The sequence below is a fragment of the Allobosea massiliensis genome, from assembly GCF_042655245.1.
Lineage (GTDB): Bacteria > Pseudomonadota > Alphaproteobacteria > Rhizobiales > Beijerinckiaceae > Allobosea > Allobosea massiliensis.
In genome coordinates this window covers 1-113814 of sequence record NZ_JBHSLU010000007.1, presented here as the reverse complement: position 1 = coordinate 113814, position 113814 = coordinate 1, and the positions used below count along the sequence as shown (strand labels likewise).

The window sequence follows — 113814 nt, the reverse complement described above, 5'->3', positions numbered from 1 at the left end:
CGAGATCAAGTCCGGCTACGGGCTGGAGATCGAGGCCGAGGTGAAGACGCTGCGCGTTGCGCGCCGGGTCGGGCGGGAGCGGCCGGTGCGGGTGCGCACGACCTTCCTCGGTGCTCATGCCGTGCCACCCGAATTCAAGGGCCGCTCCGGCGACTATACCGCGCTCGTCGCCGGGCCGATGCTCGACGCCATCGCGGCAGAGGGGCTGGCGGATGCGGTCGATGTCTTCTGCGAGGGCATCGCCTTTTCGCCCGACGAGACGCGGGCCGTCTTCGAGGCTGCGCAGGCCAAGGGGTTGGCGATCAAGATCCACGCCGAGCAGCTCTCCAATCTCGGCGGCGCGGCGCTGGCAGCCGAGATGGGGGCGCTCTCGGCAGACCATCTCGAATATCTCGACGAGGCCGGCGTGATCGCCATGGCAAAGGCCCGCACGGTCGCGGTGGTGCTGCCGGGCGCGTTCTACTTCCTCCACGAGACGCAGAAGCCGCCGATCGAGTTTCTGCGCCGGCATGGCGTGGCGATCGCGCTCGCGACCGACGCCAATCCCGGCTCCTCGCCCCTGACCTCGCCGCTTTTGGTGATGAACATGGCCTGCACGCTGTTCCGGCTGACGCCGGAGGAGGCGCTGGCGGGGCTGACCCGCCATGCCGCGCAGGCGCTCGGCCTCTCCGACGAAATCGGCACGCTGGAAGCGGGCAAAGCTTGCGACCTGGCGATCTGGGACATCGAGCGCCCGGCCGAACTCGCCTACCGCATCGGCTTCAACCCGCTTTACGCCCGGATCTGGAACGGACAATGAGCACGCCCCTTCTCCTCGACCCCGGCCATGCCGCCCTGACGCACTGGCGCGACGTGATCGACGGCGCGTCGATCACGCTTTCCTCGGCGAGTGCAGATGCGATCGCGGCCGCCCAGGCCATCGTCGACGACATCGTCGCGGCCGGCACCGTGACCTATGGCGTCAACACCGGTTTCGGGAAGCTCGCCAGCGTCCGCATCGCGGATGGCGACCTCGCGACGCTGCAGCGCAATCTCATCCTGTCGCACGCGGTCGGCACCGGCCCTGCCCTGCCCGACGGCGTGGTGCGGCTGATCCTCGCGATGAAGGCGGCGAGCCTGGCGCGCGGGGCCTCCGGCGTGCGGCCGATCGTGGTCGAGGCGCTGCTCGGCGCGCTCGAGGCCGATGCGCTTCCGGTCGTGCCGGCCAAGGGCTCGGTCGGCGCTTCCGGCGATCTCGCGCCGCTCGCCCATCTCACCGCCGCGCTGATGGGCGTCGGCGAGATCAGACTGAAGGGCGAGGTGATGCCGGCTGCCGACGCGCTCGCGCGGATCGGCCAGGCGCCGCTGGCGCTCGGCCCCAAGGAGGGGCTGGCGCTGATCAACGGCACGCAGGTCTCGACTGCGCTGGCGCTCACCGGCCTCAGCGCCATGGCGCGGGTGTTCGATGCCGCGCTGGTCGCCGGCGCGCTCTCGGTCGATGCGCTGAAGGGCTCGGACACGCCGTTCGACCCGCGCATCCAGGCCTTGCGCGGCCAGCCCGGCCAGATTCGCGTCGCGGCGCTGCTGCTGGAGCTGATCGCCGGCAGCGCAATCCGCGACAGCCACCGCTTCGGCGATTCGAAGGTGCAGGACCCCTATTCGCTGCGCTGCCAGCCGCAGGTGATGGGCGCGGTGCGCGATCTGCTCGCCAATGCCGCCGCGACGCTTGCGATCGAGGCCAACGCGGTCACCGACAACCCGCTGGTTCTGGGGCCGGGCGAGGTGGTTTCGGGCGGGAACTTCCATGCCGAGCCGGTGGCCTTCGCCGCCGACATGCTGGCGATGGGGCTGTGCGAGATCGGCAACCTGTCGGAGCGGCGGATCGCGCTTCTGGTCGATCCCGTGATGAGCGGCCTGCCGCCCTTCCTGGCGCGCGATGCCGGGCTCAATTCCGGCTTCATGATCGCGCAGGTGACGGCGGCCGCGCTCGCTTCCGAGAACAAGCAGAAGGCCTATCCGGCCTCAGTCGACACGATTCCGACCTCGGCCAATCAGGAAGACCATGTCTCGATGGCGACGCATGGCGCCTATCGCCTGCTCGACATGGCGGCGAATGCCGCGAGCATCATCGGCGTCGAGCTGATGGCAGCGGCGGAGGCGATCGAGCATCATCGCCCGATGACGACGAGCCCGCGGCTGGAGCCGGTGCTGGCGCTGCTGCGCGGCGAGATCGCGCCGCTGACGGAAGACCGCTACCTCGCCCCCGATCTGGCCGCGGCGACGGAACTGGTTCTGTCGGGCGCCGTGGGCCGGGCGGCGGGGCTGGATTCGTTTGCGGAGTTCGGGGCGTGAGGCGTGGGCAAAGAGCGGTCCTCGTCAACCGAGCAGGCGCGGGGAACCCCTCTCCCGTAGGGAGAGGGGCAGGGGTGAGGGGTCGGCCGTTTGACACCGTGGCCGTGACCTCCCCGCAGCCGCCGTCAGGGATGTGTTTCACTGGTCCGGGGGCCTACACCTCACCCCTGCCCCTCTCCTTACAGGAGAGGGGTTCCCCGCGCCTCAATGGACAAGACGCAACGCTTGCGAAAAGACGCTCATGACCTCGATCGTCACCGTCACCCGGGGCCCCTCCCCGCTCATCCTCTCGATGCCGCATCCCGGCACCGGGCTGCCGCCGGAGGTCGAAGCCGCGCTGAACGAACGCGGGCGGCTGGTCGAGGATACGGACTGGCACATGCGGGAGGTCTACGCCTTCGCGGAGCGCTTCCAGCCGACGATCGTCGAGGCGAAGCTGTCGCGCTTCGTCATCGACCTGAACCGCGACCCGTCCGGCGTCTCGCTCTATCCCGGCCAGGCGACGACGGAACTCGTACCAATGACGACCTTCGACGGGGCGCCGATCTGGATCACACCGCCCGACGCGGCCGAGATCGAGCGGCGCCGCGCCGCCTATTTCGCGCCCTATCACGAGGCACTCGCGGCCGAGATCGACCGGGTGAAGGCCGCCCATGGCTATGCCGTGCTGTGGGACTGCCACTCGATCAAGTCGGTGATCCCGCGGCTGTTTCCCGGCACGCTGCCGACGCTCAATCTCGGGACCAATTCGGGTCAGAGCTGCGCAGCCGCCATCGAGGCGGCGGCAGCGGCGGCGATGGCGGCGCAGCCCCTGACCCATGTCGTCAACGGCCGCTTCAAGGGCGGCTGGATCACCCGGCATTACGGCCGGCCCGACGCGCACGTTCATGCGCTCCAGATGGAGAAGGCGCTCTCAGCTTATCTCGCGACCGAGGCGCCGCCCTGGACCTTCGATGCCGCGATCGCCGCGCCGCTGCAATCCGCCCTCTCCGCCATCATCGCCGCCACGCTCGACGCCGCGGCCCAGCACGAACGGAGCCGTTCATGACCCGCATCGACAACAGCCGCGTCATCCGCAGCCCCCACGGCACGGAGCTCTCCGCCAAGAGCTGGCTGACCGAAGCGCCGCTGCGCATGCTGATGAACAACCTCGACCCCGACGTCGCCGAGAAGCCCGGCGAGCTCGTGGTCTATGGCGGCATCGGCCGCGCCGCCCGGACCTGGGAGGATTTCGACCGGATCTGCGCCTCGCTGCGCTCTCTGGAGGCCGACGAGACGCTGCTGGTCCAGTCCGGCAAGCCGGTCGGCATCTTCAAGACGCATCCGGACGCGCCGCGCGTGCTGATCGCCAATTCCAACCTCGTCCCGGCCTATGCGAACTGGGAGCATTTCCACCATCTCGATAAGCTCGGGCTGATGATGTACGGCCAGATGACGGCCGGCTCCTGGATCTATATCGGCACGCAGGGCATCGTTCAGGGCACCTACGAGACCTTCGTCGAGGTCGGTCGGCAGCATTTCGGCGGCTCGCTCAAGGGCAAGTGGATCCTGACCGGCGGGCTGGGCGGCATGGGTGGGGCCCAGCCGCTGGCGGCGACCATGGCGGGCGCCTCGATGATCGCGGTCGAGTGCAAGCCCTCCTCGATCGATTTCCGCCTGCGCACGCGCTATCTCGACGAGAAGGCCGACAGCATCGACGAGGCGCTGGAGATCGTCGAGCGCGCCCACAAGGCCGGCAAGGCCGTTTCCGTCGGCGTGCTCGGCAATGCCGCCGAGATCTTCCCCGACATGGTCCGCCGCGGCATCCGGCCCGACGTCGTCACCGACCAGACCTCGGCGCATGACCCGCTCAACGGCTATCTGCCGGCCGGCTGGACAATTGCAGAGTGGGAGGAGCGCAAGGAGCGCGATCCCGCCGGGACGATCCAGGCCGCCAAGCGCTCCATGGCGGAGCACGTCAAGGCGATGCTCGATTTTCAGACGATGGGCGTGCCGACGCTCGACTACGGCAACAACATCCGCCAGATGGCCAAGGACATGGGCGTCGAGAACGCCTTCGATTTCCCCGGCTTCGTGCCCGCCTATATCCGCCCGCTGTTCTGCCGGGGCATCGGCCCGTTCCGCTGGGCGGCCCTCTCGGGCGATCCCGAGGATATCTACAAGACCGACGCCAAGGTGAAGGAGCTGATGCCCGACGACGCGCATCTGCACAACTGGCTCGACATGGCGCGCGAGCGCATCCAGTTCCAGGGCCTGCCCGCGCGCATCTGCTGGGTCGGGCTCGGCGACCGTCACCGTCTGGGCCTCGCCTTCAACGAGATGGTGGCCAAGGGCGAGCTGAAGGCGCCGGTCGTGATCGGCCGCGACCATCTCGATTCCGGCTCGGTCGCCTCGCCCAACCGCGAGACCGAGGCGATGAAGGACGGATCCGACGCGGTTTCCGACTGGCCGCTGCTCAACGCCCTGCTCAACACCGCCGGCGGCGCGACCTGGGTCTCGCTGCACCATGGCGGCGGCGTCGGCATGGGCTATTCGCAGCATTCGGGCGTGGTCATCGTCGCGGACGGCTCAGCCGAAGCGGCCAAGCGGCTGGAACGCGTGCTCTGGAACGACCCGGCGACAGGCGTGATGCGCCATGCCGATGCCGGCTATGAGATCGCGCAGGACTGCGCGAGGGAGAAGGGGCTGAAGCTGCCGGGGATTTTGGGGTAAGGCGCAGCCGCCGGCTCAAAGTCGCGCCGTCATTCCGGGGCGGCGCGACAGCGCCGAGCCCGGAACCCAGAACCTCTGCCGCACAATGAAAGATGGCCCCGCTTGTCTCGGACCCGGCATCGGTTCTGGGTTCCGGGCTCATGGCTTCGCCATGCCCCGGAATGACAAGAGAGATCGACCGCGTTCCGTCTGAGGACATACTCATGCGCATCATCCGCGCCGCCGATTGCCGGACCATGCCGTGGAAGAACGGCGGCGGGACGACGACCGAGATCGTCGTGTGGCCGGGGGGAGCTTCGCTGAGCGATTTCGACTGGCGGGTTTCGATGGCGCAGGTCGGGGCGGACGGACCGTTCTCCTCCTTCCCGGGACTCGACCGGACGCTGTGCGTTCTGACCGGTGCCGGCATTCGGCTGGCCTTCGGCGATGGCGAGGCGGTGGCGCTCGATCACACCTCCCCGCCCTTCGCCTTCGCGGCCGACCGGGCTGTCGACGGCCTCCTGATCGACGGGCCGATCGTCGATCTCAACGTGATGAGCCGGCGCGGCGCCTGGACGCACAGCGTCGAGCGGCTCGTGGGCCCGGGCGAACACCGCATCGCGGGCGAAGCCGTCCTGCTGCTGGTCGCGCCCGAAGGCGGCTGGACCATTGACGAGGCGACGCTTTCCGCGGGCGACAGCGCCCTCATCCAGGGGCCGGCCGAGATGACCTGTGTCTCCGATGATGGTGGGCACGCGCTCTATGTGATCCGGCTGGCCCCCCAGCGCTGATCGCGCGCTCCCGCCATCACGAGCGCAGCGAAGCAATCCAGAGGCGGCCGAGCTCCGTGTCCCCCAGATAGCTTGGTCGCTGCGCTCCTCGCTAAGACGCGTCGCCTCACGCCGCCTGCATGGGCCGCGGCCCGACATAGACCGATTGCGGGCGGATCAGCCTGCCGCCGGCGATCTGCTCCTGCGCATGGGCGAGCCAGCCGATCGTGCGCCCCATCGCGAAGACGCAGGTGAAGGCCTCCGGCGGGAAGCCCAGCGCTTCCAGCAGCAGCGCCGTGTAGAATTCGACATTGGTTTCGAGTGGACGGTTCGGCTTACGCTCGCGCAGGATGGCGAGCGCAGCCTGTTCCACCGCCTCGGCGAGGACGAGCCGCGCGGAGTCGGCGCCGAGCCGCCGGAGCGCGGCCTTCAGCGCATCGGCCCGCGGATCGCGCACGCGGTAGACACGGTGGCCGAAGCCCATCAGCCGCTCGCCCCGGTCCAGCGCCGCCTCGAGCCAGGCGCGCGCATCGCCCGGCTCGCCGATCGCGTCGAGCATGTCGATCACGGGTCCCGGCGCGCCGCCATGGAGCGGGCCTTTCAGCGCGCTGATGCCGGCCAGCTCGGCCGAGACGAGCCCCGCGCGCGTCGAGGCGACGACCCGGGCCGCGAAGGTCGAGGCATTGAGGCCATGATCGGCCACGGTGACGAGATAGGCATCGAGCGCCGCCGCCTCGGCAGCGCTCGGTCGGTCTCCGCCCAGCATGCGCAGCGTGTCGGCGGCGTGAGACAGGCCCGCTTCCGGAGCGACCGGTTCGAGACCGCGGGCCCGCCTCACCGCGGCGGCGGTGAACACGGCGGGTGCGGCCAGCAGCGTCACCGCCGTGCCGGCGTCCTCGCCATCCGGGATCAGCGCAGTCCAGGTGCGCAGGGCCTCGACGGGCGACAGCCCCGCCGGAAGCGACGCGCGCAGCACAATCGGGAAGACCGAGGCCCGCGCCGCACCGAGGACCGCCTGCAGTTCCGCTCCCTCGGGCAGCCCGGGCAGGAGCCCGCCGAGCATCAGGGTGACCATCTCCTCGAAGGCCATACGCCCCGCCAGATCATCGAGGCTGCGGCCGCGGATCACCAGACGGCCGGCGACGCCATCGACGTCGGACAGGGTGGTGTGGGCGGCAACGACGTCTTCAAGACCATCGGACATGGGCTGGACTCCTTCAAGGCAAGGCCTTGAGGATCAGCGGATCGGGCGCTACGATCAATCTTGAACAATATAATCAATCTATTTCGATGAGCGACTGGCTGACGGCTTCAGAAGCGATGGCACGGCTCAAGCTCAAGCCGCAGACGCTCTACGCCTATGTCAGCCGCGGCCTGATCGAGACTAGGGGCGAGGCCGACGATGCCCGCCGTAAGCTCTATCGCGCGCAGGACATCGCGCGCCTCGAACAGCGCAAGATGCGAGGACGGCGACGGGCGGCCATCGCCGAGGATGCCATCGCCTGGGGCGAACCGGTCCTGACGTCGAGCATCACCACGATCGCCGGCGGCAGGCTCTGGTATCGCGGTCAGGACGCTGCACAGCTCGCGGAGACGGCCCGTCTGGAGGATGTCGCAAGGCTGCTCTGGGACTGCGGGGCGCAGCGCTTTCCCACGCTGACGCAGCCTGTACCGGCCGGTGCTCCCCTGACGCGCATGTTCACCGCCATCGCCACCCGCGCCGCCAGCGACACCGCGATGGCCGGCCGCACCAAGAAGGCGCTCTACCTGGAGGCGGCCGCCGTTCTCGATACGCTGGTCGATGCGGTGGCCGGCGGCCCGGGCGAGGGCCCGATCCATCAGCGGCTCGCGCGGGCCTGGGGCTGCGCGGACGGCGCCGATCTGATCCGGCGGGCGCTCGTCCTGCTGGCCGATCACGAGCTCAACGCCTCGACCTTCGCCGTCCGCGTCACCGCCTCGACCGGAGCCTCGCTGGCGGCCTGCGTGATGGCCGGATTGTCAGCGCTTTCCGGGCCTCTCCACGGCGGCATGGCGCGCCGGGTGCTCGGGTTGATGCGGGAGGCCCAGGCAAACGGCATTGCGGCCACCGTCTCCGACAGGCTGGCCGCCGGGGCGCGCCTACCGGGTTTCGGGCACCCGCTTTACCCCGACGGAGACCCGCGCGGGCGGGCGCTGCTGGCCGGCTTCGACATCCCCGCCGCCTACGCCGAAGCCAGGACCGTCGTCATGTCCATGACGGGCGCCGAGCCGAATGTCGACTTCGCCCTGACGGCGCTCGCCGCGCATCTCGGTTTGGGCGACGACGCGCCCTTCCAGATCTTCGCCGCGGCCCGCGCCACGGGATGGCTGGCGCATGCCCTCGAGCAGAACGAGACGGGGCGGCTGATCCGCCCCCGTGCGCGCTACAGCGGCCCGGCGCCGGGCTGACCCCGCCGCCGGGCCACCGGGCCGGCTTTGCCTAGCGCACCATCCCCATCTGTCGCGGCAGCCAGAGCGTCAGCTCGGGGATAAAGGTGATCGCGATCAGGGCGGCGAAGAGCGGGATCAGCCAGGGCAGGATCGCCATGGTCGTCCGCTCGACCGAGAGCTTGGCGACGCGCGAGAGCACGAAGAGCACCATGCCGAGCGGCGGGTGCAGCAGCCCGATCATCAGGTTCAGCACCATGATCAGCCCGAAATGGATCGGGTCGACGCCGAGCTTGAGCGCGATCGGCAGCAGGATCGGCACCACGATGGTGATGGCGGCGATGGTGTCGAGGAAGCAGCCGATGAACAGCAGCAGCAGATTGACCAGGACGAGGAAGATCCATTTGTTCTGGGTGAGGCCCAGAATGAGGTCGGACAGGATCTGCGCCGTCTGCGACACGGTCAGAAGCCAGGCGAAGATCGAGGCGGCCGTGACGATGAAGAGAACCGAAGCGGTGGTCTCGATCGTGTCGAAGGTCGCCTTGGTCAGGCTGCGCATGGTCATCGAGCGATAGCGCACGAGACCGAGGAACAGCGACCAGATCACCGCGGCGGCGGCGGCTTCGGTCGGCGTGAACCAGCCCATGGTCATGCCGCCGATCAGGATGACCGGCGTCATCAGCGCCATCACGGCCGAGAAGTCGAAATAGTAATCGAGGCCCAGCAGCACCGCGAGGGCGAGCCCAATGGCGAGGTTCTCCTCAAGCCCCACCCAGACGAGGCCATAGGCGAGCAGGGGAAAGCCGAGGACGACCAGCACCTCGATGCCGGCCGTTCCGATCTCGCGCAGCGAGAAGGCGGCATCGGAACCCCATTTGTAGATCCGGGCGAAGATCGCGACCGTCACCATCATGAACAGCGTCATCATCACGCCGGGGATAACGCCGGCGAGGAAGAGCGCGCCGATCGAGGTGTTCGACATCATCCCGTAGATGACGAAAGGCAGGGAGGGCGGGATGATCGGCCCCAGCGTCGCCGAAGCCGCGGTGACGCCGACAGCCACCTCGGTCGGGTAGCCGTGGTCCTTCATCGCCTTGATCTCGATCGTGCCGATGCCGGCAGCATCCGCGATCGCGGTGCCCGACATGCCCGAGAAAATCACCGAACCGATGATGTTGACCTGCGCGAGCCCGCCGCGCATCCAGCCGACGAGCGCAACCGCGAAGGCATAGATGCGCCCGGTCACGCCGGCGATGTTCATGAGATTGCCGGCCAGGATGAAGAAGGGCACGGCGAGCAGCGGGAAGCTCTCGACGCCCGCGATCATGCGCTGGGCCAGGATGACGTCGGGCACATTGCCCGAGATCAGGATGAAGGCGAGCGAGGCGACGGCCATGGCGATGGCCACCGGCACGCCGAGGATCATCAGGCCGAGGAAGGAACCGAGAAGGATCAGCATGGTCGCTCTCAGGCCTCCGAGCCGTCGAAGGCTTCGGGCTTTTCCAGCACGGAATACCCGCGGCGCCAGTTCTGCCAGGCGACGTGCAGCGCCCGCAGCGTCATCAACGCGAAGGCGAGGACGACAGCGTTGAATACGATCGACTTCGGCAGGTCCACCGTCGTCATCATCTCGTCGGGGATCAGCGAGGCGTATTTGTAGGTCAGCCAGGTCGCATAGGCCAGGAAGCCAATCCGCACGACATCGACGAAGGTCGCCATGATCCGGCCAGCACCCGCCGACATGTAGCGGTAGAGGAAGTCGACCTGGATGTGCCGGGAGGCCCGCACGCAGAGCGACGCGCCGAGGAAGACCACGACAACGAGCGCATTGATGGCGATCTCTTCGGTCCAGGCGAAGGAATTGTTCAGGACATAGCGTGTGAAGAACTGCAGGATGACGCAACCCACCATGACCCAGAAGGCGGCGAGCGTGATCCAGTCCTCAACACCATAAACCGAGAGATCGGCCGGCGGCGGCGCCTCGTCGAAGACGTGGGCCAGTTCCTCGCCGGTCACGGGCGTGTGGATTTCGTGTCGAACATCGGCGGCCACGGCAGACCTCTCGTGATGCGGCCGCAGCGGGGCCGGCGAAGCAGGAGACCCGGCGGCGAGAACGCCGCCGGGTCCGTTTGTCGAAGGCGTTACTTGATTGCCTGGATCCGCTCCCAGTCGGCCTTGCGATAGCCGAACTGCTCGAAGGTGACGTTCTTCTGGACATTGGCGAGGAAATCGGCCTTGTCGACCTCGGTCACCGTCAGGCCCTTGTCCTTGAAGAACTGGACGAGCTTGGCTTCGGAGGCCTGGATCTGCTTGGTGGCCCTGGCGGAGGCCTCCTGCGCGACCTCGGTGAAGATCTTGCGGTCTTCAGGCGACAGCTTGTCCCAGAGCTGCTTGGCGACGACCGTGTTGAGGTGGTCGACGATGTGGCCGGTCAGGACGATGTGCTTCTGGACCTCGTAGAACTTCTTGGCCTCGATCGTGGTCAGCGGGTTCTCCTGCGCCTCGACGGTGCCGTTCTGCAGCGCCAGATAGACTTCGGCGAAGGCGATCGGCGCGGTGTTGGCTCCGCAGGCGCGCGGCATGGCGAGATAGGCCGGCACGTCGGGCACGCGGATCTTGAGGCCCTTCATGTCGGCGCAGCTCTTGATCGGCCGGTTCGAGGTGGTGTGGCGCGTGCCGTAATAGGTCACCGAGACGATCTGGTGGCCGGTCTTCTCCTGATAGCCCTTGGCCATGTCAGTGAAGACATCGCTCTTGGTGTAGGCGAGCAGGTGGTCGGGGCTGCGGAAGGTGAAGGGATAGTAGGTCACGCCGATCGGCGCGAAGGAGCGCGCGGCGAAGCTCGAACCGGAGATGATGATGTCGACCGTTCCCAGGGTGAGTCCCTGGTTGATGTCGGTTTCCTTGCCGAGCTGCGACGCCGGGAAGACAGTGATCTCGTAGCGGCCGTTTGTCCGCTTCTTGAACTCGTCCGCCGCCCAGACCGATTCGGTGTGGAAGGGCTCCGAGGTCTCGTAGACATGGGCCCATTTCAGCTTGGTCTGGGCCTGCGCCGGCAGGCCGCCCAGCGCGAGGCCGGCGGCCATCGCCATGATCGTCAGACAGGTCTTCTTCATTGTCGTCCCTCCCTTGGGATTGATTTCGTTGACGTCGTTACGCGGTCTTCTTCTTGGTGATTGCTGATCCTGCTCCCGGCGGCCGCGTCATCATCCGGACTTTCCGGCGATGCGCGACAGCCCGACATTCCCGGTGTGGGTCCGGAGCGGCCCCTCGCCGAAGCTTTGGGAGAAGCGTTCCTGAGAGCGCTGAAGATGGAGCCGCATCGCCGCCTGCGCCGCCTCTCCGCTCGCTGCGTCCAGTGCGTCGCGGATGGCACGATGTTCCCCGACGGCCTCCCGCCAGGAATCTGCGTTCTCGAAATAGCTCGCGAGCTGGCGAAAATACGGGTTGATGCGCTGGTCGAAGAGCAGGCCGACGAAGCGGGCGAGCACGGCGTTGCCAAGGCTGGCCGCGATGGCGACGTGGAAGGCGCGATCGAGGGCGACCAGTTCGTCACTGCCGAGCTCGGGGAGTTCCATGCGGCGCAGGATGTCGTCCAGGACCGCGATGTCGGCTGATGATGCGGCACCCGCGGCTTCGGCGCAGATCGCACTCTCGACGAGTTCGCGCGCCTTCAGGACTTCGAAGGGGCCCTCCGGCGCTTCGTCGGTCGCAATCAGCGTCGCCGGGGCCACCGGCCGCTCGACGACATAGACGCCCGAGCCCATGCGAATGCGCACGCGGCCCTCGACCTCCAGCGCGATCAGGGCCTCGCGGACGGAGGGGCGGGAGACCCCCAGCTTCTCGGCGAGCTCGCGCTCCGGCGGCAGCCGGCCGCCCGCCGGATACTCGCGCCGATCGATGAGATGGCGGAGCTGGTCGGCGATCTGTCGATAAAGGCGTGGCGACTCGACAGCTTCGAGCGGCACAGTCTGCTCCCGGTTTCCATCCCAAGGCCTCTGTCGAGAGAGGCTCTTTTGGCCATATGGTCAGGCCAATTGACGCAGAGACAAGCATCTGCACCACCGGGTGTCAATCGCCGGAACGGAACACCGGTCGGCCACAACGTCGGGCTGGGGAGGAACGGGCCAGACGGCCCGGCGGCGCCATCGCCTCCCTCAATGGTCGGCCGCCATCACCTCGGCGCGAATTTCCTCGACAAGGCGCTCTTTCAGGGCGACGAATTCCGGGCTGGTCTTGATCGTATAGGGCCGCGGATGCGGCAGATCGACGGGGATGTCCGCCTTGATGCGACCGGGGCGCGCGCTCATCACCACCACGCGCGAGCCGACAAAGATCGCCTCCTCGATGTCGTGGGTGACGAAGAGCACCGTCTTGCGCTCGCGCTCCCAGATGCCGAGCAGCATCTCCTGCATCAGGGCGCGCGTCTGGTTGTCGAGCGCGCCGAAGGGCTCGTCCAGCAGCAGGATCTTGGGGTCGTTGGCGAGCGCGCGGGCGATCGCGGTGCGCTGCTGCATGCCGCCCGACAGCTGCTTGGGGAAATGGTCAACGAAGCTCGCCAGCCCGACGCGCTCGGCCCAGCCGCGGGCGATGTCGAGGCGCTCGCGCTCGGCGAGACCTTTCTCGCGCAGGCCGAAGGCGATGTTCTGGACGACGGTCAGCCAGGGGAACAGCGTGTAGCTCTGGAAGACAAAGCCACGGTCCGCACCCGGCCCGGTGACGGGGGCACCGTCGAGCATGATGCGCCCCTCGCTCGCCGTCTCGAGCCCGCCGATGATGCGCAGAAGCGTGGACTTCCCGCAGCCGGAGGGTCCCAGGATGGCGATGAAGTCGTTGTCGCCGACGCTGAGCGAGGTCGGCATGAGGGCGCGCGTCGGCTGGCCGCCACGCTGGGGCGGGAACACCTTCCCGACATTCTCGACGAGGAGCTTGCTCATCTTCGCGACCGACTACCTTTGCGCCCACGGAAACAGGCGCTGGTTGACCGCCTTGAAGAGGAAATCCGACACCAGCCCGATCAGGCCGATGACGATGATTCCGAAGATGATCTGGCCGGTGTTCAGCAGCGCCTGGCTGTCGGTGATCATGTGGCCGATGCCGGAGGAGGAGCCGATCAGCTCGGCGACGATGACATAGGTCCAAGCCCAGCCGAGCACGAGGCGGAAGATCTCGGCGATCTCGGGGGCCGCATTCGGAAGCAGCACGCGCCGCACCACGGAGGTGTCGGTGGCGCCGAGCGTATAGGCAGCATCGACGAGATCGCGCCGGATCGAGCCGACCGCCACCGCGATCATCAGGATGAGCTGAAAGACCGAGCCGATGAAGATGACGAGCAGCTTCTGCGCCTCGCCGATGCCGGCCCAGAGGATCAGCAGCGGAATGAAGGCCGAGGCCGGCAGATAGCGCGCGAAGGAGACGAACGGTTCGAGGAAGGCTTCCACCGGCTTGTAGGCGCCCATCGCGATCCCGAGAGGCAGCGCGACGAGAGCCGCCAGCACGAAGCCGCCGACGACGCGCCAGATCGTCATGCCGATGTCGAAGGCGAAGCCATACTGGAAGAGGAGATTGTACCCCTCCCGGACCATGGTGAAAGGGTCGGCCAGGAACAGCTTCTGGACGTAGCCGCCGAAGGTCGCGACCGACCACAGCGCCACGAAGAGCACGAAGAAGGCGACGCCATAGCCGATGCGGGCGGGCGCAGAGACCGGCTGAAGGGGTTTCATGACTCAGTCGCTGACAAGAGGATGCGCGGGATCCCCTCTCCTGTAAGGAGAGGGGTAGGGGTGAGGTGTCGGCCCCTGGACCAGTGAAGCGCCGAATACGAAGCGAGGCCGCGGTGAGCTCACGGCCGAAGCGTCAATCGGCCGACCCCTCACCCTGCCCTCTCCCTACGGGAGAGGGTTCCCCGCGCTTCGTTAGGTTGGGACCCAGGTCAGCTCACTTGCCGGCGACGTATTTCGTCTCGACGAGGCTGGCGAGGTCCGGCTTGGTCTTGATCAAGCCGATTTCAAGCAGAAGATCCGCTGCCTTGGCCGAGAAGGCCTGCCAGTCGCCGGAGAAGAACTTCTTGTTGCCCTCGGCATCGGACCAGCGCAGGAAGCCGGCCGACTTGCCGAACTGCTCGGCGGTCTGCTTCACATCGGCGCCCATGATGCCATAGGCCTTGGCCTGGTCGGCCTTGATCATGTCCAGAGCCTCGAAATAGCTCTTGGTCAGCGCGGCCGCGGCGGCGTCGTTGGCGGCGAGGAAGGCCGGCGTGCAGCCGAAGGTGTCCATCACCATCGGGTAGTCGAGCGTGGTGGCGATGATCTTGCCTGCGTCGGGCTTCTCGCGGACGGCCGAGAGATAGGGCTCATAGGTCATCGCCGCGTCGTTCTGGCCGGCGATGAAGGCCTGAGCGGCCGGGCCGGGCTCCATGTTGACCACGGTCACGTCCTTCACGGACATGCCGTTCTCCTTGAGGAACCAGGCCAGCGCGAAATAGGGCGAGGTTCCCGGCGCCGAGGCCGCGACGGTCTTGCCCTTGAGATCCTTGATCGAACCGATGCCGGAGCGCGTCACCATGCCGTCGGCGCCGTAGCTCTTGTCGAGCTGGAAAATCTGCTTGGTCTTCACGCCCGCGCCGTCCCAGACGATCCAGGTCTCGACCGTGGTCGCCGCGCACTGGATGTCGCCGGAGGCGATGGCGAGGTGGCGATCCTTCTGCGGGATCTTCTTGATCGTGACGTCGAGGCCGTTCTTGGCGAAGATCCCGGCCTCCTTGGCGAGGACGAGCGGCGCGAAGCCGGTCCAGCCCGAAATGCCGATGCTGACCTTGGTCTGCGCCTGCGCGCCGCCGGTGGCCAGCGCCGCCGCGAGACCGAGACCCGCGACCGTTCCCCAACGCTTCAAACCTGTCATGACGGAACCTTCCCCTGTTGTGATGTCCGACCCAATGCGCGAGGGCGGAAACCCATCGCAGCGCATGGCGGCGCCGGATGCAACCTTCGTTCCAGACGAGGTTAAATGCATATGCAAATCCGTCAAGCGGTCGATCACCGCGGCTGGGGACAGCGATGACATTCTCTCGTTTGACAGGATCGGGAACATCCCCTCCCCTGTGCGTCCCTTCGACGACCCTCTTCTTCTTTTCCGTGGGATACTCCGAATGAACGGTGCCGACCGCCTCTGCGACACGCTGCTCGTCAATGGCGTGGATGTCTGCTTCGCCAATCCCGGCACCTCCGAGATGCATTTCGTGGCAGCGCTCGACCGCAAGCCGGAAATGCGCTGCGTGCTCGGCCTGTTCGAGGGCGTGGTGACGGGCGCCGCCGACGGCTATGCGCGCATGGCGGACAAACCGGCGGCGACGCTGCTGCATTGCGGGCCGGGCATGGCGAATGCGCTCGCCAACATGCACAACGCCCGCCGGGCCTGGACCCCGATGATCAACGTCGTCGGCGATCACGCCACCTATCACCTCGTCAACGACGCACCGCTGACCAGCGACATCGAGAGCCTGGCGCGACCGATGTCGCACTACGTGCACCGGATCGCGACGCCGGAGGATGTCGGGCCTGCGATCGGCGAAGCCTATGCGGCGGCGATGTCGCTGCCGGGCGTCGCGACCGTGATCCTGCCCGGCGACTGCGCCTGGGGCTCGGTCGAGCCGGCCGAGGTCAAGGCGACGCCGGTGCCGGCCTTCCGGACGGTCGGCAGCGATACCATCCGCGAGGTCGCGGCCGCGCTGCGCAAACATGGCTCGCGCGCCGCGCTGATGATGACCGGCGCGTCGCTGCGCGCCGGAGCGCTCGAGACCGCGGCGCGCATCTGCGCGGCGACCGGCTGCAAGATGTACGGGCAGATGTCGAACGGGCGCATCGAGCGTGGCGCCGGGCGCGTCGCGATCCCCAAGGTGTTCTACCCCGTCGACATGGCTCTGGAGCAGCTGAAGGACGTCGACCTGCTGGTGCTGGTCGGCGCGCAGATCCCGGTCGGTTTCTTCGCCTATCCCGGAAAGCCCGGCCGCCTCATCCATGACGGCTGCACCGTGACCACGCTCGGCAAGATGGGCGACGATCTCGTCGGCGCGCTCGATGCGCTGGCGGAGGAGACCGGCGCCGCCAAGGTCGAGCCCGCTTTCATCGCCAAGGCGCAGACCGAGACGGCGCTGCCGACGGGTACCCTCGACGCCGACAAGGTCTGCACCATCGTGGCGCGGCTGCTTCCCGAGAACGCGATCATCTGCGACGAGTCGGTCTCGTCCGGCCGCGTCTTCTACCAGCAGTGCCACAACGCGCCGCAGCACGACTATCTCCAGCTCACCGGCGGCGCGATCGGCGAAGGCATCCCGATGTGCGTCGGCGCGGCGGTGGCCTGCCCCGACCGCAAGGTCATCGGCATGCAGGCCGACGGCTCGGGCATGTACACCGTCCAGGGCCTGTGGACCCAGGCGCGCGAGAACCTCGATATCGTCACGGTCGTCTTCGCCAACCGGACCTATGCGATCCTGCATGGCGAGATGCGCGCCGTCGGCGTCAATGATTTCGGCCGCAATGCGACGCTGATGCTCAATCTCGACGAACCGGCGCTGGACTGGGTGTCGATGGCGCGCGGCATGGGCGTGGAAGCGGCGCGCGCGACCACCGCCGAGGAGTTCACCAAGCTCTTCAAGGGCGCGCTCGGCCGGAAGGGGCCGTTCCTGATCGAGGCGGTGATCTGAGGCAGACCGTCATTCTCGGGCGCCCAATGGGCGACCCGAGAATCTCTTGCCGCGTGAGCCCACTACTAAACTAGCAGGCTCCCCTCGTTACGAGATGGTCGGGTCAAGCCCGACCATGACGCATCTGGCTACGCCTTGAACCCGCCGAGGAACGCGTCGAGGCACTCGCCGATCGCCTCGATCGCGTAGCCGCCCTCCTGGACCACCAGCGTCGGCAGGCCGAAGGACTTCACCTTCGTGGCGATGTTGCCGAAATCAGCGGCGTCGAGCTTCAGCACGCCGATGGGATCATCCTTGTGGGCGTCGTAGCCGAGCGCGACGATGACGACATCCGCGCCGAAGGCCTTGATCGCCTCGCCCGCCCTGTCGACCGCCGCGGCCATCTCGGCGCCACCGGCGCCATGCGGCAGCGGCAGGTTGAGGTTGAAGCCCTCGCCCGGCCCGTTGCCGCGCTCGTCCTCATAGCCCGTGTAGAAGGGGTAGTAGTTCGACGGATCGGCATGGACCGAGATCGTCAGGACGTCGTCGCGGCGGTAGAAGATCTGCTGCGTCCCGTCGCCGTGGTGGGCGTCGGCGTCGAGGATCGCGACCTTGCCGAACTTCGAGCGCAGGCGCTGGGCCGCGATGGCGGTGTTGTTGAGATAGCAGAAGCCGCTGGCACGGTCGGCCCGGGCGTGGTGGCCCGAGGGGCGGCAGAGCGAATAGACGGCGCGCTCGCCGGCGATGACAGCATCGGCGGCCGTGACCGCCGTCTCGGCCGAGAGCAGCGTCGAGTGCCAGCAGTGCTCGCCGATCGGCACCGACATGTCGCCGAGATACCAGCCGAGCTGGCCGATGAAGCCGGTGGGACGGCAGGGCGGTCGGACGTCTTCCTCCGGGCGCCCGCTCCAATAGGGGAAGGTGCTGGGCCAGACTTCGGGACCGCGCTCGGCCGGCAGGTCCTGCCAGCGCTTCCAGGCGGTCTCGAGGAATTGGACGAAGCCGGCATCGTGGATCGCCAGCACCGGGTCCTTGCCATGGGCGACCGGCCGCTCGGGCGCGATGCCGTGCCGCGCCAGCGCCGCCAGCAACCGCGCGGTGCGCTCCGGCAGATCCTTCGGCGCGACGACCGCACCGAAACGCAGATACTGCTTGGGATCGTGCATCGACTGGTCGGGGTGATAGAAGGCGCGCATGGGTCGACAGGTCTCCGGGGACGGGCCGGTCGCGGCCCGAATGCCGCGAGGCTAGCAAAGCCTGCGCCGCGGCGTCAGGCGGGAACGACGCCGCCCTGCCCTGCGTCGGCAGCGGGCCGCAAATCCGGCTTCGCCAGCAGCGCCGACACATCCCGCGCCGCGACGGCCGGCGCATAGAGAAATCCCTGGCCGAAGCAGCAGCGATGCGCGCGCAGGAACTCCTGCTGCGGCAGCGTCTCGATGCCCTCGGCAACGACATCCAGCCCGAGTTCAGCCGTGAGCGCGACCACGGCGCGGACGATCGCCGCATCTTCGCCCTGCTCGCCGATGCGGGCGACGAAGGAGCGGTCGATCTTGACGACATCGACCGGGAAGCGTCGCAGATGGGTGAGCGAGGCGTAGCCGGTGCCGAAATCGTCCAGCGCCACGCTGATGCCGGCGCCCCGCAGCCGGTACAGGGCGGGGCCGGCCTGATCGCCCTGCCGCGTCAGCAGGACGTTCTCCGTGACCTCGACCCCGAACTGGGTCGGTGGGAGCCCCGCACTACGCAACCGCTCGAGCAGCCCGTCCGCAAACAGCGGGTCGCGGAATACGCCCGGTGCGAGATTGAGCCAGATCCGCGGGACCGTCACACCGGCGTCGCGCCAACCGCGGCAGTCAGCCAGCACTTGGCGGAGCACCGCCTCGCCGATCTGTCGCGCGGTCTCTGGATCCTGCAGCGCCAGCAGGAAGGCCCCGGCCGGCAGGATGCCGCGCTCGGGATGGTCCCAGCGCGCCAGCACCTCCAGCCCGTCCACCGCGCCGCTGCCGAGATCGATCTGGGGCTGGTAGAAGGGCAGGATCCGCCCCTGCGCCACGGCCTCCGAGATTGCGCCGCAAATCTCCACCCGCGCATTCATGGCCTCGCGCATCGCCGGCTCATAGGCCACCGCCATGTTCCGGCCGAGCGCCTTGGCGCGGTAGAGGGCCAGATCGGCATCCTTGAGCAATTCGCCCGCCTCGTCGTGGTGCTGGGGCGCCAGCGCGAAGCCGATGCTCGCGCGCATCGGACCCGCGATCGCAAGATCCGGCAGAGAACGCTGCAGAGCCTGGAGCAGATGGCGGGCCTTGGCCGCCGCCGTCTCCGGTCCCGGCGGGAGCGGCGCCACGACCACGAATTCATCGCCGCCGAGCCGCGCCACCCTGTCCCCCGGCGCCAGAGCCGCGGTCAACAGTTCTCCGACACTGACCAGAAGCCTGTCGCCGACATCATGCCCGAGCGTGTCGTTGATCGACTTGAAGTCGTCGAGATCGATCAGGAAGACGGCCACACATCCCTCGCCACGCCGGGCGAGCGCCTCCGTCAGCACATCCTGGAACATCAGCCGATTGGGCAGGCCCGTCAGCGCATCATGCGTCGCCTGCCAGCGCATGTGGGCTGCGGCGGCGTTGCGCTCGGTGACATCGACGATGCCGGCGGCGAAGCCTTGGCCCTGGCCGACCGGCACCGAGGCCGCCGTGATGACGGCTTCGCGCATTCGTCCTTGGCCGTCGCGCAGGGGCACCTCCAGCGCTTCGATCCGGCTGCTGGCCCGGAGCTCGGCGATGGCGCGTCGCCGGTCGTCGAGACTGATGCTGTCCACAATCGTGCGGCCGGCGAGATCGACGGCACCCGGCGTTCCGAGATAGCGGATCGCCGCCTCGTTGGCGCGCAGATAGCGGCCATCGTCGACCGCGGTGACGACGAGCGGAATCGGCACGGCCATGAAGACGCGTTCCAGCAGGGCCTGGCTCGCCTCCAGCGCCTCGCGCGCCGTGCGCTCGGACCGGGTCGCGAGCCATTCGAGCCGGCGCAGGCGGTTGGCATGAATGACGACGAGGCTGAGCGCGAAGTTCAGCATGACGAGCACCAGCACGAGGCCGAGCAGCGTCGAGGGATAGGGGCCGCGCCCGAGATAGCCCACCAGCATCAGCACGCTCGCGCCCATCCCCATGAGCAGGGTGAAGCGGAACGGCGTCGGTGCGACGAGGTAGAAGATCGACGGCAGCAGCAGCACGACGAACAGCGCCAGATCGCTGCGCGAGCTGACGAGGAAGGCGACTGCCACGGCCGTGGTCGCTTGCCAGAGCAGTGTCGCTCCAAGGGCGCGGCCGACGCCGGTCGCACGCCTGACCAGCAGGAAGCAGATCAGCGAGAAGGCGACGACGCAGAGCCGAGCCGGCACGGCCACGAAAAAATGCGGCGTCCCCACGAAACGCCAGTCGCTCACCAGAAACAGCGTGTTGAGCACCGCCGAGAGCAGGAACAGCAGCCGGCATTGCCGGAGCGTCTCATCCAGACGGGCAGCCGTGAAGGCGTGCTCCATGGCGGCATCGCGAAACTCGCCGCCGAACTTCAGTCTATCCCCACCCATGCGGCGCTTGTCCGCGATAACACCTCAAAAGCGAGTTAAATCGACCCGTCGCTTCCGAGGTGACGGTCTTTTCTACCAACGGGCAAGGATGAGGGCCGAAAACTCCTGCGCGACCTCTGCAATCGCGAAACGCCCGGGACGAAACCAGTCGATCGAGCCGTTCATCGCCCCCAGGATCATGTAGCGCATCAGATCGGGCGAGCGTTCCCTGGGCAGGGCTCCAGCCGCCTGCAACTCCGTAATGAGCCCACGCCAGACATCCTCATAGGCCCGCCTCGCCGCCCGCACGCTCTCGGGCACCGGTGTCGCGCCGAAGGTGAAGACGCGGAAGCTCGCGGTGGTGTAGTCGCGCTGGCCATGGAGGGCGGTCAGATGGGCAATGATCGCCGCCTCGAGCCGCTGCGGGGGCGGCGCGGTTTCCGTCGCGGCGAGCGCGGCGACGACGGTCTCGTGGACGAAGCGGACGCCGTCATTGACCACCGCCTCGACGATCTCCTCCTTGGAGGCGAAGTGGTGGTAAAGGCTCGCCTTGCGGATGCCGACCGCCTCCGCGATGTCGCGCAGGGTGGTCTGGTGGTAGCCGCCGGCGCGCAGGAGCCGCGCCGCCGTGTCGAGGATCAGGCGGCGCGAGCCGCCGACGGCCGCCTCGCGCGGGAGAGTATCCGTCGCTGCGCTCACAGCCGCTTGGCGACCTCTTCCAGCATCACTTCGGTGGCGCCACCCCCGATGGCCTGAACACGGGCATCGCGCGTCATGCGCTCGATCGCGCTCTCGCGCATATAGCCCATGCCGCCATGGAACTGCAGGCAGGCATACATGACCTCATTTACCAGCTCGCCGCAGTAGGCCTTGACCATCGAGACCTCGCGGGTCGCATCGACGCCCTGCGCGTCGAGCCAGGCCGCGTGATAGACGAGCTGTCTGCCGGCCTCCACCTTGGCGGCCAGCATGGCGAGTTTCTGGCGGATGGCCTGCTTGTCCCAGAGCGGGGCGCCGAAGGCTTTCCGGGTCTTCACATAGTCCAGCGTCAGGTCGATCGCGGCCTGCGCCTCGCCCATCGCCATGGCGCCGATCACGGTGCGCTCGTTCTGGAAATTGCTCATGATCGCGTAGAAGCCGCGCCCCTCCTGCCCGAGCAGGTTTTCGGCCGGGATGCGGCAGTCCTCGAAGACGAGTTCGGCCGTGTCCGAGGAGCGCCAGCCATGCTTGTCGAGTTCACGGGCGACGCGGAAGCCGGGCGTGCCCTTCTCGACCAGGAAGATCGAGACCGACTGCGAGGGCTTGGCCGCGAGATCGGTCTTGGCCGCGACGCAATAGAGATCGGCGTGGACACCGTTGGTGATGTAGACCTTGGCGCCATTGAGCACATAGCTGTCGCCTTCGCGGCGAGCCGTGGTGCGGATGCCCTTCACGTCCGAGCCGGCATCGGGCTCGGTGACGGCGACGGCGACGATCTTCTCTCCGGCGATGATGGCCGGCATCAGCCGGTCGCGCTGGGCCTTGCTGCCGGCATTGGCGATGTGGACGGAGGCCATGTCGGTGTGGACCAGCGCCGTGATCGCGACGCCGGAAAAGGTCGAGCGGCCGAGTTCCTCGGCGAGGACGACGGTCGCAAGCGTGTCCATTTCGGAGCCGCCATATTCGGCCGGATAGCGGATGCCGAAGAAGCCGAGCGACCCCATCTTGCGGAGCACCTCGCGCGGGACGAAGCCCGCTTCCTCCCAGGCCTTGGCGTGCGGCTTGATCTCGGTCTCGACGAAGCGGCGGACCTGATCGCGCAGCGCCTCGTGTTCCTCGGTGAAATAGGGCGAGCGTGCCGCCGTTCCTGCGGACCCGATCTTCTCGACTGCGGACATGCCGCTTTCCTCCCGATGCGCCAACCTACCGGACGGTAGGTTGGCGGCGCTCGGAGATCAAGCGGTGGCATGACGCAGTCCTCAAGACGGGGTGACTCAGGAGGCACGGGATTTCCAGCGCGCCCAGGCCGGAAGATAACGGTTGACGATGGGCACCAGACGCGGCGGGAAATCGCTGCGGAAGCGCAAATCGGTGATGTCGTTGTCGTCGAGATAGAGCGCGCAGGCGTAGCTGTTCAGCTCGAAGATCGTGTAGAGCGCCGAGGTCCCGCGGATCACCATGGTCTCGTTGCGGATCCGGTCGACGCAGCCGTCTGAGACGATCTGCGCATTGTCCATAGCGATGATGGCGTCCTGAAAGGTCGCGATCGCCGCTTTGGTCCGCGGACCGATGATGCCGTCGACCACGAGCTTGCGGCTGGCCGAGGGGCCAGCCAGCTCGCGCACGCGCGCCTGATTAGGATGCTGGAAATAGAGGTTGAGCAGATACTGCACGACGGTGACGTCGTCGCGGTTGTTGGCACGACCCGGGCCGACGCCCAGATCCACCGTCAGCATCGTGCCGTCGTCCGTCTCGATGACCTTGGCCATGTCGCGCTCCCGCTCCGGATGCGGGCCCCATGGCCCGCAGCTGGAGATCAGGAATAGGCTCGGCCGCGTGTCGGCGCTGTTCCGAGCGGAACAGGCCGCGGCTCAGGTCACTTCCCCGAGGGGAAGGTCAGCGGCGAGATCTCGAGATGGTCGCGCTTCGCCCAGTCGAGCTCCTTGACCTTCGGCTCGGCGCGGCGCTGGGCCTCTTCGAGTTCGGCGGCGGCGGCGGCGTAATCCATGGTCAGGACCTTGCCGTTCTCGACGACCGTGACGCCATCGACAATGACCGTCGTGACCGCGCGCTCGCCCGCCGCATAGATCAGGCTGCGGATCGGATCGCGCAGCGGGCGCATCATCGGATGCGTGACGTCGACCAGCACGATGTCCGCCTTGGCGCCCTTGGCCAGGCGACCGATATCGTCCCGGCCGAGCGCCTTGGCGCTGCCGAGCGTCGCGGCGTTGAAGGCATCCGAGGTGCGCAGGTCGAAGACGTCCTCCGCCATCATACGCGAGCCGATGCAGACAGCGCGCAGTTCCTCCAGCATGTGGTGCGGATAGGTGTCGGTGCCGATGCCGACATTGACGCCGGCGGCGACATATTGCCCGAAGCTCTGCATCGCGATGCCGCGGCGCTGGAAGACGACCGGGCAGTGGGCGACGTTGGTGCCGGTTTCGACGAGACAGCCGAGATCGTCCGTCGCCGGCCATTTCGCCGAGGAGTGGTGGTCGAGGAAGATGCCGTGGCCGATGATCGAGAACGGCCCGAGCACGTCGAGCGACTCCAGCCATTCGACCGGCGTCATGCCATGGCGGCGGGTGATCTCGTGGAACTCCACCACGCTCTGGGCGGCGTGGATCTGGAAGGGAACCTTGCGCTTCTCGGCCTCGGCATAGCTGGCCTGGATCAGCTCGGGCGTGCAGGTGTCGATCTGCGAGGGCGAGACCATGCCTGAGAGCCGCCCGCTGTCGTCGGCCGCGACCTGGTCGAGCAGCTTCATGGCGGCAGCCATGGCGGCCTCGCCAGCCTTCTCGTCCCATTCGTATTTCGCGAGATGGCCATTGTCCGTGTACCAGCGGGCCGAGCGGTACATCGGCGAGAAGACGCCGCGCAGGCCGGAGGCCTTGAAGGTCTCGAGCCAGCCGTCCCAGGCGACCGACATGTCGACCAGCGTGGTCACGCCCGACATCAGCAACTCGGAATAGGTCACCTGTGCGCAGGACTTGATGCCCTGGGCGTCGCAACGGAACAGCGGCATGAACTCGTAGAGCGCCGTGCCATACATTTTCGGTGAGCCGAGTTCGTCGTTCCAGCCCTTGGTCATCGCCTCCGAGGAGGGATGGGAATGGATGTTGACGAGGCCCGGCATGACCATCTTGCCGCGACCATCGATGGTGACGTCGGCCTTGCCGGCATAGCTGCCGCCGACATGGACGATCCGGTTGCCGTCATAGGCGACGTCGCCGTCACGCAGATAGACATGGCCCTTCGCCTCAGCGTCATAGGCGACGATCCAGCTGGCGTTGCGGATGAGTGTGATCGGCATGGCAGGCTCCGGCGTGGGGCGGAATGAAGGCGTCATGGTCGGCCACAGGCCGACCATCTTCGGCGAGAGTGGTTCCCGGGTGCGCGTTCCGCTTCGCCCGAGAACGACGAGAGGTCAGCGGACGAACTTCAGGTCCAGTCCCTTGTAGAGCCCGCAGCCATAGATGTTGTGGGCCTTGAAGGGGGCGAGGCGAGCCGAGGCCGCGATCTTCATCGGCTCGTGATAGAGCGGCAGCCAGACGGCGGCCTCATGCACCTTCTTCAGAACCTCGCCATAGGCGGCAGCGCGATCGGCATCGTTCAGAGCCGTCATGCCCTTGGAGAGCAGCGCATCGGTCTCGGCGTCCTTCCAATTCATCCGGTTCGGCGTAGGCGCATTGGCGGAGGGGAAGTAGAGGTTCAGCGCGTCGCCGGCCGAGATATAGGGGAAGCTCATCCCGAACATGTCGAACTCCTGCGTGGCCATCTTGCCCCAGGCGATGGTAGCGTCGAAGAGCTGGACCTTGAGATCGACGCCGATCTTGCGCAGGTCACCCTGGATCGCCTCCATCAGCTTCTGCCAGGTCGAGCCCGTGAAGCCATAGACGACGGGAGCGAGCTTCTTGCCGTCCTTGGCGCGGAAGCCGTCAGCGCCCTTCACCCAGCCGGCGGCGTCAAGGATCTTGTTCGCCTCGGCGACATTGGTCCTGAGCGGCGTGACGGCCTTGTTCCAGTCGAGAGCTTCAGTCGAGATATAGCTGTAGGCGGGCTCGACCTCGCCGAAATAGAGGTTCTCGGCGATCGCCTTCTGATCGACGGCCATGACCATGGCGCGGCGCACCGCGGGGTCATTGACGCCCTCCTTGTCGATCTTGAAGCCGACGAAATAGGTCCAGAAGGCTTCCTTGGAGTCCACCAGCTTAAGATTGCGGTTGGCGCGGATCTGCGACAGGCCGGAATAGGGCACATATTGCGTGACCTGGCTCTGGCCGGTCATCACCGCGGCGAGGCGGGTGTTCTCCTCCGGAACGATGCGCCAGACGATCTCCTCGATCTGGGCGGCACCCTTGTTCTCGTAGATCGGCGGGCCCCACTTGTAGGCGGCGTGCTTCTTCAGGCGGAATTCGTTGCGCGGCTTCCAGTCACCCCAGCAATAGGGGCCAGTGCCGTTGAAGCCCTTGACGCCGAAATCGGCGCCGAGCGCCTCGACATTGGCCTTGTCGACGATGACGGCGAAGCTCTGGGTGAGCTGATAGAGCAGCTCGGAGAAGGGCGCGGTCAGCTTGTACTCGACCGTGGTGTCGTCGACCGCGACGATGTCGTCGACCTTGCCGGCGCGCCAGCGCACCGGCGAACGCGTGGCCGGATCGATCCAGCGCTTCATCGAATAGACGACGTCCTGCGCCGTCATCTTCTTGCCGTCGCAGAAGGAGACGTCGTTGCGCAGCTTGAAGGTGTAGGTCTTGCCGTCGGGCGACATCGTCCAAGAGGTGGCGAGGCCAGGCTTGATCGTCGACATGTCGTGGTCGAGCGAGACCAGCGTATCGGCCATCATGAAGATGACCTCGGAGGCCGCGCGTGCCGTCGAGCGGTGGGGGTCGTAGCGGTCGCTGTCGACCTCGCGGACGATGGTGAGGCTGTTGCTCGAACCTTGCGCCAATGCTGGCCCGGCGAGCGCCGTCAACCCCAGAAGGGCGCCTGCGGCGATGGATGTCAGATGCTTCACGATCGTTCTCCCCTTTTGTTTTGAAACGAGCGGTCCGGGCGGGCGCCTCACTGGTTGCGCATGCGCGGGTCGAGCAGGTCCCGCAGGGCGTCGCCCAGCAGGTTCACGCAGAGCACGATGGCGACGATCACGAGGCTCGGCAGAAGCGAGATATGCGGCGCGAAGAACAGCGCGTCGCGGCCGAGCGATGCCATCATGCCGAGCTCGGCTTCAGGCGGGCGCACCCCGAGGCCGAGGAAGGACAGGGCCGCGCCGATCAGGATGATCTGGCCGAAGCGCAGCGTCATGAAGACGAAGACCGGCGACAGGCAGTTCAGCGCGAGGTAGCGCCAGATCAGCGTCCGGTCCGGCAGGCCCATGGCGCGGCCGGCCTCCATGTAGTCCTGCCCCATGATGACGATGGCCGCGCTGCGGGTGATGCGGGCAACGTCGGGAATGGTCGCGATCGAGAGCGCGATCACGATGGCCGTCAAGCCGGGACCGACGACGGCGGCCAGCGCCAGTCCGAGCAGGATCGCCGGGAAGGACAGAAGGATGTCGGCGCCGCGCATGATGTAGGGGTCGAGCCGGCGGTAATAGACGCCGAGCAGCGCGACGAGCGCGCCGAGCCCCCCGCCGATGACGATCGAGGCGAGGCCCATCACCAGGGTCAGCCGCGTGCCGTAGAGCAGGCGGGAGAGCATGTCGCGGCCCTGCCCGTCCGTACCGAGCCAGTGCTGCGGCAGCGAGCCCTCGCTCCAGACCGGCGGGATGAAGGGACGGCGGGTGGTGTTGTACGGGTCGAAGGGCGCGAGCCACGGCGCAAACAGCGCCGCCAGCACGATCAGCAGCAGCACGACGGCCGCCAGCAAGGCGAGCTTGTCGCGCAGGATGCGACGCCCGAAGGCGGCGAGCGGCCGGCTCGCGGCGGGGGCGGCGATCGCGACGTCAGCCATGTTTTTCCACCCGCGGATCGAGCACGGCGTAGAGCATGTCGACGATGAGATTGATCACCAGGAAGGCCAGCGCCAGCACGAGGATCGCGCCCTGTGCGAGGGGGAAATCGCTCGCCAGGATGGCACCGACCGCGAGCCGGCCGACGCCGGGCCAGGAATAGATCGTCTCGGTGACGACGGCCCCGCCGAGCAGGTAGCCGGCCTGCAGCCCGATCAGCGTCACCACCGGGATCAGCGCGTTGCGCAGCACATGGCGCAGCACCACGGCGCGCTCGGACAGGCCCTTCGCGCGGGCGGTGCGGACATGGTCGGCGCTCAGCACCTCGAGCGCGGCGGTGCGGGTCATCCGCGCGATCGGGCCGATGAAGACGAGGCCGAGCGTCAGCGCCGGCAGCGCGATGGCCGCGAGTCCGTCGAGGCTCCAGAGCGGGCCTCCGCGCCCGATAAAGGGGAGCAGGCCCCAATGGTAGCCGATGTACTGCATCAGGATGAGCCCGATGAAGAACACCGGGGTCGAGACGCCCGCCACCGAGATCGCGATCACGATGCGGTCGAGCAGGCGGCCGCGATAGACGGCCGCGATGGTGCCGAGCGCGATGCCGAGCGGCACCGCCCAGACCAGGCAGGCGAACATGAGTTCGGCGGTGGGGCCGATCGCCTCACCGAGTTCGGCGACGACGCTGGTGTTGGAGATCAGCGAGACGCCGAGATCGCCCTGCAGGACGCGGGCGAGATAGATGCCGAACTGGACGATGACGGGCCGATCGAGCCCGAGATCCTTGCGGATCTGTTCGACCAGTTCGGGGCTCGCGGTCGGCCCGGCGACGATGGCGGCCGGGTCGGCCGGGACCAGTTGCAGCAGCAGGAAGCCGAACAGGAGCACGCCGAGCAGAACCGGCACCGACATGGCGACGCGCTGGGCGATGTGGTTCAGCATGCGCGCGCCACCCCCGTCATTGCGAGCGCAGCGAAGCAATCCAGCGCCGCGTGCTCTGCAACTCCTGGATTGCTTCGCTCCGCTCGCAATGACGAATCCATCACGCTTCCGCCTCGTACACGACCTTGCCTGCGATGATCGTCATGTCGCAGCGGGTCTCGTGCAAGAGCTGTTCCGGCGTGGCGGTGGAGAGGTCGCGCGAGAAGATCGCGACATCCGCCGCCATGCCCGGCAGCAGGCGGCCGCGGCTGTCCTCGCAGCGATTCACATAGGCGCCGAACTCGGTGTAGGCGGAAATGGCCTCGTCGATCGTCAGGGTCTGGTCCGGCGAAATGACCGTGCCGCGCGCCGTCTTGCGGGTCAGCATGGTGTAGATGTTGGGCCAGATGTTCGCGTCGCAGACCGGCGCATCCGAGGAGGCGGCAGGCTTCAGCCCGGCTTCGATCCAGTCGCGCATCGGATAACAGGCCTCGACGCGGTCAGCCTCCAGCACCGAGAGATAGAGATCGCCGAAATCATAGATGAAGACCGGCTGCGGAACGGGCTCGATGCCGAGCCTGACCATGCGGGCGATCTGCTCCTTCGAGTTGAAGCCGCAATGCTCGATGCGGTGGCGGCGGTCGGGATCGGGGTGATCGTTCAGCCCGTTTTCCATCGCGTTCAGCGTCTGCTCGATCGCGGCATCGCCGATGGCATGCACCGCGAGCTGATAGCCCTTGGCGTGATAGTCGCGGGTCAGCGCGTCCATCTCGGCATCGGTGAGGCAGAAGATGCCCTTCGTCTCCGGCTCGCCGAGATAGGGCAGGCTCATCGCCGCGGTGCGGCCGCCGGCCGAGCCGTCCGTGAAGATCTTGACCGGGCCGACGCTGAGCCAGTCGTCCCCCGCACCCGTCACCAGCCCGTCGGCGAAGCACTGCTCGACGATGCCGTTATGCCCGCCGAGCAGGCACATGTTCGTGCGCACCGGCAGGCGGCCCGTTCGCTGCGCCGTGCGATAGGCCGCGACCTCGCGATAGCGCGAGCGCATGCCGACCGCGGCGTCCATGACCGAGGTGATGCCGAAGGAATTGCAGTAGCGCCCTGCCCGCTCGATCGCCGCGACGAGTTCCTCGTCGGTCGGATCGGGGATGACCTTCTTGACCGGGTCGCGGCCGTTCTCGGCCATTAGCCCGGTGAGCACACCATTGACCTGCTCGATCGCGCCGCCGGCGGGAACGGGGGTTGTCTCGTCGACGCCGGCGAGCTTCAGCGCCAGCGAATTGGCGACGGAAAGATGGCCGCAGGCGCGCACGATATAGACGGGGTTGTTCGGCGCGGCGCGGTCCAGCTCCGTTCGGTGCGGGTGGCGCTTCACGTCGAGTTCGAAATGGTCGTAGCCGCGCGCCAGGATCCATTCGCCGGGCTTCGCCTTGGCCGCCGCCTGCGCGATCATCTCCAGCAACCCGTCCAGCGTGCGCACGAAGCGCGGGCGGATGTCGAGCTCCTTCATCGTCAGACCGAGCGGCAGCAGATGCAGATGCGCCTCGTAGAGGCCGGGCGTCGCCATGCGACCGGCGAGGTCGATCACTTGGGTGCCGGGCCCGATCAGCGGCGCCATGTCGGCCGGCGTTCCGGTCGCCAGCACCTTTCCCGCCCACAGCGCGACAGCCGAGGTGTAGCCCTCCTTCAGCCCGAGATAGACCGGACCATTCTGGAGAATAAGATCGGCATGCGGCAGGCAGGGCATGGAATTAGTTCCTCCGGGAACCAATTCATGGCATCAAAAAAATCCCCGGGCAATCGCAGCGCGCGCAGCAAAATGCGGCATGGCGGCGATCAAGAGATGGGCAGCATCGCGCGCCCTCGCTCGTCGAGCAAGGCATGTTCTGATGACGCTGCGGAAGATGGGGAGTGGTGCCGCTTGAGGGATTCGAACCCCCGACCCCCTCATTACGAATGAGGTGCTCTACCAGCTGAGCTAAAGCGGCGACGCGGGAGCCTCTACCAGCCCGGCCGATTCTTGGCAAGGCGACGGCGCGAGGCGCGGGCCGGAAAATCCGGCCCGCTCGTCAGTCCTTGCGCAGCTTCTCCGTCTCCGGCTTCTCCTGGCCGAGCGCGACGATGCCGCGGCGGATGGCGCGGGTGCGGGTGAAGTGCTTGTGCAGCGTGTCGCCATCGCCGAAGCGGATCGCACGGGTCAGCACCGCCAGGTCCTCGCTGAAGCGGCCGAGCATCTCCAGCACCGCATCCTTGTTGTGCAGGAAGACGTCCCGCCACATCGTCGGGTCGGAGGCCGCGATGCGGGTGAAGTCGCGGAAGCCGCCGGCCGAGAACTTGATCACCTCCGACTGCGTCACCGCCGCCAGATCCTCCGCCGTGCCGACGATGTTGTAGGCGATCAGATGCGGCAGATGGCTGGTGACGGCGAGCACGAGGTCATGATGGCTCGCGGTCATGATCTCGACGATCGCGCCCATGCCCTCCCAGAACTGGCGGGTCGCGGCGATGGCCGCGGGGTCGGCACCCTCCGCCGGAGTCAGGATGCACCAGCGGTTGAGGAAGAGGCTCGGGAAGCCGGCATCGGGGCCGGAATTCTCGGTGCCCGCCACGGGATGGGCCGGCACGAACTGCACGCCCTCCGGCAGATGCGGCGTCACCGCCTCGACCACGGATTTCTTGACCGAGCCGACATCGGAGAGGATCGCGCCCGGCTTCAGCGCAGACGCGATCTCGGCCGCCACCGGCCCGCAGGCGCCGACCGGCACGCAGAGGATGATGTGGTCGGCGTCCGCCACGGCAGCCGCCGCGCTGTCGGCGATCTCGTGACCGAGGCCGAGTTCGCGGGCGCGCTGCCGGACCTCCGGTTCACGATCGTAGAGTACGACGCGGCCGGCGAGGTTCAGCGCCTTGGCGGCATGGGCGATGGAGGAGCCGATCAGCCCGATGCCGATGATCGCGAGCCGCCCGAAGAGCGGGGCCTCACGCCGCGGCGCGAAGCTGTCCTGGGACGGCGCCATCACGCCGCCAGGAATTCGCTGAGGGCGGCGACGACGAGCCGGTTCTGCTCCTCGGTGCCGATGGTCATGCGCAGCGCGCCGGGCAGGCCATAGGCGCCGACGCCCCGCAGGATCAGGCCGCGCTGCGTCAGGAAGGCGTCGGCCTCCTTCGCCGTCTTGCCCGGCGTCGCGGGGAAATGGACCAGTACGAAATTACCGACGGAGGGCGTGACCGTCAGCCCGAGCTTTTCCAGCTCGGCGGTGGTCCAGGCCAGCCATCTGTCGTTGTGCTCGATCGCGGCGGCGACATGGGCCTCGTCAGCGATGGCGGCCGCGCCGGCTTCGATCGCCGCGCCATTGACGTTGAACGGGCCGCGGATGCGTTCCAGCGCGTCGATGATGTGGGCGGGGCCGTACATCCAGCCGATGCGCAGATTGGCGAGGCCGTAGATCTTCGAGAAGGTGCGCGTCATCACGACGTTCTCGCTCTCGGCGACCAGTTCGAGGCCGGACGCATAGTCGTTGCGGCGGACATATTCGGCATAGGCCGCGTCCAGCACCAGCAGCACGTTCGAGGGCAGCCCGGCATGCAGGCGCTTGACCTCGTCGAAGGGCAGATAGGTCCCGGTCGGGTTATTGGGGTTGGCGAGGAAGACGATCTTCGTGCGCGGCGTCACGGCCGCCAGGATGGCGTCGACATCGGCGGTGAAGTTCGTTTCATCGACCACGACGGGCCTGCCGCCCGCGGCGAGGATGGCGATGCGGTAGACGAGGAAGCCGTGCTGGGTGAAGACGCCCTCGTCGCCGTCGCCGAGATAGGCCTTGGTGATGAGCTGGAGCAGCTCATCCGAGCCGGTGCCGCAGAGGATGCGGCCGGCGTCCAGCCCGTAGCGGGCGGCGATCGCCTCGCGCAGCTTGGTCGAGGAGCCGTCCGGATAGAGCTCGAGCTTGCCCGCGATCTTGCCGTAGGCCTCGACGGCCTTGGGGCTCGGCCCCAGCGGCGTCTCGTTCGAGGAGAGCTTGTGCAGCTTCACGCCGGCTGGGGCGGCCGATTTGCCGGGGACATAGGCCTCGATGTCGAGGACGCCAGGGCGGGGCATGGGGCGGGTGGCTGCGGACATGGTCTTGGCTTTCTTCGATTCTAACACCCGTACCGTCATCCTGGGCGACCGCAGGTCGACCGGGATCCATCGGAGGGCGCGACGCTCTACGATGGATCCCGGAGCGCCGCTGCGCGGCGTCCAGGATGACGGAAGGTGGTTCAGGACGACATCGGAAGCGGGTTCACGAACGGACGGGCTTGAAGGCGAAGCGGGCGGCGTGGCTGCCGATCTCGGCGAAGTCGCTCAGGCCGGCCGGCTCCAGGGAGGCGCGGATCGTGGCCTGGTCGACCTCGCCGGAGGCGGCCACCAGCAGCGAGAGATGGGAGCCGTCGGCAGCCGAGGCCGAGACTTCGGCCAGATGCTGGGCGAGCCCGGCACGCAGCGTCTCCGACCAGCGCTCGACCCGGGCGGCATAGAGCACGATCTCGCGCACGGCGGCATCGGCAAGCGGCTTGGCGACGCAGTAGACCGGCGTGCCGGCCGGGTGATCCGGCCGCTCGATGAAGGGCAGGCGCGCGATGATCTTGGGCGCGTCGGCGCCGACGAGATCGCGCCACCAGATGCCGGCGCTGGCGCCCTGGTCCATGCGGAAGATGCCGAGATCGCCGGCCGAGCCCGCCACGGCGCGGATGACGGCGCGCGCATCCTCATGGGTGACGAAGGGCACCGTGAAGCCGAAATGGAAGCGGGCGGAATCGCGCATCGCGGCATCGCCGCCCGAGACGTCGGCATGCACCGCGTAATTCGCCTGCACATAGGTGAAGGTGGCGATGATGATGCGCCAGATGCCCTCGATCGTATCGAGCGGCAGCAGGCCGCGATGGCGCAGCGCGAGGCGCTTCATCATGTCCGCCTCGCGCCCCGGGCGGAAGGCGGAACCGGAGGCCTGCGTCTTCTTGACCGAGATCAGCGTCTCGATGATCGAGGAGCGCTCCATCAGCAGCGCATGCATCTCGGCGTCGATGCGGTCGATCTCGGCCCGCAGATCGGCGAGGGTCGTGGGGGCTGCGAGCGTGGGCGGGGCGGCTTCGGTCATGATGGCAAGACGCGCTTCTCGCCTGCTCCTCAGGATGAGGGCTTTGGCGATCGTCACGCTCCTTAGCGCCCCCACCTCGCATTGGCAAAGCGACCCGATGCATCGCCGCGTTGACAGAAGCCGCGCGTCACGCCATCGCTAGGGTTCGATCTTCCGAACGAGCCGACCGGCAAGGCAGATTATCGCGTCAAAGCGGACAAGATGAGCGATTTCGCAGCGAGCCTGGCCGATCCCCTGAAGGAAGCCAACGAGCCGAGCAGCGCGGTGGCGCGCTTCGGCCCCGAGACGCCGCTCGCCATGGATTGCGGCGTCAGCCTCGACCATTGGCAGATCGCCTACCAGACCTACGGTGCGCTCAACGCGGCGCGCTCCAACGCGATTCTGGTCTGTCATGCCCTCACCGGCGACCAGCATGTGGCGAGCCGCAACCCGATCACCGGCAAGGGCGGCTGGTGGACCGCCATGGTCGGCCCCGGCAAGCCGATCGACACGGACCGCTTCTTCGTGATCTGCGCCAATGTCGTCGGCGGCTGCACGGGGACGACCGGACCGGCCTCGACCAACCCCGAAACGGGGCAGCCCTGGGGGCTCGCCTTCCCGATGGTGACGATCCGCGACATGGTGCGGGCGCAGCGCCATCTGGTCGACAGCCTGGGCATCGACACGCTGTTCTGCGTCGCGGGCGGCTCGATGGGCGGCATGCAGGTGCTGCAATGGGCAGCGAGCTATCCCGACCGCGTCTTCGCCGCGCTGCCGCTGGCGACCGCCGCGAAGCATTCCGCCCAGAACATCGCTTTCCACGAGGTTGGCCGCCAGGCGGTGATGGCGGATCCCGAATGGCGCGGCGGGCGCTATCTCGAGGAGGGCACGCGGCCCTCCAAGGGGCTCTCCGTGGCGCGGATGGGCGCGCATATCACCTATCTCTCGGAGCCGGCGCTGCACCGCAAATTCGGCCGCAAGCTGCAGGACCGGGAGGCGCCGACCTTCTCCTTCGACGCCGATTTTCAGGTCGAGAGCTATCTGCGCTACCAGGGGCTCTCCTTCGTCGAGCGCTTCGACGCCAATTCCTATCTCTATGTGACGCGGGCAATGGATTACTTCGACCTCGCCGCCGACCATGACGGCGTGCTGGCCAAGGCATTCGCGGGCACCAAGACTCGGTTCTGCGTGGCGTCCTTCACCTCCGACTGGCTGTTCCCGACCGCCGATTCACGCGCCATCGTGCATGCGCTCAACGCGGCGGGCGCCTCGGTCTCCTTCGTCGAACTCGAAAGCGACAAGGGCCACGACGCCTTCCTGCTGGAGGAGCCGAACCTGTTCGCGACGACGCGCGGCTTCATCGGCGCCGCGGCGCGGGCGCGGGGGATCTGAGATGACGGTGACGAGCCTTCCCGTCATGCTCGCCCTTGTGGCGAGCATCCACGTCTTGAACAGAGGTCTCGACCAACGAAGACGTGGATGGTCGGGACAAGCCCGACCATGACGGAAAAGGCCACGCCATGACCTTCCCCGACACCCACACCAACCGCATCGACCTCAAGCTCGTCGCCGAAATGGTGACGCCCGGCTCGCGTGTGCTCGATGTCGGCTGCGGCGACGGCGAGCTGCTGGCGCTGCTGGCCGAGACCCGCAACGTCGATGCGCGCGGCATCGAATTGTCGCGCGAGGGCGTGGCCGGATGCGTCGCGCGCGGGCTCTCGGTGATCCAGGGCGACGCCGACACCGACCTGACCGAATATCCCGACGACGCCTTCGATTACGTCATCCTCTCCCAGACGATCCAGGCGACGCGCAATCCGCGGTTCGTGCTGGAGCAGATGCTGCGTGTGGGACAGCGCGCGATCGTCTCATTCCCGAATTTCGGACACTGGCGCATGCGTTCGCAGGTGTTCTTCCAGGGCCGGATGCCCGTGACCGATGCCCTGCCCTATGCCTGGTGGGACACGCCCAACATCCATTTCTGCACGATCCGCGATTTCGTGACGCTGTGCGAGACGATCGGCGCGGTGAAGGAGCGTGCGGTGGCGCTCGACGCGGCGGGCGGCCGCGTCGGCGTCAGCGCGCCCTGGTGGTTCTGGAACCTCTTCGGGGCGCAGGCGGTGTTCCTGCTGAAGCGGGGGTGATCCTTCTCCCCTCGGGGGAGAAGGTGGCAGCGCGCAGCGCTGACGGATGAGGGATGCCTCGACCGCAAACAAGAAAGGGCCGCTTGCGCGACCCTTCCCTCATCCGTCTGCTGCGCAGACACCTTCTCCCCCAAGGGGAGAAGGGAAAAGACTTCAGTTCAGCGGCACGCCGACGGGCCGCTTCTCCTTCACGGCCGCGACATCGCCCAGCATCAGGCTGGCCGGGCCGACCGTGACCGGTACCGTCTCGCCATCATGGACCTTGCCGGCCAGCAGCAGCTCGGCCAGCGGGTCCTGGACCGACTTCTGGATGACGCGCTTGAGCGGGCGCGCGCCGTAAGCCGGGTCGTAGCCCTTGTCGGCGAGCCACTGACGCGCCTCCTTCGACAGCTCGAGCGTGATCTTGCGATCGGTCAGCAGCTTGCCGAGACGGGCCATCTGGATGTCGACGATCGCGCCCATATCCTCCCGCCGCAGGCGGTGGAACAGGATGATGTCGTCGATGCGGTTCAGGAACTCCGGCCGGAAGGCCTGCCTGACCACGCCCATGACCTCGTCGCGGACGGCCTCCGAATCCTGCCCCTCGGGCTGGTTCACCAGATACTCCGAACCGAGATTCGAGGTCATGATGATCAGCACGTTGCGGAAGTCGACCGTACGACCCTGGCCGTCGGTCAGGCGCCCGTCGTCGAGGACCTGCAGCAGGACGTTGAAGACGTCGGGATGCGCCTTCTCGACCTCGTCGAAGAGCACGACCTGATAGGGCCGGCGGCGCACCGCTTCCGTGAGCGCCCCACCCTCCTCATAGCCGACATAGCCGGGAGGCGCGCCGATCAGACGGGCGACGGAGTGCTTCTCCATGTATTCCGACATGTCGAGGCGCACCATCGCGGTGTCGTCGTCGAACAGGAACGAGGCCAGCGCCTTGGTCAGCTCGGTCTTGCCGACGCCGGTCGGCCCCAGGAACATGAAGGAGCCGATCGGACGGTTGGGGTCCTGCAGACCGGCGCGGGCGCGACGGACGGCCGTCGAGACGGCCTCGACCGCCTCGCGCTGGCCGACGACGCGCGAGGCCAGCACCTGCTCCATGCGCAGGAGCTTGTCCTTCTCGCCCTCCAGCATCCGGTCGACCGGCACGCCGGTCCAGCGGCTGACGACCTGCGCGACATGGTCGGCCGTCACGGCCTCCTCGACCATGCCGCTGGTGTCGCCCTTGGCCTCGATCTCGGCCAGTGTCTTCTCGAGCTGGGGGATCTCGCCATAGGCGAGCTCGCCGGCGCGCTGATACTCGCCCTTGCGCTGCGCCTGGGCCAGTTCGTTGCGGGCGTTGTCTAGCCGCGTCTTCAGTTCGGCGGCGGCACCGAGCTTGTCCTTTTCGGCCATCCATTTCGCGGTGATCGTGGCCGAGCGCGACTCCAGATCGGCCAGCTCGGATTCGAGCCGCTTCAGGCGCTCCTTCGAGCCGGCATCGTTCTCCTTCTTGAGCGCCTCCTGCTCGATCTTGAGGCGCACGATCTCGCGGTCGATCGAGTCGAGTTCCTCCGGCTTGGAGTCGACCTGCATGCGCAGCCGCGCCGAGGCCTCGTCGACGAGGTCGATCGCCTTGTCCGGCAGGAACCGGTCGGTGATGTAGCGGTTGGAGAGGGTCGCAGCCGAGACCAGCGCCGAATCCGTGATGCGGACGCGGTGGTGCTGCTCGTATTTCTCCTTCAGCCCGCGCAGGATCGAGACGGTGTCCTCGACCGAGGGCTCCTCGACGAAGACGGGCTGGAAGCGCCGCGCCAGGGCCGCGTCCTTCTCGACATATTTGCGGTACTCGTCGAGCGTCGTCGCCCCGATGCAGTGCAGATCGCCGCGGGCGAGCGCGGGCTTGAGCAGGTTCGAGGCGTCCATCGCCCCGTCGCTCTTGCCGGCGCCGACAAGGGTGTGCATCTCGTCGATGAACAGGATGATGCCGCCCTCGGCCGCCGAGACCTCGTTCAGCACGGCCTTCAAGCGCTCCTCGAACTCGCCGCGATACTTCGCGCCGGCGATCAGCGAGCCCATGTCGAGCGAGAGCAGGTCCTTGTCCTTCAGGCCCTCAGGCACGTCGCCATTGACGATGCGCAGCGCCAGCCCCTCGGCGATGGCGGTCTTGCCGACGCCGGGCTCACCGATCAGGACAGGGTTGTTCTTGGTCCGGCGCGAGAGCACCTGGATCGTGCGGCGGATCTCCTCGTCGCGGCCGATGACCGGATCGAGCTTGCCCTCGCGGGCGGCGGCGGTAAGGTCGCGGGCGTATTTCTTGAGCGCGTCGTAGCTCTGCTCGGCGCCGGCGGAATCGGCCTTGCGGCCCTTGCGCAGGGCCTCGACCGCGGCGTTCAGCGCCTGCGGCGTCACGCCGGCCTTGCTGAGCGCCTTGCCGGCCTCGCTGTCCTTCTCGACCGCCAGAGCCAGCAGGAGCCGCTCGACCGTTACGAAGGAATCGCCAGCCTTCTCGGCCGCCTTCTCCGCAGTGTCGAAGACGCGGGCGAGGCCCTGCGTCAGGCTGAGGCCGCCGGCCCCCGCGCCGCTGACCTTGGGCAGCCGGGCGAGTGTGGTGTCGGTCAGTTGCAGGGCGAGCTTGGCATTGCCGCCCGAGCGGTCGATCAGACCGGCGGCCATGCCCTCATTGTCGTCCAGCAGCGCCTTGAGCAGATGCTCCGGCGCGAACTGCTGATGGCCCTCGCGGAGCGCAATGGTCTGGGCCGCCTGCAGGAAGCCCTTGGCCCGATCGGTGTATTTCTCGATGTTCATCTGGTCACTCCGCCCACCGGCACGCCCCGTGGCAGCGTGAACCGGTCGCCTTTCGTCAGGATGGAGCGCCCGTTCGGGCCGCCCCTCGCGACTTAGATAGTGTGGCATTCCCGCAACGGAAGAGGGTGCGAAACCGAATTGACCTGGGTCAAATCCAGCGGGCACGATGGGCCATGGCTGGCACGCAGCGACAGCAGGCGATCCGAAAGGCGCTCCGGGCACTGGCTCCGGGGATTCCGTTGGCGGACGCCCAGGCCGTGATCGAACTGGCCGAGCGCCGGCACATGAAGGATCTGCCGCCTTCGACCGCGCTTTGGCTCGCGCTGGGCAGCCATGTCCGCCACGTCCATACCGATTACGAGCAATTGCTGGCCGATGGTTACGAGCGCGAGGCGGCGCGATTTTTCGTGGTCGAGGAGACCGATGCGGTTCTCGCCGGCTGGGGGTGCCAGCGCTCGGTGGCAGACCTGCCGGAGGCGGAGGACGAGGCGGTCCGGACCCGCATCGCGCGGCGCTGATGGTGACCATGACACAGAGTCATCGGACCTCGCCGCCGTATCGCGCTAAGGTCCCGCCGCCACCGACTAAGGACCAGCCATGCGTATCGCCTCGCTCTATCGCTACCCGGTCAAAGGTCTCTCGCCCGAGCGCCTGACGTCAGCGCGGCTGGAAAGCGACAGCTATTTTCCGGGCGACCGGCTCTTCGCCATCGAGAACGGGCCTTCGGGCTTCGATCCGGCGGAGCCCGTCCATCAGCCGAAGATCAAATATCTCATGTTGATGCGGCATGAAGCGCTGGCGACGCTGCGCACCCGCTTTGACGACCCCACCGGCGATCTCGTCATCGCCCGCGACGGGGCCGAGGTCCTGCGCGCTTCGACACGGACGGAGGCGGGCCGCCGTTCGATCTCAGCCTTCTTCGAGTCGTTCATGCCGGAGGCGCTGCGCGGCGAACCGCGGCTCCTGAAGGCGCCGGCGGGCTACCGCTTCACCGATTCGCGCTCGGGCTTTGTCTCGCTGATCAACCTCGCCAGCGTCGCCGATCTCGAACGCCGCCTCGGCGCGGCGGTCGATCCGCTGCGCTTCCGCGGCAACATCATGGTCGAGGGCCTGGCGCCCTGGGCGGAGCTCGATCTGGTCGGGCGTGACCTCTCCGCGGCCTCGGGGCTGCGGCTCAACGTCATCAAGCGGATCGAGCGCTGCGCCGCGACCAATGTCGACCCGCAGACCGGTGCCCGTGATCTGCAACTGCCGAAGACCCTGATGTCCGCCTTCGGTCATGTCGATTGCGGGATCTATTGCCGCATCGTCGCGGGCGGCACACTGGTCGAGGGCGAGCGCCTCGAACTGGCCGAGCCGCCCGCCTCCCTCGGAATCGCCTGACAAAAAAAGGGGCCCTCGCGGGCCCCTTCTTCAACGTTCAAACGCGGCTGCGTTCACTCGGGCGAGCCATCGGCCTCCGAGCCCAGCGCATCCATGACCTCGCGCGGTGAACGCCGCCGACGCGGGCGCTTGGGAGCCCCCTCCGCCGCGGCTTCCGGCGCCTCACTGGCGGCAGGCTCCGCAGCGACCGCCGCCGGCTCGACGGCGACGGGAACGCGCACCGGATTGGTCAGGAAGGACGGCAGCGCGGCCGCAACGTCCTCGCCCGGCTGATCGGCATCATGCGCGGCGTCGCGCTCGCGGCGAGGCCGGCGCTCGGGGCGCGGGCCACGATCGGGCCGGTCGAAACGACGCTCTCCCTGCACCGGCTGCGGCGCCAGATCAGGCTGCTCGCCCCCGACGGGAATATCGGAGCGCGGCGCATCGGGGCGCGGCGCGTAACCGCCCTGCGGATTCTGGCCGCCCTCGGCGCGCTCGAAGCGCCGCTCGCCATTGCGATCGAAGCGGCGGTTGCCCTGACGATCCTGGCCCTGCCGATCCTGGCCCTGCCGATCCTGGCCCTGGCGATCGTTGTGGCGCGGGGGGCGGTCGAAACGCTGCCCCTCGCCGCCTTCGCCCTCCGGGCGAGCGGCATGCTGGCCATTGTAGCCGTTGCCGTTGTAGCCACCCTGGCCACCGCGCTGCTCGGGCTGCTGCGGGCCGCCCTGCTGGACCGGCTGGTCGTCGTCGCCATCCTCCTCGCCCTCGTCCGCATCCTCGTTGAAGGCGCGGTTGGGCGGGAAGCTGTGGCCGAACTGCTGGGCCATCTGCTCCTGGGCCGCCAGCAGGATGCGGTAATAATGCTCCGCATGCTGGAAGTAGTTCTCGGCGGACACAGGGTCACCCGAGGATTGAGCGTCACGCGCCAGCTGCAGGTACTTTTCAGCGACATGCTGCGCCGTACCGCGGACCTTCACGTCGGGACCGTTGGACTCGTAGCTCCGCTGCAGCGGGTTCGGCGCCTTCCGGTTACCATTGTTGTTGTTATTGTTGTTGTTGCGGCCGCGCATGCGCCGGTTCTGACCTGGTCTCATTCGCGTGAATCTCGCGCTCTGTGCTCAAGGCAACCGTGGGGACATCATGCGCGTCCCGGCGCACAGCGGGTTGCGGCGCTGCGCCGGAGGAGTTTGACCTGAAGTGGCTTTGCGCCGTTCCTGGTCTTCACGCGCTCTTTCCAAAGGGGACCCGAGGTCCCGTCAGCCGATCAGCGCCACGGCGCTTTCGGTGTCCAATCTGGCTGGTCAGTTCCGTCGATTCGCGGACATGTCCGGGGGAAGCGACCAGGGCGCCACAGGCATGACCCGCGGCTCCATGCTGACGACACCAGCGTCGGCTAGGTTGGTGCATAGAGGATTTCCCCGTCCGCTCCAAGCAAAATCGCGCGAATGATCGCGCTTTTTCAGTGGAGAGCGAAGATCAGCGCGCGCGGATGATCTCCGAGATCGCGCCGCGTTGCACGATGGCACCAGCCCGCCTCCCGCATGATCGCCGTCACATCCCCTTCCTGCCCCGCCCCGATTTCCAGCACGACGAAGCCGCCGGGCGCCAGATGGCCGCCGAGGCTGCGCGCGAAGATGCGATAGGGCGCAAGCCCGTCGGCGCCGCCGTCGAGCGCCAGCAACGGATCGTGCTCACGCACCTCACGGTCGAGTCCGGCGATGTCGCGGCTCGGGATGTAAGGCGGATTCGAGAGAATGAGGTCGAAGCGAGCGTCGAGCCCCTCCGTCCATTGTCCCTGGCGGATCTCGCAGCGCTCCCCGACGCCGTTGGCCAGCGCATTGGCGCGGGCGATCTCGCAGGCGCCGGACGACAGATCGATGCCCAGCCCGGATGCGGCAGGACATTCGTGAAGCATGGCGATCAGGAGGCAGCCGGTCCCGGTCCCGAGGTCGAGCATCGTCAGCGGCTGGCCGCGACGCGGCCCGAGCGTAGCGAGGGCGGCCTCGATCAGGGTTTCGCTGTCGGGCCGTGGTTCGAGCGTGTCGGGGGACAGGCGGAAGGGCAGCCCCCAGAACTCGCGCTCGCCGATCACCCGCCAGAGCGGTTCGCCGGCGAGGCGCCGGGTGAGGAGCGCGTCGAGACGGTCCGCGTCTTCCGGCGCCAGCGGCACCGACATGTCGGCGGAGGGCCCCGCAACCTGCTCGACCAGCCAGCGGCCCTCGAGCGCCGCATTGACGAAGCCGGCCTCGGTCAGCCTCCGAACAACATCGCGCCGCACCTCCCTCAGGGGAGATGCGGCGTCGAAAGAACCGGCTGCCGCGGCGGTCGCCGGGGTCAGTTGCCCTGCATCTTCTCGTTGATGCAGAAGCGCATCTTGGTGCGGATCGCCGAGCGGCTCTCGCCCGAGCCGCGCATTTCGTTCTGGCAGGCCCGACGTGCCTGCGACTGCGTCATCGCCTTGTTGATGCGGGCCGGCTGGCCGCTCGTTGCGCGCTTCAGGCCGCGCTCCATCGAGCGTTCCACACGCTCCGCCGTGCCCTGGGCCTGAGCCGGCGCGGCCAGCATGCCAGCCATCAGAGCGGCGGCGGCGAAGCTCGAAAAGGTCTTGATCATCGAGGGGTCCCCCCTGTTGCACTGTCGATGCGTCAGCAACGCCGGAGGGGCGAAGAGGTTTCATCGCTGGGGGCTCGTCGCGCTTCACGCCAGCCCCTCGGTCGCCAGCAGGCGGGCCTGATGCTCGGCCGTAAGGGCGTCGATGATGTCGTCCAGCACCAGCCCCTGCATCATCTCGTCGAGCTTGTAGAGGGTGAGGTTGATGCGGTGGTCGGTGACACGGCCCTGCGGGAAGTTGTAGGTGCGGATGCGCTCGGAACGGTCGCCGGAGCCGACCTGCGAGCGCCGGTCGGCGGAGCGTTCGGCATCCAGCCGCGTCCGCTCCATGTCGTAGAGCTTGGCGCGCAGCAGATCGTAAGCACGGGCCTTGTTCTTGTGCTGCGAGCGTTCGTCCTGCACCACGACCGCGATCCCCGTCGGGATATGGGTCAGGCGCACGGCCGATTCCGTCTTGTTGACGTGCTGGCCGCCGGCGCCGCCGGCCCGCATGGTGTCGAGGCGGATGTCGGCGTCGTTGAGGACGATGTCGACGTCGCCGGCGAGCGGGAGCGTCGCCACGGTGGCCGCGGAGGTGTGAATGCGGCCGCTGGTCTCGGTATCGGGCACGCGCTGGACACGATGCACGCCGGATTCGTATTTCAGCCGCGCATAGACGCCGCGGCCCGAAATCTCGGCGATGATCTCCTTGTAGCCGCCGACCGTGCCCTCGCTTTCGGACAGGATGTCGAGACTCCAGCTCTTCTGGGCCGCATAGCGCTGATACATGCGGAACAGGTCACCCGCGAAGAGCGAGGCCTCGTCGCCACCCGTGCCGGCGCGGATCTCGAGGATGACACCCCGCTCGTCGGCGGCGTCCTTGGGCAGCAGCGCGATCAGAATCTCGCGAGCCCGGGCGTCGATCTCGGCCCGGGCGGAATCGCGCTCCTCATAGGCGAGTTCGCGCAGCTCGGCATCGGTCGCGCCATCCTCGATCAGGGCCTCGGCCTCAGCCAGCCCCGTCTGTGCCTGGCGCCAGGCGGCGATGGCGTCCACGACCGGGCCGAGCTCCGAGAGCTCGCGCGAGAGTTCGACCACCCGCGTCGCCTCGGTCGCGGTGTTGATCTCGGCGGACGCCGCGGCGTGGCGGGCGACGATGGCGTCGAGGCGGTCCTGCGGAAGCTGAAGCGACATGATGAACTCGGACGGGAGGTGTGAAGGGCGCGGTGGGGCCAGAACGGCCCGCTAGACCGGCACCTTGAATTCGGCGGCGAAGGCTGCGAGCTGCGGCCGCAGGCTGGCCGCGCCCTCTCCGGAGGCCAGCATCCAGTCGATGCGCTCCGTGAGCTTGCCGACATCGAGCGCCCGCAGCATCGCCTTGACCGGGCCGATCGACGCCGCCGACATCGAGAAGGCGCGATAGCCCAGCCCGATCAGCGCCAGCGTCTCGAGCGGCTTGCCGCCCATCTCGCCGCAGACGGTGACCGGGCAGTTCGCGTCCGCCGCGGCCTCGACGATGCTGCGAAGGGCGCGCAGCGCGCCGACGCCGAGCGGATCGAAACGGTCGGCGACCCGCTTGTTCTCGCGGTCCGCCGCAAAGAGGAACTGCATCAGGTCGTTGGTGCCGATCGACAGGAAGTCGGCCTCGCGCACGATCTCCGGCAATTCGAACAGGAGCGACGGCACCTCCACCATGACGCCGAGCTGCAGGCTGAGCGGCGGCACATGGCCCTGCTTGGCCAGCATGGCCTGCTCGCGGTCGACAATGGTGCGGGCGCGCAGGAACTCGTCGACCGTCGCGATCATCGGCAGCATGATCTTCATGTCGCGGCCCGATCCGGCCCGCAGCAGCGCGCGGATCTGGGCGCGCAGCAGGCGCGGCTTGTCGAGCCCGATGCGGATCGCGCGCCAGCCCAGCGCCGGGTTCTCCTCCTCGACGCGCTCCATATAGGGCAGCACCTTGTCGCCGCCGATGTCGAGCGTGCGGAAAGTGACGGGGCGCCCTTGCGCCTGGTCGAGCACCGCCGTGTACAGCGCCTGCTGCTCGCTCGTCGTCGGCATGTGCTCGGCGACCATGAACTGAAGCTCGGTGCGGAACAGGCCGATGCCCGCCGCGGCCGTCGCCTCCAGATTCGGCAGGTCGACGAGCAGGCCGGCATTGATCTGCAGGACGATCGGCACCCCGTCGCGGGTGACTGCCGGCTGGCTCTTGAGCTTGCGGTACTGCTCCTGCTTGCGGGCGCGCAGCCGCGCCTTGTCCTTGTAGGCGTTCTCGACGTCGGGCTGGGGCCGGATCTGGACCTCGCCGGCCTGGCCGTCGACGATGACGGCGTCGCCCGACTGGATCAGGGCCGTGGCGTTGACGATCTCGCCCACCGCCGGGATGCCGAGCGCGCGGGCGACGATGGCGATGTGGCTGGTCGGTCCGCCCTCCTCCAGCACCAGCCCCCGGAGGCGGGCACGGTCGTAATCCAGCAGCGCGGCCGGGCCCATGGAGCGCGCGATCAGGATCGCGTTTTCCGGCATCTCCTCGCGGGCGACGCCGTTGGCCTTGCCGACGAGGGTACGCAGCAACCGGTTGGCGAGGTCGTCGAGATCGTGCAGGCGCTCGCGCAGATAAGGGTCCGTCTGGCGCAGCATCTTGGCGCGGGTGTCGGACTGTACGCGTTCGACCGCCGCCTCGGCCGTCAGGCCCGTCAGCACGACCTCGCGCATGCGGCGCAGCCAGCCCTGGTCATGCGCGAACATGCGGAAGGTCTCGAGCACCTCGCGATGCTCGCCGATATGGGCGACGTCGCCGCGCTCGATCAGCTCGTCGATCGAGGCGCGCATCTCCGCGATGGCGGCTTCAAGACGCTGCACCTCGGCGGCCGGGTTCTCGGCGATGAGGTTGGTGATCGCCACGCGCGGCTCGTGCAGCACGGCGTGTCCCAGGCCGACGCCGTCCGCCAGCGAGACGCCGACGCTGTGGATCGGGCGGTCCAGACCGATCGAGGCGCCGGGCCGGGCCAGAGACTTCAACCCGCCGGCGGCGATCATCTCCGCCATGATCATGGCGGTGGTCTGGAGCGACTCGACCTCCTCGTCGCTGTAGAGGCGCGAGGCGCGGTTCTGGATGACGAGCACACCCATCACTGCACCGCCCCGCAGGATCGGCACGCCGAGGAAGGAGCGGTAGATCTCTTCACCCGTCTCCGGCCGGTAGGAGAAGGCCGGATGGTTCTGGGCGTCCGAGAGCGCGAGCGGCTCCGCCTCACGCGCGATCAGGCCGACAAGTCCCTCGCCGGCGCGCATGGTGGTGAGATGCACCGCCTCGCGGTTGAGACCTTCGGTGGCGTAGAGCTCGAGCGAGCCGTCCTCACGCAGCACATAGACGGAGCAGACTTCGGCGACGAGGTTGGCGGCGATGAGGACGACGAGCCGGTCCAGCCGCTCCTGCGGGCTGATCGACGCCGCCATGACCTCGCGAAGGCGGCGCAGCAGAACGCCCGATCCTCCGAGAGCGCCTCGCATCGATTGTTCGTCCTCCGCCTGCCCGGACTTCCAGGCCGCCTTGCATTGCAGACCTGACACCTGTCATGGCCGAGTCGCAAGCGCTCCCGCCTCGGGCGCCTTCTAGCCACCCGGGGCGGTCTTGGGCAAGGGCCGCGGCGGCGATGGCGCGGAATGGTTGTAGGGACCGCCGCTCGAGCGGATGTCAGCTGCGCGGCTGGGGACCGGCTGGAGCGCTGCCCCGCAGGCCGACCGGACCAAGCTTGCGCGCCGGGGCACCTCCTGCGGAGCGCGGCTTCTGCGGCGGCTTGCGCGATCCGGATCGCCCTTGGGGGCGCTTTGCGGATTTATCCGGGCCTGGCACGATCTCGGGCTCCAGCGGCGCTGCACCCGACAGGACGGCGAGATAACTTCGTGTCCACCAGCCGATATCGGTTGCGGCAATGGTGTCATAGAGCTTCTCAAACCGCCGGACTCGCTCGGATTTCGGCATGGCCAGCGCGGTGCGGATCGCCTCCGCGACCTCGTGCGTATCGAAGGGATTGACGATCAGAGCCTCGCCCATCTGATGCGCCGCGCCCGCGAACCGCGACAATACGAGCACGCCGGGATCGGCCGGGTCCTGCGCCGCCACATACTCCTTGGCAACGAGGTTCATGCCGTCGCGCATCGGGGTGACGAGGCCAACCTGGGCACGCCGGTAGAACCCTGCCAGCGCGTTGCGAGAGTAGGCCTTCTTGACCACGCGGATCGGCGTCCAGTCGAATTCACCCAGCGCCGCGTTGAGGCGCCCGGCGACCTCGTCCGATTGCCGGTCGAGTTCGGCATATTCCGGTACATCCGAACGCGAGGGCGGCGCGATCTGCAGGAGACCGACGCGGCCGCGCTGATCGGGGTGGCTGCGCAGGAACTGCCCGAAGGCTTCGAGCCGCTGGACGATGCCCTTCGAATAGTCGAGCCGGTCCACCCCGACCACGAGCTTGCGCTCGCCCAGCGACTGGCGCGTCGCCTTGAGGGGCGTGGTGGCCGAGCGCACGGAGGCCGCCGCGAGCTTGCGGAACGCCTCGACATCGATGCCGATGGGGAAGGCCTGGACCTGCGTCTGGCGGCGGCCGACGCGCAAGCGCGAGCCGTTGATGCTCGCGCCGCACATGGCGACGAGGCAGCCCATCAGATTGGCGACATCGGTCTGCGTCTGCAGCCCCACGAGGTCGTAGGCCGCGACCGTGCTGGCGAGCGTCGATGCAAAAGGCAGCGCCCCGAACACTTCCGCCGGCGGCCAGGGGATGTGGTGAAAATAGCCGATGCGGTTGCCGACACCACGGCGACGCAGTTCCGCTGCCAAGGGAATCAAATGGTAGTCGTGGATCCAGATGATGTCGTCCGGACGCAGGAGACCGATCAGCGCCTTGGCGAAGCGGCGATTGACCGCGAGGTAGCCGGCATAATCCGTCCGCGAAAACTCGGTGAGACCGAGCCGGTAGTGCATCAGTGGCCAGAGCGCGCGGTTCGAGAAGCCGAGATAGTAGGACTGGCGCTCGGCTTCCGTCAGGTCCGTCACCGCGTAGGTGACATTGCCACGCTCCACCACATTGGGCGCGCTGGTCGCTTCCCTGACATTTCCACTCCAGCCGAACCAGAGGCCGCCCTGCTTCTCCAGCGCCTCGCGCAGTGCCACCGCCAAACCACCGGCTGCGGCTTTCTCGGTCCGCTCGGGGATGGTGACACGGTTCGAGACGATGACGAGGCGCATGGTGGCGATGATCTCCTGTGGCTGTATACCCGCGATCGCAGCGATCCGATTTTAGGCGGGGAAGCAGGAACAGAACGCCTGCCGCGGCGTAATGTTTCGATTGCGGGGCACCGGATTTCGGCGTCCGAGCGGCGAAGCTGTGAGCAGAAGAAGGCAGGACCATCCACGAAATGTCAAATTCCGATGCTGAGTAGGCGCGCATTCCGCGTCGTATTGCCGGTGTCCGTAGAAATCTAAAAAGTCCACGTTCCGTTCAAAAGCTCTTGATTTCAAACAGGCTATTGTCATGAACTTGACACAAACCGGGAATGAACCGCCCCTCGACGATTGGGCCCGGGACGAGCGCGCCATCGCGCTGTTCCTCGACTTCGACGGAACCCTGGTCGAGATCGCTCCCTCACCTGCCGATGTGCGGCTCGACCGCCGGGTGCCGGCCGCGCTCGACCGCCTGCGCGGCCATCTCTCGGGTGCGCTTGCGCTGGTGTCAGGTCGGCCGATTTCCTTTCTCGACACGGTGCTGGCGCCCTACCGCTTCGACACCGCCGCGCTGCACGGCGCCGACATCCGCTGCGGGGACGAGGTGCTGACCCAGGCTGCCGCTTCCGCCGAAATGCGGCAGGCGGTGCGCGATCTCGTCCGCTTCGCCAACAGCCATGTCGGCATCATCGTCGAGGACAAGGACCTCTCCGTCGCCCTGCACTGGCGCCTGGCCCCTCAAGTCCATGACGAGGCTCTGGATCTGATGCGCGCGCTCGCCGAGCGGATGGGCCCGCTCGTCCGGCTGCAGGAGGGCAAGGCCGTCGCCGAGCTCGTGCCGGCGAGCGCCAGCAAAGGCACAGCCATCGCCCAACTGATGCAGACCGCGCCCTATGCCGGGCGCGTGCCCGTTTTCATCGGCGACGACGTCACCGACGAGCACGGCTTCGAGGCGGTGAATGCACTCGGCGGGCTATCGATCCGCATCGGCGACGGCGAGACACTGGCTCCGCTGCGCCTGCCCTCGCCGACCGCGCTGCGTGCCATTCTGCTCAACGCGGCCGAAACCGGCCGCCTGACGGCTTCCAGCTTCTATCAGGGATAACCATGACTGTTTCGACGATGCCCGCGGGGCCCCACTCGGCCTCGCTCGACCTCGGCGTGATCGGCAACTGCTCGATCGCCGCTCTCATCGACCGGCGCGCCCGGATCGTCTGGGGCTGTTTCCCGCGGTTCGACCGCGACCCTGTGTTCTGTGCGCTGATCGACAATCAGGCGGAGGATGGCGATGCGATGCCGCGCAAGGGCGTCTTCGCGATCGAACTCGTCGGCATGACGCGCTGCGAACAGACTTACCTGGACAACACCGCGATCCTGTCCTCTGTTTTGTCCGACGATCACGGCAATGCCATCGAGATTCTCGATTTCGCGCCCCGCTTCGTCCGCTACGAGCGCTTCTTCCGGCCACCGCAAATCGTCAGGCGCGTGCGTCGCGTCTCAGGACGGCCGCGCATCCGTGTCATCGTGAAGCCCGCGCTCGGCATCGGCGAGGAGCCTGACGAGATCACGCGCGGCTCCAACCATGTGCGGTTCGTCGGCGCCGACCAGACGATCCGGCTGACGACGGACGCCCCCATCTCCTATGTCGTGGACGGCGTACCCTTCGCGGTGGAGCGGCCCTATTCCTTCTTCATCGGCTCTGACGAAGCCTTACGCGCCGAGATCGAGGAGACCTCGCGCGAGTTTCTCGACAAGACGACAGACTATTGGCGCGACTGGGTGCGCTCGCTCTCGCTGCCCTTCGAATACCAGCGCGAGGTGATCCGCGCTGCGATCACGCTGAAGCTTTGCGCCTTCGAGGAAACCGGCGCCATCGTCGCCGCGCTTACAACCTCGATCCCGGAGGCGCCGGGCACCCAGCGCAACTGGGACTACCGCTTCTGCTGGCTGCGGGATGCCTATTTCGTCGTCCATGCCCTCAACCGCCTCGGCACGACCAGGACGATGGAGGATTATCTCAACTTCATCACCAACATCGTCGACAGCTTCACCGAGAGCGGCGCCGATCATCTGCCGCCGCTCTATCCGATCACGCGGGGCGGGTCGCTGCGCGAATTCGAGGCCGCGACCCTATCGGGCTATCGCGGCCATCAGCCGGTGCGGTTCGGCAATGGCGCGGCGATCCAGATCCAGAACGACGGCTATGGCGCCGTTGTGCTCGCGGCGACGCATGCGTTCTTCGACCAGCGCCTGATCCAGCCCGGCAAGGAATCCCTGTTCGGCCAGCTCGAGCGGATGGGTCAACTGGCCGTCACCTCTTTCGACAAGCCCGATGCGGGGCCCTGGGAGCTGCGCGAGAAGGAGGCGGTGCACTCCTTCTCGAGCGTGATGTGCTGGGCAGCCTGCGACCGGCTCGCCCGCATCGCGGCGACGCTCGGACGCGCCGACCGCAGCGATTACTGGGAGGGCGAGGCGACGCGCCTCAAGAGCGTGATCCTCGACAACATCTGGAACGCGCAGAAGGGCCACCTCGTCTCGACCTTCGGCGGGGAGGATCTCGACGCGACGCTGCTGCTCTTCGCCGAGCTCGGCTTCCTCAAGGCGGACGACCCGCGCTACGTCGCCACCGTGGAGGCGATCGGCCGGGATCTGACGCGCGGCGATCTGCTGCTGCGCTACGCGACGCAGGATGATTTCGGCTTCATGCACACCGGCTTCCTCATCTGCGCCTTCTGGTATGTCGATGCGCTGCACGCGATCGGCCGGCGCGAGGAGGCGAAGGCCCTATTCGGCCGCATCCTGCAGCGGCGCAACAGCTTCGGCCTGCTGTCGGAGGATGCCGATCTGGAGACGGGCGAACTCTGGGGCAACTTCCCCCAGACCTATTCCCATGTCGGGATGATCAACTCGGCCATGCGGCTGAGCCGCAACTGGGAAGAAGCGTTCTGACGGCAGTCGCGCGGTCCGACGCCGTCATGCTCGGGCTTGTCCCGAGCATCCACCTCTTGAACACCGTGCTCAACCCGCGACGCAGTGGATGGTCGCCACAAGGGCGACCATGACGACGGAGCGGGGCCGGCCGGCCTCATTCCATCAGCTTCGCCGCGCGCATCACCGACAGGGCCAGCACCTGCGCGGCGGGCACGATGCTCTCGACCTCGAGGAATTCGTCCGGCGTATGCGCCATGCCGCCGATGGGGCCGACGCTGCAGAGCGTCGGGCAGCCCTGTGCCGCGGTGAAGCCGGAATCGGCGCAGCCGCCGGTGAACTCGGCGATGGTGGCGATGCCGAAGCCGGCCGCAGCGTCGCGATAGGTCTCGAACAGCTTCTGCGAGTCCGGGGTGCCTTCCAGTGGCAGGAACTCGCCCTTGATGGTCAGGGCGGCCGATGTCCCCACGACAACCGGCGTCTCGACGATGGCGCGGATGGCCTCGACCAGTTCGGCCCGCTGGGCGGCGGTGACGTAGCGCAGGTCGATCTCGCACCAGGCATGGGGCGCGACCGTGTTGACGGTCTGGCCGCCGCCGATCAGCCCGACATTGACCGTGATGCCCTTCTCCAGATCGGTGAGGCCCTGAAGCTTCGGAATCTTGTGGCCGAGATCGACGATGGCCGAAGCGCCCTTCTCGTAGTTCGCACCGGAGTGGGCCGGCTTGCCGGTGAATTCGGCGCGCATGAAGACGCCGCCCTTGCGGCCGCTGGTGACCGATTGCCGCCGGTCCTTCGCGAAGCCGCTACCCGCCGGGAGGCGGCTGGGCTCGGCATTGAAGGCGCAGCGCGATTCCCGCGCCGCCGCCTCGATCACCGGGCGCGAGGACGGCGAGCCGATCTCCTCATCGCTCGTCGTCAGCATCGTCAGCGGCGCGGAGAGGCCGCCGCATTCGGCAAAGGCTGCGGCGACGAAGGCCTCGATCACGAGGCCGGCCTTCATGTCGGCGACGCCCGGCCCATAGGCCCGGCCATCCTTGATCGAGAACGGCCGGCGCGTCGGCTCGCCTTTCGGGAAGACGGTGTCGCGATGGCCGAGCAGCAGCACCGGGCGCTGGTCGTTGGCGGTGGGATTCGGCAGGCGCGCCTTGACCGCATCGCCATAGCGGCCATTCGCAATGATCTCGACTGCGAGACCGTTGCGCTCATGGAAGCGGGCGAGCACCTGCCCGGCGCGATCGACACCCTCCTTGTCGTAGGAGCCGGAATCCGTGTCGACCATCTCGCGCAACAACGCGACCATCGCGTCCTTGCGTTCGGCGAGCCAGGCCGTGACCTTGGCTTCTTCCGGAGTCATCGTGCTCATCGCTGCTCTCATGGTTCCGTATGGGACAGGTTGTGCAGCATAGCGATGCCAAAGCGGGCCGGGTAGCGCTGCGCGGAGGGCGATCCCGCGCAAAAATGGAGATCGACAACGCGGTTCCCGCAAGGGAACCACGCCCAGCCGCCACCGTTATCACCCGGGCCCGCAGGTCGGGTCGGGGGGACTTCCATGACGCTGTTCAGCCGTCTGCTTTACACGATGATTGCCTTCACGCTGCTGGCGGCGGCGATCCTGCTCATCGCCGTCGCCGTCTGGCGCACAGCGACGGGCTTCTGGACCGGCGAAAATGCTTTGGGGTCGATGCTCGACGGCATCAGCCTGATCATCATCGCGGTGGCGGTCGCCGATGTCGGCAAGTTCCTTTTCGAGGAGGAGGTTCTGTCAGACCGGGAGTTGCGGCGTCCGGCCGAGGCGCGTGGGTCGCTGACCAAGTTCATGACCATCATCATCATCGCACTGCATCTCGAGGCTCTCGTGCTGATCGCCAAGACCTCACGCGAGACGATGGGCGACATCGTCTATCCGGGGCTGCTCGTTTTCCTGGCCGCGACGTCGATGGTCGGGCTCGGCCTGTTCCAGAAGCTCAGCCAGAACGCCACGGCTGTGGTGCCGCCGGACCGGACCGGCGGCGAGCGCGACGAGCCGCAGCTTCGCGCGGCAGCCACCGAAACCTGACGGCAGGCTCAGCCCTCCGGCTCAAGCAGCATCAGGTCCGTGTCGTCCGGCCTCGCGCCGGCCGCCGTCAGCATGGCGTGGATCTGGCCGCGATGATGGGCCTGATGGTTGAAGAGATGGACGACCAGCAGCGCGCGGGGCTTGCGCATTTCGCGCTGCGTCGCGCCGGAGAACCAGACCATGTCGTCGGCCAGCCATTCGGGAGACAGCCCGCGCGCCCACTCCAGGATCGTGACGTCGAAGGCCTGCCGCTGCGCGACGAGGTCGGCCCAGTCCGCGACGAGGTCGGCGGATTCGTGGATGCGGTGGGTCGGCTTCGGTGTGCCGGCGAAGCGCGAAAGCCACATGCGGTCGGCCCAGAGCAGATGGCAGAGCGTGCCATGGATGGACTTGAAGAACGCGCCGCGATCCTGCCGGCGGGCCGCGTCGTTCAGCGTGGCGGCAGCGGTCAGGAGGCACTCGTTCTGCCAGGCGTTGTAGCGCGCCATCGTCCGCGCATAGGCCGTGTCGATCACTGCCGCCTCCGCTCAGATGACGTTGGTTTCCAAGAGCGGCCGGCCCTCAACGATCCGCTCATGGCCGAGATCGCTGAGATCGAGTGTGCGATAGCCGCCATGCAGGATGTGCTCGGCGATGCCGCGCCCGACCGCCGGCGCCTGCTGCAGACCATGACCCGAAAAACCGTTGGCGAGGTAGAGCCCCGACAGGCCAACCGCCGGGCCGACGATGGCGTTGTGATCGAGCTCGTTCATGTCGTAGGGGCCGGCCCAGGCACGGCCCGGCCTGATCTGCTCGAAGGCCGGAATACGGTGGGCGAGCGCCGGCCAGACGACCTCCTCGAAGAAGCCCCAATCGACATCCTCGACATCCGCGTCGGTCTCGATCCACTCCCGGTCCTGCTCGGGCGTCAGCGGCGAGCAACTGCCGATGAAGAGCTGGCCGTCGCTGCCGCGCTTGCCTTCCGGCCGGCACCAGGAGCCGCTGCGGTCGATCAGCAGCGGGCAGTTGTCGACCTCGCCCTTGCAGAGGAAGGAGAAGACATAGCGCTTCATCGAGCGGACCGGGATCGTCACGCCGGCCGTCGCGGCGAGGCGAGCGCCATGCGTGCCCGAGGCGTTCACCGCCGCGCCGCAGGCGATGCGGCTGCCGTCGGCGAGTTCGACGGCGGTGACGCGCCCGTTCTCGACGATGTAACGGGCCACCTCCCCCTGGCGGTAGTCGACGCCGAGCGACCGCGCCTTCTTGCGAAACGCTTGCAACAAGGCCCAGCCGTCGAACCAGCCCTCGCCGCTGACGCCGAAGCTGCCGCAGGCGATGTCGTCGATGTTCATCCAGGGAAATTTGCTGCGCAGCATGGGCGCAGCATAAAGCGCAATATCGGCGCCCTCGGCGGCCTGCAGCGCCTGGTTGGCGGCGAGCACGGGAGCCCCCTCCTCACCCGCCAGATAGAGGTAGCCACCCTCGTGCAGATCGATCACCGGTGCCTCGCCATCGACAGCCAGATGGGCGCCGATGTCGCGGAGAAACTCGATGCCGTGCAGCGAGATCCGGATGTTCACCGCGCTCGAATATTGCTGGCGGATCGAGGCGGCCGACAGCGCCGAGGCGGCGTAGCGATAGGTCGGGTCCTTCTCGACGACGACGATCCTGCCCGTGAAGCCGGGATCGGCCGCGAGGTGATAGGCGACCGAGGAGCCAAGGGCCCCGCCGCCGCAGATGACGACGTCGGCGGATTCGGACGAAGACGACATGGCGGGTTCCGAGTCAGAGAAGGGTGCGCGCTGCGACCCGGTTGATGAACGCTGCGCATGAATGGCGCGGCCGGCGAAACTTGTCGAGTCAGCTCGCCATCTCGCACTCGGCAAGCAGCCAGTCGCGAAAGGCCACGACCGCCGGCAGTTCCGCACGGGTCTCCGGGTAGACGAGGTAATAGCCTTCCGTCCCAGTGACCGGGCGATCGAAGGGGATGACCAGCGAGCCGGAGCGAAGTTCCTCCTCGACCAGGAATCGCGGCACGATGGCGAGCCCCAGCCCGGCGACGGCCGCTTGAGAGACCATGGCGAACTGTTCGAAGCGCGGCCCCATCAGTGCCCGCTGTGGCGGCAGACCCTGCTGCTCGAGCCAGTTGGCCCAGGCGCGGGGCCGCGTCGATTGCTGCAGCAGCGAGCCCCTGAGCATGTCGGCGGGTTCCTTGAGGCCCAGGCGCGCCACCAGGCCCGGCGCCGCGACGGGCACGATCTCCTCGCCCATCAGGCGGTGCAGCCGCGCGCCCGGCCAGACAGGATCACCGAAATGGATCGCCGCATCGAGCGGCTCGCGCGCGAAGTCGAAGGGCACGAGCTTCGTGGTGAAGTTGATGGTGATGCCGGGATGCGCCTCGGTGAAGCGCGGCAGGCGCGGGATCAGCCAGCGCGTGCCGAAGGTCGGGAGAATGGCGAGGTTCAGCACACCGCCCGCGCCCCGGAAGGCCATGGTCGAGACGGTGGCCGCCGCCAGCCGCGAGAGTCCGTCGCGTATCTCGGCGGCATAGGCGGCACCCGCCGGCGTCAGCGCGACGCGCTGCCTTGCGCGCTGGAACAGGGCAACGCCCAGCACCGTCTCGAGATGCGCGACCTGCCGGCTGACGGCCCCCTGCGTCAGGTTCAGCTCCTCCGCCGCGCGCGTGAAACTGCCATGGCGCGCCGCCGCCTCGAAGGCCGCCAGGGCAGACAGCGACGGCACGGTGAGGCGGCCTGGGACGATCTCGAGGTTCATGAGTCCTTCTCATCAAGTCGTGAGAACATATCGGTTGCCCGGGCGGGGCGGAAGGGGGCATTCTAGCCCGCCTTAAATCTCCATCCGGCCGAGCCTCGCCCAGGACGCATCATGACCACCAGTCTCCCCCAGGACGCACTCGCGCTGCTGAAGCGTCTCGGCGTCACGGATGCCGCCTTCGCCACAACCGGTCTCGCCGCCCGCTCGCCCATCACGGGCGAGAGCGTCGCGACCCTGCGGGAGACGAGCGCCGCCGAGGCCTCGGCCGCCATCGGCCGGGCGCATGCCGCCTTCCTGACCTGGCGCAAGGTGCCGGCGCCGCGCCGCGGCGAATTCGTGCGCCTGCTCGGCGAGGAGCTTCGTGCGGCCAAGGACGATCTCGGCCTGCTGGTGACGATGGAAGCCGGCAAGGTGACCTCGGAGGGCCTCGGCGAGGTCCAGGAGATGATCGACATCTGCGATTTCGCCGTCGGGCTGTCGCGCCAGCTCTACGGCCTGACGATCGCGACCGAGCGCCCGAACCACCGCATGATGGAGACCTGGCATCCGCTCGGCGTCTGCGGCGTGATCTCGGCCTTCAACTTCCCCGTCGCGGTCTGGTCCTGGAACGCCGCGCTCGCCTTCGTCTGCGGAGACAGCGTCGCCTGGAAGCCCTCCGAGAAGACCCCGCTGACCGCGCTCGCGGTTCAGGCGATCGTCCAGAAGACGATGAAACGCTTCGGCCCCGAGGCGCCCGCCGGCCTGTCGGAGGTGCTGATCGGCGGGCGCGAGATCGGCGACATCCTCGTGCAGGATCACCGTGTCCCGGTCGTCTCGGCCACGGGCTCGACCCGGATGGGTCAGGAGGTCGGCCAGAAGCTCGCCGCCCGCTTCGCCCGCGCCATCCTCGAACTCGGCGGCAACAACGCGGCAATCGTCGCCCCGTCGGCCGATCTCGACCTCGCGCTGCGCGGCATCGCCTTTGCGGCCATGGGGACGGCGGGGCAGCGCTGCACCACGCTGCGCCGCCTGATCGTGCATGAGAGCGTCTATGACGCGCTGATCCCCAAGCTCATCAAGGTCTATGCCAGCGTGAAGATCGGCGATCCGCGCGAAGCGGGCGTTCTGGTCGGCCCGCTGGTCGACGAGGCCGCCTTCAAGGGCATGCAGGCGGCACTGTCAGAGGCGAAGGCCGCCGGCGGGACGGTGCATGGTGGCGAGCGCGTCACGGTCGGAACCGGGGGCTTCTATGTCCGCCCCGCGATCGTCGAAATGCCCGCGCAGACCGGACCGGTCGCCCGCGAAACCTTCGCGCCGATCCTCTACGTCATGAAGTACAAGACGCTGGACGAGGCGATCGCGATCCAGAACGCCGTCGGCGCCGGGTTGTCCTCCTCGATCTTCACGCTCGACATGCGCGAGGCCGAGACCTTCATCTCGAGCGAGGGCTCGGATTGCGGTATCGCCAACGTCAATATCGGCCCGTCCGGCGCCGAGATCGGCGGGGCCTTCGGCGGCGAGAAGGAAACCGGCGGCGGCCGCGAGGCCGGCTCCGACGCCTGGAAGGCCTATATGCGCCGGGCCACGAATACGCTCAATTACGGTACGACATTGCCGCTGGCGCAGGGCGTCAGCTTCGATGTGGATGCGTGACGAACAAAGCCGAGGAACCACACCGTCATTGCGAGCATCGCGAAGCAATCCAGGAGCGGCCGCGCTCGACGCCCCCTGGATTGCTTCGTCGCTACGCTCCTCGCAATGACGGTGAGCAGGAACGATGAGGGAGACGACCATGGCCGAAGCCGCCCGCAGCCACAGCACCAGCCACAAGCTGGCCGAATTCACCTGGGACGACGCCTTCCTGCTCGACGAGCAGCTGACCGAGGATGAGCGCCTGATCCGCGACACGGCGCGGGCCTATGCGCAGGAGAAGCTGCAGCCGCGCGTGGCGGAAGCCTATCTCGAGGAGAAGACCGACCGCGCCATCTTCAACGAGATGGGCGAGCTCGGCCTTCTCGGCGTGACCGTGCCGGAGGAGTATGGCTGCGCCGGCGCCAACTACGTCTCCTACGGGCTGGTCGCTCGCGAGGTCGAGCGGATCGATTCCGGCTATCGCTCGATGATGTCGGTGCAGTCCTCGCTGGTGATGTACCCGATCTACGCCTATGGCGACGAGACCCAGCGCAAGAAGTACCTGCCCAAGCTCGGCTCGGGCGAGTGGGTCGGCTGCTTCGGCCTGACCGAGCCCGATGCCGGCTCCGACCCGGCCGGGATGAAGACCCGCGCCGAGAAGGTTGCCGACGGCTATCGCCTCACCGGCTCGAAGATGTGGATCTCGAACTCGCCGATCGCCGACGTCTTCGTCGTCTGGGCGAAGTCGGCCGCGCATGACAACCAGATCCGCGGCTTCATCCTCGAGAAGGGCATGAAGGGGCTCTCGGCCCCGAAGATCGGGGGCAAGCTCAGCCTGCGCGCCTCGATCACCGGCGAGATCGTCATGGACGGCGTGATCGTGCCGGAAGAGAACCTGCTGCCCAACGTCTCCGGCCTTAAAGGCCCGTTCGGCTGCCTCAACCGGGCGCGCTACGGCATTTCCTGGGGCGTGATGGGCGCGGCCGAGGACTGCTTCCATCGCGCGCGCCAGTACGGGCTCGACCGCAAGCAGTTCAACAAGCCGCTCGCCCAGACGCAGCTCTACCAGAAGAAGCTCGCGGACATGCTGACCGAGATCACGCTCGGCCTGCAGGGCTCGCTCCGCGTCGGCCGGCTGATGGACGAGGGCAAGATGGCCCCGGAGATGATCAGCCTCGTCAAGCGCAACAATTGCGGCAAGGCGCTGGACATCGCCCGCCAGGCCCGCGACATGCATGGCGGCAACGGCATCCAGATCGAGTACCACGTGATGCGCCATGCGGCGAACCTCGAGACGGTGAACACCTATGAGGGCACGCATGACGTCCACGCGCTGATCCTCGGCCGGGCCGTCACCGGGCTGCAGGCGTTTTTCTGAGCGTGTCCGGCAGCCGTCATGCCCGGGCTTGACCCGGGCATCTCGCCCCGCGTGAACTTCCCCGGAGATGGTCGGGTCAAGCCCGACCATGACGTCGAGCCAAAGGCGCCATGACCGTCACCCCTCCCCTCGCCGGCCTGCGCGTCCTCGAACTCGCGCGTATCCTCGCCGGGCCCTGGATCGGCCAGGTGCTGGCCGATCTCGGCGCCGATGTCGTCAAGGTCGAGGCGCCCGAGGGCGACGACACCCGCAAATGGGGGCCGCCCTTCGTCGAGGGCGCGGGCGAGGAGCATCTCTCGGCCGCCTATTTCCACTCCGCCAATCGCGGCAAGCGCTCGATCACCGCCGATTTCCGGACACCCGAGGGCCAGGCGCTGGTGCGCAGGCTCGCCGCCCATGCCGATGTCGTGGTCGAGAACTTCAAGGTCGGGGGCTTAGAGAAATACGGGCTCGACGCCGCCTCGCTGCGAGCCGCCTATCCGCGACTGATTTACTGCTCGGTCACGGGCTTCGGCCAGACCGGCCCCTATGCGCCGCGCGCGGGCTACGACTTCCTGGTCCAGGGCATGGGCGGGGTGATGTCGCTGACCGGCGAGCCGGAGGGCGCGCCGATGAAGGCGGCCTATGCGACGGCGGATATCTATACCGGGCTCTACGCCACGATCGGCATCCTCTCGGCGCTGCGGCGGCGCGATGCAACCGGCGAGGGCGCGACGCTCGACATGGCGCTGCTCGACAGCCAGATCGCCGTGCTCGGCAACCAGGCACTGAACTATCTCGTCTCGGGCAATCTGCCGCCACGGCTGGGCAACGCGCACCCCAATATCGTGCCCTATGACGTGTTCCCCGTCGCGGACGGGCACATCATCATCGCCACCGGAAATGATGGGCAGTGGCGCAAGCTCTGCGAGGTGTTGGGTGAGGCAGGTCTGGCGGACGACCCGGCCTATGTCGACAACCGCTCGCGGGTGAAGAACCGCGTCGCGCTCACCGAAAGGCTGCATGCCCTTTGCCAGCGCTACACCAAGGCCGACCTGCTGGCGGCGCTGGAGAAGGTCGGTGTCCCGGCCGGCCCGATCAATGCCGTCGACGAGGTCTTCGCCGATCCGCAGGTGGTCGCGCGCGGCGTCCGGGTCGATCTCGCCAGCGCCGAGGCGAAGGGCGGCGCGATTCCCACGGTCGCCTCGCCGATCGTCATGGACGGAGTCCGGCAGGTCTCGCCGCGTCCGAGCCCGCGGCTGGGCGAACATGCCGACGAGGTGTTGAACGACCCGGCCTGGGGCGGGCGCCTCGGATAATGTGACGTACACGGCCCTCGATTTGAGGAGCCGCGAGAGGAATGTGGCTATGGCACTACGCACCGGCGGGCAGATCCTCGTCGACCAACTCCTGATCCATGGCGCGACCGACGCGTTCTGCGTGCCCGGCGAGAGCTATCTCGCCGTGCTCGACGCGCTGCACGACGCCAAGTTGAGGGTCACGATCTGCCGGGCCGAGGGCGGCGCCTGCATGATGGCCGAAGCCGCCGGCAAGCTGACGGGAAAGCCCGGCATCTGCTTCGTCACCCGCGGGCCGGGTGCCACGAACGCCTCGCCGGGCGTCCATATCGCGCATCAGGATTCGACGCCGCTGATCCTCTTCGTCGGCCAGATCGACCGCTCGATGCGCGAGCGCGAGGCCTTCCAGGAGCTCGACTATCGCGCCGTCTTCGGCACCATGACGAAATGGGCGACCGAGATCGACCAGGCCGAGCGCATCCCCGAGATCATCAGCCGCGCCTTCCATGTCGCGACCTCGGGCCGGCCCGGCCCGGTGGTGATCGCGCTGCCCGAGGACATGCTGACCGACGTCGTCGAGGCGGTGGACGCAGAGCCTTACCAGGTCACCGAGACCCACCCTTCCCTGCTGCAGACGATCGACCTGCAGAAGCGGCTCTGGGCGGCGAAGTCGCCCATCGCGATCCTGGGCGGCTCGCGCTGGAACCCTCAGGCGATCGAGCGCTTCCAGCGCTTCGCCGAGCGGTTCGATCTTCCCGTCGCGGTGTCCTTCCGGCGGCAGATGCTGTTCCCGGCCACCCATTCGAATTTTGCTGGCGATCTCGGCATCGGCCCCAATCCGAAGCTGCTGGCGCGGATCAAGGAGAGCGATCTCGTCATCCTCGTCGGCGGGCGGCTCTCGGAGATGCCGAGCCAGTCCTATACCCTCTTCGGCATTCCCAATCCCGGCCGACCGCTGGTTCATGTCCATCCGGATCCGGAGGAGCTGGGACGTGTCTATCGCCCGACGCTGGCGATCAACGCCTCGCCCACCGCTTTCTGCGCCGCGCTGGAGACGGTGCATCCCCCGCAGCAGATCCCCTGGGCCGGTGCGGCGGCTGCGGCGCATGAAGCCTATCTCGGCTGGAGCGAGCAGCCGGCGCCGGTCGCCGGCACGTTCCATCCCGGCGAGATGGTGCGCTGGCTGCGCAACCACCTGCCGGAGGACGCGATCCTCTGCAACGGCGCCGGCAATTACGCGACCTGGGTGCACCGCTTCCACCGCTTCACCAAGTTCGCGACGCAGTTGGCGCCGACCTCGGGCTCGATGGGCTATGGCGTTCCGGCAGCCATCGGCGCCAAGCGGCTCTATCCGGAGCGCACCGTCGTCGCCTTCGCCGGCGATGGCTGCTTCCTGATGAACGGGCAGGACTTCGCCACGGCCGTTCAGTACGATTTGCCGGTCATCGTCATCGTCGTCGACAACGGCATGTACGGCACCATCCGGATGCATCAGGAGCGGGAGTATCCGGGCCGCGTCTCGGCGACGACGCTGAAGAACCCCGATTTCGCCGCCTATGCGCGGGCCTTCGGCGGTCATGGCGAGCGCGTCGAGACGACCGCGGAATTCGGCCCTGCCTTCGAGCGGGCGCAGGCCTCCGGCAAGCCTGCCATCATCCACTGTCTGCTCGATCCCGAGGCGATCACGCCGGCCCGCTCGCTCTCCACCATCCGCGCAGAGGCGCTGGCGGCGAAGCGCTGACCGAACGCTCCGCCTGCCGCGCCAAAAATGTTAACCGCTTCGGTGAACCGGGGCTGAACCTTTTGCGACCATTGCTCGTTGATCAGCCGATTGACGGAGGATGGTGCGATGATGGCGCGGCGAGCGACGATGGTGGGGCTGGTGGCCGTGATCGCGGCGGCGGGAGCGCCGGCGCAGGCGGCCAACATCTTCGAGGAGCTGGGTCGCGCCATCTTCGGTGGCGGTCCGCGCCTGCGCGCAACGCCGATCTATGAATATGACGAGCCGCGACAGGTGCTGCCCCGCCAGAAGGCACCCGAGGTCTCGTCCAAGCCGAAGCCGCCGGTCGTTCAGCTCGATCCATCCTCGGACCCGAACTGGTATCTGAAGGACCCGACCCTGCGGCGCGGCGACATCGTCGTCACCGCGCAGGGCGTGATGGTCTATCAGGGCGGACGCGGCGGCGACGGTCGGCGCAGCGACTTCACCGCCCTCAGCGCCGGCAAGGACAGCAAGGGCTGGAAGGCCCAGCTCGAGACCGCCGCGGCGGGCGGACGCAGCTTCTTCGAGGGCGCCACGGCCCCGCCGAAGCCCGCCATCACCGCGCAGGCCGAAGCGAAAGCCCCCTGATCGACGCGAGACGCCTCAGACGAGGCGCGCGGCGACCAGCTTGCGCAGTGCGCGCAGGTCCTTGACGAAGCCGCGGATGCCCTCCGCCAGCTTTTCTGTCGCCATCGCATCTTCATTGAGTGCGAAGCGGAAAGCCTTCTCGTCGAGATGAAGACGGGCCGGCGCCTCGCGCGGCGTATCGGGAGAGAGTTTGCGCGGCAGCTCGCCGGGCGCGGCGGCGAGTTCATCGAGCAGCCCTGGCCCAATCGTCAGCCGGTCACAACCTGCGAGGGCCTCGATCTCGCCGGTATTGCGGAAGGACGCGCCCATCACGACCGTTTCGATGCCGTGAGCTTTATAGTAGTCGTAGATCGTGCGCACCGACACCACGCCCGGATCGGTCTCGGCCGTGTAGGGACCGCCACCGGCCTTGACGTGCCAGTCGAGGATCCGCCCGACGAAGGGCGAGATCAGAAAGGCCTTGGCGTCAGCGCAGGCGACGGCCTGCGGCAGGCTGAACAGCAGCGTCAAATTGCAGTCGATGCCCTCGGCCTGCAAAACCCTGGCAGACTGGATGCCCTCCCAGGTCGAGGCGATCTTGATCAGGATACGGTCCTTCTCGATCCCCCGCTCCTGATACGCGGCAATGATGGCGCGTGCCTTATCGATCGTCGCCTGCGTGTCGAAGGAGAGATCGGCGTCGACCTCGGTCGAAACCCGACCAGGGACGATCTTCGTCAGCTCGGCGCCGAAGGTCACGGCCAGCCGATCGCAGACGGCATGGACCGTCGATTCTCCCCCGCCAGCCTTCTTGCCCCAGGTCACGGCCTCCTCGACCAGATCGGCATAGGCCGGCGTCTCGACAGCCTTGAGGATCAGGGTCGGATTGGTCGTGCAATCGACGGGCTTCAGCCGGCGGACCGCTTCGATGTCGCCGGTATCGGCAACGACAGTGGTCATCTGGCGAAGCTGGTCGAGCTTTGAGGCAGTCATGTCGGTCCTGTGGAAGGCTGGGCGTGGAGCCCGAAAGTGGGACGGCGAGGTGGAAGGGTCAACCCGGCAACGCGAGCAGCCGCGCCCGCATCCGTGACAGCCGGGCAGATGACGACGCTTTCATGGATATGTCATATGCGCAGACTACCGCCAGCGCAGGCCCCGTTCCGGGCATCCGCAAAGGAGACCACCATGCGCTTCAAGGCGTTCCCCCGCGCCCTTGCCACCGGCCTCTTCGCCAGCCTTTCGGCCGCGTTCCTGCTTGCAGGCCAGGCCGCAGCGGTCGAAGGCAAGCTCGTCCTCTACACGAGCCAGCCCAACACCGACGCCCAGCAGACCATCGACGCCTTCAAGGCCAAGCATCCCAAGGTCGAGATCAGCTTCGTGCGCGACGGGACGCCGCGCGTCATGGCGAAACTGCGGGCCGAGTTCGAGGCGGGCGCGCCCCAGCCCGACCTGCTGCTGATCGCCGACGCGGTCACCATGGAAGGCCTCAAGAAGGAAGACCGCCTGCTGGCGCATGACAAGGCCGACATCTCGGCCTACCCCGCCGGCGTGCACGACAAGGCGAAATTCTGGTTCGCGACCAAACTGATCACCACGGGCATCGTCTACAACACCAAGGCGCCGCTGAAGCCGTCGAGCTGGCTCGACCTGACGAAGCCCGAAGCGAAGAACCTCGTGGCGATGCCGAGCCCCCTCAATTCGGGTGCGGCGATGATCCACACGATCACGCTCAACAGCAACCTGCCGACCGGCTGGGGCTTCTATGAGGCGCTGCAGAAGAATGGCGCCCTTGCTGCCGGCGCCAATGGCGACATCCTCCGCCAGGTCGCCACGGGCGAGAAGCTCTACGGCATGATCGTCGACTTCATGCCGATCCGCGAGAAGGCCAAGGGCGCGCCCGTCGAGTTCGTCTTCCCGAGCGAAGGCGTCTCCGCCGTCAGCGAGCCGGTCGCGATCCTGAAGACCAGCAAGAACCCCGAAGCCGCCAAGGCCTTCGTCGACTTCCTGCTGTCCAAGGAAGGCCAGGAACTCGCCCTCAAGCAGGGCTATGTCGCGGCACATCCCGACGTCGCCCTGCCCGCCGGCTACCCTGCCCGCAGCGCCATCAAGCTGATGCCGTTCGATGCCGCCAAGGCGCTGGCCGACGAGCCCGCCGCCCGCAAGCGCTTCAGCGCGATCTTCGAGTGACGCTCGCCGCCCAGACCGGCTGGCGGGAGGCGCCCGGCCGCCCGTCCTGGCGGCGCCCCGCCCTGCCGGCGGGGCTGGGGCTGCCCGTGCTGGTCGCCGCCATCGCGGTCCTGCTCGGCGGCCTGCCCTTCTTGCGTCTGGCGGGCGCCGCCCTCGCGCCCGGCGGGCAGTTCGCGCCCGCCGACGCCCTCGCCCTGCTCGCCAGCCGCTCCGCGATCAATGCGACACTGCACACGCTCGAGACGGCCGGCCTCTCGGCACTCGGCGCGCTGCTGATCGGCGGCGCGGCGGCGATCCTGCTGAGCGTCACCGACATGCGCGGCAAGAGGCCGATCGCCTTCGCCCTCGTCTTCTCGATGATGATCGCGCCGCAGGTCGCCGCGCTCGCCTTTCTCAGCCTGTTCGCGCCGCAATCACCGATCCTGGCGCTGATCGGCCTCGCCCCGCCTCCGGGCACGCCGAACCCGCTGCTCGGTCGTGGCGGGATCGCGCTGGTCATGGCGCTGCACCACGCCCCGCTCGTCGCCATCACGCTCTGGACCGGGCTGCGCAGCGTGCCTCATTCGCTGATCGAGGCCGCCCAGATGGAGGGCGCGGGACCGGCGACCATCATCGGCCGCGTGCTGCTGCCGGTGCTGCGTCCGCAGATCATCGCCGCGGCGCTGCTCGCCTTCGTGGCCGGCATCGGCAATTTCGGGATTCCCGCGCTGCTCGGCCTGCCGGTGAACTATCTGACGCTGCCGACGCTGATCTACCGGCGCCTGTCGAGCTTCGGTCCGGCCGGCCTGCCGGACGCCGCCGCACTCTCGATCCTCGTCGGGCTGGTCGCGGCGCTGGGCATTGCGGCCGGCATGCTGGCGACGCGGCGGGCCGGCGGCAAGGTCGAGATCGAGCGGCCGCTCGAGCCGTTCTGGACGCTCGGCCGGGCGCGGCCCTTCGTCACCGGCGCGCTATTGCTCCTGCTCGCAGTCAAGCTCGGCCTGCCCTTCCTGGCTCTGCTGGCAGAGGCGCTGACGCCGGCGCTCGGTGTCGCCCTGACCTGGCAGAGCCTGACCTTCGAGAAATTCGCCGAGGTTCTGCTGCGGCAGGACGTGACGATGCGGGCCTTTCGCAACTCCTTCCTCTTCGCCGGCAGCGCCGCGCTGATCCTGGCGCTCGGCTCGATTGCCTTCGCCTATGCTCTGGAGCGGCGGATGGGGAAGCTCCGCCGGATCGTCGAGGCGGTGATCGAGCTGCCCTATGCGCTGCCGGGCGTGGTGCTCGCCATCGCCTGCATCCTGATGTTCCTGAAGCCGCTGCCGCTGCTGGGCGTGAGCATCTACGCCACGCCCTTCATCATCCTCTTCGCCTATCTGGCGCGCTTCCTGCCGCTGGCGCTGAAGGCGCCGCTGGCCGCCATGGCGCAGATCGAGGCGCATCACGAGGATGCCGCAAAGCTCGACGGCGTGACGCTCTGGCAGATGCTGCGCTTCATCGTGGCGCCCATTCTCGCCCCGGCAGCGGTGGTGAGTGCGCTGATGGTGTTCCTCGTCGCCTTCAACGAGCTGACCGTCTCGGCCCTGCTCTGGTCGTCAGGCACCGAAACACTCGGCGTGGTGCTTTTCTCTCTCAAGGAAGCGGGTCTCGCCGGCGAGGCGGCGGCCGTCGCGATCAGCGCGTCCGCGGTGATCCTCGCCGCCATGCTGACGCTCGACCGGCTGGCGAAGCGGTTTCCCGGCAACGTCCTGCCCTGGCGAATCTAGCACGCAGTCGCACTGACGAGCCGCATCGCAGCCCGAGCGGTCAGGCCGGCGACGCCGCCGCCTGTGTCTCGCCCATCAGCAAGGCGCGGTTCGCCTTGGCCTCGCGGACGATGAAATCGACGATCGCCCGGACGCGGGCCACGTCCTTCAGATCGGCATGGACGAGCATCCAGAAGGAGCGCGTGATCGAGACCGTCTCGGGCAGCACCGGCACCAGCCTCGGCTCGTCCGCCGCCATGAAGTGGTGGATCACGCCGATGCCCGCTCCGGAGACGACAGCGTTCATTTGCGCCAGCACGCTCGAACTCTGCACCTGGGCGCGGAGGCCCTTGGCGATTTCGTCGAGATAGTCGAGTTCGGGGGTGAAGATCAGATCGTCGATGTAACCGACGATGCGGTGGGAGAAGAGGTCCTCAGGCTTCGTCACCGTCGGCATGGCGTCGAGATAATCCCGGCTGGCGTAGAGGCCGAGGCGGTAGTCCGAGAGCTTGCGCGCGACGACCTTGCCCTCCTTCGGCGGGGCGAGCGTGATCGCGACATCGGCCTCGCGCTTCGAGAGCGAGAGCAGCCGGGGCATGGCGATGAGCTGGAGTTCGAGGCCGGGATAGACGCCGGCGAGCTTGGCCAGTCGCGGTGCGAGGAAGACCGTGCCGAAGCCGTCCGGCGCGCCGATCCGGACCGTGCCGGCCAGCGCCATGTCGGCGCCGCCGATGTCGCTCTGGATCGCCAGCGCATCGGTTTCCATGTTCTCGGCGCGGACCAGCAGACGCTCGCCATGCGCCGTCAGCGTATAGCCCTGCGGGCGCCGCTCGAAGAGCTTGGCTTTGAGCGATTCCTCCAGCGAGGTGATGCGACGCGAAACGGTGGCGTGATCGGCGCCGAGGCGCCGGGCGGCGGCGGTCAGCCGGCCGGAGCGGGCCACGGCGAGGAAGAAGCGCAGATCATCCCAGTCGAACCGCTCCATCGCCACTCCCCGGTATTTGCTTTTCCGCACGCCGTCGGCCCGGCTTCCGCTATAGCCGTGCGCAAACAGGAATGGTAGGGGAGAGCGGAATTTCGAGCCATCACCATTGGTAGGGGAGGACGCGATGCGTCAGGTCGGGCACTTCATCGGCGGCAAGCATGTCGCCGGCACCTCGGGGCGCAGCGCCGACATCTTCCAGCCGATGGACGGCTCGGTGATCGGCAAGGTCGCGCTGGCCTCGGTCGCCGAGCTGCGCGCCGCTGTCGAGAATGCCGCCGAGGCGCAGCCGAAATGGGCCGCGGTCAACCCGCAGCGCCGCGCCCGCGTGCTGATGAAGTTCCTCGACCTGATCGCGCAGAATAATGACGAACTGGCCGAACTGCTCGCCCGCGAACACGGCAAGACCATTCCCGACGCCAAGGGCGACATCCAGCGCGGCGTCGAGGTCGTCGAGTTCTCGCTCGGCGTGCCGAACCTGATGAAGGGCGAGTTCACCGACGGCGCCGGCCCCGGCATCGACATCTATTCGCTGCGCCAGCCGCTCGGCGTCTGCGCGGGCATCACGCCGTTCAACTTCCCGGCGATGATCCCGCTCTGGAAGCTCGGCCCCGCGATCGCCTGCGGCAACGCCTTCATCCTGAAGCCCTCGGAGCGCGATCCCGGCGTGCCGATGCGCCTCGCCGAGCTGTTCATCGAGGCGGGCGGTCCTCCCGGCATCCTCAACGTCGTCAACGGCGACAAGGAGGCGGTCGACGCCATCCTGGACGACCCCGACATCAAGGCCGTCGGCTTCGTCGGCTCGACGCCGATCGCGGAGTATATCTACGCTCGCGGCTGCGCGGCCGGTAAGCGCGTGCAGTGCTTCGGCGGCGCCAAGAACCACATGATCATCATGCCCGACGCCGATATGGACCAGGCGGTCGATGCGCTGATCGGCGCCGGCTACGGCTCGGCCGGGGAACGCTGCATGGCGATCTCGGTCGCGGTGCCCGTCGGCAAGGCCACGGCCGACGAGCTGGTGAAGCGGCTTATCCCCCGCGTGGAGAGCCTGAAGGTCGGCCCCTCGACGGACGTCACCGCCGATTACGGCCCGGTCGTCACCAAGGCCGCCATGGAGAAGATCAAGAACTACGTCGATATCGGCGTGCAGGAAGGCGCGAAGCTCCTCGTCGACGGCCGCGGCTTCACGATGCAGGGCTATGAGAACGGCTTCTATGTCGGCGGCTGCCTGTTCGACAACGTCACCAAGGACATGCGCATCTACAAGGAGGAGATCTTCGGGCCGGTCCTCTCCGTGCTGCGCGCCGAGAGCTATGACGAGGCGCTGAAGCTCACCAACGACCACGAATACGGCAACGGCACCGCGATCTTCACCCGCGACGGCGACGCGGCACGCGACTTCGCCTCGAAGGTTCAGGTCGGCATGGTCGGCATCAACGTGCCGATCCCGGTGCCGCTGGCCTATTACACCTTCGGTGGCTGGAAGCGCTCGTCCTTCGGCGACCTGAACCAGCACGGCCCGGACTCGATCCGCTTCTACACCAAGACCAAGACGGTGACGGCGCGCTGGCCGAGCGGCATCAAGGACGGCGCGAGCTTCGTCATCCCGACGATGGGTTGAGAACGACCACCTCCCTTGCTATCATCTTTGCTAGCAAGGGAGGTGTGGCATGGGCAATCTGCTGATCCGCGATGTCGAGGAGGCGGTGGTGCGGCGATTGAAGCTCAAGGCCGAACTCAACGGTACATCACTGCAGCACGAAGCCAGCCTCGCGTTGACGCGTGGTGCTCCGCTGACCGGCGCGGATCGGAAGGCTCTGTTCGAGAAGTTCGAGCGCGAACACGGCTTCCCGAAAGTGAACATAAGCGGGGCCGAAATCGTCCGAGAGATCCGCGATGAAGCGGACGATTGGGAACGCGATCTGTGATGATCGTCGACACCAGCGTGCTGTTCGACGCGGTGGTCGATGGCCCTCGCAGTCACACTGCAAGGACGGCCATGGCTGAGGCAGAGACCTTGTTGGCGCCGGACCTGATCCGCATCGAGCTGGCCAATGCATTGACGCGATCGGTCCGGCGCAATGCCGTTACGTCTGAGTTCGCGCGTGCCGCTTACGATTTCGCAGAAGGGCTCGTACCGATCGAACCAAGCGTGCCGGAGGTTTCGCGTGCGCTCGAGTTGTCGCTGGAACTCGTCCATCCGTGCGCAGACTGTCTTTTTTTGGCCTTTTCGGAAAGGCGCGGCGCTCGCCTCGCCACCTCCGATGCGCGGTTCGCGCGCAAGCTCGCTGGCACGGGCTACGCCCGTCTGATCCATCTGATCGAGGCTTGACCCTATGACCGCCTTCGCCCTCTCCGAAGATCAGCTCGCCATTCAGGGCATGGCCACCGCCTTCGCCGCCGAGACGCTGGCGCCCAACGCGATGCGCTGGGACGAGGAGAAGCATTTCCCGGTCGACGAGATGCGCCAGGCGGCGGCGCTCGGCATGGGCGGCATCTACATCGCCGAGGATGTCGGGGGCTCCGGCCTCACGCGGCTCGATGCGGCGCTGATCTTCGAGGCGCTCTCGACCGGCTGCCCGACGGTCGCGGCCTATATCTCGATCCACAACATGTGCGCCTGGATGATCGACCGCTACGGCTCGGCCGAGCAGCGGGCGGCTTTCCTGCCGAAGCTCTGCACGATGGAGCATCTGGCGAGCTACTGCCTGACCGAGCCCGGCGCCGGCTCGGACGCCGCTGCGCTCAAGACGAAGGCGGTCCGCGACGGCGACCACTACATCCTCGACGGCCAGAAGCAGTTCATCTCCGGCGCCGGCGTCTCCGACCTTTATGTCGTGATGGTCCGCACCGGCGAGGCCGGTCCCTCGGGCATCTCGACGCTCGTCGTCGAGAAGGGCACGCCCGGCCTTTCCTTCGGCGCCAACGAGAAGAAGATGGGCTGGAATGCGCAGCCGACGCGGGCCGTGATCTTCGAGAACTGCCGCGTGCCCGTCGCCAACCGGCTGGGACCCGAGGGCATCGGCTTCAAGATCGCCATGGCGGGGCTGGATGGCGGGCGGCTCAACATCGGCGCCTGCTCGCTCGGCGGCGCGCAAGGGGCGCTCGACAGGGCGCTGGCCTATGCGCAGGAGCGCAAGGCCTTCGGCTCGCGCATCGCGGATTTCCAGGCGCTGCAGTTCAAGCTCGCCGACATGGCCACGGAACTGGAGGCCGCGCGCAGCCTGCTCTGGCGGGCTGCAGCGGCGCTCGACGCCAAGACGCCGGACGCCACCAAGCTCTGTGCAATGGCCAAGCGCGTCGCGACCGACACGGGCTTCACCGTCGCCAACGAGGCACTGCAGATCCATGGCGGCTACGGCTATCTCGCCGATTATGGGATCGAGAAGATCGTCCGCGACCTGCGCGTCCACCAGATTCTGGAGGGCACCAACGAGGTGATGCGGATGATCGTGGCGCGCGGGCTCGTCGGCCGGGCCAAGGGGAATTGAGATTCGGCGTCATTCTCTGGCGGAGCGAAGCTCAGATCCGAGAAGCTCCGGCAGGAGATGGTCGGCTCAAGGCCGACCATGACGTCGCAACCAACGGGAGGACACGTTGATGACCAGCATCGCCTTCATCGGCCTCGGCAATATGGGCGGCCCGATGGCCGGGAACCTCGTCAAGGCGGGGCATGAGGTCCGCGCCTTCGATCTGGTCCAGGCGTCGAAGGACGCCGCGGCCGAACTCGGCGTGGCGATCGCAGGATCGGCGCAGGAGGCCGTCGCGGACGCCGATATCGTCGTCACCATGCTGCCGGCGGGCAAGCATGTCCTCTCGGTCTGGGGCGACGTGCTGCCCCGCGTGAAGAGCGGCGCCCTGATCATCGACTGCTCGACCGTGGATGTCGAAAGCGCGCGCAAGGCACATGGGCTGGCCGGCGAGCGCGGCTGCCTCTCGCTCGACGCGCCGGTCTCGGGCGGCACGGGCGGGGCCAAGGGCGGCACGCTGACCTTCATGGTCGGTGGTTCCGAGGAGGCCTTCGCGCTGGGCGAGCCGATCCTGAAGGCCATGGGCCGGCGCATCGTGCATTGCGGCGCCGCCGGCAACGGCCAGGCCGCCAAGATCTGCAACAACATGATCCTCGGCATCTCGATGATCGGCGTGTCGGAAGCCTTCGTCCTGGCGGAGAAGCTTGGCCTGTCGCATCAGGCGCTGTTCGACGTCGCTTCGACCTCGTCGGGCCAGTGCTGGTCGCTGACGACCTATTGCCCGGTGCCCGGCCCGGTGCCGACCTCGCCGGCCAACAACGAGTACAAGCCCGGCTTCGCCTCGGCCCTGATGCTGAAGGACCTCAAGCTCTCGCAGGAGGCCGCCCAGGCGGCCGGCGCCTCGACGCCGCTCGGCGCGGCGGCCACCCAGCTCTACGGGCTCCACAACGCCTGGGGCGAAGGCGGAGCGGACTTCTCCGCCATCGTCCATCTGCTGCGCGGCCGCAGCGCCACATAACCGTGCTTGCGTGGGGGCGGGAGCGGGGTTTAGGACGGAGGGCATGAACGACGCCTCCCGTCCCCGCGAACGCTCGGCCCTCACCGGCTTCGCCGTCAACAAGCTCGACCGGCGCGAGGACCTGCGCAACAACCCCGACGCCGTCAACGCGCTGCGCCACCGCTCGGACACGCGCATCGCGGTCGTCGCCGGCGAGACGCCGATCCTGAAGAAGCTCGACGGCGAGGCGCTCTCGATCTGGTTCACCCATGGCGAGACGCAGTCCCTCGGCGACGGGCTGGAGGAGGCCTTCCTCGGCCTGGCGCCCGATGGCGCCCCGCGCTTCGGGCGGCTGCTGGACCGGTCCCAGGCGGAGGTGCTGCGGGCACGGCCGGAGCTCGTGGTCAGCGATCTGCGCTCGGTCGCGCTGAAGCGGCTGGTTCCGGAGGACGAGGTCGGCCCGCTCGGCCAGGCCAAGGCGCTGCTGGACTGGCATGCGCGCCACCGCTGCTGCGCCCAGTGCGGCGGACCGACCCAACTCGGCGCGTCGGGCTGGAAGCGCGAATGCAGCGCCTGCGGCGCCCAGCACTTCCCACGCACCGACCCGGTCGTGATCATGCTGGTGACGCGCGGCGAGACCTGCCTGCTGGCGCGCCAGGCGCGTTTCGCACCGGGGATGTATTCCTGCATCGCCGGCTTCGTCGAACCGGGCGAGACCTTCGAGGATGCGGTGCGCCGCGAAAGCTGGGAGGAGGCCGGCCTGCGCGTCGGCACCGTCCGCTACATCGCCTCACAGCCCTGGCCCTTCCCCTCCTCGCTGATGATCGGCTGCATCGCGGAGGCGCTGAACGACGAGATCGTCCTCGACATGACCGAGCTCGAGGCCGGGCGCTGGTTCACCCGCGACGAGGCGCTGGCGATGCTGGAGGGCACCCATCCCGAGGGCTTCACCAGCCCGCAGCATCTCGCCATCGCCAACACGCTGCTGCGAGCCTGGGCGGTCGAGGGTGAGACGGCTTGATCAGGAGCGATCGGTAGAGCGCCTTCTCAGCAGGGATCATAGGTCAGTGAAGCGCTGCTATTCTTGCCTGGCGTTGTTGATCCTGTCGCCGGCACTCCTGTTACTCGGCTATTATGCCATCTACAGCCGCGAATTTGCGTATCGCATCTCGCTTACGGTCGAAACCCCGGCGGGACTCCGCCAAGGCTCGAGCGTCATTCGCGTCTTCTTTGGGCCGAGTTTCGGCTGGTCGTCACGCGGAATCAGTTCGAGGGGAGAGGCAACCTTTATCGATCTCGGCGAGGGCAAGAACCTTGTCGCGCTTCTGGCACAAGGCCCGCGCGGCGACGCGGGCAATCTGCAGACGCTCGTGTCGCAGGCCTTTTTCGGCCTGAGTCCGCAGGGTTATCTCAAGCGAGCTCCGATCGAGGTCGCAGAGTTACCTATCGGCACGCGCGTTGCGCTGGTGGGTGAGACCATTCCCACGTTGGTGACCTTTTCCGATCTTGCAGACCCGAACAGCGCCAAGGTCATCGCGCCGCACGGATTCGAAGCTGTCTGCGGTTCCGGCTACGCGCTCAAGAGCGCAAGCATCGAGACCGTCGCGCCCGGCATCTGGCCATTCAACCTGCTGCCGATGCCGTGGCCGAAGTGGTTGTTCGGCGAAACGATCACGCGGGGAATCGAAAAGCAGTTGCCGTTTCTCGTCGCGCGTCGGGAAGAATTGCGAAACGTGTCCGCTGACAGACCGGGATTCAGGCCGTATTTTCATTCTTTCGTTCGGGAGAGTTTCTGATGGCCATGTCCAGAGAACTGCTCTGCCCTCGGCCACGACAACCGCCCTGCCCTCACTCCGCGGCCTCGGCGAAGTTCTCGCGCAGGGGGCTCGCCGGGTAGACGCCGAGAATCTTCACCTCCTTCGAGAAGAAGGCGAGTTCGTCGAGCGCGCGGCGCAGGGCGGGATCCTCCGGGTGACCCTCGACATCGGCATAGAACATCGTCGCCGAGAACTGGCCGTCGACCATGTAGCTCTCGAGCTTGGTCATGTTGATGCCGTTGGTGGCAAAGCCGCCCATCGCCTTGTAGAGCGCGGCCGGCAGGTTGCGGACCTGGAAGATCAGTGTCGTCACCGTCTTCGCGGCGCCCTGGCGGGTGAACTCCGGATATTTCGAGAGGATGACGAAGCGCGTGGTGTTGTGCTTCTCGTCCTCGATGTCCTCCATCAGGATCTCGAGGCCGTAGACTTCGGCCGCGATGCGCGGCGCGATTGCCGCCCGGGTGACGTCCGCCGCCTCCGCCACCTGCCGGGCGGAGCCTGCGGTGTCGGCCGCGACCTCGGCCTTGAGACCGAGCTTGCGGATGATCTTGCGGCACTGGCCGAGCGCGTGAATGTGGCTCTGCACCCGCGTCAGCGTCGCCAGGGTCGCGCCCTTCACCGCCATCAGATGGAAGCGGATCGGCAGGAAATGCTCGCCGATGATGTGCAGCCCCGAGCGCGGCAGCAGGTGATGAATGTCGGCGACGCGGCCGGCGATCGAGTTCTCGATCGGGATCATGCCGTAGCGCGCGGTGCCGTCGGAGACCGCCGCGAGCGCATCCTCGAAGGTGGCGCAGGGCAGAAGCTCGCAATCCGGAAAGACCTGCAGGGCGGCCTGGGAGGAGAAGGCGCCGGGCTCGCCCTGGTAGGAAACGATGATGGTCATGAATGCGGCTCTCGGACTTCAGGCGCTGGTCTTCAGGACCGCGCGGGCGCGATCGAGGTCGGGGGGTGTGTCGACGCCGCGGGGGACGTGGTCGATGATCATGGCGTCGATGCGCATGCCGTCCTCGAGCGCGCGCAGTTGCTCGAGGCTCTCGCGTTTCTCGAGCGTCGATTGCGGCAGGCTGACGAATCGGTCGAGCGCGCGGCGGCGATAGGCGTAGATGCCGACATGGTGGTAGAGCGGGCCCTCGCCATAGGGTGCCGTGGCGCGGGTGAAATAGAGCGCCCGCAGGCGGCCCGGTGCCACGGGGCTGCCGATCATCTTGACGACGCTGGGGGCGGTTTTTTCCTCCTCGTCGGTGATCAGCCCGACGAGCGTGGCGATCTGCACCGCCGGATCCGCCAACGGCGTGATCGAGGCGGCGATCGCGATGGGATCCAGCGTGGGGAAATCGCCCTGGACGTTGACGATGACGTCGTGGAGGCCGTTGGGATCGAGGATGTCGGCCGCCTCCTTGATGCGGTCCGAGCCCGAGGGGTGCTCGGCGCTGGTCATCACCGCGACGCCGCCCGCGGCCTCGACTGCGGCCTTGATGTCGTCCGAGTCGGTCGCGACCGCGACGGGGCCGATGCCGGCCGCGACGGCGCGGCGCCAGACGCGAACGATCATCGGCTCGCCATGGATGTCGGCCAGCGGCTTGCCGGGCAGGCGCGTCGCTCGAAGGCGCGCAGGGATCAGGATCAGCGGGTCCGACATGATGGCTGGCAGGGCTCGGTAGCGGCGGCGCACAGGCGGCGCGCGAGGCGTCAAAAGGTCTCAAAGCGGAGCGTGCTTATACGAGTTGCAATGAGGCGCGCAAAGCGGTTAAGCAACGCGCGGGTGTCGGCCCTTCCGGGTCCGCACGACGCTGTCTTGCTTCCCGTGCCGGGCGCACGGGCGGCCGAGGGTTCGGATACGATGGATATCGAAACCAACAAGATCGCCGGTGCCGTTCTCTCGACGCTGCTCGTGGTGATGGGCCTCAACATGACGGCCGGCATCGTGTTCGCGCCGAAGAAGCCCGCCGTTCCCGGCTACGACCTGCCGAGCGACGAGCCTGTGGCCGCCGCTGCTGGGCCGGCCGCCGCGGCCGAGGAGCCGATCGCGGTTCGCCTCGCGAAGGCCGACGTCGCCCGCGGCGAGAAGGCCGTCGGCGCTTGCAAGGCCTGCCACACCTTCGAGAAGGGCGGCGCCAACAAGATCGGCCCGCATCTCTACGACGTCTATGGTCGCAACAAGGGCGCCGTCGACGGTTTTGCCTATTCGGCGGCGATGAAGGGCAAGTCGGCCGAGAAGTGGGAGGCCGATCAGCTTGACGGGTTCCTGAAGAACCCGAAAGCCTACATGCCTGGCACCATCATGGCCTTCGCAGGCGTGAGCCGCCCCGACACCCGCGCCGACATGGTGGCGTATCTGAATTCGCTGGCCGACGCGCCGAAGCCGCTGCCCAAGCCCTGAGCCGCAGCCGGCCTCCGATCACACTTCATTGAAGCCGGGCGCTGCGCCCGGCTTTTTTGTTGCGGCCCCGACGCTTGCCCCGGTCACGGTGTTGCCGCCACGATGATGTGCGATGTTGCACCTGCCGGCAGAGCGGGCCAGATGACAGCGGGCGATTCGGATGCCCCGCCATCGACGAGGAGACGCGACACGATGACGATCCGCATGACGCGCCGCCGGGTCCTGAAAGGGGCCGCGCTCCTCGCCGGCGGAACGGCGCTGCCCGGCCTGGTTGGGCGCGCCACAGCGCAGGCCACCGAAACGCACGGCCTCTCGACCTTCGGCGAACTCGGGCTGCCCGCCGATTTTCCGCATTTCCCCTATGTGAACCCGAAGGCGCCCAAGGGCGGCACGCTAACCGTCCAGATCAAGCGAGCGAGCGGCAACCAGAGCTTCGACACCTTCAACACGCTCAACACCTTCGTGCTGCAGGGCGACGGCGCCGCCGGTATGGATGCCTGCTTCGACAGCCTGATGGCCGGCTCCGGCGACGAGCCGGGCACGCTCTACGGCCTGCTGGCGAAGAGCGTTTCGGTGTCGGCCGACCGGCTGACCTACCGGTTCCGCCTGAGGCCGGAGGCGCGCTTCCACGACGGCAGCCGCGTCACGGCGCGCGATGTCGCCTTCAGCATGAACCTGCTGAAGAGCAAGGGGCACCCTTCCTACCGGCTGATGCTGAACGAGCTGGCCTCAGCCCAGGCGGAGAGCGACGAGATTTTCGTCGCCCAACTGACGCCGAAGCGCAGCCGCGACCTGCATCTGGTCGTTGCCGGCCTGCCGGTCTTCTCGGAAAAATACTGGTCCACCCGCAATTTCGAGGCCTCGACGCTGGAGGCGCCGCTGGGCTCAGGTCCCTATCGCGTGGGACGCTTCGAGCAGGGCCGCTTCATCGAGTTCGAGCGCGTGGCCGACTACTGGGGGCGCGATCTTCCGGTGAATGTCGGAGTGAACAATTTCGACAGGGTGCGCTGGGAGTATTTCCGCGACCGGCAGGTGGCGTTCGAGGCCTTCAAGAGCGGCATCATCACCTTCCAGGAGGAGTTCACCTCCCGCATCTGGGCGACCGGCTACGACTTCCCGGCTTTGCACGAGGGCAAGGTGAAGAAGGAGGCGCTGCCGAAGACGGACCCGACCGGCTCCCAGGGCTGGATCTTCAACCTGCGCCGCGAGAAATTCGCCGATCCCCGTATCCGCGAGGCGCTTGGTCTGTGCTTCGACTTCGAATGGACGAATAGGAACATCATGTTCTCGTCCTTCTCGCGGATGACGTCCTATTTCGAGAACTCGGATTCGAAGGCGACCGGCCTGCCCTCGCCGGCGGAGCTCAAGCTGCTCGAGCCCTTCCGCGGCAAGGTGCCCGAAGAAGTCTTCGGTGAGCCCTTCCTGCCGCCGGTCTCGGACGGCTCCGGCAGCGACCGCGCCCTGCTGCGCCGCGCCGACGAGATGTTCCGCGCGGCCGGCTGCAAGCGCGACGGCAATGTGCTGAAGCTGCCGAACGGCCAGCCTTTCGAGATCGAGTTCCTCGATTCGCAAGGGGCGCTGCAGCCCCATACGCAGCCCTTCCAGGCCAATCTGAAGCGGCTCGGCATCAGCGCCACGTCGCGCATCGTCGACGCGGCCCAGTATCAGCGCCGGCTCGACGAGTTCGACTTCGACATCATCAGCCGCGCGCTCGGCGGCAGTGCGATCCCGAGCGATTCCTTGCGCATCGTCTATGGCTCGGAGGCGGCCAGGACCCGCGGCTCGCGCAATGTCGGCGGCGTCAGCCACCCCGCCATCGACGCGATGATCGAGGCGATCGGCCAGGCCGACAGCTATGCCGAGGTCATCATCGCGGCCAAATGCCTCGACCGGATCCTGCGCGCCGGGCGCTACTGGATTCCGATGTGGTGGAACCCGACGGAGTGGCTGGCCTATTGGGACATGTTCGAGCGACCACAGACCAAGCCGAAATACGGCTCGGGCGCGCCGGCGATCTGGTGGTACGACGCCGGCAAGGCGAAGCGGATCGGGAAGGCCTGAGCCGGCATGCTGAGCTACATCGCGCGCCGCATCGCCCTGATGGTGCCGACCCTGTTCGGCATCCTGCTGATCTCCTTCGTGATCGTGCAGTTCGCCCCCGGCGGGCCGGTGGAACGGGTCATCTCGCAGTTGCAGAACCCCAACAGCGGCGGGGCGGCGGATCGCGTCGGCGGTGGATCGGGTGGGGATGCGGGAGCCCAGGCTGCGGGCGACGCCGGCTCCGCCTATCGCGGGGCGCAGGGCCTCGACCCCGCCTTCATCAAGGAGCTGGAGAAGCAGTTCGGCTTCGACAAGCCGGCGCATGAGCGCTTCCTGAAGATGCTCGGCGACTATGTGCGCTTCGATTTCGGCCGCAGTTATTTCCGCGACGCGCCTGTGCTGCAGTTGATCAAGGAGAAGCTGCCGGTCTCGATCTCGCTGGGCCTCTGGATGACGCTTCTGTCCTATGCGATCTCCATCCCGCTGGGCATCCGCAAGGCGGTGAAGGACGGCTCGCGCTTCGACACCTGGACGAGCGCCGTCGTCATCGTCGGCTATGCCATCCCCGGCTTCCTCTTCGCGATCCTGCTGATCGTGCTCTTCGCCGGCGGGTCGTTCTGGCAGATTTTCCCGCTGCGCGGACTCACCTCCGACAACTTCTCGCAGCTCAGCCTGTTTGGAAAGATCGCGGATTATCTCTGGCACATCGCCCTGCCGGTGACGGCGATGGCGCTCGGGGCCTTTGCGACCTCCACGCTGTTGACCAAGAACTCGTTCCTCGACGAGATCCGCAAGCAATACGTCCTGACGGCGCGGATGAAGGGGCTGTCCGAGCGCGGCGTGCTTTATGGCCATGTCTTCCGCAACGCGATGCTGATCGTGATCGCCGGTTTCCCCGGCGCCTTCGTCGGTGCGCTCTTCGCCGGCTCACTCCTGATCGAGACGATCTTCTCGCTCGACGGGCTCGGGCTCCTCTCCTTCGAGGCGATCGTCAACCGCGACTACCCGGTGGTCTTCGCCAATCTCTACATCTTCTCGCTGATCGGCCTCGTCGTGCATCTCATCACCGACCTGACCTACACCTGGGTCGATCCCCGCATCGATTTCGAGACGCGGGAGACGTGAGATGAGCGACACGCTGATCGCCCCGCCGGCCGCCCTGCGTGCGGAGACGCCGCTGGCCCCGGCCGAAGCCGCCCAGGGCTGGCTCAAGCTCTCGCCGATCAACCGGCGCCGGCTCAATAACTTCAAGGCCAACCGGCGCGGCTGGTGGTCGCTCTGGATCTTCCTGACGCTGTTCGTGCTATCGCTCTTTGCCGAGTTCCTGGCCAACGACCGGCCGCTCATCGTGCGCTACAAGGGCGAGTGGCTGTTCCCCGTCGCGGTAAACTACCCGGAGGAGAAGTTCGGCGGGTTCCTGGCCACGACGGATTACCGGGATCCGGTAATCGCCAAGGAGATCGACGCCAACGGCTTCTCGGTCTGGCCACCGATCCGCTACAGCTATCGCACGCATAATCTCGACCTTCCGGTGCCGGCCCCGGCGCCGCCGACCTGGATGCTCAAGGACGAGCAGTGCAAGGGCATCGCCGAGCGGACCGGCGGGACGGGCTGCCGCGATCTCGAATGGAACTGGCTCGGCACCGACGACCAGGGCCGCGACGTCGTCGCCCGGCTGATCTACGGCTTCCGCATCTCCATCCTGTTCGGGCTGATCCTGTGTGGGATCTCCTCGGTGATCGGCATCGCCGCGGGCGCCATCCAGGGCTATTTCGGCGGCTGGACCGATCTCATCTTCCAGCGCGTGATCGAGATCTGGACGTCGATCCCGGCGCTCTACCTGCTGATCATCGTCGCCGCGATCATCACGCCGAGCTTCTTCGTGCTGCTCGGCATCCTGCTCCTGTTCTCCTGGGTCGCGCTGGTCGGCGTTGTCCGGGCCGAGTTCCTGAGGGCGCGCAATTTCGAGTATGTCCGCGCGGCACGGGCGCTCGGGCTCTCCGACCGCGCCATCATGGTCAAGCATCTGCTGCCCAATGCGATGGTCGCGACCCTCACCTTCCTGCCCTTCATCCTGAACGGCTCGATCACGACCCTGACCTCGCTCGACTTCCTCGGCTTCGGCCTGCCGCCGGGCTCGCCCTCGCTCGGAGAACTTCTGGCGCAGGGCAAATCCAACCTGCAGGCGCCGTGGCTCGGTCTCTCCGGCTTCGTCGTCATCGCGCTGATGCTCTCGCTGCTGATCTTCATCGGCGAGGCGGTGCGGGATGCGTTCGACCCGCGGAAGACGTTCGCATGAGCGCCCCCCTCCTCTCCGTCCAGGATCTCTCCGTCGCCTTCCGTCAGGGCGGGCGCGAGACGCTCGCGGTCGACCGGGTGTCCTTCGATCTCGCCAAGGGCGAGACGCTCGCCATCGTCGGCGAGTCGGGCTCCGGCAAATCGGTCTCGGCGCTGTCGATCCTGAAGCTGTTGAACTATCCGGCGGCGCATCATCCCTTCGGAAAGGTGATGTTCGACGGCCAGGACCTCATCGCCGCCGACGAGGACGCGATGCGCAAGGTCCGCGGGAACGACATCACCATGGTGTTCCAGGAGCCGATGACCTCGCTCAACCCGCTGCACACGATCGAGCGGCAGATCGGCGAGATCCTCGAGCTTCACAAGGGTCTGCGAGGCGAGGCTGCGCGGGCGCGTACGCTGGAACTGCTGGAACTGGTCGGCATCCGCGACGCGAAGAGCCGGCTCGACGCCTATCCGCACCAGCTTTCCGGCGGCCAGCGCCAGCGCGTGATGATCGCGATGGCGCTCGCCAACGAGCCGCATCTCCTGATCGCCGACGAGCCGACCACAGCGCTCGACGTCACCGTGCAGGCGCAGATCCTGAAGCTGCTCAAGGACCTGCAGACGCGGCTCGGCATGGCGATGCTGTTCATCACCCATGATCTCGGCATCGTCCGCCGCATCGCCGACCGTGTCTGCGTGATGCTGAAGGGGCAGATCGTCGAGCAGGGGCCAGTGGCCGAGATCTTCGGCAACCCGCAGCACGCCTACACACAACGCCTGATCGCGGCCGAGCCGACCGGGCGCCCCGACCCTGTCGCGGACGATGCTGCCACACTGGTCGAGGCCGGGCCGATCAAGGTCTGGTTCCCGATTAAGAGCGGCTTCCTCCGCCGGACCACCGGGCATGTGAAGGCAGTCGACGGCATCTCGGTGAGCGTGCGCGAAGGCGAGACGCTCGGCGTCGTCGGGGAATCAGGTTCGGGCAAGACGACGCTCGGCCTCGCCATCCTGCGGCTGATCTCGTCGGAGGGGCCGATCCTCTTCCTCGGCGACCGGATCGATGGGCTTTCGGCTTCCCAGGTCCGACCGAAGCGGAAGGACCTGCAGGTTGTCTTTCAGGATCCCTATGGCTCGCTGTCGCCGCGCATGTCGGTGGCCGAGATTGTCGCCGAGGGGCTGACCGTCCAGGCGAAGCAGCAGAGCTATGCGCAGCGGCGCGAGGTGGTGGCGCAGGCCCTGAGCGATGTCGGGCTCGATCCCTCCGCGATGGACCGCTACCCGCACGAGTTCTCAGGCGGTCAGCGTCAGCGCATCGCGATCGCCCGGGCCATGGCGCTCGATCCGAAATTCGTCGTGCTGGACGAGCCAACCTCGGCACTCGACATGTCGGTTCAGGTGCAGATCGTCGCGCTGCTGCGTGAACTTCAGGCGAGGCGCAAGCTGGGCTATCTCTTCATCAGCCACGACCTCAAGGTCGTCCGCGCGATGGCCCATCGCGTGCTGGTGATGCAGAACGGCAAGGTCGTCGAGGAGGGTCCGGCCGAGGAGATCTTCTCCCGGCCCCGCGAGGCCTACACCCAGGCCCTGCTTGCCGCGGCACTCAATCTCGAACCCGCCGGCGCTGCCGCCGTGAGGGACTGAGCATGGCGCGCGCCATCCTGATCGTGCTCGATTCCGTCGGCTGCGGCGGGGCGGAGGATGCGCATCTCTACGGCGATGCCGGTGCCGATACGCTCGGACACATCGCACTGGCTTGTGCGGAGGGTCGGGGCGACCGCGCCGGGCTGCGTAGCGGCGCGCTGGCCCTGCCGAATCTCGTGCGGCTCGGGCTCGCCCACGCCTGCGAGGCCTCTACGGGAAGCCCGCTGGCGGGGATCGTGAAACCGGCCAGCCCCCAGGGTCGCTACGGCTACGGCGTCGAGCGTAGCCAGGGCAAGGACACTCCATCGGGGCATTGGGAGATCGCCGGCTGCCCCGTGCCCTTTGCCTGGGGCTATTTCACCGATCTGGAGAATTCCTTCCCCGCCGATCTCGTCGCCGCCATCATCCACGCAGGCGCCCTGCCCGGCATCCTCGGTAACCGGCACGCCTCCGGCACGGCGATCATCGACGAGCTCGCCGAAGAGCACATCGCGACCGGCAAGCCCATCTGCTACACCTCCGTCGACTCCGTGCTGCAAATCGCCGCGCATGAGGAGCATTTCGGCCTGGAGCGACTCTATGCGCTGTGCCGCCAGGTTCGGGCCCTGGTCGATCCCCTGCGGATCGGGCGCGTCATCGCCCGCCCCTTCGTCGGCGGCCGCGAGACGGGCTTCAATCGCACCGGCAATCGCAAGGACTTCGCCATCCCGCCGCCGGGCGAGACGATCCTCGACCGGCTCGCCGCGCAGGGACGGCCGGTCGTCACGGTGGGAAAGATCGGCGACATCTTCGCGCATCGCGCCACGGGGGCCGAGATCAAGCCCTTTGGCAACGCGGCGATGTTCGAGGCGGCGCTCACCGCCTGGTCGGATCTGCCGGATGGCGGGTTCTGCTTCGTGAACCTCGTCGATTTCGACACGGAGTTCGGCCATCGCCGCGACGTGCCGGGCTATGCGGCGGCACTCGAAGCCTTCGATGCGATGGTTCCGCGGCTCGAAGCCGCTTTGTGCCCCGGCGATCTCGCGATCCTCACGGCCGATCACGGCAACGATCCGACCTGGCCGGGGACGGACCACACGCGCGAACATGTGCCGATCCTTGCTTTCGGCCCCGGCATCGCGCCCGAGCCGCTAGGCCGGCGAGAGAGCTTCACCGATATCGCCGCGACCGTCGGGCATTGGCTGGGCCTCGGCCAGGTCGGCCCCGGCCGGGGCTGGTAGGCTCAGGCCGCCGCCACCCGCCCGCAGAAGGCGGCGACTTCGGCGCGGATTTCGCGCGTATGGGTCGCGACCGCCTCGGCCGAGCCCTGCACCTGGCGCGCCGCGTGATGGGCACCTTCGGTCATCGCCTCAAAGCTTTCGACGATGTCGGCGCTGCGCCGCGCGCCCTCGAACGACATCCGAACCTGATGCGCGATCTCGCCGGTCGCCTGGCCCTGCTGCTGAACGGACACCGAGATCGCTTCTGCCACGCGCTCGACGTCGCCGATGGCCGTCACGATGTCGCGGATCGCCTTGAGCGAACGCTGCGAGGCGTCCTGCATGGCGCCGATCTGCGCCGAGACCTCGTCGGTCGCCTTGGCGGTCTGGGCCGAGAGCGTCTTCACCTCGCCCGCGACAACGGCGAAGCCACGCCCCATCTCGCCGGCCCGCGCGGCCTCGATCGTCGCGTTCAGCGCGAGCAGGCTGGTCTGCGCCGCAATGCTGCGGATCAGCTCCACCACCGCGCCGACATTCTCGCTGTTGCGGGCGAGCACCTCGATCTCGCTGCTCGCCCTGCGGGCCAGTTCCGCGGCCGTCGCGGTGCCGTCGGCGGCGTGGGCCACGCTGCGGCCGATCTCGCCGATCGACATGGCGAGCTGATCGCTCGCCGCGGACAGGTGGTCGATGCTGAGCAGCGTTTCCGACGTCGCGTCCGATACGACGACCGTCTTGCCGCGGGCTTCGTTGGAGGTCGTCGTGAGCGCGACGGCCTCGGCCTGCATCACGCCGGCGGCGCCGTCCAGAACCGCCATCTCCTCCTCCATGCGCGCGCGGAAGACGGCAACCGTCTCGCGCAGCAAGTCGGAGCGCCGAGCGATCTCCTCGCCCAGTTGCTTTTCCCGCTCCGCCACCTGTCGCTCGCGATCCGCATTCTCCTGCGCCTTGGCGAGGCTGTTTTCGTTCAGCACGAACATGCGCTCCAGCATGACCGCGACCATTGTGAGGAAGGAGGTCTCGATGACAACGATAACCGCGTGCAGCAGCACCCGCCCGAGGCTGCCACCCTGATAGAACACAGCCGCCGGAAGGATGTATTGGAGTGCGAGGTGGTGGAGGGCCGTCAGTGCCGCCCCCAGCACGATCGGCCGCCAGTCGCAGAAGCCCGCGAGCAGCGCCAGCACGGCGAAATAGTACATGTGCATGTCGGGCTGCCAGGGGTGCCCGGCGAGGCTCGCCACCATCAGCGAAACCTGGGCGATCAGCACGATCGCAAGGGCGAGCTGGGTGACGATGGCGGCTCCGCGTGTTGCGTAGAGAAGCCAGGCAGCCGCCGCCATGCCGAACGCCAGCGCCGTCGGCAGCCACACCGATCGACCGAGCATCAGCTCGATCAGCAGCAGCAGCGGCACATGCAGGAAAGCGAGCCCGAGCAGGACGCAGGCGACGCGGCTCCGGACGGAATCGAGCGTCCAGTTCATCATGCGCGCCAATCGTCGGCAGGAGCATCGAGGCAGCCGGCGAGACCGGTCAGCGCAACCAGCAGGAGGGCGCCGCGAGGGCGGTTCGCCATGCCTTCGTCCGCAGGCGCGACGACGACGACGTTGGACGCCCGGCCCGAACGCAGCACCCGGTGCCCGGCCGCGAGGGTCAGCGCCAGCGCGTCGTCGGCCGACGTCCATGGCGAGAAGAGGATCGCGACCGGCACCCGCGTATCGGCACCCGCCTGAGGCAGTGCGGCGGCGATCGCGAGCGGGCTGGCGAGCGCGACGAGCAGGAGGACGAGACGGTCGCGTGCGGACAAGGCGCGCGACGGAGAGGGGCGCGAAACTGCAGTCGAAGGCATGAGGAACCCGAACGCTGGACCACCGTCCGCAGGCCCCCCCGGCAGACCCCGTCATTCACACAGATCGAGGTTAAAGATCGCTTACGCGGCAGGGCTGGAGGGGCGCGACAGGTACCGATCGGCCTCAGCGCGCGAGCCGCTCCTTGATGCGGCGCATCAGCCCGTCCCGAACCTCGCGATAGGCATCCATCATCTGGTCGCGAGAGCCCTGGACGGCCGTCGGATCGACGGTCGGCCAGTACTCGACCTCGGCGGCGACGGTGCGCGTCAGATCGAGGGCGCGGTGATGCGCCTCGGGCGATAGCGAGACGATGAGGTCGAAGTTGAGCCCCTCCCACTCCTCGAGTTCCTCGATCGATTTCGGCTTGTGCTTGTGGGCGTCGATGCCGATCTCGTCGAGGGCCGCGAGCGCGAAGGCATCGACCTCACCCCGCCGCGCGCCGGCCGACTGGACATAGACCGACTTGCCGAAGAAGTGCTTCGCCATCGCCTCCGCCATCGGCGAGCGAACGGCGTTGTGCGCGCACATGAAGAGCACGCTCTGAACCTTTCGCGATGCGGGCGGCTCCAAGCCTCAGCCCTTCCAGTGCAACGCGTAGATCAGCGTAAAGAGCCGCCTCGCCGTATCGAAATCGATCTCGACCTTGCCCGCGAGACGCTCGACGAGGATGCCGGCGGCCTCGTCGTGGAGGCCGCGCCGGCCCATGTCGATGGCCTCGATCTGCGAGGGCGTGGCGGTGCGGATGGCGGCGTAATAGCTTTCGCAGACCATCGCATAGTCCTTGACGATGCGGCGGAACGGCGTGAGCGAGAGATGGTGCGTGATCACCGGCGCGCCGTCGGCCTCGCGGATTTCGAAGACGAGCCGGCGCTCGACCATGGCGAGATGGGCGAGATAGGGGCCGCCCTCATGGCCGGGCAGGACGAAGCGGTTGCGCTCGATCAGATCATAGATCGCGACGGCCCGCTCATGCTCCTGATCGGCCGAGCCGCCGCCCAGCGAGGAGGGATCCAGCGTCACGCCGACGAGGCACTGCTTCGCGGGTGTCTCGGCCTGGGGCATCGGTCCCTCCGGTTCCGCCATGGCGGTCTGCCGCTCCGAGGCGTGACCTCAGAGATTCAGCCTGATCGTCACGGAACGCCCGTGAGCGTGCAAGCCCTCCGCCTCCGCCAGCGCGGCGGCAGCCGGCGCGAGCGCGCGCAGGGACTCGGGGCCGCATTTCAGCAGCGATGTCCGCTTCATGAAGTCGAGCACGCCGAGGCCCGAGGAGAAGCGGGCGGAGCGGGCCGTCGGCAGCACATGATTGGGCCCGCCGACATAATCGCCGACCGCCTCGGGCGTATGGCCGCCGAGGAAGATCGCGCCGGCATTGCGGATCAGCCCGGACAGGCGCTCCGGCTCCGCGGTCATGATCTCGAGATGCTCCGGCGCCATCCGGTCGATCAGCGGCACGGAAGCCTCGAGATCGGCGACGAGCAGGATCGCGCCGAAATCAGACCAGCTTTTTCCAGCGATCGCCGCGCGCGGCAGCGTGCGCAGCTGTGCCTCGACGGCCCGTTCGACCTGGTCCGCCAAAGCCGCATCATCTGTCATGAGGATCGACTGGGCGGACGCGTCATGCTCCGCCTGTGCCAGAAGATCGGCGGCAATCCAGTCCGGATTGGCGGTCGCGTCGGCGACGATCAACACCTCCGAGGGACCAGCGATCATGTCGATGCCGACCTGGCCGAAAACCCGGCGCTTGGCGGCGGCGACATAGGCGTTGCCGGGACCGACGATTTTCGAGACCGGCGCGATCGTGGCGGTGCCATAGGCGAGCGCCGCGACGGCCTGCGCCCCGCCGATGCGGTAGATTTCGTCGACGCCGGCGAGCCGCGCCGCGGCCAGCACAAGCGGGTTCGTCTCGCCCCGCGGCGTCGGCGCCACCATCACCACCCGATCGACGCCCGCTACCTTGGCCGGCACGGCGTTCATCAGCACGGATGAGGGGTAGCTCGCCGTACCGCCGGGCACATAGAGGCCCACCGCCTCGACGGCGCTCCAGCGCCAGCCACTCTCGACGCCCGCCGCATCGGTGAACCAGGCATCCTGCGGTTTCTGGCGGGCGTGATAAGCCTCGATGCGGTCGCGCGCGGTTTCGAGAGCCTGGATCTGCGCCGGCGAGCAGGCCGCGACGGCGGCGTCGATCTCGGCCGCCGGCACGCGCAATGTCGCTTCCGTCAGCCCGAGTTCGTCGAAGCGCCGCGTGTAGTCGATGACCGCGGCATCACCGCGCTCCCTGACCGCCGCGATGATGTCCGCCACCACGCGATCGACCTCCTCGGAGACCTCGCGTTTGGCCGACAGCAGGTCCCGGAACGCGCTTTCGAAATCGGCGGTGCTGTCGTCGAGCCTGATCGGCATCGCTGTCCCCGGAGGTGCTGGTCGGCTGGGTGGTTCGCAGGCGGGAGAGAGTTTCGGCTCAGGGACCGTCGGGATGTTCCGGCTTGGCCAGGGCTTCCCAGACAGGGCCGAGATCCTTCATCTGCGCCTCGACGCATTCGACGGCGAGGCGGATCGCGGCGCCGTCCGAAAAATGCAGCGTCACATCGCCCTCCGGCCCGTCGCTGCCGGTGAAGGCGATCGCCAGCAGGCTCAGCACACGGTCGGGGATCTGCTTGTCGATGCCGGTGCTGCGCACGGCCAGGACGCGATCGAAATGAAGCGCGGTGAGCCGGCGCCGGTATTGGCCGCGCGGAGCCCCCTCCCAGTCGAAGCGACGGGCGGCGAGTGCGAAACGCTTCTCGGCCGGCAGCCAGACGATGTCCGCCACCTTCAGGACAGCATCCTGCAGATGGGCCGACATCACGGCGAGGTCATCGGCATCGAGCGCGATGAGCTTCAGGGGGTCTGCGGCATCGTCCGACATGGCCTGTGTTCTGGCGGTGCCGCCCGCGCGCGTCAACCGCTCAGGCGCTCGACCTTGGCGCCGCACCGGGTCAACTTCGCTTCCAGCGCCTCGAAACCACGGTCCAGGTGATAGACACGGTTGATGGTGGTCTCGCCCTCGGCGGCGAGGCCGGCGATCACGAGCGAGACGGAGGCGCGCAGATCGGTGGCCATCACGGGGGCGCCCGTCAGCTTCGCCACGCCCTCGACATGGGCGGCATCGCCCTCCAGGCGGATCTTCGCGCCGAGGCGCGCTAGCTCCTGCACATGCATGAAGCGGTTTTCGAAAATCGTCTCGCGGATGCGCGAGGTGCCCTTCGCCTTGGTCATAAGCGCCATGAACTGGGCCTGGAGGTCCGTCGGGAAGCCGGGGAAAGGATCGGTCGCGATGTCGACCGCCTCGAGCGGCCGGCCGTTACGGCGGACGCGGATGCCCTCATTCGTCGTGGAGATGTCGACCCCCGCCTGAACCAGCACGTCCAGCGCCGACTGGAGCAGTTCGGGTCGGGCGCCTTCGAGCACCACATCGCCGCCCGTCATCGCGACCGCCATGGCGTAGGTCCCGGCCTCGATCCGATCGGGCAGCACCGCGTGATGGGCACCGCCCAGTCGCGCCACGCCCGTCACCACGATCCGGCTCGTGCCGGCACCCTCGATCTTCGCCCCCATCTTGGACAGGCAGGCGGCGAGATCCGCAATCTCCGGCTCGCGAGCAGCGTTCTCGATCACGGTCGTTCCCTGAGCGAGGACCGCGGCCATCAGCGCGGTGTGGGTTCCGCCGACCGTGACCTTCGGGAAGACGATCTCGGCGCCCCGCAGGCCGCGCGGCGCGCGCGCGATGGCGTAGCCGTTCTCGATCTCGATCTCGGCACCCAGCCGCTCCAGCGCCATCAGCAGCAGATCGACCGGGCGGGTGCCGATGGCGCAGCCGCCGGGCAGGGACACCTTTGCCTCACCCATGCGGGCCAGGATCGGCGCGATGACCCAGAAGCTCGCCCGCATCGTCGAGACAAGTTCGTAGGGCGCGCAGGTGTCGACGATCTGCCTTGCGGTCAGCGCGATGGTCTGGCCCGTCTCGGCCGACTGACCGATGCGCTTGCCTGCGATCGAACGATCGACGCCATGATTGGAGAGGATGCGCGAGAGCGCGCTGACATCGGAGAGGCGCGGCACATTGGCGAGCGTCAGCGTCTCGTCGGTGAGCAGGCTCGCGATCATCAGCGGCAGGGCGGCGTTTTTGGCGCCGGAGATCGGGATGGCGCCGTCAAGGCGCTGGCCGCCGGTGATGCGGATCTTGTCCATCGTCAGGTCCTGCTGAGGCCCGGGCGAATGGCCGGGCGCGAGGAAGTCGGTGTCAGGACCGGTCTGGGTCGGCCTGGGCTTGCGGCGCTTCGTCCGCCTCCACGGCCGCCCCCTCCACACGACGGGCCCGGGCCTGAGCCTTGCGGCGCTTCAGGTTCTCCCGGAGGGCGGCGGCGAGGCGCGCCCGTTTCTCGTCTTCTGCGGATGTCTGGCGGTTCACGGCAACGACTCGGCAACCGGTTTCAACGCTGGCAACGCGGCGAAATCGCGGCGCATCGTTAGCCGCATCGCCGCTTTTCGACAAGCGTGGCCGAGCGCCGGCATGCCGCTTGCCTGCGGCAAGACATCGGCCCGTCTCCGTGCCAATTCGATACAGATCCGCAAGCAAACACCTGACGTTAGGTAATATTGGTTAACAAGATTAACCATCTGTTCGGGTTTTCATTTACAGTTTGTTAACTTCGCGTAGCTTGGCGGCATCGCGCTCCTTGCTAGCGGTACGGGATCAGCAGCATGTTCCAGTCGGTTGCTTCGGTCGTGAATGCCACTCCCGCAGCGGTGCTCGATAGCTGCGAGGTCATCGACGCGATCCGTCACCGGGCGGGTTTCCTTCCCGAGACGCAGCTTTCCTATGAGCCCGAGATCAAGACGCTCTGGGTCACGATCCGGCCCGAGCTGAAGCCGGTCTTCACGCTGCAGCTGCTCGACAGCCTGGTGAAAATCCAGAGCGCGATCATGGCTCTGTGGGGCGCGCCGGACCAGTATCACCGCGCGCCGGTGCGCTTCCTGGCCTTCCGCGGCACCGGCCCGTTCTTCACGCTCGGCGGTGATCTCGATTTCTATCTGGACTGCCTGGCGAAGAACGACCGTGCGGCCCTGGCCGAGTATGCCCGGCTCTCGGCCGCCGGTGCCGTGATGAATGCGAGCGGTCTGAACGGGCTTGTGGTGACGCTCTCGACGATCCACGCCAAGGCGATCGGCGGCGGCATCGACGCCCCGCGCTCCTGCAATGTGATGATCGCGGAAGAGCAGGCGTCGTTCGTTTATCCCGAGATCAAGTTCAACCACTTCCCGATTACCGCCGTCGCGATCCTTTCGCGCCGGATGGGGGCGCGGGCGGCGGAACGGATGCTCATGTCGGGCGAGGAGATGAGCGCGCAGGCGTTCATGGAGGCGGGCGGACTCGAAGCCGTCGTCCCAACCGGCACGGGCGAGGCCTGGATCCGCAAGTATGCGCATGATTCCCTGCCCATGCATGCAGCCAAGACGGCGCTGTTTTCGGCCTTCAACCGCCGCGCCGGCGACCTGCAGGAAGAACTCGCCCAGCTCAGCCAAATCTGGACCGACTGCATGCTGCGGCTGAGCCCGAGCGCGATCTCGAAGCTGCAGCGCATCGCACAGACCCAGGATCGCATGCTCGCGCGCATGTATCAGCGCCCAGTCGTGGGCCAGGATCTGCAGCTCAGTTTCTGACCGTCGCAGCGTCGCGCTCAATGCGGCGCCGCCGGAACACCAAACATTTACCTCTGAGCGTCTAAAACTTTAAAGCGGGAGACATGTGCGGGCGTCGCAAACGAGGCGCATCAGCGACCGGCGGGACGAGAAGAGATGGCGGGCGCGCTGAAGGATTGGTGGAACGCCAGACTGCGTCGTCCCGGCGAGGACTTCGATCAGCCCAGCTACGCGCTGCTGGTCGCCTCCCTGTTCTCATCACCCGCCTCGATCATTCCCGGCGGCGTCGCCGGCATCCTGACCCCGCTCCTGTGCTGGATTTCGACCGGTCTCGTCGTCTTCGAAGCGCTCACGATCCTGGTGGCGCTGATCGTGCTGCTGCGGCTGGCGACCTTCGTCTCCTATCGGCGCACCGACCATTCGCGCGACGGCTATGACGAGACGCGGCGCTGGGACCGCGATTACTTCCTCGGCGCCACCGCCTTCAGCGCCGTGCTCGGCTACAGCTGCTATGCGGCGCTGGCGCAGACCGACGATCCGGCCGCCCATATCACCTCGGTCGCATCGACGATCGCGATCGCCTCCGGCTATGTCTCGCGCAATGCCGGTCGGCCCAAATTCGTCGCCGTACAGCTTCTGACCTTCTGCGTGCCGATGGCATTCGGCCTCATCCAGGCCCACAATCCTTATTATCAGTATATCGGCTACTTCGCCTTTCTGTATGTGGCGGCGAACATCGCCATCACCAATTCGCTGCATCGCAATCTCCTCGCGCTCAGCGATGCGACGAAGCAGTCGAAGGCGCTGGCCTCCGCGCTGCATTCGCAGAACCTGACGCTGGATGCCGCGCTCAACACCATGATCCACGGGCTGGCGATGTTCGACCGCGATCTCAAGCTCGCCGTCAGCAACGCCCCCCATCTCGCGCTCTACGGCCTGCCGGAGACGCTCGCCCTGCCAGGCACGCCGATCACCGCGATCGCCCGGTTCCTCGTCGAACGACAGGTCGTCGCCGCGGGGCAGCTGCGTGACCTCAAGGAAGCGCTGGCCGAGGTCCAGGCGACGCAGATGACGACCAGCCGCGAAATCCAGACGCGCGCGGGGCGGGTTCTGGTGGTCACCTTCGCGCCGGCGGCCGAGGGCGGCGTCCTGATGTCGACGGAGGATGCGACCGAGCGCAAGGCGACCGAGGCGCGGATCGAGCAGATGGCGCGTTTCGACGAATTGACCGGGCTCGCCAACCGCTTCGAGTACAATGCCAACATCGCGGAGGCCTTCGCGCGGCTCGACCGCACGGGCGAGCCGTTCGCGCTGCTCTATGTCGATCTCGACGGCTTCAAGCAGGTCAATGACAGCCTTGGTCACGATGTCGGCGACCGCGTGCTCGTCGAGACGGCGGAGCGCCTGCGCGGCGCGATCCGGGGAAGCGATGTCCTGGCCCGCTTCGGCGGCGACGAGTTCCTGCTGATCCTGCCCGCCGCCAACCATCTGGTGGTCACCGCGATCGCGCAGCGCATGATCGACGCGATGGCCAAGGCGTTCAGGCTCGACAACAAGACCGTCTACGTCACCGCCAGCATCGGCATCGCGATGGCGCCCGCCGACGGCGCCTCGCCCGCGGATCTGCTGCGCCATGCCGATACGGCGCTCTACAAGGCCAAGGCCGCCGGCCGCAACACGCTGATGTTCTTCGACCCGACGATGGCCGAGGAGATGACTGAGCGTCACGAGCTCGAGGTCGATCTGCGCAAGGCCTGCGAGGACGGCTCGCTCGAGCTCTACTACCAGCCGATCATCGACCTGCGCACGGGCGAGGTGGTCTCGCGCGAGGCACTGATGCGCTGGCGCCATCCCGTCCGCGGCATGGTGCCGGCGGGGCAGTTCATTCCGGTGGCCGAGCAATCGGGCCTGATCGCGACCATCGGTGACTGGGCGATCCGGCAGGCCTGCAAGGACGCCGCCTCCTGGGAGAAGCATGTCGGCGTCTCCGTCAACATCTCGCCGCTGCAGTTTCGCGAGCCGCGAAGGATCGTCGAGACGGTCAAGAACGCGCTGATCGCCTCCAATCTGAACTCGCAGCGCCTGACGCTCGAGGTCACGGAGTCGCTGCTGATCGAGGACAACAAGACGACGCTCGGGGTCATCGACGAGCTGCGGATGCTGGGCGTGACCTTCGCGCTGGACGATTTCGGAACGGGCTACTCCTCGCTCGGCTACCTCTCGACCTACCCCTTCGCACAGGTGAAGATCGACCAGAGCTTCACCAAGACGGTGCAGTCGAGCGAGGCCTCGAAAGCGATCATCGAGGCGGTGTGCCAGTTGGCGCGGCGGCTTTCCATGAACGTCGTCGTCGAAGGCGTGGAAACGGAGCAGCAGCGCATCGCCGTGCAACTGCTCGGCGCCCAGCGGGCCCAGGGGTATTTCTTCGGCAAGCCGGCGCCGGTCGCCAGTCTTGCCGAGGCCAAACGCCACGTCGCCTGAGCCACCGCCCAGCGCGCGGCCTTTCGGCGCGGAAGTGGCGCGAAACGGCGTGTAACCGCCGATGTGGTCTTGATTCCGCTCCGACGACACCCCATCAGCGAGAGGTGGATTCGTTCCGGATTGCGGGAGACAGCATGATCCGACCCGACGACGGCTCGCTTGCGCCCCTCGACTGGCGGGCCGGCGCTTGAGCGAGACGGCCGCCGCTGCTCCGCCGGCGCTGCTGGCGCCGGACCTCTGCGTCATCGGCGCCGGCACGGCCGGACTTGCGGTGGCCACCGCCGCCGCCGCCTTCGGCGTGCCCGTGGTGCTGGTCGAACGCGACCGGATGGGCGGGGAGACCGGCAGCAGCGCCATCGCGGCTCTCGCCAGTGCAGGCGCCCGGGCCCAGGCCATCCGCGAGGCCGGGCGCTTCGGCCTCGTCGTCGGCGAACCCGAGATCCGAGACCCGGCTCTGCACGACCATGTCCAGCGGGTCATCGCGGCGCGCCGGCCGAACGTCTCGGCCGAGCGGCTGACGGCACTGGGAGCCACCGTGGTTTCCGGCGAGGCGCGGTTCGTCAGCCGCAGCACAGTCGTCGTAGGCGAGCAGACGATCAAGGCCCGTCGCTTCGTGGTCGCGACGGGTGCGCGAAGCGCCCTGCCCGACATTCCTGGGCTCGCCGACCTGCCGCATTTGACCGAAGAGAGCCTGGCCAGCCTGACCCGCCGGCCGGAGAGTCTCATTGTGCTCGGTGGCGCGCCCTCGGCCGCAGCCCTTGCGCAGGCTCTGGCGAGGCTGGGCAGCCGCGTCGCGCTGGTCGAGCCTGCGGGGCTGCTGCCGGACGAGGATCCCGAGGCCGTGGCGATCCTGCGGCGGACCTTGCTGCGGGAGGGCGTCTCGCTGCACGAGAAGAGGACGATCCTGCGGGCGGAGACCTTCAAGAAGGGCCTGCGCCTCGTGCTGACGGGCGAGGGCGAGGGATCGGAGGCGGTCGTCGAGGCCGATCACATCCTGGTCGCCGGTCGACGCGTCCCGGACATCGCGGGGCTGGATCTCGAGTTGGCAGGCGTCGCCGCCAGCGCCGAAGGCATCCGGGTCGATGCCGGCCTGCGCTGCACCAACCGTCGGGTCTATGCGATCGGCGATTGCGCTGCCGGCGCCACGGGCGGCGCGGGGGGCGCAGAAGAGCAGGCGCGGCTGGTGCTGCGCAATGCGCTGTTCCGGCAGCGCGGGCGCTTCGATCCGGACGCGATCCCGCGCGTCACCCTCACCCAGCCGGTGATCGGTCATGTCGGGCTGAGCGAGGCGGAGGCGCAGCGGCGGGGCGAGGTGCGCGTCCTACGCTGGCCCTATGCGGAGAGCGACGCCGCCCAGGCCGGCCGACAGACGGAAGGGTTCGTGAAGATCCTGACCGACACCAAAGGCAGGCTGCTGGGCGCTACGATCGTCGGGCCGCAGGCCGGCGAATTGATCGCGAGCTGGAGCGTGGCGCTGGCGGCGGGGCGGAGCGTGCAGGACATGGCCGCGCTGCCGGTGCCGCAACCTTCACTGGCCGAGGTGTCGAAGCGCGCAGCGACATCCTTCCTGACCCCGCTCGCGACCAGGCCGGGGCTGCGGCGCCTCATCGGCTGGCTGCGTCGGCTCGGCTAGGATCGACGGCGATGGAGCCCCAGGGACGGGACAGCGAGCCGATCTCCGTCAGCCTGCCGCGCGGGCTGACGCGGCTCGGCCTGTCGGCGAAGCTGCTCGTGCTGACGGTGCTCTTCGTCATGGTGGCGGAGGTGCTGATCTATCTGCCGTCCGTCGCCAATTTCCGGCGCAACTGGCTGAACGACCGCTTGGCGGCGGCGCAGGTTGCCGTACTCGTCCTCGAGGGCGCCCCGGAGGACGGGCTGCCGGAGGGCAGCGAGAATCGGCTGCTGATGGGCGTCGGCGCGCGCGCGATCGCGGCGCGTGTCGGTGGGGCGCGGCGCCTGCTCAGCCTCGATTCGATGCCGCCCGCTGCGGTTTCGCGCACGGTCGACCTGCGCAGCCTGGGCTGGTTCGGCGCCATCGGGGAGGCGATGGAAACGCTCATCCTGCCGGCACAGATGCCGATCCGTGTCATCGGCGAGGCCGTCGGCGGGGCGGATTTCGTGGAAATCGTCATCGACGAGGCCCCGCTGCGGCGGGCGATGCTCAAGTTCTCGGTCAATCTCCTGCTGATCTCGCTGGTGATCTCGGGTCTGACGGCCGTGGCAGTCTATGTCGCGCTGAACTGGATGATCGTGGGGCCGATCCGGCAATTGGCGGCGAATGTCATGGAGTTCGAGGTCGATCCCGAAAATCCGCATCGGATCATCGAGCCGACGCGGCGAGCGGACGAGATCGGCGAGGCGCAGCGTGCCCTGGCGCGCATGCAGATGACGCTGGCGGGGGAGCTGCGGACCAAGAAGCATCTCGCGGAGCTCGGGCTCGCCGTCAGCAAGATCAATCACGACCTGCGCAACATGCTGGCCGCCGCGCAGCTGATGTCGGACCGGCTGACCGAAACGCGCGACGCCAAGATCAAGCGCTTCGCGCCGCGGCTGATCGCGACTCTCGGCCGCGCTATCGATTTCTGTCAGGCGACGCTGGCCTATGGCCGTGCGGCGGAGGCAACGCCGGTGCTACGGGAGGTCCTGCTGCGCCAGCTGGTGGCGGAGCAGGCCGAGCTGCTGGGTCTGGCCGAAGCGGCGCAGGTGAGCTTCAGCAACGAGGTCCCGGCCGATCTGGTCGCCCCCTGCGATCCCGACCAGATGGCCCGCGTCCTGCTCAATCTGATGCGCAACTCGGTTCAGGCACTCACCGAAGCCGGCACTGAGCCCGGCGGGCGCCCGCTGCTGGCCGTTCATGCCACACGCGACAACGGCTCCGTCGTGCTGCGCGTCACCGATAACGGACCGGGCGTGCCCGAGCGGGCCCGGGCCAATCTGTTTCAGGCCTTCCGCGGCTCGGCGACACCGGGCGGCACCGGCCTCGGCCTCGCCATCGCGGCCGAGCTGGTCCGGCTGCATGGCGGCACGATCGCGCTCGAGCCTTCGGAGATCGGGGCGGTGTTCAAGGTGACGCTGCCGGCCCCGCGGACGGTCGCGGCCTGAGGGCCGCCTACTGGCTCGCCCAGATCACGCGGGCCATGAAGGCGATCTCCGCCAGCGGCAGGACGCGGTCGCCATGCTCGGGATTGAGCGAAGCGAGCTCGACCGTCTTCGCCGTCTGGCGCTTGAGCTGCTTGGCCAGCACCTCGCCCTCGATCGTCTTGACCACGACGCGGTCGCCCCGGCGCACCGTCGCCGTCGGCGAGACGATGATGGTGTCGCCGTCGCGATAGAGCGGCAGCATCGAATCGCCGGAAATCTCCAGCGCGTAGGCCTTCTCGTCGGCGACGCCGGGAAAGGCGACTTCCTCCCAGCCGGTGCCGACGGGAAAGCCGCCATCGTCGAAGAAGCCGCCCGAGCCAGCCTGGGCGAAGCCGATCAGCGGGATGGTTCGGGAGGGCGCCGCGCCACGGCGCATCACCACGCTCATGAACTCGTCCAACGAGGCACCGGTGGCGGCCAGGATCTTCGCGATCGATTCGGTCGAGGGCCAGCGCTCGCGTCCGTCAGGGCCGATCCGCTTGGAGCGGTTGAAGGTGGTGGCGTCCAGCCCGGCCTTTCGGGCCAAACCCGAGGCGGTGAAGCCATAACGCTGGGCAAGGGCGTCGATCGCGCTCCAGATCTGGTCGTGGGAGAGCACCGCACACCTCGCGTGGGATGTTGCCTTGGCCGGGGATAAGAATAGGAAATATCCCCTATTCCCTAAGACATCAATCTGATTTCTGCCGCGGGCGACGAGAAAAATTGGCGAAGCCTCCTGACAGCCGCTAAGCCGTCCGCAACCGTCATTCGCCGAGGTCGCCCCGTGCCGCTCATCTACAAGATCTGCCCCGCCAGCCTTTGGCGCGAGGCCGAGGCCGCGGGCCGTTTCCACGGCGCGGCGATCGACCTCACCGACGGCTTCATCCATTTCTCGACCGGCGGGCAGCTGCGCGAGACGGCAGCCAAGCACTTCGCCGGACAGAGCGATCTGCTGCTGATCGCGGTGGAGGGCGATACGCTCGGCGCGGCCCTGCGCTACGAGCCGTCGCGGGGCGGGGCACTGTTCCCGCATCTCTATGCGCCGCTCGATCCGCGCGTCGTGCGCTGGGTGGTGCCGCTGGCCCAGGGCAGCGACGGCAGCCCCGTCATTCCGGAGGACATTGCGTGATCGGCTCGCTCTTCCATCTCGCCCGGCCGCTGATCCACAAGATGGATGCCGAGACCGCGCACCGCCTGACGGTCGCGGCGCTGGCGGCCGCCCCCGCACTGAGGCCAGCGCCGGATGATCCTGTCCTCGCGACGGAAGCCTTCGGCCTGTCCTTCTCCAATCCGGTCGGTCTCGCGGCGGGCTTCGACAAGCATGCCGAGGCGGTGGACGGGGCGCTCGGCCTCGGCTTCGGCTTCGTCGAGGTCGGCGGAGTCACCCCCCTGCCCCAGCCCGGCAACCCGAAGCCGCGCGTCTTCCGGCTGGTCGAGGATGCGGCCGTGATCAACCGCTACGGCCTCAACAGCGACGGTATGGAGGCCGTGGCGCAGCGCCTGGCGGCCCGGCGGGCGCGAGGCGGCATCGTCGGGGTCAATCTCGGGGCCAACAAGGAGTCGGCCGACCGGGCGGCCGATTATGCGGTGCTGACACGCAGGCTCGCACCCCTGACCGACTTCGTCACCGTCAATGTCTCGTCCCCCAACACGCCGGGGCTGCGTGATCTGCAGGCAGAGGCCGCGCTGGACGATTTGATCGCCCGGGCCCTGGACGCGCGTGACGAGGCAGCAGCGGGCGGGCGCCCAACGCCGCTGCTGCTGAAGATCGCGCCCGATCTCACCCTGCCGGAACTCGACGGCATGATCGCGGTCGCGCGCAAGCGCCAAATCGACGGGCTCATCGTCTCCAACACCACCATCGCGCGGCCGGAGAGCCTGCGCAGCCCGTCCAGGGGGGAAGCCGGCGGCCTCTCGGGCAAGCCGCTCTTCACCGGCTCGACGCGGCTGCTGGCCGAGGCCTTCCTGCGGGTCGAGCGGCAGTTCCCGCTGATCGGTGTCGGCGGCATCGACTCGGCCGAAACCGCCTTCGCCAAGATCCGAGCCGGTGCGGATCTCGTGCAGTTCTACTCAGCCATGGTGTTTCATGGCCCCGGGCTGGTGAGGACGATCAAGGCGGGACTGGCAGCCGAAGCGCGCCGCGCCGGGCTGCCGAAGCTCGCCGCGCTGGTGGGGCGCGATGCCGCCGCCATCGCCGCGGGCAAGGGTCTGTAGCGGCGATTGCGATCGGCATTCGGGCCGCGGCCTCTTGCCGCCGCCCGCGACCTGGCCTATCGGGCCTCCCGCACCCTGCGACGACAGATGCCTACCGCCGTCATCGCCGCCCGGGTGCGGCGGGATAGCGAAAGGCGGGGGCCTTGCCGATCATCGACTGGAAGAGGCTTGCGGCGAGCGCACTCGCGCCCGCGGTGCTGATCGGGCTCATTCTCGGGGCCATGCTCTGGCACCAGCACGAGAGCGTGGAGCGCGTCGCGGATCGCGATCGGGCGGCACAGATGCGGCTCGTCGGCTCGCTGCTCGACGCCAATCTCGACCAGGCGGCGAAATTCTCGCTTGCCCTGGCGGAGACCTTCGCGCGCAATCCCCAGATCCGCGAAGCCCTGGCCGCCGGCGACCGCGCCCGGCTGGAAGCCCTATCCAAGGACGCCTACCAGTACCTCAGCCGCCAGGCGAGCGTGCAGATCTTCGGCTATCACTCGCCCGACCTGCGCTACCTGCTGCGGATGCACCGGCCTGACCAGCATGGCGACGACATCTCCGGCTTCCGCGCCATGGTTGTCGCCGCCAACCGGCTGCGACGCTCCCAGACCGGCGTCGAGATCGGCATCGCCGGCATCGGCATCCGCGGCGTCGCGCCGATCGAGCAGGGCGGCGCGCTGCTGGGCAGCGTCGAGGCCGGTCTCGACATCCGCCCCATGCTGGACCTGGTGAAGACGGCGACCAATACCGAGATCGCCGTGGTGGCCGCCGCCTCCCTCAGCGGTGTCGCGCTCGACCCCAAGCTGCCCTCCATCGGCGATCTTTCGATCATGGCCTCGACCAATGAGGCCTTGTTCGCGCGCTTCCTGCGCGCCGTTCCGACGAAGCCCGTGCGGGATGTCGAGGTCGCCACGCGCCGGCTCGACGGCCAGAGCTATGGCGTGATGGCGCAGCCGCTGGTCGATTTCTCAGGCCGGCTCATCGGCATGGCGATCATGCTGAAGGAGGAGCCCAGCTCGGACTGGCGGCGACTGACGACGGAGCTCTGGGTCATCGCGCTCTGCGGCGGCATCGTCGCCTTCGTCGGCTTCCTCGTGCTGGCGCGCCGGCGGCGGGACGCGTGATGCATCGCCTGCTGCTGATCGCTGCGCTGCTGATCGCCTCGGTGGCGGGAGCCTCCGCCGAGGAGGCGGCCGCCTCCCGCACGGGTCTGCCGCAAAGCGTCGAACTGCCGGTGCGGGTCCGGGTCGCTTTGCGCGTCCTCAACGTGCTCGAGATCAAGGAGGTCGCCGGCCAAGGGCGCCTCCAAGTCGAACTGACCCAACGCTGGCAGGATCCGCGGCTTTCCTTCGATGCCATCGCGCGCGGCCTCGCTAGGGACGACCGGGTCGGGGACGAGGCGGACGAGTATCTGAAGACGATCTGGACGCCGGGCCTGACGCTCGACAACCAGATCGGCGACAAGGATTCGCGCAGCGTCGCGCTGTCGGTCCACGCCCATGGCGAGGTCATGCTGATCGAGCGGTTCGAGAGCGATTTCCGTTTTCGCATGAACATGGACGCCTTCCCCTTCGACCAGCAGAGGCTGACGCTGTCGCTCTCGCTGCCGCGCTACCCGCAGCAGGAGGCGGTGATCGTCACCACCGAGGCGGATCGGCAATTCTCGGGCGTCGATGCCACACCGTCGGTCGTCGACTGGCGCCCGATCGGCCTGCGCTTCACCAGCGAGCCGGCCATGGGCTGGAACGCGCGCTCCTATTCGCGGCTGAATGCCACGGTCACGATGGCGCGGGACGCACAGCGCTATGTGCTGCGCGTCTTCGTACCGATCATCGCCGTGCTGGCGGTTTCGCTCTTCGTGCTGTGGTCGCCCGGCCTCAAGGAGCAGGACAAGGGCGGGCTGATCTTCTCCTCGCTGCTCGCTCTGGCGGCGATCAGCTTCACCTTCGAATCGAGCTTCCCGGGTTCGATCTCGCTGAACACGCCGATCGCCGAGATGATCTCGCTCGGCTACCTCTATCTCGTGGCGGTACTGATGTTCGAGATCGCGCTGGCCGTCGTCATCGCCACGCCGCAGGGGCGCTGGACGGCCGAGGCCACGGCACTGCGCTATCACCTGCGCTGGGCGCTGCCGGCCATCATGCTGATCGTCTGCCTCGGCGCGGCGCTCAGGGCACTGCCGGGCTGAGCCGGCGCTCCGCTCAGCGGCGCGCTGCGAAGAGCCGCGACAGCAGCCAGAGCGGCACGACGATCAGCGCGCCGCCGATGATCCACTGGCCGACCTCGCGCAGCGCACCGAAGCCGAGATCGCCGAGCGAGCGGACGAAGCGGGCCGCAGCATCGAAGAGCGCGCGGGGCGAGAGGTCCAGAAAGGCCATCGCCGCGCCGACGAGCAGCGAGATGAAGAGCAGCCGCACGAGCACGCCGAGCGGCGAGCCGCCGAGAAAGCGTTCGATCCTGCCGTTGGCCATACCCTAAAATCCCAAGTCCTCTCGCGTCGAGAAGACGCCCGGGTGGTTGAACCCCGGCTGAACGGGCTGTCAACCCACTGGCCGGTCAGGAGGTGGCGGAGGCTCCGGCCGTGGCCCAGGCGGTGCCGGCGATCTTGGCGGCGGCGATGACGGCCTGGGTGCGGCTGTCGACGTCGAGCTTGGTCAGGATCGCCGAGACATGCGCCTTGACCGTCGCCTCGGAGACACCGAGCTCATAGGCGATCTGCTTGTTGAGCAGCCCCTCCGACAGCATCATCAGCACGCGCACCTGCTGGGGCGTCAGCGTCGAGAGGTTGCGCACCATCGTCGCCGTCTCGGCCTCGACCGGCGCAGTGAGATCGACGCCCGGAGGCGTCCAGACGCCGCCGTCGAGCACGGCGCGAATCGCCTCGCCCATCTGCTCGACATCGGCCGTCTTGGGCAGGAAGCCGAGCGCGCCGAACTCGATGCAGCGGCGGATCACGGCCGGATCGTCATTGGCGGAGACCACGATGACCGGGATCTCGGGATGGTCCGCCCGCAGGAAGAGCAGCCCGGAAAAGCCCTGCACGCCCGGCATGGTGAGATCGAGCAAGACGAGATCGGCGTCGCCGCCGCTGTCGAGCGCCTCGGTCAGCGCCTCCAGCGAGCCGACCTCGCTGACATCGGCGCCTTCGAGCGCGGTGGAGACGGCCTGGCGCAGGGCGCCGCGGAAGAGCGGATGATCATCCGCGATGACGATCCGTGTCGACGGCTGTCGTTTCATGGGATCCCATCCTCATGCCCGGCCCGCATTGTGCCTCAATCGGGCACCGGTTCAAGCCGTCGGCGCGGGCTGCCGACGGGCAGGCTGTGAACCATCCGGCGGCGGCGCGCAATCAGCCATTCGACGGCAGCAGCGCCTCCAGCGCCTCGATCCGGTCCGCCTCGCGGGGCGGTTTGTCCCAGCGGATACGGCTGATCCGGGGAAAGCGCATGGCGACGCCCGACTTATGGCGGGTCGAGCGCTGCAGCCCTTCGAAGGCGACTTCGAAGACGAGACCGCTCTCGACAGTGTGCGTGACCTCGCGGACCGGCCCGAAGCGGTTGAGCGTGTGCTTGCGGACATAGCGGTCCAGTTCGACCAGTTCTTCGTCGGTGAAGCCGAAATAGGCCTTGCCGACCGGCACGAGTTCGTCCGCCCCGCCCTCGCTGGCACGCCAGACGCCGAAGGTGAAGTCGGAGTAGAAGGAGGAGCGCTTGCCGTGGCCGCGCTGGGCATACATCAGCACGCAGTCGATGAGCCTGGCCTCGCGCTTCCATTTCCACCAATGGCCTTTCGGGCGGCCCGGCAGATAGGGCGAGTCGAGGCGCTTGATCATGCAGCCCTCGACGGCTTCCGCATCGGCGCCGGCGCCGGCCATCGCAGGGTCGGCGCGCGCGGCGGCGAGATCGTCCCAGTCGCGGAACGCAATCGGCGGGGAGAGATCGACGATCGGGCTGTCGAGGCGCGCGACGAAGGCCTCCAGCCGCGCCCTGCGCGCCGAGAGCGGCAGATCGCGCAGATCCTCCTCGCCATCGACGAGCAGGTCGTAGGCGCGAATATGCGCGGGATGCTCGAGCAGCATCTTCGCGGTGACGCTCTTGCGGTTGAGCCGCTGCTGCAGGCTGTTGAAGCTCTGGACGGCCGCCTCCCGCCGCACCAGCAATTCGCCGTCGAGCGCGCCGTCCAGCGTCAGCGCCTCGACAACGTCCGGGAAGGCGGCGGCGATGTCCTCGCCGGTGCGCGAGAACAGCCGCGTGACGCGCTCGCCATCCGGTCGCGTGCCGGTGACGGCCTGGACGCGGATGCCGTCCCATTTCCATTCGGCCTGGAATTCGGCCGGGTTCATCTTGTCGAAATCGCCGTCCTCGATCGGGTGCGAGAGCATCACCGGTCGGAAGGGCGCGGGATCGGTGGCCTCGGGCCGCGGCCCCCTGCCCTCGAGCCAGGCGAAGAGCGTGGCATAGGGCGGCTCGAGCCCGTGCCAGACCTGCTCGACCTCATCGGCAGGGATGCCGCCGAGGCTTGCGGCGGCCGTCTTGGCGAGGCGCGCGGAGACGCCGATGCGCAACGAGCCGGTGATCAGCTTCAGCAGCGCCCAGCGGCCGGTCTCGTCGAGCGCGTCGAGCCAGGAGGCGACGAGACGCGGCAATTCGGTCTTGCCGACGCTGCGCAGCCCTTCCACGACATCCGGCAGATGCGGCACGTCATTGGCGCCGTGCCGTGCCGGCCACATCAGCGCGACGGTCTCCGAGAGGTCGCCGACATAGTCATAGGAGAGCGCGAACAGCACCGGGTCGGTGCGCTCGGCGATCAGCGCCCGCACGAGCCCGGATTTCGCGTTGGGGAAGACCAGCCCCCCGGTCATCGCCGCCAGAGCGAGGCCGCGATCCGGATCGGGCGTGCTGCGCAGATAGTCCGCGATCAGCGCCAGCTTGGCGTTGCGGCGCGGCTCATAGGCCAGCCGGTCGAGCAGCCAGGCGAAGCGGTTCACCGGCGCGTCCCCCGACCGCGCCGGCGTTTACCAATGCGGCGAACTCTTGGCATCATTCAGTTTCCATTCATGAAGGCGCCCGCAGGCTGACCATCGCTGAGGGGGACATGCCGACCATGCGTGCTGCCATCCGGATTGCCGGCCTCGCCATTGCCCTGGCGACTGCGCTGTCGGGCGCCGCCCAGGCCGGTGCCTTCACCTGCCGTGAAACGCCGATCGTCGCGCCGAACCATAAGCTGACCGCGCTGGCGCCACGGATCGCAACAGGCGGCAAGCTGGACATCCTCGCGATCGGCTCCTCCTCGACCGAAGGCGTCGGCGCCACCAGCCGCGACAGGAGCTACCCTGCGCGACTGCAGAGCCTGCTGTCGGCCGCGTGGCCCCGCGTCCAGGTCAGCGTGGCCAATGCCGGCATCGGCGGCGAGATTGCGCCCGAGACATTGCTCCGGTTGAAGAAAGCCCTGAGCGAGCGCCGCTACGATCTGGTGATCTGGCAGGTCGGCACCAACGACGCCGTGCGCGGCGGCGACATGGCGGCTTTCCGCGCGATGATCGCCGACGGCATCGCCGTGGTGAAAAACGCCGGCGTCAGCCTCGCTCTGCTCGACCCGCAGTATTTTCCCGGCATCCGGGAGCCGGCGCGCTATCGAACCTATGTCGATGCAATCGCCGACGTCGCCAAGCGCGAGAGCGTTCCCGTGTTCACGCGCTACGAGACGATGCGGGAATGGCACGATGCCGATGCCCAGGCCTTCAAGGCCGCGCTCGCGGCGGACAGCTTCCATATGAGCGATGCGGGTTATGACTGCCTCGCCCGCGACATGGCGGCGGGTCTCGTCTCTCTGACCACCGGTGGCCGGCCCGTCGTCGCGCAGACGCGCTAGCGCTTCAGACCGGAACGGCATCGGCGCCCTCCACGGCAGCCTCGGCCTCGCCCTCATCACCATAACCCACAAGATGCAGCGGCCTGGCGCGCAGGCCGACGCTCGTGCACCAGTGGACGAGTGCATCGGCCTCGCCATGAGTGACCCAGATCTCGCCAGCGCCCGTCTCGCGGATGGTGGCCTGGAGATCGTCCCAGTCGGCATGGTCGGAGACGATCAGGGGCAGTTCGACGCCCTTCTGGCGGGCGCGGGCGCGGATCCGCATCCAGCCTGAGGCGAAACTCGTCACCGGATCGGGAAACTTCCGCGCCCACAGATCCTGGATTGCGCTCGGCGGGCAGATGACGATCTCGCCGCCCAGCGTCTTGCGCTCCGCGGCGACGACCTTGCGGACCTCGCCGAGCTGCGCGCCTTCGGAGATGTAGAACTCGGTCAGCTTCTCCATCGCGCCATGGAGATAGAGCGGGCGGTCGTAGCCGGCTTCGCGGATCAGGGCCATGACGCGCTGCGCCTTCCCCAGCGAATAGGCGCCGACGATATGCGTTCGCTCGGGAAAGAGCCGGACCGATTCCAGGAGCTTGCCGACCTCGGCATGGGCGGGCGGGTGGCGGAAGACCGGCAGGCCGAAGGTCGCCTCGGTGATGAAGATGTCGCAGGGCACAGGTTCGAAGCCGGCGCAGGTCGGGTCGCGCTCGCGCTTGTAGTCGCCGGAGGCGACGATCCGCAGGCCGCCGCATTCGACGACGATCTGCGCCGATCCCAGCACATGCCCGGCCGGCACGAAGGTGAATTCCACCTCGCCGATCCGGACCGTCTCGCCCGGAACGGCTTCCTGTCGCTGAGCCGTAAAGCCCTCGCCATAGCGCAGCGCCATGATGGCGAGGGTCTCGCGCGTCGCCAGCACGGCGCCATGGCCGGCTCTGGCATGATCGGAATGGCCATGCGTGATGAGCGCCCGCGCCACCGGCCGCACCGGGTCGATGTAGACATCGGCCGGGGGGCACCAGAGGCCGGCCGGCGTCGGGATCAGCAGATCGGAGGGGCGCATCGTCCCCGGCGCGTTGCGTCTGGCCAGCGTCATACTCCTCAGATAGACCCGCGCGCATGATCGAAAAGGCCCCGACCGCGCATTCCGCCAGTTCCGGCGATCCGACGCTGGACCGCCGCTATGGCTGGGCCGAGGCTGCGTTCAAGGAGGGAGACGCGCAGGACTGCGTCGAGATCCTCGACCAGACGCTGGCGCAGGCCTACCACTTCACCGCCGCCTGGCATCTCTACGGCCTCGCGCAGGAGGCGCTGGGCCACAAGGAGGAGGCGGCGACCGCCTGGCGGCAATGCCTGACGCTCGACCCCAATGACCATTTCGGTGCTCGGCTCGACCTCGCGCGGATCGGCGCGATGGCAGCCGAAGACGCGACCTCCGAGAATTTCTCCGGCACGCTCTTCGATGGCTATGCCGACCGGTTCGACAGCCATCTGACGCAGGCGCTGCACTACAATGCTCCGGAACTGATCAAGGCCACGCTGGCTCGGCTCTGTGAAAACGCCGGCCGCGCCTTCCGGTTCGCGACCGTCTTCGACCTCGGTTGCGGCACCGGACTGATGGGCGAGGCGATCCGAAACGAGGCCGGTTTCCTCGCCGGTTGCGATCTCTCGCCGCGCATGATCGAGCGGGCTCGGGCCAAGACGAAAGGCGATGGCTCGCCGCTCTACGACAAGCTCGCCGTGGCGGGCCTCACCGCTTTCCTCGCCAGCCGCCCAGACGCCAGCGCCGATCTCCTGCTGGCGGCCGACGTCTTCGTCTATCTCGGCGAATTGCGGCCGGCCTTCGCCCAGGCGGCCCGCGTCCTGTCTCTGGACGGGCTCCTGATCTTCACGGTCCAGAGCCACGAAGGCGAGGGCGTGGTGGTGGGTGAGGATCGGCGGTTCGCGCATGCGGAGGGCTGGTTGAGGCAGAGGCTTGCTGAAACGGGGCTCGAGATCGTCTCGCTCGAACCCGTCAGCACGCGTCAGGACCGTGGCGCTGCGGTTCCCGGCCTGCTCGTGGCCGCCCGGCGGGCCGCCTGACTGCCGCTGCGGCAGGGTGCCGCGGTGGGAACAATCGTTCGTTTCGCGCGATATAGAAGCGCCCGCGGAGCACCGAAGCCGAAGCCCATGTCCACCAGAGTTCTGATTGTCGAGGACGAGGTCCTGATCGCCATGGAGACGGAGGCGATCGTCGAGGATCTCGGCCATCATCCCGTCGGCATCGCCGCGACCTCCCGGGAGGCGCTCGCGCTGGCCGCCACCGAAGAGCCCGATGTCGCGCTGGTCGACGTCAATCTCGCCGACGGGCCGACTGGCCCTGCGGTCGGGGCCAAGCTCGCCGATCTGGGCATCGCCGTCGTCTTCATCACCGCCAATCCGCGCATGCTGCAGCAGCGGATCGAGAATGCGATCGGCGTGTTCGACAAGCCGGTGGCCGACCGCGATCTGGCGGAACTGCTCGATTACGTCACGAGCCGCGCCGCTGGAAGACCGGCCCAGCCGCCGAGCCGGCTGCGGGTGTTCTGACCTTCGCAGCCCGTTTCAGGCTTGGGAGTCGAGATCCCGCGCCAACCGCGCCGCCGCGACCGCGACCTCCACGACCAGCCCCTCGCGCTTCCAGTCGCGTGTCAGGCGGCCCCCGAGCTGCCGGCCGACGCTCATCTCCGCCAGCCGGGTGCCAAATCCCGTCCGGCCCGGCTCGCCCTCGATCTCGGGGCCGCCCGTTTCCGTCCAGCGCAGGATGATCTCGTCGCCGTCGTGACGGATCGCGATGTCGACTCTCCCGGTTTCGGCGGACAACGCGCCATATTTGACGGCGTTGGTGGCGAGTTCGTGGAAGAGCAGCGCGATCGGCGTGGCGCCGCGGTCGTCGACCGTGGCGTCCTCGCCCGTCACCGTCAGCCGCCCCTCGCTCACCGCCGGATAAGGCGAGAACAGGTTGTCCAGCAGGCCCTTGATCGTGGTGCGGCCGATGACCGGCTGCGACGCCTCGCTGTGGGGGCGCACGAATTCATGGGCCCGCGCCAGCGCCGAGACGCGCTCGCGGAACTGGGCGGCGAAGTCCTTGGCCTCCGGGAACTCCCGGGCCGAGAGCGCGATCAGGCTGCCGACCACGGAGAAGATGTTCTTGATGCGGTGACTGAGCTCGTGGCTCAGCAATTCATTGGCTTCGGCCGCGAGCTTCGCCTCGTGGATGTCCGTGCAGGTGCCGATCCAGCGGACAATCCGTCCCTCCGCATCGCGCACCGGCTGGGCGCGGCCGATCGTCCAGCGATACTGTCCGGAATTGTGGCGCAGCCGGTACTCGACCTCATAGACCTCGCCCGTCGCCAACGAATGGCGCCAGCGCCGCCAGGCTTCCGGCTGGTCCTCCTCGTGGAACAGCCCGGCCCAGCCCTCGCCATCGGTCGAACCACGCGGGACGCCGGTGAACTCGTACCAGCGCTCGTTGTAGTAATCGTGGAAGCCGTCCGGCCGCGTCGACCAGACCATCTGCGGCATCACATCGGTCAGGATCTTGAAGGTCGCTTCGGTGACCGGCAGCCCGGCTTGGTACAGGTGGGTATCGGGCAAAGGCGGGACCTCGGGCTCCCGGCGGGAGCAGATAGCGGCTCAAACGCCGGGGACGCGGTTTTGTTGCACAGGGCCGATGCCAGGGCCAGTGCAACCGGGCGGCATAGGGATATTCGCCTTTCGTTCCGGCTGCAGCCATCCTATCTCTGTTCTCTATGGCCGCGCCCTCCCCGCTTCCTCCCGCCTTCGAGACCTGGTTCGCCAGCCGCGGCTGGAGCGCACGGCCGCATCAGCTCGCTCTGCTCGAAGAGGCCCGTGCGGGGCGCTCGACGCTGCTGGTGGCACCGACAGGAGCCGGCAAGACGCTCGCCGGCTTCCTGCCCTCGCTGGTCGAGCTGTCGCAGCGCGACGGCAAGCGCGAGGGGCTGCACACCCTCTACATCTCGCCGCCGAAGGCGCTGGCCGTCGACATCGCGCGCAATCTCGAGGCGCCGATCCGCGAGATGGGGCTGCCCATAGCTGTCGAGACCCGGACGGGCGACACCTCCGCCGCCAAGCGCACGCGGCAGATCAGGACGCCGCCCGACATCCTGCTGACGACGCCGGAGCAGCTCGCCTTGCTGGTCTCGCATCGCGACGCTGCGCCTTTCTTCGCCAGCCTGCGGCGGATCGTGCTCGACGAGCTGCATGCGCTGGTGACCTCCAAGCGCGGCGACCTGCTCTCCCTCGATCTGGCACGGCTGCGCAGCCTCGCCCCGCAGGTCAGCGCGGTCGGACTCTCCGCGACGGTGCGCGAGCCGGCCGATCTGCAGCGATTCCTCGGGGGCAGCGAGACGCCGGCCGGCCTCGTCACCGTGAAGGGCGGGGCGGCGGCGCGCATCGGCATCCTGCAGACGCCGACACGCCTGCCCATGGCCGGCCACACCACCGGCCATGCGATGGGGGCGATCTACGAGGCCATCAAGGCGCACAAGCTGACGCTGGTCTTCGTCAATACGCGCATGCAGGCGGAGTTCGCCTTCCAGGCGCTGTGGACGATCAATGACGACAATCTGCCGATCGCGCTGCATCACGGCTCGCTCGACGCCACGCAGCGCCGCAAGGTCGAGGCGGCGATGGCCGAGGGGCGGCTGAAGGCGGTCGTCTGCACCGCGACGCTCGATCTCGGCATCGACTGGGGCGATGTCGATCTCGTCGTCAATATCGGCGCGCCGAAGGGCGCAAGCCGGCTGATGCAGCGCATCGGCCGCTCCAACCACCGCATGGACGAGCCCTCGCAGGCGCTGCTCGTGCCTTCCAACCGTTTCGAGCTGCTGGAGTGCCGGGCTGCGCTCGATGCCGTGGCCGAGGCCGCGCAGGACACGGCGGATGCCCGCATCGGGGCGCTCGACGTGCTGGCCCAACATGTTCTCGGCGTCGCCTGCTCGGACGGGTTCGACTCCGAGGCGCTCTACCGGGAGGTCTGCACCGCCTCCCCCTATGCCGGGCTGGAACGCGCCGATTTCGACGCGGTGGTGAACTTCGTCGCGACCGGAGGCTATGCGCTGAGGAGCTATGAGCGCTTCGCCAAGCTCCGCCAGGTCAAGGCGGGGCATTGGCGCGCCAGCAACGCCAAGGTGATCCAGCAATACCGCATGAATGTCGGCACCATCGTCGAATCGACGATGATGAAGGTCCGGCTCGGCAAGGCCCGCGCCGGCCAGCCCGGCCAGCCGCAGACTCCTCTCCGCGGCGGGCGCGTGCTCGGCGAGATCGAGGAGTACTTCGCCGAGACGCTTGTTCCGGGCGACACCTTCATCTTCGCCGGCGAGGTGCTGCGCTTCGAGGGCATCAGCGGCAACGAGGCGGTCTGTTCGCGCGCCGCGCCGGGCACGGACCCGAAGATCCCCTCCTATGCCGGCGGCAAATTCCCGCTCTCGACCTTTCTCGCCGCACGCGTGCGGGCGATGCTCGCCGATCCGAAGGAGTGGGACGCCCTGCCCGAGGAGGTCTCGTCCTGGCTGCATGCGCAGCGGCTGAAATCGCGCCTGCCCAAGCCCGGCGAATTGCTGGTCGAGACCTTCCCGCGCGGCGGGCGCTTCTACCTCGTCGCCTATCCCTTCGAGGGGCGCCTCGCCCATCAGACGCTCGGCATGCTGCTGACGCGCCGGCTGGAGCGCGCGCGGATGCGGCCGCTCGGCTTCGTCTGCAATGATTATGGCATGGCCTGCTGGGGGCTCGGCGACATGACGGCCGCGATCGCGCGGGGCAGCTTAAGCCTCGACGAGCTGTTCTCGCAGGATATGCTGGGCGACGATCTCGAGGAGTGGCTGGCGGAATCGGCGCTGATGAAGCGCACCTTCCGGCAATGCGCCGTGATCGCCGGCCTGATCGAGCGGCGCTTTCCCGGCCAGGAGAAGAATGGCCGGCAGGTCACCATGTCGACCGATCTCGTCTACGACGTGCTGCGCCGGCACGAGCCCGAGCATGTGCTGCTCAAGGCCGCACGCGCGGATGCCGCGACGGGCTTGCTCGACATCAAGCGCCTGGGCCAGATGCTGACACGGATCAGCGGGCGAATCGTGCATCAGCCGCTGGATCATGTGTCGCCGCTCGGCGTCTCCGTCATGCTCGAGATCGGCCGCGAGGCGGTCTATGGCGAGGCGGCCGACGAGATCCTGGCGGAGGCCGAGGCGATGCTGACCGAAGAGGCGATGGCGTGAACGCATTGGCGGCCAGCGACAGGGTGCCGACTGAAGCGGTCTTTCTGCTTGGCCGGCTCGTGGTCGTGCCCGATCATTCGGGCGCGCTCTGGCTGCCCGACGAGCGCACGCTCGTCGTCGCCGACCTGCATCTCGAAAAAGGCTCCTCCTATGCGAGGCGCGGCGTCTTTCTGCCGCCCTATGATTCGGCGGCGACGCTGGCGGCGCTTGCGGCCGCGATCGCCCGCCATGCGCCCACGCGCGTCATCGCGCTCGGCGACAGCTTCCACGACCGCGACGCGGAAATCCGCCTCGACGAAGACAACCGCGCGACGCTGAAGCGGCTGCAGGCAGGCCGCGACTGGCTCTGGGTGACCGGGAATCACGACCCGCAGATCAGCGCGGCGATGGGGGGCGACAGCGCCGCAACCGTCGATCTTCGCGGCGTCACCCTGCGCCACGAGCCTGATGCGTGTGAGACGGGGTTCGAGATCGCCGGCCATCTTCATCCGGCCGCAAAGATCAGGATGCGCGGGCGGGCGCTCCGGCGGCGCTGCTTCGCGCTGTCGGCCCGGCGCTGCGTCATGCCGGCCATGGGCGCCTATGCCGGCGGGCTGAACCTGCGCGATGCCGCCTTCGGGCCGCTGCTGGGCGCCGGCTACAGCGCCCATCTGCTCGGCGACGCCCGGCTCTTCCGCATCGACCCGCGGCTGCTGCTGCCGGACTGAACGCGGACGGGCCGACCCCACGCCGGCGGCCGACCGCAGGGCCATAGACCATCTCGTCCGTGCCGCGACGATGTGGGTTGCGTCCACCCGGCGCTTGTGGCATCAGGACGCCGCTTCGGAACGACGCCCGCCCTGCCCTCGCCCCGGCGACCGCAGAGCAACCTGGCCGACGATCCTGCTGCGGTAGCTCAGTGGTAGAGCACACCATTGGTAATGGTGAGGTCGAGAGTTCAATCCTCTCTCGCAGCACCAGCCCATCTCCTTGATGCGGCTGAGAAAATAAGAGAAACAATGGGTTAGTTCGCCTCTGGTGATACACAGAGGTGCTACACATGGCCCTTCCGATGTCTCGCCCGACCAAGCATCCCAAAACCGGCATCTATCAAATTCGACGGCGTGTCCCGAGGGACATTCGATCCATCATTGGGAAGGGTGAGCGGGTAATCAGCCTCCGCACCAAAGACCCTGAGGAGGCCAAGAGGCGAGCCCCTGCTGCCAACCGGAAGATAGACGAGGAGTTCGCGGCGGCTCGCGCTTCGCTTGGTCCCGCACGGCGTCTGTCGCATCGGGACATCACGGCCCTCTGCGGGGAACTCTACAGGGAGACCGTAGGGCTCTGGGAAGATGACCCTGGATTGGCGGAGGATTGGCTGGCCTACGCCGATCACCTCTATGACGAGCTGGAGCGGGACAGCGAGACAGACGAGCCGGTGGGCCCAAGCAAGGCGGATGTCGCCGACGCAATCAGGATCACGCGGGCGCACGGCATTCCGGCCGATCAAGACAGCCTCCGCCGCCTCGCCTCCGCGATGTACCGCACCAAGCTCAAAGCAGCGGCCACCCTGTCCCGCAGGGCGGAGGGGGACTATTCGCCAGACCAGAACCTTGCCGCCTTCCCGCCTGTCCCCGCCGCCGCCGCAGCCGAGAAGCCGCAGCCATCGGCAACTGAGGAACCCCTGACGGCGGAAACCTTACTGACCCTATGGGCAGCCGAGCGCACCCCCGCACCGGCCACGCTACGGGCCTACGGGGGTAAATTCCGGCAGCTCACGCGCATCTTGGGGTTTGACGACCTCCGCCGGGTGACGCCGGAACTGGTGGTCACGTTCAAAGAAGCGCGGCTCAAGGAGGGGCGCGACGCCGGCACAGTAGCTGACGACGTGTTGGCGATGGGGGCCGTCTGCAATTGGGCGGTCAAGAATAAGAAGCTGGCGGGCAACGCCTTCACCGGCCTTGCGCCGACTGGGAAGCGCAGGGGACCGCCAGCGAGAGACCGCTACGAGGACGACGAAGCCAAGGCCCTTCTGCTCGCTGCGCGGAAAGAAGAAGGATGGATGCGGTGGCTACCGTGGGCGCTGTGCTTCACTGGCGCCCGCATCAGCGAATTGGTGGAGCTTCGGCGGCGCGACATCCGAAAGGAAGCCGGGGTATGGATTTTCGACATCGTCCCTCTCGCCGGCCGGGAGGGGAAGAATGACATCTTCCAACGCATGGTCCCAATTCATCCGGCGCTGGTGGCAGAGGGCTTTCTGGACTACGTCGCCGGACTGAGAGGGGACGCGGACGGGCCGCTTTTCCCTTCGATCACGCCGGACAAACATGGCAGCCGAATACCGCCTGCCACACGCCAAAGCGGGCAGTGGGTGCGCGGGGTGGTCGGCATCACAAGTGCCAAGAAGGGCCCAAATCACTCTTGGCGGCATCGTCTTGAGGACGAGTTGCGGAAGGTTCGCGCCCCTGAGGAGTTGGTGGACGCAATCACCGGACGGTACAATCCCCGGAACGCTGGCGCAGGCTATGGCAGGGGCTATCGGGGAATGCCCGACGAGGTGCTGAAAGACCTCCGGCGCGTTCCTTCTCCTATCGAGACGCAGAGGACCGACGGCCCCGGCGGACCGGCCTCTTAAAGTGCAGTCAGACTGCACCTACCGGGAGGCCCTATTGCAGCCTTCCGGCCTGCCCCGTTCGTCCCGCTCGATTACCACAAGGAGCCTGTCGAGCCGGGCCTGTAGCGCAGCGCCATCCCGCAGTGCCTCGTCATAGGCTTCCATCCGGCGGAGCAAGAACTTCTCCTCAGGGGACAGCGTACCGGCCTCTGGCTTGCCCCTGAGATGGGCCAAGCCCTGTTCGATCACTGCCTGTCGGCTGGCGGCATCATTATCGGCCCGGAGGTCGGGCGGAAGGGTCCCGAGCGGTCACGCATCGGGCAGGTCCAGTGCATCGCGCGGGAGACCTATCGCTGCCATGAGGTCACCTACCGACACTCCCGCAGTTGCGGCCGTTTCCACCAGCCGACATCGTGCAGCTCCGCGCTCGGCCTCGTTGCCTCCGTTCGAGAACAAACGATGCAGCTTTCTCGCGCGGGCCTTCACCATAGGGGTCAAGCCCGTCGGTGGGCGCTCCACCGGCCGGAAGACAACGCGGGGCTTCTCGGGACGGTTGATCTGCGAGCCGGGGTTGTCGGGCGGGCGGGAGCTAACGGTGGTGCCAACAGGGGGGCTAACGCGCTCTGCGGTGCTAACGGCCGGGCGGGAGCTAACAGGGGTGCTAACCTCCGGGCGGGAGCTAACCGCGGAGCTAACAGGCACGGCGGTGCTAACGGCCGATTGGGTGCGGGCTCGTGCTCTCCGCTCTCGCATCAGTTCGCGCATGTAGTCCCTGCGCCTGTCGCGCCGGGTCTGGGGGGCTGCATAAGGCATCTGAGGTTTCCTTGGGTGCTAACAAAAAGACCCCGCCGGCACTGAGGCACGACGGGGCTGTTGGATTGATTTGCTCGGATCGCCGTAACTGGCCTGAAACGCCTGCCCTGTACGGTCTCTGCATGAGGCAGGGTCGGTTTCGACAGCGGCGCAGGGCGCCAGCATGGCGGAGGTGGATCGCCCGCCCCCGCAACGCCGTCTTTGTTGCTGGGCTGGTGCTGGCGGGCGGCATGGCGCTCTACAGAACGCCTTTGCAATCGGCGCTTTCGCCTAACTGCACCATTCGCGGCAACATCAGCGACGGTAGCGGCGAGCGCATCTATCACCTGCCGGGCCAACGCTATTACGGTGACGTCAGCATCAAGCCTTGGCGGGGCGAGCGGTGGTTCTGTTCCGAGGCTGAGGCCATAGCGGCGGGATGGCGCCGGGCGCAGGTGTAGCTACACGCCCGGTGAGCCGGCGGCCGCAACTGCCGCTACGCACATGCTGCCACCTCCGGAGACCGGGCGCGGAGTTCTGCCGGGAGTGCCCTGTATCGGCGGAAGACGGGACCTTCGCGGTCGTTCTCAGAGACCGTGAGCTGGGCAGCGGTGTCAGGCGCCACGACAAACTGCCCCCCTGACGCCATGAGGAACTGACCCCTCTGGAGAGGAGGTCGGCATGGAAGAGCAAGAGGTTCAGAGTTCTCC

At 67.8% G+C, this 113814-nt stretch carries 99 protein-coding genes, 2 tRNA genes and 1 pseudogene (1 of these 102 only partly in view); 51 read left to right on the top strand and 51 right to left on the bottom strand.

The window, feature by feature from the left end; all coding sequences use genetic code 11:
- The 5 genes from hutI to ACFPN9_RS03620 form a co-directional block, all read left to right on the top strand.
- Nucleotides 1-799, top strand: partial view of an imidazolonepropionase gene (hutI, locus tag ACFPN9_RS03640; RefSeq protein ID WP_082737723.1) — the 3' portion only. The gene continues 434 nt to the left of window position 1, outside the view; the window shows 799 of its 1233 coding nt (coding positions 435-1233); the start codon falls outside the window, past its left edge; it ends in the stop codon at nt 797-799.
- Nucleotides 796-2331, top strand: a complete 1536-nt coding sequence (hutH, locus tag ACFPN9_RS03635) for a histidine ammonia-lyase (protein ID WP_066718039.1) — start codon at nt 796-798, stop codon at nt 2329-2331. The genes hutI and hutH overlap by 4 nt, the downstream gene beginning before the upstream one ends.
- A 241-nt stretch (nt 2332-2572) precedes the next feature.
- Nucleotides 2573-3379 (top strand): N-formylglutamate deformylase, encoded by an 807-nt coding sequence (gene hutG, locus ACFPN9_RS03630; protein WP_066716609.1) that lies wholly within the window; start codon nt 2573-2575, stop codon nt 3377-3379.
- Nucleotides 3376-5043 carry a urocanate hydratase gene (hutU, locus tag ACFPN9_RS03625; RefSeq protein ID WP_066716612.1) on the top strand — a complete coding sequence of 556 codons (1668 nt, stop codon included), beginning with the start codon at nt 3376-3378 and terminating at the stop codon, nt 5041-5043. The genes hutG and hutU overlap by 4 nt, the downstream gene beginning before the upstream one ends.
- 92 nt (nt 5044-5135) lie before the next feature.
- The gene (locus ACFPN9_RS03620; RefSeq protein ID WP_349509638.1) at nt 5136-5813 is read left to right on the top strand and encodes a HutD/Ves family protein; all 678 of its coding nucleotides are present in this window, start codon (nt 5136-5138) and stop codon (nt 5811-5813) included.
- A 106-nt stretch (nt 5814-5919) separates the two neighbouring features.
- Here ACFPN9_RS03620 and ACFPN9_RS03615 read toward each other — a convergent pair whose 3' ends face one another.
- Entirely contained in the window at nt 5920-6996 is a 1077-nt protein-coding gene (locus ACFPN9_RS03615) for a citrate synthase/methylcitrate synthase (RefSeq protein WP_066716616.1), read from the bottom strand.
- A gap of 86 nt (nt 6997-7082) precedes the next feature.
- Here ACFPN9_RS03615 and ACFPN9_RS03610 point away from each other — a divergent pair, with 86 nt between their 5' ends.
- On the top strand, nt 7083-8219 hold the full coding sequence (locus tag ACFPN9_RS03610; RefSeq protein WP_066716618.1) for a citrate synthase family protein: 1137 nt from the start codon (nt 7083-7085) through the stop codon (nt 8217-8219).
- A 31-nt stretch (nt 8220-8250) separates the two neighbouring features.
- On the opposite strand, the gene ACFPN9_RS03605 is transcribed toward ACFPN9_RS03610, so the two are convergent.
- From ACFPN9_RS03605 to ACFPN9_RS03575, 7 genes are all read right to left on the bottom strand, one after another.
- Nucleotides 8251-9657 (bottom strand): TRAP transporter large permease, encoded by a 1407-nt coding sequence (locus ACFPN9_RS03605; protein ID WP_066716620.1) that lies wholly within the window; start codon nt 9655-9657, stop codon nt 8251-8253.
- 8 nt (nt 9658-9665) lie between these two features.
- Nucleotides 9666-10250 carry a TRAP transporter small permease gene (locus tag ACFPN9_RS03600; RefSeq protein ID WP_066716624.1) on the bottom strand — a complete coding sequence of 195 codons (585 nt, stop codon included), beginning with the start codon at nt 10248-10250 and terminating at the stop codon, nt 9666-9668.
- Between the two features lie 89 nt (nt 10251-10339).
- A complete protein-coding gene (locus ACFPN9_RS03595) occupies nt 10340-11290 on the bottom strand; it encodes a sialic acid TRAP transporter substrate-binding protein SiaP (RefSeq protein ID WP_066734767.1) in 951 nt (316 codons plus the stop codon).
- A 114-nt stretch (nt 11291-11404) separates the two neighbouring features.
- Nucleotides 11405-12166, bottom strand: coding sequence for a FadR/GntR family transcriptional regulator (locus tag ACFPN9_RS03590; protein WP_082735148.1), 762 nt, complete (start codon nt 12164-12166; stop codon nt 11405-11407).
- 189 nt (nt 12167-12355) lie between these two features.
- On the bottom strand, nt 12356-13135 hold the full coding sequence (locus ACFPN9_RS03585; RefSeq protein WP_067988108.1) for an ABC transporter ATP-binding protein: 780 nt from the start codon (nt 13133-13135) through the stop codon (nt 12356-12358).
- 12 nt (nt 13136-13147) lie between these two features.
- A complete protein-coding gene (locus ACFPN9_RS03580; RefSeq protein ID WP_066716628.1) occupies nt 13148-13921 on the bottom strand; it encodes an ABC transporter permease in 774 nt (257 codons plus the stop codon).
- A 214-nt stretch (nt 13922-14135) separates the two neighbouring features.
- A complete protein-coding gene (locus ACFPN9_RS03575; protein WP_066716637.1) occupies nt 14136-15098 on the bottom strand; it encodes an ABC transporter substrate-binding protein in 963 nt (320 codons plus the stop codon).
- A 247-nt stretch (nt 15099-15345) separates the two neighbouring features.
- On the opposite strand from ACFPN9_RS03575, the gene ACFPN9_RS03570 reads away from it, so the two are divergent.
- Nucleotides 15346-16899 (top strand): acetolactate synthase large subunit, encoded by a 1554-nt coding sequence (locus ACFPN9_RS03570; protein WP_066716639.1) that lies wholly within the window; start codon nt 15346-15348, stop codon nt 16897-16899.
- A 128-nt stretch (nt 16900-17027) separates the two neighbouring features.
- Here the strand turns inward: ACFPN9_RS03570 and ACFPN9_RS03565 are convergent, their stop codons facing one another.
- The 14 genes from ACFPN9_RS03565 to ACFPN9_RS03500 form a co-directional block, all read right to left on the bottom strand.
- Nucleotides 17028-18074, bottom strand: coding sequence for a histone deacetylase family protein (locus tag ACFPN9_RS03565; RefSeq protein ID WP_066716641.1), 1047 nt, complete (start codon nt 18072-18074; stop codon nt 17028-17030).
- A gap of 74 nt (nt 18075-18148) precedes the next feature.
- The gene (locus ACFPN9_RS03560; RefSeq protein ID WP_066716642.1) at nt 18149-20467 is read right to left on the bottom strand and encodes a putative bifunctional diguanylate cyclase/phosphodiesterase; all 2319 of its coding nucleotides are present in this window, start codon (nt 20465-20467) and stop codon (nt 18149-18151) included.
- A gap of 72 nt (nt 20468-20539) precedes the next feature.
- Entirely contained in the window at nt 20540-21145 is a 606-nt protein-coding gene (locus ACFPN9_RS03555) for a TetR/AcrR family transcriptional regulator (RefSeq protein ID WP_377815367.1), read from the bottom strand.
- Nucleotides 21142-22323 carry an acyl-CoA dehydrogenase family protein gene (locus ACFPN9_RS03550; protein WP_066716648.1) on the bottom strand — a complete coding sequence of 394 codons (1182 nt, stop codon included), beginning with the start codon at nt 22321-22323 and terminating at the stop codon, nt 21142-21144. Before ACFPN9_RS03550 ends, ACFPN9_RS03555 begins: the two co-directional genes overlap by 4 nt.
- A 96-nt stretch (nt 22324-22419) precedes the next feature.
- Nucleotides 22420-22914 (bottom strand): lysozyme family protein, encoded by a 495-nt coding sequence (locus ACFPN9_RS03545; RefSeq protein WP_066716650.1) that lies wholly within the window; start codon nt 22912-22914, stop codon nt 22420-22422.
- Between the two features lie 107 nt (nt 22915-23021).
- Entirely contained in the window at nt 23022-24458 is a 1437-nt protein-coding gene (locus ACFPN9_RS03540; protein ID WP_066716652.1) for an amidohydrolase family protein, read from the bottom strand.
- A 114-nt stretch (nt 24459-24572) separates the two neighbouring features.
- Nucleotides 24573-26162 (bottom strand): ABC transporter substrate-binding protein, encoded by a 1590-nt coding sequence (locus tag ACFPN9_RS03535; protein WP_197426510.1) that lies wholly within the window; start codon nt 26160-26162, stop codon nt 24573-24575.
- 47 nt (nt 26163-26209) lie between these two features.
- Nucleotides 26210-27097 (bottom strand): ABC transporter permease, encoded by an 888-nt coding sequence (locus ACFPN9_RS03530; protein WP_066716654.1) that lies wholly within the window; start codon nt 27095-27097, stop codon nt 26210-26212.
- Nucleotides 27090-28034 carry an ABC transporter permease gene (locus ACFPN9_RS03525; RefSeq protein ID WP_066716657.1) on the bottom strand — a complete coding sequence of 315 codons (945 nt, stop codon included), beginning with the start codon at nt 28032-28034 and terminating at the stop codon, nt 27090-27092. Before ACFPN9_RS03525 ends, ACFPN9_RS03530 begins: the two co-directional genes overlap by 8 nt.
- A gap of 100 nt (nt 28035-28134) precedes the next feature.
- The gene (locus ACFPN9_RS03520) at nt 28135-29760 is read right to left on the bottom strand and encodes an amidohydrolase (protein WP_066716660.1); all 1626 of its coding nucleotides are present in this window, start codon (nt 29758-29760) and stop codon (nt 28135-28137) included.
- Nucleotides 29761-29925: 165 nt separating this feature from the next.
- A tRNA-Thr gene (locus ACFPN9_RS03515) sits at nt 29926-30001 on the bottom strand.
- 81 nt (nt 30002-30082) lie between these two features.
- Nucleotides 30083-31030 (bottom strand): prephenate/arogenate dehydrogenase family protein, encoded by a 948-nt coding sequence (locus ACFPN9_RS03510; protein ID WP_066716663.1) that lies wholly within the window; start codon nt 31028-31030, stop codon nt 30083-30085.
- Nucleotides 31030-32130, bottom strand: coding sequence for a histidinol-phosphate transaminase (gene hisC, locus ACFPN9_RS03505; protein ID WP_066716665.1), 1101 nt, complete (start codon nt 32128-32130; stop codon nt 31030-31032). Before hisC ends, ACFPN9_RS03510 begins: the two co-directional genes overlap by 1 nt.
- 163 nt (nt 32131-32293) lie before the next feature.
- Nucleotides 32294-33148 carry a chorismate mutase gene (locus ACFPN9_RS03500; RefSeq protein ID WP_066716667.1) on the bottom strand — a complete coding sequence of 285 codons (855 nt, stop codon included), beginning with the start codon at nt 33146-33148 and terminating at the stop codon, nt 32294-32296.
- 201 nt (nt 33149-33349) lie between these two features.
- Between ACFPN9_RS03500 and metX the strand changes: the two genes are divergently transcribed.
- Nucleotides 33350-34519 (top strand): homoserine O-acetyltransferase MetX, encoded by a 1170-nt coding sequence (gene metX, locus ACFPN9_RS03495; RefSeq protein ID WP_066716669.1) that lies wholly within the window; start codon nt 33350-33352, stop codon nt 34517-34519.
- 128 nt (nt 34520-34647) lie between these two features.
- A complete protein-coding gene (gene metW, locus ACFPN9_RS03490; protein ID WP_066716680.1) occupies nt 34648-35271 on the top strand; it encodes a methionine biosynthesis protein MetW in 624 nt (207 codons plus the stop codon).
- A gap of 153 nt (nt 35272-35424) precedes the next feature.
- Here the strand turns inward: metW and clpB are convergent, their stop codons facing one another.
- Complete coding sequence (clpB, locus tag ACFPN9_RS03485; RefSeq protein WP_066716691.1) at nt 35425-38046, bottom strand: ATP-dependent chaperone ClpB; 2622 nt, start codon at nt 38044-38046, stop codon at nt 35425-35427.
- A 173-nt stretch (nt 38047-38219) separates the two neighbouring features.
- On the opposite strand from clpB, the gene ACFPN9_RS03480 reads away from it, so the two are divergent.
- Nucleotides 38220-38564 (top strand): DUF2293 domain-containing protein, encoded by a 345-nt coding sequence (locus ACFPN9_RS03480; protein WP_066716694.1) that lies wholly within the window; start codon nt 38220-38222, stop codon nt 38562-38564.
- Between the two features lie 79 nt (nt 38565-38643).
- Nucleotides 38644-39429, top strand: coding sequence for an MOSC domain-containing protein (locus tag ACFPN9_RS03475; protein WP_066716697.1), 786 nt, complete (start codon nt 38644-38646; stop codon nt 39427-39429).
- Nucleotides 39430-39482: 53 nt separating this feature from the next.
- Here the strand turns inward: ACFPN9_RS03475 and ACFPN9_RS03470 are convergent, their stop codons facing one another.
- From ACFPN9_RS03470 to ACFPN9_RS03445, 6 genes are all read right to left on the bottom strand, one after another.
- On the bottom strand, nt 39483-40478 hold the full coding sequence (locus tag ACFPN9_RS03470; RefSeq protein WP_066716706.1) for a DUF4167 domain-containing protein: 996 nt from the start codon (nt 40476-40478) through the stop codon (nt 39483-39485).
- Nucleotides 40479-40867: 389 nt separating this feature from the next.
- A complete protein-coding gene (gene prmC, locus ACFPN9_RS03465) occupies nt 40868-41686 on the bottom strand; it encodes a peptide chain release factor N(5)-glutamine methyltransferase (protein ID WP_066716709.1) in 819 nt (272 codons plus the stop codon).
- Nucleotides 41687-41742: 56 nt separating this feature from the next.
- Nucleotides 41743-42021 (bottom strand): hypothetical protein, encoded by a 279-nt coding sequence (locus tag ACFPN9_RS03460; protein ID WP_066716712.1) that lies wholly within the window; start codon nt 42019-42021, stop codon nt 41743-41745.
- 84 nt (nt 42022-42105) lie between these two features.
- Nucleotides 42106-43191 (bottom strand): peptide chain release factor 1, encoded by a 1086-nt coding sequence (gene prfA, locus ACFPN9_RS03455; protein WP_066716714.1) that lies wholly within the window; start codon nt 43189-43191, stop codon nt 42106-42108.
- Between the two features lie 51 nt (nt 43192-43242).
- Complete coding sequence (gene ptsP, locus ACFPN9_RS03450) at nt 43243-45510, bottom strand: phosphoenolpyruvate--protein phosphotransferase (protein ID WP_066716716.1); 2268 nt, start codon at nt 45508-45510, stop codon at nt 43243-43245.
- Between the two features lie 184 nt (nt 45511-45694).
- Complete coding sequence (locus ACFPN9_RS03445; protein ID WP_082735151.1) at nt 45695-47242, bottom strand: alpha,alpha-trehalose-phosphate synthase (UDP-forming); 1548 nt, start codon at nt 47240-47242, stop codon at nt 45695-45697.
- A gap of 286 nt (nt 47243-47528) precedes the next feature.
- Between ACFPN9_RS03445 and otsB the strand changes: the two genes are divergently transcribed.
- Together otsB and ACFPN9_RS03435 are read left to right on the top strand one after the other, a co-directional pair.
- Entirely contained in the window at nt 47529-48323 is a 795-nt protein-coding gene (otsB, locus tag ACFPN9_RS03440; RefSeq protein WP_066716719.1) for a trehalose-phosphatase, read from the top strand.
- A gap of 2 nt (nt 48324-48325) precedes the next feature.
- A complete protein-coding gene (locus ACFPN9_RS03435; protein WP_082735152.1) occupies nt 48326-50167 on the top strand; it encodes a glycoside hydrolase family 15 protein in 1842 nt (613 codons plus the stop codon).
- 136 nt (nt 50168-50303) lie between these two features.
- Here the strand turns inward: ACFPN9_RS03435 and ACFPN9_RS03430 are convergent, their stop codons facing one another.
- Nucleotides 50304-51503, bottom strand: coding sequence for a M20 family metallopeptidase (locus tag ACFPN9_RS03430; protein ID WP_377815778.1), 1200 nt, complete (start codon nt 51501-51503; stop codon nt 50304-50306).
- Between the two features lie 195 nt (nt 51504-51698).
- On the opposite strand from ACFPN9_RS03430, the gene ACFPN9_RS03425 reads away from it, so the two are divergent.
- Nucleotides 51699-52205 carry a hypothetical protein gene (locus ACFPN9_RS03425; protein WP_066716722.1) on the top strand — a complete coding sequence of 169 codons (507 nt, stop codon included), beginning with the start codon at nt 51699-51701 and terminating at the stop codon, nt 52203-52205.
- Between the two features lie 8 nt (nt 52206-52213).
- Here the strand turns inward: ACFPN9_RS03425 and ACFPN9_RS03420 are convergent, their stop codons facing one another.
- The 3 genes from ACFPN9_RS03420 to ACFPN9_RS03410 form a co-directional block, all read right to left on the bottom strand.
- On the bottom strand, nt 52214-52720 hold the full coding sequence (locus ACFPN9_RS03420; protein WP_066716726.1) for a DinB family protein: 507 nt from the start codon (nt 52718-52720) through the stop codon (nt 52214-52216).
- Between the two features lie 12 nt (nt 52721-52732).
- On the bottom strand, nt 52733-53956 hold the full coding sequence (locus ACFPN9_RS03415) for an NAD(P)/FAD-dependent oxidoreductase (protein ID WP_066716728.1): 1224 nt from the start codon (nt 53954-53956) through the stop codon (nt 52733-52735).
- An 88-nt stretch (nt 53957-54044) separates the two neighbouring features.
- Nucleotides 54045-54959 carry a LysR family transcriptional regulator gene (locus ACFPN9_RS03410; protein WP_066716731.1) on the bottom strand — a complete coding sequence of 305 codons (915 nt, stop codon included), beginning with the start codon at nt 54957-54959 and terminating at the stop codon, nt 54045-54047.
- Nucleotides 54960-55070: 111 nt separating this feature from the next.
- Here ACFPN9_RS03410 and amaB point away from each other — a divergent pair, with 111 nt between their 5' ends.
- From amaB to ACFPN9_RS03385, 5 genes are all read left to right on the top strand, one after another.
- A complete protein-coding gene (amaB, locus tag ACFPN9_RS03405) occupies nt 55071-56591 on the top strand; it encodes an L-piperidine-6-carboxylate dehydrogenase (protein WP_066716734.1) in 1521 nt (506 codons plus the stop codon).
- Between the two features lie 139 nt (nt 56592-56730).
- Nucleotides 56731-57948 (top strand): acyl-CoA dehydrogenase, encoded by a 1218-nt coding sequence (locus ACFPN9_RS03400; protein ID WP_066716736.1) that lies wholly within the window; start codon nt 56731-56733, stop codon nt 57946-57948.
- Nucleotides 57949-58058: 110 nt separating this feature from the next.
- Nucleotides 58059-59246, top strand: a complete 1188-nt coding sequence (locus ACFPN9_RS03395; RefSeq protein ID WP_066716738.1) for a CaiB/BaiF CoA transferase family protein — start codon at nt 58059-58061, stop codon at nt 59244-59246.
- A 49-nt stretch (nt 59247-59295) separates the two neighbouring features.
- Nucleotides 59296-60966 (top strand): thiamine pyrophosphate-binding protein, encoded by a 1671-nt coding sequence (locus ACFPN9_RS03390; RefSeq protein WP_066716741.1) that lies wholly within the window; start codon nt 59296-59298, stop codon nt 60964-60966.
- Nucleotides 60967-61074: 108 nt separating this feature from the next.
- Nucleotides 61075-61575 (top strand): hypothetical protein, encoded by a 501-nt coding sequence (locus tag ACFPN9_RS03385; protein WP_066716744.1) that lies wholly within the window; start codon nt 61075-61077, stop codon nt 61573-61575.
- A gap of 15 nt (nt 61576-61590) precedes the next feature.
- Here ACFPN9_RS03385 and tal read toward each other — a convergent pair whose 3' ends face one another.
- Nucleotides 61591-62547: a transaldolase gene (gene tal, locus ACFPN9_RS03380; protein WP_066716746.1), complete on the bottom strand. Its 957-nt coding sequence runs from the start codon at nt 62545-62547 to the stop codon at nt 61591-61593.
- A 192-nt stretch (nt 62548-62739) separates the two neighbouring features.
- Here tal and ACFPN9_RS03375 point away from each other — a divergent pair, with 192 nt between their 5' ends.
- Both ACFPN9_RS03375 and ACFPN9_RS03370 read left to right on the top strand, forming a co-directional pair.
- Nucleotides 62740-63741 (top strand): ABC transporter substrate-binding protein, encoded by a 1002-nt coding sequence (locus ACFPN9_RS03375; protein WP_066716748.1) that lies wholly within the window; start codon nt 62740-62742, stop codon nt 63739-63741.
- Entirely contained in the window at nt 63738-65483 is a 1746-nt protein-coding gene (locus ACFPN9_RS03370) for an ABC transporter permease (RefSeq protein WP_245282398.1), read from the top strand. Before ACFPN9_RS03375 ends, ACFPN9_RS03370 begins: the two co-directional genes overlap by 4 nt.
- 40 nt (nt 65484-65523) lie before the next feature.
- On the opposite strand, the gene ACFPN9_RS03365 is transcribed toward ACFPN9_RS03370, so the two are convergent.
- Nucleotides 65524-66447: a LysR family transcriptional regulator gene (locus ACFPN9_RS03365; RefSeq protein WP_066716750.1), complete on the bottom strand. Its 924-nt coding sequence runs from the start codon at nt 66445-66447 to the stop codon at nt 65524-65526.
- A gap of 124 nt (nt 66448-66571) precedes the next feature.
- Between ACFPN9_RS03365 and ACFPN9_RS03360 the strand changes: the two genes are divergently transcribed.
- The 7 genes from ACFPN9_RS03360 (at nt 66572) to ACFPN9_RS03330 (ending at nt 72710) form a co-directional block, all read left to right on the top strand.
- Nucleotides 66572-68068, top strand: a complete 1497-nt coding sequence (locus tag ACFPN9_RS03360; RefSeq protein WP_066716753.1) for a CoA-acylating methylmalonate-semialdehyde dehydrogenase — start codon at nt 66572-66574, stop codon at nt 68066-68068.
- Between the two features lie 49 nt (nt 68069-68117).
- Nucleotides 68118-68375, top strand: coding sequence for a FitA-like ribbon-helix-helix domain-containing protein (locus ACFPN9_RS03355; protein ID WP_066716754.1), 258 nt, complete (start codon nt 68118-68120; stop codon nt 68373-68375).
- The gene (locus ACFPN9_RS03350) at nt 68375-68779 is read left to right on the top strand and encodes a type II toxin-antitoxin system VapC family toxin (protein WP_066716756.1); all 405 of its coding nucleotides are present in this window, start codon (nt 68375-68377) and stop codon (nt 68777-68779) included. The genes ACFPN9_RS03355 and ACFPN9_RS03350 overlap by 1 nt, the downstream gene beginning before the upstream one ends.
- 4 nt (nt 68780-68783) lie before the next feature.
- The gene (locus tag ACFPN9_RS03345; protein ID WP_066716758.1) at nt 68784-69938 is read left to right on the top strand and encodes an isobutyryl-CoA dehydrogenase; all 1155 of its coding nucleotides are present in this window, start codon (nt 68784-68786) and stop codon (nt 69936-69938) included.
- 109 nt (nt 69939-70047) lie between these two features.
- On the top strand, nt 70048-70935 hold the full coding sequence (mmsB, locus tag ACFPN9_RS03340; RefSeq protein ID WP_066716760.1) for a 3-hydroxyisobutyrate dehydrogenase: 888 nt from the start codon (nt 70048-70050) through the stop codon (nt 70933-70935).
- A gap of 43 nt (nt 70936-70978) precedes the next feature.
- Nucleotides 70979-71935, top strand: a complete 957-nt coding sequence (nudC, locus tag ACFPN9_RS03335; protein ID WP_066716761.1) for an NAD(+) diphosphatase — start codon at nt 70979-70981, stop codon at nt 71933-71935.
- A 46-nt stretch (nt 71936-71981) separates the two neighbouring features.
- A complete protein-coding gene (locus ACFPN9_RS03330) occupies nt 71982-72710 on the top strand; it encodes a hypothetical protein (protein WP_156446408.1) in 729 nt (242 codons plus the stop codon).
- A 52-nt stretch (nt 72711-72762) separates the two neighbouring features.
- Here the strand turns inward: ACFPN9_RS03330 and ACFPN9_RS03325 are convergent, their stop codons facing one another.
- A complete protein-coding gene (locus ACFPN9_RS03325) occupies nt 72763-73617 on the bottom strand; it encodes a prephenate dehydratase (protein WP_066716766.1) in 855 nt (284 codons plus the stop codon).
- A gap of 18 nt (nt 73618-73635) precedes the next feature.
- Nucleotides 73636-74373: a 3-deoxy-manno-octulosonate cytidylyltransferase gene (locus ACFPN9_RS03320; RefSeq protein ID WP_066716769.1), complete on the bottom strand. Its 738-nt coding sequence runs from the start codon at nt 74371-74373 to the stop codon at nt 73636-73638.
- A 201-nt stretch (nt 74374-74574) separates the two neighbouring features.
- On the opposite strand from ACFPN9_RS03320, the gene ACFPN9_RS03315 reads away from it, so the two are divergent.
- The 6 genes from ACFPN9_RS03315 (at nt 74575) to ACFPN9_RS03290 (ending at nt 82298) form a co-directional block, all read left to right on the top strand.
- Complete coding sequence (locus ACFPN9_RS03315) at nt 74575-75114, top strand: c-type cytochrome (protein ID WP_066716771.1); 540 nt, start codon at nt 74575-74577, stop codon at nt 75112-75114.
- Nucleotides 75115-75306: 192 nt separating this feature from the next.
- Entirely contained in the window at nt 75307-77175 is a 1869-nt protein-coding gene (locus tag ACFPN9_RS03310; RefSeq protein ID WP_377815341.1) for an extracellular solute-binding protein, read from the top strand.
- Between the two features lie 6 nt (nt 77176-77181).
- Nucleotides 77182-78279: a microcin C ABC transporter permease YejB gene (locus ACFPN9_RS03305; protein WP_066716777.1), complete on the top strand. Its 1098-nt coding sequence runs from the start codon at nt 77182-77184 to the stop codon at nt 78277-78279.
- A 1-nt stretch (nt 78280) separates the two neighbouring features.
- A complete protein-coding gene (locus ACFPN9_RS03300; RefSeq protein ID WP_066716778.1) occupies nt 78281-79453 on the top strand; it encodes an ABC transporter permease in 1173 nt (390 codons plus the stop codon).
- Entirely contained in the window at nt 79450-81078 is a 1629-nt protein-coding gene (locus ACFPN9_RS03295; RefSeq protein WP_066716781.1) for an ABC transporter ATP-binding protein, read from the top strand. The genes ACFPN9_RS03300 and ACFPN9_RS03295 overlap by 4 nt, the downstream gene beginning before the upstream one ends.
- A 2-nt stretch (nt 81079-81080) precedes the next feature.
- Nucleotides 81081-82298: a phosphopentomutase gene (locus ACFPN9_RS03290; RefSeq protein ID WP_066716783.1), complete on the top strand. Its 1218-nt coding sequence runs from the start codon at nt 81081-81083 to the stop codon at nt 82296-82298.
- A gap of 2 nt (nt 82299-82300) precedes the next feature.
- Here the strand turns inward: ACFPN9_RS03290 and ACFPN9_RS03285 are convergent, their stop codons facing one another.
- The 8 genes from ACFPN9_RS03285 to ACFPN9_RS03250 form a co-directional block, all read right to left on the bottom strand.
- A complete protein-coding gene (locus tag ACFPN9_RS03285) occupies nt 82301-83761 on the bottom strand; it encodes a methyl-accepting chemotaxis protein (RefSeq protein ID WP_066716786.1) in 1461 nt (486 codons plus the stop codon).
- Nucleotides 83758-84081, bottom strand: a complete 324-nt coding sequence (locus tag ACFPN9_RS03280; protein WP_066716788.1) for a hypothetical protein — start codon at nt 84079-84081, stop codon at nt 83758-83760. Before ACFPN9_RS03280 ends, ACFPN9_RS03285 begins: the two co-directional genes overlap by 4 nt.
- Nucleotides 84082-84247: 166 nt before the next feature.
- Nucleotides 84248-84652: an arsenate reductase/protein-tyrosine-phosphatase family protein gene (locus ACFPN9_RS03275; protein WP_066716791.1), complete on the bottom strand. Its 405-nt coding sequence runs from the start codon at nt 84650-84652 to the stop codon at nt 84248-84250.
- A 45-nt stretch (nt 84653-84697) separates the two neighbouring features.
- Complete coding sequence (locus tag ACFPN9_RS03270) at nt 84698-85186, bottom strand: UPF0262 family protein (protein ID WP_066716852.1); 489 nt, start codon at nt 85184-85186, stop codon at nt 84698-84700.
- Nucleotides 85187-85234: 48 nt separating this feature from the next.
- Complete coding sequence (gene hisD / locus ACFPN9_RS03265) at nt 85235-86527, bottom strand: histidinol dehydrogenase (RefSeq protein WP_066716793.1); 1293 nt, start codon at nt 86525-86527, stop codon at nt 85235-85237.
- 58 nt (nt 86528-86585) lie between these two features.
- Nucleotides 86586-87032, bottom strand: coding sequence for a DUF2948 family protein (locus ACFPN9_RS03260; RefSeq protein ID WP_066716795.1), 447 nt, complete (start codon nt 87030-87032; stop codon nt 86586-86588).
- A gap of 32 nt (nt 87033-87064) precedes the next feature.
- Entirely contained in the window at nt 87065-88354 is a 1290-nt protein-coding gene (gene murA, locus ACFPN9_RS03255) for a UDP-N-acetylglucosamine 1-carboxyvinyltransferase (protein WP_066716797.1), read from the bottom strand.
- Nucleotides 88355-88406: 52 nt separating this feature from the next.
- Nucleotides 88407-88574 carry a hypothetical protein gene (locus tag ACFPN9_RS03250; RefSeq protein WP_377815332.1) on the bottom strand — a complete coding sequence of 56 codons (168 nt, stop codon included), beginning with the start codon at nt 88572-88574 and terminating at the stop codon, nt 88407-88409.
- Nucleotides 88575-88867: 293 nt separating this feature from the next.
- Here ACFPN9_RS03250 and ACFPN9_RS03245 point away from each other — a divergent pair, with 293 nt between their 5' ends.
- The 4 genes from ACFPN9_RS03245 (at nt 88868) to ACFPN9_RS03230 (ending at nt 95389) form a co-directional block, all read left to right on the top strand.
- A complete protein-coding gene (locus tag ACFPN9_RS03245; protein WP_066716799.1) occupies nt 88868-89827 on the top strand; it encodes an enoyl-CoA hydratase-related protein in 960 nt (319 codons plus the stop codon).
- Nucleotides 89828-89962: 135 nt separating this feature from the next.
- Nucleotides 89963-92287, top strand: a complete 2325-nt coding sequence (locus ACFPN9_RS03240) for a putative bifunctional diguanylate cyclase/phosphodiesterase (protein WP_066716801.1) — start codon at nt 89963-89965, stop codon at nt 92285-92287.
- 187 nt (nt 92288-92474) lie between these two features.
- A complete protein-coding gene (locus ACFPN9_RS03235; protein ID WP_066716803.1) occupies nt 92475-93920 on the top strand; it encodes a dihydrolipoyl dehydrogenase family protein in 1446 nt (481 codons plus the stop codon).
- An 11-nt stretch (nt 93921-93931) separates the two neighbouring features.
- Complete coding sequence (locus tag ACFPN9_RS03230; protein WP_066716805.1) at nt 93932-95389, top strand: sensor histidine kinase; 1458 nt, start codon at nt 93932-93934, stop codon at nt 95387-95389.
- Between the two features lie 7 nt (nt 95390-95396).
- Here ACFPN9_RS03230 and ACFPN9_RS03225 read toward each other — a convergent pair whose 3' ends face one another.
- Nucleotides 95397-96026 (bottom strand): S24 family peptidase, encoded by a 630-nt coding sequence (locus ACFPN9_RS03225; RefSeq protein ID WP_066716806.1) that lies wholly within the window; start codon nt 96024-96026, stop codon nt 95397-95399.
- 165 nt (nt 96027-96191) lie between these two features.
- On the opposite strand from ACFPN9_RS03225, the gene ACFPN9_RS03220 reads away from it, so the two are divergent.
- The 4 genes from ACFPN9_RS03220 (at nt 96192) to ACFPN9_RS03205 (ending at nt 99794) form a co-directional block, all read left to right on the top strand.
- Nucleotides 96192-96536 (top strand): DUF952 domain-containing protein, encoded by a 345-nt coding sequence (locus ACFPN9_RS03220; RefSeq protein WP_066716813.1) that lies wholly within the window; start codon nt 96192-96194, stop codon nt 96534-96536.
- A complete protein-coding gene (locus ACFPN9_RS03215) occupies nt 96533-97621 on the top strand; it encodes a quinone-dependent dihydroorotate dehydrogenase (RefSeq protein ID WP_066716821.1) in 1089 nt (362 codons plus the stop codon). The genes ACFPN9_RS03220 and ACFPN9_RS03215 overlap by 4 nt, the downstream gene beginning before the upstream one ends.
- A 143-nt stretch (nt 97622-97764) precedes the next feature.
- The gene (locus tag ACFPN9_RS03210; RefSeq protein WP_066716823.1) at nt 97765-98730 is read left to right on the top strand and encodes a cache domain-containing protein; all 966 of its coding nucleotides are present in this window, start codon (nt 97765-97767) and stop codon (nt 98728-98730) included.
- Nucleotides 98730-99794, top strand: coding sequence for a ligand-gated ion channel (locus ACFPN9_RS03205; RefSeq protein WP_066716825.1), 1065 nt, complete (start codon nt 98730-98732; stop codon nt 99792-99794). Before ACFPN9_RS03210 ends, ACFPN9_RS03205 begins: the two co-directional genes overlap by 1 nt.
- A 13-nt stretch (nt 99795-99807) precedes the next feature.
- Here the strand turns inward: ACFPN9_RS03205 and ACFPN9_RS03200 are convergent, their stop codons facing one another.
- The 3 genes from ACFPN9_RS03200 to ACFPN9_RS03190 all read right to left on the bottom strand — a co-directional run bounded on the left by ACFPN9_RS03200 (nt 99808) and on the right by ACFPN9_RS03190 (nt 102593).
- A complete protein-coding gene (locus ACFPN9_RS03200; protein WP_066716827.1) occupies nt 99808-100077 on the bottom strand; it encodes a DUF6460 domain-containing protein in 270 nt (89 codons plus the stop codon).
- An 85-nt stretch (nt 100078-100162) separates the two neighbouring features.
- A complete protein-coding gene (locus ACFPN9_RS03195) occupies nt 100163-100843 on the bottom strand; it encodes a response regulator (RefSeq protein ID WP_066716828.1) in 681 nt (226 codons plus the stop codon).
- A gap of 112 nt (nt 100844-100955) precedes the next feature.
- Nucleotides 100956-102593 carry a cisplatin damage response ATP-dependent DNA ligase gene (locus ACFPN9_RS03190; RefSeq protein ID WP_066716830.1) on the bottom strand — a complete coding sequence of 546 codons (1638 nt, stop codon included), beginning with the start codon at nt 102591-102593 and terminating at the stop codon, nt 100956-100958.
- A gap of 116 nt (nt 102594-102709) precedes the next feature.
- Between ACFPN9_RS03190 and ACFPN9_RS03185 the strand changes: the two genes are divergently transcribed.
- Nucleotides 102710-103477, top strand: coding sequence for an SGNH/GDSL hydrolase family protein (locus ACFPN9_RS03185; protein WP_197426511.1), 768 nt, complete (start codon nt 102710-102712; stop codon nt 103475-103477).
- Nucleotides 103478-103481: 4 nt separating this feature from the next.
- On the opposite strand, the gene ACFPN9_RS03180 is transcribed toward ACFPN9_RS03185, so the two are convergent.
- Nucleotides 103482-104558: a ligase-associated DNA damage response exonuclease gene (locus ACFPN9_RS03180; RefSeq protein WP_245282399.1), complete on the bottom strand. Its 1077-nt coding sequence runs from the start codon at nt 104556-104558 to the stop codon at nt 103482-103484.
- A 23-nt stretch (nt 104559-104581) separates the two neighbouring features.
- Here ACFPN9_RS03180 and ACFPN9_RS03175 point away from each other — a divergent pair, with 23 nt between their 5' ends.
- Both ACFPN9_RS03175 and ACFPN9_RS03170 read left to right on the top strand, forming a co-directional pair.
- On the top strand, nt 104582-105544 hold the full coding sequence (locus ACFPN9_RS03175; RefSeq protein ID WP_377815323.1) for a class I SAM-dependent DNA methyltransferase: 963 nt from the start codon (nt 104582-104584) through the stop codon (nt 105542-105544).
- A gap of 87 nt (nt 105545-105631) precedes the next feature.
- Nucleotides 105632-106030 carry a response regulator gene (locus ACFPN9_RS03170; protein ID WP_067254474.1) on the top strand — a complete coding sequence of 133 codons (399 nt, stop codon included), beginning with the start codon at nt 105632-105634 and terminating at the stop codon, nt 106028-106030.
- 15 nt (nt 106031-106045) lie between these two features.
- On the opposite strand, the gene ACFPN9_RS03165 is transcribed toward ACFPN9_RS03170, so the two are convergent.
- On the bottom strand, nt 106046-107077 hold the full coding sequence (locus tag ACFPN9_RS03165; protein WP_067254477.1) for a PAS domain-containing protein: 1032 nt from the start codon (nt 107075-107077) through the stop codon (nt 106046-106048).
- A gap of 155 nt (nt 107078-107232) precedes the next feature.
- Between ACFPN9_RS03165 and ACFPN9_RS03160 the strand changes: the two genes are divergently transcribed.
- The 6 genes and pseudogenes from ACFPN9_RS03160 (at nt 107233) to ACFPN9_RS03135 (ending at nt 113565) form a co-directional block, all read left to right on the top strand.
- Entirely contained in the window at nt 107233-109719 is a 2487-nt protein-coding gene (locus ACFPN9_RS03160) for a ligase-associated DNA damage response DEXH box helicase (protein WP_377815319.1), read from the top strand.
- A gap of 5 nt (nt 109720-109724) precedes the next feature.
- Nucleotides 109725-110426 carry a ligase-associated DNA damage response endonuclease PdeM gene (pdeM, locus tag ACFPN9_RS03155; RefSeq protein WP_067254482.1) on the top strand — a complete coding sequence of 234 codons (702 nt, stop codon included), beginning with the start codon at nt 109725-109727 and terminating at the stop codon, nt 110424-110426.
- Nucleotides 110427-110603: 177 nt separating this feature from the next.
- Nucleotides 110604-110678: transfer RNA gene (locus ACFPN9_RS03150), tRNA-Thr, on the top strand.
- Nucleotides 110679-110758: 80 nt separating this feature from the next.
- Nucleotides 110759-110947: pseudogene (locus ACFPN9_RS03145) on the top strand (DUF6538 domain-containing protein); the annotation flags it as partial.
- Nucleotides 110948-111061: 114 nt separating this feature from the next.
- Nucleotides 111062-112333 carry a hypothetical protein gene (locus ACFPN9_RS03140; RefSeq protein ID WP_377815798.1) on the top strand — a complete coding sequence of 424 codons (1272 nt, stop codon included), beginning with the start codon at nt 111062-111064 and terminating at the stop codon, nt 112331-112333.
- 1022 nt (nt 112334-113355) lie between these two features.
- Entirely contained in the window at nt 113356-113565 is a 210-nt protein-coding gene (locus ACFPN9_RS03135; RefSeq protein WP_305690203.1) for a sunset domain-containing protein, read from the top strand.
- Nucleotides 113566-113814 lie beyond the last annotated feature (249 nt).

Bases quoted from the DNA above. Each gene is read 5' to 3' on its own strand.
- ACFPN9_RS03230 (WP_066716805.1), top strand. From the start codon at position 93,932: ATGGAGCCCCAGGGACGGGACAGCGAGCCGATCTCCGTCAGCCTGCCG.
- metW (WP_066716680.1), top strand. From the start codon at position 34,648: ATGACCTTCCCCGACACCCACACCAACCGCATCGACCTCAAGCTCGTC.
- ACFPN9_RS03575 (WP_066716637.1), bottom strand. From the start codon at position 15,098: ATGACAGGTTTGAAGCGTTGGGGAACGGTCGCGGGTCTCGGTCTCGCG.
- ACFPN9_RS03300 (WP_066716778.1), top strand. From the start codon at position 78,281: ATGAGCGACACGCTGATCGCCCCGCCGGCCGCCCTGCGTGCGGAGACG.
- mmsB (WP_066716760.1), top strand. From the start codon at position 70,048: ATGACCAGCATCGCCTTCATCGGCCTCGGCAATATGGGCGGCCCGATG.
- ACFPN9_RS03410 (WP_066716731.1), bottom strand. From the start codon at position 54,959: ATGAACCTCGAGATCGTCCCAGGCCGCCTCACCGTGCCGTCGCTGTCT.
- ACFPN9_RS03460 (WP_066716712.1), bottom strand. From the start codon at position 42,021: ATGATCAAGACCTTTTCGAGCTTCGCCGCCGCCGCTCTGATGGCTGGC.
- ACFPN9_RS03375 (WP_066716748.1), top strand. From the start codon at position 62,740: ATGCGCTTCAAGGCGTTCCCCCGCGCCCTTGCCACCGGCCTCTTCGCC.
- ACFPN9_RS03285 (WP_066716786.1), bottom strand. From the start codon at position 83,761: ATGATGAACTGGACGCTCGATTCCGTCCGGAGCCGCGTCGCCTGCGTC.
- ACFPN9_RS03185 (WP_197426511.1), top strand. From the start codon at position 102,710: ATGCGTGCTGCCATCCGGATTGCCGGCCTCGCCATTGCCCTGGCGACT.
- ACFPN9_RS03355 (WP_066716754.1), top strand. From the start codon at position 68,118: ATGGGCAATCTGCTGATCCGCGATGTCGAGGAGGCGGTGGTGCGGCGA.
- ACFPN9_RS03425 (WP_066716722.1), top strand. From the start codon at position 51,699: ATGACGCTGTTCAGCCGTCTGCTTTACACGATGATTGCCTTCACGCTG.
- ACFPN9_RS03395 (WP_066716738.1), top strand. From the start codon at position 58,059: ATGACCGTCACCCCTCCCCTCGCCGGCCTGCGCGTCCTCGAACTCGCG.
- ACFPN9_RS03610 (WP_066716618.1), top strand. From the start codon at position 7,083: ATGAGCGACTGGCTGACGGCTTCAGAAGCGATGGCACGGCTCAAGCTC.
- hisD (WP_066716793.1), bottom strand. From the start codon at position 86,527: ATGCCGATCAGGCTCGACGACAGCACCGCCGATTTCGAAAGCGCGTTC.
- ACFPN9_RS03605 (WP_066716620.1), bottom strand. From the start codon at position 9,657: ATGCTGATCCTTCTCGGTTCCTTCCTCGGCCTGATGATCCTCGGCGTG.
- ACFPN9_RS03530 (WP_066716654.1), bottom strand. From the start codon at position 27,097: ATGGCTGACGTCGCGATCGCCGCCCCCGCCGCGAGCCGGCCGCTCGCC.
- ACFPN9_RS03545 (WP_066716650.1), bottom strand. From the start codon at position 22,914: ATGGCCAAGGTCATCGAGACGGACGACGGCACGATGCTGACGGTGGAT.
- ACFPN9_RS03470 (WP_066716706.1), bottom strand. From the start codon at position 40,478: ATGCGCGGCCGCAACAACAACAATAACAACAACAATGGTAACCGGAAG.
- nudC (WP_066716761.1), top strand. From the start codon at position 70,979: ATGAACGACGCCTCCCGTCCCCGCGAACGCTCGGCCCTCACCGGCTTC.
- murA (WP_066716797.1), bottom strand. From the start codon at position 88,354: ATGGACAAGATCCGCATCACCGGCGGCCAGCGCCTTGACGGCGCCATC.
- ACFPN9_RS03385 (WP_066716744.1), top strand. From the start codon at position 61,075: ATGATGGCGCGGCGAGCGACGATGGTGGGGCTGGTGGCCGTGATCGCG.
- ACFPN9_RS03585 (WP_067988108.1), bottom strand. From the start codon at position 13,135: ATGAGCAAGCTCCTCGTCGAGAATGTCGGGAAGGTGTTCCCGCCCCAG.
- prfA (WP_066716714.1), bottom strand. From the start codon at position 43,191: ATGTCGCTTCAGCTTCCGCAGGACCGCCTCGACGCCATCGTCGCCCGC.
- ACFPN9_RS03480 (WP_066716694.1), top strand. From the start codon at position 38,220: ATGGCTGGCACGCAGCGACAGCAGGCGATCCGAAAGGCGCTCCGGGCA.
- ACFPN9_RS03305 (WP_066716777.1), top strand. From the start codon at position 77,182: ATGCTGAGCTACATCGCGCGCCGCATCGCCCTGATGGTGCCGACCCTG.
- ACFPN9_RS03390 (WP_066716741.1), top strand. From the start codon at position 59,296: ATGGCACTACGCACCGGCGGGCAGATCCTCGTCGACCAACTCCTGATC.
- ACFPN9_RS03320 (WP_066716769.1), bottom strand. From the start codon at position 74,373: ATGTCGGACCCGCTGATCCTGATCCCTGCGCGCCTTCGAGCGACGCGC.
- ACFPN9_RS03565 (WP_066716641.1), bottom strand. From the start codon at position 18,074: ATGCGCGCCTTCTATCACCCCGACCAGTCGATGCACGATCCCAAGCAG.
- ACFPN9_RS03295 (WP_066716781.1), top strand. From the start codon at position 79,450: ATGAGCGCCCCCCTCCTCTCCGTCCAGGATCTCTCCGTCGCCTTCCGT.
- ACFPN9_RS03435 (WP_082735152.1), top strand. From the start codon at position 48,326: ATGACTGTTTCGACGATGCCCGCGGGGCCCCACTCGGCCTCGCTCGAC.
- ACFPN9_RS03175 (WP_377815323.1), top strand. From the start codon at position 104,582: ATGATCGAAAAGGCCCCGACCGCGCATTCCGCCAGTTCCGGCGATCCG.
- ACFPN9_RS03310 (WP_377815341.1), top strand. From the start codon at position 75,307: ATGACGATCCGCATGACGCGCCGCCGGGTCCTGAAAGGGGCCGCGCTC.
- ACFPN9_RS03360 (WP_066716753.1), top strand. From the start codon at position 66,572: ATGCGTCAGGTCGGGCACTTCATCGGCGGCAAGCATGTCGCCGGCACC.
- ACFPN9_RS03415 (WP_066716728.1), bottom strand. From the start codon at position 53,956: ATGTCGTCTTCGTCCGAATCCGCCGACGTCGTCATCTGCGGCGGCGGG.
- ACFPN9_RS03615 (WP_066716616.1), bottom strand. From the start codon at position 6,996: ATGTCCGATGGTCTTGAAGACGTCGTTGCCGCCCACACCACCCTGTCC.
- ACFPN9_RS03315 (WP_066716771.1), top strand. From the start codon at position 74,575: ATGGATATCGAAACCAACAAGATCGCCGGTGCCGTTCTCTCGACGCTG.
- ACFPN9_RS03580 (WP_066716628.1), bottom strand. From the start codon at position 13,921: ATGAAACCCCTTCAGCCGGTCTCTGCGCCCGCCCGCATCGGCTATGGC.
- hisC (WP_066716665.1), bottom strand. From the start codon at position 32,130: ATGTCCGCAGCCACCCGCCCCATGCCCCGCCCTGGCGTCCTCGACATC.
- ACFPN9_RS03500 (WP_066716667.1), bottom strand. From the start codon at position 33,148: ATGACCGAAGCCGCCCCGCCCACGCTCGCAGCCCCCACGACCCTCGCC.
- ACFPN9_RS03290 (WP_066716783.1), top strand. From the start codon at position 81,081: ATGGCGCGCGCCATCCTGATCGTGCTCGATTCCGTCGGCTGCGGCGGG.
- ACFPN9_RS03365 (WP_066716750.1), bottom strand. From the start codon at position 66,447: ATGGAGCGGTTCGACTGGGATGATCTGCGCTTCTTCCTCGCCGTGGCC.
- ACFPN9_RS03525 (WP_066716657.1), bottom strand. From the start codon at position 28,034: ATGCTGAACCACATCGCCCAGCGCGTCGCCATGTCGGTGCCGGTTCTG.
- ACFPN9_RS03510 (WP_066716663.1), bottom strand. From the start codon at position 31,030: ATGGCGCCGTCCCAGGACAGCTTCGCGCCGCGGCGTGAGGCCCCGCTC.
- clpB (WP_066716691.1), bottom strand. From the start codon at position 38,046: ATGAACATCGAGAAATACACCGATCGGGCCAAGGGCTTCCTGCAGGCG.
- ACFPN9_RS03270 (WP_066716852.1), bottom strand. From the start codon at position 85,186: ATGCCCCAGGCCGAGACACCCGCGAAGCAGTGCCTCGTCGGCGTGACG.
- ACFPN9_RS03205 (WP_066716825.1), top strand. From the start codon at position 98,730: ATGCATCGCCTGCTGCTGATCGCTGCGCTGCTGATCGCCTCGGTGGCG.
- otsB (WP_066716719.1), top strand. From the start codon at position 47,529: ATGAACTTGACACAAACCGGGAATGAACCGCCCCTCGACGATTGGGCC.
- tal (WP_066716746.1), bottom strand. From the start codon at position 62,547: ATGACTGCCTCAAAGCTCGACCAGCTTCGCCAGATGACCACTGTCGTT.
- hutG (WP_066716609.1), top strand. From the start codon at position 2,573: ATGACCTCGATCGTCACCGTCACCCGGGGCCCCTCCCCGCTCATCCTC.
- ACFPN9_RS03195 (WP_066716828.1), bottom strand. From the start codon at position 100,843: ATGAAACGACAGCCGTCGACACGGATCGTCATCGCGGATGATCATCCG.
- ACFPN9_RS03135 (WP_305690203.1), top strand. From the start codon at position 113,356: ATGGCGCTCTACAGAACGCCTTTGCAATCGGCGCTTTCGCCTAACTGC.
- hutU (WP_066716612.1), top strand. From the start codon at position 3,376: ATGACCCGCATCGACAACAGCCGCGTCATCCGCAGCCCCCACGGCACG.
- ACFPN9_RS03160 (WP_377815319.1), top strand. From the start codon at position 107,233: ATGGCCGCGCCCTCCCCGCTTCCTCCCGCCTTCGAGACCTGGTTCGCC.
- ACFPN9_RS03275 (WP_066716791.1), bottom strand. From the start codon at position 84,652: ATGTGCGCGCACAACGCCGTTCGCTCGCCGATGGCGGAGGCGATGGCG.
- ACFPN9_RS03475 (WP_066716697.1), top strand. From the start codon at position 38,644: ATGCGTATCGCCTCGCTCTATCGCTACCCGGTCAAAGGTCTCTCGCCC.
- ACFPN9_RS03520 (WP_066716660.1), bottom strand. From the start codon at position 29,760: ATGCCCTGCCTGCCGCATGCCGATCTTATTCTCCAGAATGGTCCGGTC.
- ACFPN9_RS03170 (WP_067254474.1), top strand. From the start codon at position 105,632: ATGTCCACCAGAGTTCTGATTGTCGAGGACGAGGTCCTGATCGCCATG.
- ACFPN9_RS03570 (WP_066716639.1), top strand. From the start codon at position 15,346: ATGAACGGTGCCGACCGCCTCTGCGACACGCTGCTCGTCAATGGCGTG.
- ACFPN9_RS03240 (WP_066716801.1), top strand. From the start codon at position 89,963: ATGGCGGGCGCGCTGAAGGATTGGTGGAACGCCAGACTGCGTCGTCCC.
- ACFPN9_RS03350 (WP_066716756.1), top strand. From the start codon at position 68,375: ATGATCGTCGACACCAGCGTGCTGTTCGACGCGGTGGTCGATGGCCCT.
- ACFPN9_RS03560 (WP_066716642.1), bottom strand. From the start codon at position 20,467: ATGGGTGGGGATAGACTGAAGTTCGGCGGCGAGTTTCGCGATGCCGCC.
- ACFPN9_RS03400 (WP_066716736.1), top strand. From the start codon at position 56,731: ATGGCCGAAGCCGCCCGCAGCCACAGCACCAGCCACAAGCTGGCCGAA.
- ACFPN9_RS03345 (WP_066716758.1), top strand. From the start codon at position 68,784: ATGACCGCCTTCGCCCTCTCCGAAGATCAGCTCGCCATTCAGGGCATG.
- ACFPN9_RS03550 (WP_066716648.1), bottom strand. From the start codon at position 22,323: ATGTCCGCAGTCGAGAAGATCGGGTCCGCAGGAACGGCGGCACGCTCG.
- ACFPN9_RS03245 (WP_066716799.1), top strand. From the start codon at position 88,868: ATGTTCCAGTCGGTTGCTTCGGTCGTGAATGCCACTCCCGCAGCGGTG.
- ACFPN9_RS03180 (WP_245282399.1), bottom strand. From the start codon at position 104,558: ATGACGCTGGCCAGACGCAACGCGCCGGGGACGATGCGCCCCTCCGAT.
- ptsP (WP_066716716.1), bottom strand. From the start codon at position 45,510: ATGCGAGGCGCTCTCGGAGGATCGGGCGTTCTGCTGCGCCGCCTTCGC.
- metX (WP_066716669.1), top strand. From the start codon at position 33,350: ATGAGCGATTTCGCAGCGAGCCTGGCCGATCCCCTGAAGGAAGCCAAC.
- ACFPN9_RS03595 (WP_066734767.1), bottom strand. From the start codon at position 11,290: ATGGCGATGGCCGCCGGCCTCGCGCTGGGCGGCCTGCCGGCGCAGGCC.
- ACFPN9_RS03540 (WP_066716652.1), bottom strand. From the start codon at position 24,458: ATGCCGATCACACTCATCCGCAACGCCAGCTGGATCGTCGCCTATGAC.
- amaB (WP_066716734.1), top strand. From the start codon at position 55,071: ATGACCACCAGTCTCCCCCAGGACGCACTCGCGCTGCTGAAGCGTCTC.
- ACFPN9_RS03620 (WP_349509638.1), top strand. From the start codon at position 5,136: ATGGCCCCGCTTGTCTCGGACCCGGCATCGGTTCTGGGTTCCGGGCTC.
- ACFPN9_RS03260 (WP_066716795.1), bottom strand. From the start codon at position 87,032: ATGTCGGACGATGCCGCAGACCCCCTGAAGCTCATCGCGCTCGATGCC.
- ACFPN9_RS03445 (WP_082735151.1), bottom strand. From the start codon at position 47,242: ATGCGCCTCGTCATCGTCTCGAACCGTGTCACCATCCCCGAGCGGACC.
- ACFPN9_RS03325 (WP_066716766.1), bottom strand. From the start codon at position 73,617: ATGACCATCATCGTTTCCTACCAGGGCGAGCCCGGCGCCTTCTCCTCC.
- ACFPN9_RS03430 (WP_377815778.1), bottom strand. From the start codon at position 51,503: ATGACTCCGGAAGAAGCCAAGGTCACGGCCTGGCTCGCCGAACGCAAG.
- ACFPN9_RS03200 (WP_066716827.1), bottom strand. From the start codon at position 100,077: ATGGCCAACGGCAGGATCGAACGCTTTCTCGGCGGCTCGCCGCTCGGC.
- hutH (WP_066718039.1), top strand. From the start codon at position 796: ATGAGCACGCCCCTTCTCCTCGACCCCGGCCATGCCGCCCTGACGCAC.